This is a genomic window from Sphingobium sp. LMC3-1-1.1 (assembly GCF_040676285.1).
Taxonomy (GTDB): Bacteria; Pseudomonadota; Alphaproteobacteria; order Sphingomonadales; family Sphingomonadaceae; genus Sphingobium.
Genome location: NZ_JBEGHQ010000034.1, coordinates 115,344 through 224,861, shown reverse-complemented (window position 1 = coordinate 224,861; position 109,518 = coordinate 115,344). Strand labels below are relative to the sequence as shown.

At 64.2% G+C, this 109,518-nt stretch carries 109 protein-coding genes, 1 tRNA gene and 1 riboswitch (1 of these 111 cut by a window edge); of the genes, 49 read left to right on the top strand and 61 right to left on the bottom strand.

What is annotated here, in order from left to right:
• Positions 1-44: 44 nt before the first annotated feature.
• The 3 genes from MRBLMC3_RS17255 to MRBLMC3_RS17245 all read left to right on the top strand — a co-directional run bounded on the left by MRBLMC3_RS17255 (position 45) and on the right by MRBLMC3_RS17245 (position 2,028).
• The gene (locus MRBLMC3_RS17255; RefSeq protein ID WP_363830775.1) at positions 45-569 is read left to right on the top strand and encodes a PilZ domain-containing protein; all 525 of its coding nucleotides are present in this window, start codon (positions 45-47) and stop codon (positions 567-569) included.
• 63 nt (positions 570-632) lie between these two features.
• Positions 633-800, top strand: a complete 168-nt coding sequence (locus MRBLMC3_RS17250; RefSeq protein WP_363830773.1) for an aldehyde dehydrogenase family protein — start codon at positions 633-635, stop codon at positions 798-800.
• 151 nt (positions 801-951) lie between these two features.
• Positions 952-2,028, top strand: a complete 1,077-nt coding sequence (locus MRBLMC3_RS17245) for a Zn-dependent alcohol dehydrogenase (protein ID WP_363830771.1) — start codon at positions 952-954, stop codon at positions 2,026-2,028.
• 1,238 nt (positions 2,029-3,266) lie between these two features.
• On the opposite strand, the gene bglX is transcribed toward MRBLMC3_RS17245, so the two are convergent.
• On the bottom strand, positions 3,267-5,606 hold the full coding sequence (gene bglX / locus MRBLMC3_RS17240) for a beta-glucosidase BglX (protein ID WP_363830769.1): 2,340 nt from the start codon (positions 5,604-5,606) through the stop codon (positions 3,267-3,269).
• Between the two features lie 37 nt (positions 5,607-5,643).
• A complete protein-coding gene (locus MRBLMC3_RS17235; RefSeq protein WP_363830766.1) occupies positions 5,644-8,016 on the bottom strand; it encodes a TonB-dependent receptor in 2,373 nt (790 codons plus the stop codon).
• Between the two features lie 366 nt (positions 8,017-8,382).
• On the opposite strand from MRBLMC3_RS17235, the gene MRBLMC3_RS17230 reads away from it, so the two are divergent.
• The 3 genes from MRBLMC3_RS17230 (at position 8,383) to uxuA (ending at position 13,184) form a co-directional block, all read left to right on the top strand.
• The gene (locus MRBLMC3_RS17230; protein ID WP_414714659.1) at positions 8,383-9,204 is read left to right on the top strand and encodes a FadR/GntR family transcriptional regulator; all 822 of its coding nucleotides are present in this window, start codon (positions 8,383-8,385) and stop codon (positions 9,202-9,204) included.
• Between the two features lie 72 nt (positions 9,205-9,276).
• Positions 9,277-11,982, top strand: coding sequence for a glycoside hydrolase family 2 TIM barrel-domain containing protein (locus tag MRBLMC3_RS17225; RefSeq protein ID WP_363830763.1), 2,706 nt, complete (start codon positions 9,277-9,279; stop codon positions 11,980-11,982).
• Between the two features lie 17 nt (positions 11,983-11,999).
• Entirely contained in the window at positions 12,000-13,184 is a 1,185-nt protein-coding gene (gene uxuA / locus MRBLMC3_RS17220; protein ID WP_363830760.1) for a mannonate dehydratase, read from the top strand.
• A 259-nt stretch (positions 13,185-13,443) separates the two neighbouring features.
• On the opposite strand, the gene clpS is transcribed toward uxuA, so the two are convergent.
• The 3 genes from clpS to MRBLMC3_RS17205 all read right to left on the bottom strand — a co-directional run bounded on the left by clpS (position 13,444) and on the right by MRBLMC3_RS17205 (position 16,847).
• Positions 13,444-13,800 carry an ATP-dependent Clp protease adapter ClpS gene (clpS, locus tag MRBLMC3_RS17215; RefSeq protein WP_414714658.1) on the bottom strand — a complete coding sequence of 119 codons (357 nt, stop codon included), beginning with the start codon at positions 13,798-13,800 and terminating at the stop codon, positions 13,444-13,446.
• A gap of 263 nt (positions 13,801-14,063) precedes the next feature.
• A complete protein-coding gene (locus tag MRBLMC3_RS17210; protein ID WP_363755607.1) occupies positions 14,064-14,963 on the bottom strand; it encodes a phasin family protein in 900 nt (299 codons plus the stop codon).
• Between the two features lie 144 nt (positions 14,964-15,107).
• Complete coding sequence (locus tag MRBLMC3_RS17205) at positions 15,108-16,847, bottom strand: PHA/PHB synthase family protein (RefSeq protein WP_363830757.1); 1,740 nt, start codon at positions 16,845-16,847, stop codon at positions 15,108-15,110.
• Between the two features lie 140 nt (positions 16,848-16,987).
• Between MRBLMC3_RS17205 and MRBLMC3_RS17200 the strand changes: the two genes are divergently transcribed.
• The 3 genes from MRBLMC3_RS17200 to MRBLMC3_RS17190 all read left to right on the top strand — a co-directional run bounded on the left by MRBLMC3_RS17200 (position 16,988) and on the right by MRBLMC3_RS17190 (position 19,403).
• Positions 16,988-18,196 carry an LL-diaminopimelate aminotransferase gene (locus MRBLMC3_RS17200; RefSeq protein WP_133653531.1) on the top strand — a complete coding sequence of 403 codons (1,209 nt, stop codon included), beginning with the start codon at positions 16,988-16,990 and terminating at the stop codon, positions 18,194-18,196.
• 188 nt (positions 18,197-18,384) lie between these two features.
• Positions 18,385-18,861, top strand: coding sequence for a DUF2721 domain-containing protein (locus tag MRBLMC3_RS17195; protein ID WP_363830754.1), 477 nt, complete (start codon positions 18,385-18,387; stop codon positions 18,859-18,861).
• Complete coding sequence (locus tag MRBLMC3_RS17190; RefSeq protein WP_133653533.1) at positions 18,858-19,403, top strand: (2Fe-2S)-binding protein; 546 nt, start codon at positions 18,858-18,860, stop codon at positions 19,401-19,403. Before MRBLMC3_RS17195 ends, MRBLMC3_RS17190 begins: the two co-directional genes overlap by 4 nt.
• On the opposite strand, the gene MRBLMC3_RS17185 is transcribed toward MRBLMC3_RS17190, so the two are convergent.
• The 3 genes from MRBLMC3_RS17185 to MRBLMC3_RS17175 all read right to left on the bottom strand — a co-directional run bounded on the left by MRBLMC3_RS17185 (position 19,388) and on the right by MRBLMC3_RS17175 (position 23,462).
• Entirely contained in the window at positions 19,388-20,197 is an 810-nt protein-coding gene (locus MRBLMC3_RS17185) for a DODA-type extradiol aromatic ring-opening family dioxygenase (RefSeq protein WP_363830750.1), read from the bottom strand. The genes MRBLMC3_RS17190 and MRBLMC3_RS17185 overlap by 16 nt on opposite strands.
• Before the next feature lie 237 nt (positions 20,198-20,434).
• On the bottom strand, positions 20,435-22,987 hold the full coding sequence (locus tag MRBLMC3_RS17180) for an HWE histidine kinase domain-containing protein (protein ID WP_363738737.1): 2,553 nt from the start codon (positions 22,985-22,987) through the stop codon (positions 20,435-20,437).
• Complete coding sequence (locus MRBLMC3_RS17175) at positions 22,980-23,462, bottom strand: biliverdin-producing heme oxygenase (protein ID WP_363830747.1); 483 nt, start codon at positions 23,460-23,462, stop codon at positions 22,980-22,982. Before MRBLMC3_RS17175 ends, MRBLMC3_RS17180 begins: the two co-directional genes overlap by 8 nt.
• A gap of 274 nt (positions 23,463-23,736) precedes the next feature.
• Between MRBLMC3_RS17175 and MRBLMC3_RS17170 the strand changes: the two genes are divergently transcribed.
• The 3 genes from MRBLMC3_RS17170 to MRBLMC3_RS17160 all read left to right on the top strand — a co-directional run bounded on the left by MRBLMC3_RS17170 (position 23,737) and on the right by MRBLMC3_RS17160 (position 26,061).
• Positions 23,737-24,621 (top strand): RcnB family protein, encoded by an 885-nt coding sequence (locus MRBLMC3_RS17170; protein ID WP_363830744.1) that lies wholly within the window; start codon positions 23,737-23,739, stop codon positions 24,619-24,621.
• A 114-nt stretch (positions 24,622-24,735) separates the two neighbouring features.
• Positions 24,736-25,413, top strand: coding sequence for a prolyl hydroxylase family protein (locus tag MRBLMC3_RS17165; RefSeq protein WP_363755601.1), 678 nt, complete (start codon positions 24,736-24,738; stop codon positions 25,411-25,413).
• Positions 25,414-25,590: 177 nt separating this feature from the next.
• A complete protein-coding gene (locus tag MRBLMC3_RS17160) occupies positions 25,591-26,061 on the top strand; it encodes an RcnB family protein (protein WP_363830741.1) in 471 nt (156 codons plus the stop codon).
• 341 nt (positions 26,062-26,402) lie between these two features.
• On the opposite strand, the gene MRBLMC3_RS17155 is transcribed toward MRBLMC3_RS17160, so the two are convergent.
• A complete protein-coding gene (locus MRBLMC3_RS17155) occupies positions 26,403-27,995 on the bottom strand; it encodes a lysine--tRNA ligase (protein WP_363738729.1) in 1,593 nt (530 codons plus the stop codon).
• A gap of 349 nt (positions 27,996-28,344) precedes the next feature.
• Between MRBLMC3_RS17155 and MRBLMC3_RS17150 the strand changes: the two genes are divergently transcribed.
• Genes MRBLMC3_RS17150 through MRBLMC3_RS17135 form a run of 4 tightly spaced genes read left to right on the top strand, consistent with a single transcriptional unit; the run spans position 28,345 to position 32,589 of the window.
• A complete protein-coding gene (locus MRBLMC3_RS17150) occupies positions 28,345-28,701 on the top strand; it encodes a PilZ domain-containing protein (RefSeq protein WP_363830738.1) in 357 nt (118 codons plus the stop codon).
• 52 nt (positions 28,702-28,753) lie between these two features.
• Positions 28,754-31,519, top strand: a complete 2,766-nt coding sequence (locus MRBLMC3_RS17145; RefSeq protein WP_363830735.1) for an ATP-dependent DNA helicase — start codon at positions 28,754-28,756, stop codon at positions 31,517-31,519.
• Entirely contained in the window at positions 31,516-32,058 is a 543-nt protein-coding gene (locus MRBLMC3_RS17140; protein ID WP_363830733.1) for a SixA phosphatase family protein, read from the top strand. The genes MRBLMC3_RS17145 and MRBLMC3_RS17140 overlap by 4 nt, the downstream gene beginning before the upstream one ends.
• A gap of 9 nt (positions 32,059-32,067) precedes the next feature.
• Complete coding sequence (locus MRBLMC3_RS17135; RefSeq protein WP_363830730.1) at positions 32,068-32,589, top strand: GNAT family N-acetyltransferase; 522 nt, start codon at positions 32,068-32,070, stop codon at positions 32,587-32,589.
• Positions 32,590-32,606: 17 nt separating this feature from the next.
• Here the strand turns inward: MRBLMC3_RS17135 and MRBLMC3_RS17130 are convergent, their stop codons facing one another.
• The 6 genes from MRBLMC3_RS17130 to rpmF form a co-directional block, all read right to left on the bottom strand.
• Positions 32,607-32,972: a MerR family transcriptional regulator gene (locus MRBLMC3_RS17130; RefSeq protein WP_363830841.1), complete on the bottom strand. Its 366-nt coding sequence runs from the start codon at positions 32,970-32,972 to the stop codon at positions 32,607-32,609.
• A gap of 71 nt (positions 32,973-33,043) precedes the next feature.
• Positions 33,044-33,340, bottom strand: coding sequence for an integration host factor subunit alpha (gene ihfA, locus MRBLMC3_RS17125; protein WP_007687990.1), 297 nt, complete (start codon positions 33,338-33,340; stop codon positions 33,044-33,046).
• A 44-nt stretch (positions 33,341-33,384) separates the two neighbouring features.
• Entirely contained in the window at positions 33,385-33,603 is a 219-nt protein-coding gene (locus MRBLMC3_RS17120; protein WP_363830727.1) for a hypothetical protein, read from the bottom strand.
• A gap of 41 nt (positions 33,604-33,644) precedes the next feature.
• Complete coding sequence (locus tag MRBLMC3_RS17115) at positions 33,645-34,613, bottom strand: beta-ketoacyl-ACP synthase III (RefSeq protein ID WP_363830724.1); 969 nt, start codon at positions 34,611-34,613, stop codon at positions 33,645-33,647.
• Complete coding sequence (plsX, locus tag MRBLMC3_RS17110) at positions 34,610-35,635, bottom strand: phosphate acyltransferase PlsX (RefSeq protein ID WP_363738961.1); 1,026 nt, start codon at positions 35,633-35,635, stop codon at positions 34,610-34,612. The genes MRBLMC3_RS17115 and plsX overlap by 4 nt, the downstream gene beginning before the upstream one ends.
• A gap of 68 nt (positions 35,636-35,703) precedes the next feature.
• Complete coding sequence (gene rpmF, locus MRBLMC3_RS17105) at positions 35,704-35,883, bottom strand: 50S ribosomal protein L32 (RefSeq protein ID WP_013848214.1); 180 nt, start codon at positions 35,881-35,883, stop codon at positions 35,704-35,706.
• Positions 35,884-36,091: 208 nt separating this feature from the next.
• Here rpmF and MRBLMC3_RS17100 point away from each other — a divergent pair, with 208 nt between their 5' ends.
• Positions 36,092-36,523: an MAPEG family protein gene (locus tag MRBLMC3_RS17100; RefSeq protein ID WP_363755597.1), complete on the top strand. Its 432-nt coding sequence runs from the start codon at positions 36,092-36,094 to the stop codon at positions 36,521-36,523.
• Positions 36,524-36,526: 3 nt separating this feature from the next.
• Here the strand turns inward: MRBLMC3_RS17100 and MRBLMC3_RS17095 are convergent, their stop codons facing one another.
• From MRBLMC3_RS17095 to MRBLMC3_RS17075, 5 genes are all read right to left on the bottom strand, one after another.
• Positions 36,527-37,183, bottom strand: coding sequence for an MBL fold metallo-hydrolase (locus tag MRBLMC3_RS17095; RefSeq protein WP_363738715.1), 657 nt, complete (start codon positions 37,181-37,183; stop codon positions 36,527-36,529).
• A gap of 101 nt (positions 37,184-37,284) precedes the next feature.
• Positions 37,285-37,710, bottom strand: a complete 426-nt coding sequence (locus tag MRBLMC3_RS17090) for an RrF2 family transcriptional regulator (RefSeq protein WP_363738713.1) — start codon at positions 37,708-37,710, stop codon at positions 37,285-37,287.
• Positions 37,711-37,766: 56 nt separating this feature from the next.
• Entirely contained in the window at positions 37,767-38,831 is a 1,065-nt protein-coding gene (locus MRBLMC3_RS17085) for a glycerophosphodiester phosphodiesterase (RefSeq protein ID WP_363830723.1), read from the bottom strand.
• Positions 38,828-39,184 carry an ArsC family reductase gene (locus tag MRBLMC3_RS17080; protein ID WP_363830720.1) on the bottom strand — a complete coding sequence of 119 codons (357 nt, stop codon included), beginning with the start codon at positions 39,182-39,184 and terminating at the stop codon, positions 38,828-38,830. The genes MRBLMC3_RS17085 and MRBLMC3_RS17080 overlap by 4 nt, the downstream gene beginning before the upstream one ends.
• 17 nt (positions 39,185-39,201) lie before the next feature.
• Positions 39,202-39,582 (bottom strand): RidA family protein, encoded by a 381-nt coding sequence (locus MRBLMC3_RS17075; RefSeq protein WP_133653550.1) that lies wholly within the window; start codon positions 39,580-39,582, stop codon positions 39,202-39,204.
• Positions 39,583-39,717: 135 nt separating this feature from the next.
• Between MRBLMC3_RS17075 and MRBLMC3_RS17070 the strand changes: the two genes are divergently transcribed.
• Together MRBLMC3_RS17070 and MRBLMC3_RS17065 are read left to right on the top strand one after the other, a co-directional pair.
• On the top strand, positions 39,718-40,023 hold the full coding sequence (locus MRBLMC3_RS17070; protein ID WP_363830717.1) for a hypothetical protein: 306 nt from the start codon (positions 39,718-39,720) through the stop codon (positions 40,021-40,023).
• Positions 40,024-40,167: 144 nt separating this feature from the next.
• Entirely contained in the window at positions 40,168-40,743 is a 576-nt protein-coding gene (locus tag MRBLMC3_RS17065) for a thermonuclease family protein (RefSeq protein WP_363830714.1), read from the top strand.
• 67 nt (positions 40,744-40,810) lie between these two features.
• On the opposite strand, the gene MRBLMC3_RS17060 is transcribed toward MRBLMC3_RS17065, so the two are convergent.
• The 4 genes from MRBLMC3_RS17060 to MRBLMC3_RS17045 form a co-directional block, all read right to left on the bottom strand.
• The gene (locus tag MRBLMC3_RS17060) at positions 40,811-41,323 is read right to left on the bottom strand and encodes a glycine zipper 2TM domain-containing protein (protein ID WP_363738704.1); all 513 of its coding nucleotides are present in this window, start codon (positions 41,321-41,323) and stop codon (positions 40,811-40,813) included.
• A gap of 186 nt (positions 41,324-41,509) precedes the next feature.
• On the bottom strand, positions 41,510-42,565 hold the full coding sequence (locus tag MRBLMC3_RS17055) for a ribonucleotide-diphosphate reductase subunit beta (protein WP_363738702.1): 1,056 nt from the start codon (positions 42,563-42,565) through the stop codon (positions 41,510-41,512).
• 18 nt (positions 42,566-42,583) lie between these two features.
• A complete protein-coding gene (locus tag MRBLMC3_RS17050; protein WP_363830711.1) occupies positions 42,584-42,826 on the bottom strand; it encodes a hypothetical protein in 243 nt (80 codons plus the stop codon).
• Between the two features lie 45 nt (positions 42,827-42,871).
• Entirely contained in the window at positions 42,872-44,842 is a 1,971-nt protein-coding gene (locus MRBLMC3_RS17045; RefSeq protein WP_363738698.1) for a ribonucleoside-diphosphate reductase subunit alpha, read from the bottom strand.
• Positions 44,843-45,340: 498 nt separating this feature from the next.
• Here MRBLMC3_RS17045 and MRBLMC3_RS17040 point away from each other — a divergent pair, with 498 nt between their 5' ends.
• The 4 genes from MRBLMC3_RS17040 to MRBLMC3_RS17025 all read left to right on the top strand — a co-directional run bounded on the left by MRBLMC3_RS17040 (position 45,341) and on the right by MRBLMC3_RS17025 (position 50,236).
• Positions 45,341-45,985 (top strand): glutathione S-transferase family protein, encoded by a 645-nt coding sequence (locus MRBLMC3_RS17040; protein WP_363830708.1) that lies wholly within the window; start codon positions 45,341-45,343, stop codon positions 45,983-45,985.
• A gap of 314 nt (positions 45,986-46,299) precedes the next feature.
• Positions 46,300-47,820, top strand: a complete 1,521-nt coding sequence (locus MRBLMC3_RS17035; RefSeq protein ID WP_363755587.1) for a fumarate hydratase — start codon at positions 46,300-46,302, stop codon at positions 47,818-47,820.
• A 49-nt stretch (positions 47,821-47,869) separates the two neighbouring features.
• Complete coding sequence (locus tag MRBLMC3_RS17030) at positions 47,870-48,775, top strand: DMT family transporter (protein ID WP_363755585.1); 906 nt, start codon at positions 47,870-47,872, stop codon at positions 48,773-48,775.
• 96 nt (positions 48,776-48,871) lie between these two features.
• Positions 48,872-50,236: a methyl-accepting chemotaxis protein gene (locus tag MRBLMC3_RS17025; RefSeq protein ID WP_363830706.1), complete on the top strand. Its 1,365-nt coding sequence runs from the start codon at positions 48,872-48,874 to the stop codon at positions 50,234-50,236.
• Between the two features lie 51 nt (positions 50,237-50,287).
• Here the strand turns inward: MRBLMC3_RS17025 and ppc are convergent, their stop codons facing one another.
• Complete coding sequence (gene ppc / locus MRBLMC3_RS17020) at positions 50,288-52,987, bottom strand: phosphoenolpyruvate carboxylase (RefSeq protein WP_363738687.1); 2,700 nt, start codon at positions 52,985-52,987, stop codon at positions 50,288-50,290.
• 140 nt (positions 52,988-53,127) lie between these two features.
• Between ppc and MRBLMC3_RS17015 the strand changes: the two genes are divergently transcribed.
• Both MRBLMC3_RS17015 and MRBLMC3_RS17010 read left to right on the top strand, forming a co-directional pair.
• Complete coding sequence (locus tag MRBLMC3_RS17015) at positions 53,128-54,582, top strand: ATP-binding protein (RefSeq protein WP_363738685.1); 1,455 nt, start codon at positions 53,128-53,130, stop codon at positions 54,580-54,582.
• Positions 54,579-55,040 (top strand): low molecular weight protein-tyrosine-phosphatase, encoded by a 462-nt coding sequence (locus MRBLMC3_RS17010; protein ID WP_363738683.1) that lies wholly within the window; start codon positions 54,579-54,581, stop codon positions 55,038-55,040. Before MRBLMC3_RS17015 ends, MRBLMC3_RS17010 begins: the two co-directional genes overlap by 4 nt.
• Positions 55,041-55,051: 11 nt before the next feature.
• Here the strand turns inward: MRBLMC3_RS17010 and MRBLMC3_RS17005 are convergent, their stop codons facing one another.
• The 4 genes from MRBLMC3_RS17005 to paoA are packed head-to-tail and all read right to left on the bottom strand — an operon-like array spanning position 55,052 to position 60,920.
• Positions 55,052-57,052 carry a TonB-dependent receptor plug domain-containing protein gene (locus MRBLMC3_RS17005; protein ID WP_363830703.1) on the bottom strand — a complete coding sequence of 667 codons (2,001 nt, stop codon included), beginning with the start codon at positions 57,050-57,052 and terminating at the stop codon, positions 55,052-55,054.
• Positions 57,053-57,105: 53 nt separating this feature from the next.
• Positions 57,106-59,319, bottom strand: coding sequence for an aldehyde oxidoreductase molybdenum-binding subunit PaoC (paoC, locus tag MRBLMC3_RS17000; RefSeq protein ID WP_363830700.1), 2,214 nt, complete (start codon positions 59,317-59,319; stop codon positions 57,106-57,108).
• 3 nt (positions 59,320-59,322) lie between these two features.
• Positions 59,323-60,273 carry an FAD binding domain-containing protein gene (locus MRBLMC3_RS16995; RefSeq protein WP_363830697.1) on the bottom strand — a complete coding sequence of 317 codons (951 nt, stop codon included), beginning with the start codon at positions 60,271-60,273 and terminating at the stop codon, positions 59,323-59,325.
• A complete protein-coding gene (gene paoA, locus MRBLMC3_RS16990) occupies positions 60,270-60,920 on the bottom strand; it encodes an aldehyde dehydrogenase iron-sulfur subunit PaoA (RefSeq protein ID WP_363830695.1) in 651 nt (216 codons plus the stop codon). Before paoA ends, MRBLMC3_RS16995 begins: the two co-directional genes overlap by 4 nt.
• A 258-nt stretch (positions 60,921-61,178) precedes the next feature.
• On the opposite strand from paoA, the gene MRBLMC3_RS16985 reads away from it, so the two are divergent.
• Positions 61,179-61,253 (top strand) — tRNA-Gly (locus MRBLMC3_RS16985).
• 249 nt (positions 61,254-61,502) lie between these two features.
• Here MRBLMC3_RS16985 and thiC read toward each other — a convergent pair.
• A complete protein-coding gene (gene thiC / locus MRBLMC3_RS16980; protein ID WP_363830692.1) occupies positions 61,503-63,362 on the bottom strand; it encodes a phosphomethylpyrimidine synthase ThiC in 1,860 nt (619 codons plus the stop codon).
• Positions 63,363-63,373: 11 nt separating this feature from the next.
• Positions 63,374-63,781, bottom strand: coding sequence for a DUF2065 family protein (locus MRBLMC3_RS16975; protein ID WP_363738669.1), 408 nt, complete (start codon positions 63,779-63,781; stop codon positions 63,374-63,376).
• Positions 63,782-63,836: 55 nt separating this feature from the next.
• A riboswitch (TPP riboswitch) is annotated at positions 63,837-63,947 on the bottom strand.
• Between the two features lie 83 nt (positions 63,948-64,030).
• Between MRBLMC3_RS16975 and MRBLMC3_RS16970 the strand changes: the two genes are divergently transcribed.
• The 6 genes from MRBLMC3_RS16970 to kdsA all read left to right on the top strand — a co-directional run bounded on the left by MRBLMC3_RS16970 (position 64,031) and on the right by kdsA (position 67,965).
• Entirely contained in the window at positions 64,031-64,327 is a 297-nt protein-coding gene (locus MRBLMC3_RS16970; protein WP_363738667.1) for a hypothetical protein, read from the top strand.
• Between the two features lie 395 nt (positions 64,328-64,722).
• On the top strand, positions 64,723-65,295 hold the full coding sequence (locus tag MRBLMC3_RS16965) for a hypothetical protein (protein WP_363830689.1): 573 nt from the start codon (positions 64,723-64,725) through the stop codon (positions 65,293-65,295).
• A gap of 2 nt (positions 65,296-65,297) precedes the next feature.
• Entirely contained in the window at positions 65,298-65,588 is a 291-nt protein-coding gene (locus MRBLMC3_RS16960; RefSeq protein WP_363830686.1) for a winged helix-turn-helix domain-containing protein, read from the top strand.
• A gap of 240 nt (positions 65,589-65,828) precedes the next feature.
• The gene (locus MRBLMC3_RS16955) at positions 65,829-66,608 is read left to right on the top strand and encodes a DUF4253 domain-containing protein (protein ID WP_363830683.1); all 780 of its coding nucleotides are present in this window, start codon (positions 65,829-65,831) and stop codon (positions 66,606-66,608) included.
• Positions 66,609-66,892: 284 nt separating this feature from the next.
• Positions 66,893-67,132, top strand: a complete 240-nt coding sequence (locus MRBLMC3_RS23020; protein WP_414714662.1) for a hypothetical protein — start codon at positions 66,893-66,895, stop codon at positions 67,130-67,132.
• 5 nt (positions 67,133-67,137) lie between these two features.
• Positions 67,138-67,965: a 3-deoxy-8-phosphooctulonate synthase gene (kdsA, locus tag MRBLMC3_RS16945; protein ID WP_363830681.1), complete on the top strand. Its 828-nt coding sequence runs from the start codon at positions 67,138-67,140 to the stop codon at positions 67,963-67,965.
• A 105-nt stretch (positions 67,966-68,070) separates the two neighbouring features.
• Here the strand turns inward: kdsA and MRBLMC3_RS16940 are convergent, their stop codons facing one another.
• The 3 genes from MRBLMC3_RS16940 to MRBLMC3_RS16930 all read right to left on the bottom strand — a co-directional run bounded on the left by MRBLMC3_RS16940 (position 68,071) and on the right by MRBLMC3_RS16930 (position 72,767).
• Complete coding sequence (locus MRBLMC3_RS16940) at positions 68,071-69,336, bottom strand: glutamate-5-semialdehyde dehydrogenase (RefSeq protein ID WP_363738662.1); 1,266 nt, start codon at positions 69,334-69,336, stop codon at positions 68,071-68,073.
• A 313-nt stretch (positions 69,337-69,649) separates the two neighbouring features.
• On the bottom strand, positions 69,650-70,294 hold the full coding sequence (locus tag MRBLMC3_RS16935) for a class I SAM-dependent methyltransferase (RefSeq protein WP_363738660.1): 645 nt from the start codon (positions 70,292-70,294) through the stop codon (positions 69,650-69,652).
• Positions 70,295-70,475: 181 nt separating this feature from the next.
• The gene (locus MRBLMC3_RS16930; RefSeq protein ID WP_363738659.1) at positions 70,476-72,767 is read right to left on the bottom strand and encodes a CDC48 family AAA ATPase; all 2,292 of its coding nucleotides are present in this window, start codon (positions 72,765-72,767) and stop codon (positions 70,476-70,478) included.
• A 338-nt stretch (positions 72,768-73,105) separates the two neighbouring features.
• On the opposite strand from MRBLMC3_RS16930, the gene MRBLMC3_RS16925 reads away from it, so the two are divergent.
• Together MRBLMC3_RS16925 and MRBLMC3_RS16920 are read left to right on the top strand one after the other, a co-directional pair.
• Entirely contained in the window at positions 73,106-73,987 is an 882-nt protein-coding gene (locus MRBLMC3_RS16925; protein WP_363738657.1) for a LysR substrate-binding domain-containing protein, read from the top strand.
• 77 nt (positions 73,988-74,064) lie between these two features.
• Positions 74,065-75,228, top strand: coding sequence for a GGDEF domain-containing protein (locus MRBLMC3_RS16920; RefSeq protein ID WP_363738957.1), 1,164 nt, complete (start codon positions 74,065-74,067; stop codon positions 75,226-75,228).
• 38 nt (positions 75,229-75,266) lie between these two features.
• On the opposite strand, the gene MRBLMC3_RS16915 is transcribed toward MRBLMC3_RS16920, so the two are convergent.
• The gene (locus MRBLMC3_RS16915; protein ID WP_133652694.1) at positions 75,267-75,938 is read right to left on the bottom strand and encodes a glutathione S-transferase family protein; all 672 of its coding nucleotides are present in this window, start codon (positions 75,936-75,938) and stop codon (positions 75,267-75,269) included.
• Positions 75,939-76,221: 283 nt separating this feature from the next.
• Between MRBLMC3_RS16915 and acs the strand changes: the two genes are divergently transcribed.
• Both acs and MRBLMC3_RS16905 read left to right on the top strand, forming a co-directional pair.
• On the top strand, positions 76,222-78,165 hold the full coding sequence (gene acs, locus MRBLMC3_RS16910; protein WP_363830678.1) for an acetate--CoA ligase: 1,944 nt from the start codon (positions 76,222-76,224) through the stop codon (positions 78,163-78,165).
• A 20-nt stretch (positions 78,166-78,185) separates the two neighbouring features.
• Entirely contained in the window at positions 78,186-78,698 is a 513-nt protein-coding gene (locus MRBLMC3_RS16905; RefSeq protein ID WP_363738653.1) for a cytochrome b, read from the top strand.
• A gap of 57 nt (positions 78,699-78,755) precedes the next feature.
• Here MRBLMC3_RS16905 and uvrB read toward each other — a convergent pair whose 3' ends face one another.
• Complete coding sequence (gene uvrB / locus MRBLMC3_RS16900) at positions 78,756-80,939, bottom strand: excinuclease ABC subunit UvrB (RefSeq protein ID WP_363830675.1); 2,184 nt, start codon at positions 80,937-80,939, stop codon at positions 78,756-78,758.
• Positions 80,940-80,991: 52 nt separating this feature from the next.
• Here uvrB and MRBLMC3_RS16895 point away from each other — a divergent pair, with 52 nt between their 5' ends.
• The 5 genes from MRBLMC3_RS16895 (at position 80,992) to MRBLMC3_RS16875 (ending at position 86,050) form a co-directional block, all read left to right on the top strand.
• The gene (locus tag MRBLMC3_RS16895) at positions 80,992-81,528 is read left to right on the top strand and encodes a DUF3617 domain-containing protein (protein WP_363738649.1); all 537 of its coding nucleotides are present in this window, start codon (positions 80,992-80,994) and stop codon (positions 81,526-81,528) included.
• A gap of 9 nt (positions 81,529-81,537) precedes the next feature.
• Positions 81,538-81,813 (top strand): HNH endonuclease, encoded by a 276-nt coding sequence (locus tag MRBLMC3_RS16890; protein ID WP_133652689.1) that lies wholly within the window; start codon positions 81,538-81,540, stop codon positions 81,811-81,813.
• A gap of 72 nt (positions 81,814-81,885) precedes the next feature.
• Positions 81,886-82,395, top strand: coding sequence for a DUF3617 domain-containing protein (locus MRBLMC3_RS16885; protein WP_363738647.1), 510 nt, complete (start codon positions 81,886-81,888; stop codon positions 82,393-82,395).
• A gap of 211 nt (positions 82,396-82,606) precedes the next feature.
• On the top strand, positions 82,607-85,216 hold the full coding sequence (locus MRBLMC3_RS16880; RefSeq protein WP_363830673.1) for an EAL domain-containing protein: 2,610 nt from the start codon (positions 82,607-82,609) through the stop codon (positions 85,214-85,216).
• 93 nt (positions 85,217-85,309) lie between these two features.
• Positions 85,310-86,050, top strand: a complete 741-nt coding sequence (locus tag MRBLMC3_RS16875; protein WP_363830671.1) for a DUF72 domain-containing protein — start codon at positions 85,310-85,312, stop codon at positions 86,048-86,050.
• 304 nt (positions 86,051-86,354) lie between these two features.
• On the opposite strand, the gene MRBLMC3_RS16870 is transcribed toward MRBLMC3_RS16875, so the two are convergent.
• Complete coding sequence (locus tag MRBLMC3_RS16870) at positions 86,355-86,540, bottom strand: PspC domain-containing protein (protein ID WP_133652685.1); 186 nt, start codon at positions 86,538-86,540, stop codon at positions 86,355-86,357.
• 427 nt (positions 86,541-86,967) lie between these two features.
• Between MRBLMC3_RS16870 and MRBLMC3_RS16865 the strand changes: the two genes are divergently transcribed.
• Positions 86,968-87,360 (top strand): gamma-glutamylcyclotransferase family protein, encoded by a 393-nt coding sequence (locus MRBLMC3_RS16865; protein ID WP_414714661.1) that lies wholly within the window; start codon positions 86,968-86,970, stop codon positions 87,358-87,360.
• Positions 87,361-87,661: 301 nt separating this feature from the next.
• Here MRBLMC3_RS16865 and MRBLMC3_RS16860 read toward each other — a convergent pair whose 3' ends face one another.
• Positions 87,662-88,222, bottom strand: a complete 561-nt coding sequence (locus MRBLMC3_RS16860) for an FKBP-type peptidyl-prolyl cis-trans isomerase (RefSeq protein ID WP_133652683.1) — start codon at positions 88,220-88,222, stop codon at positions 87,662-87,664.
• Between the two features lie 83 nt (positions 88,223-88,305).
• Complete coding sequence (rpsU, locus tag MRBLMC3_RS16855; RefSeq protein ID WP_004208618.1) at positions 88,306-88,512, bottom strand: 30S ribosomal protein S21; 207 nt, start codon at positions 88,510-88,512, stop codon at positions 88,306-88,308.
• 224 nt (positions 88,513-88,736) lie between these two features.
• Here rpsU and MRBLMC3_RS16850 point away from each other — a divergent pair, with 224 nt between their 5' ends.
• The 6 genes from MRBLMC3_RS16850 to MRBLMC3_RS16825 all read left to right on the top strand — a co-directional run bounded on the left by MRBLMC3_RS16850 (position 88,737) and on the right by MRBLMC3_RS16825 (position 95,155).
• On the top strand, positions 88,737-89,507 hold the full coding sequence (locus tag MRBLMC3_RS16850) for a class II aldolase/adducin family protein (protein ID WP_363830666.1): 771 nt from the start codon (positions 88,737-88,739) through the stop codon (positions 89,505-89,507).
• Between the two features lie 139 nt (positions 89,508-89,646).
• A complete protein-coding gene (locus tag MRBLMC3_RS16845) occupies positions 89,647-91,515 on the top strand; it encodes a CHASE3 domain-containing protein (RefSeq protein ID WP_363830663.1) in 1,869 nt (622 codons plus the stop codon).
• A gap of 50 nt (positions 91,516-91,565) precedes the next feature.
• A complete protein-coding gene (locus tag MRBLMC3_RS16840; protein WP_363830660.1) occupies positions 91,566-92,810 on the top strand; it encodes a putative DNA modification/repair radical SAM protein in 1,245 nt (414 codons plus the stop codon).
• A 129-nt stretch (positions 92,811-92,939) separates the two neighbouring features.
• Positions 92,940-93,236 carry a hypothetical protein gene (locus tag MRBLMC3_RS16835; RefSeq protein WP_363738955.1) on the top strand — a complete coding sequence of 99 codons (297 nt, stop codon included), beginning with the start codon at positions 92,940-92,942 and terminating at the stop codon, positions 93,234-93,236.
• 53 nt (positions 93,237-93,289) lie between these two features.
• Positions 93,290-93,754 carry a hemerythrin domain-containing protein gene (locus MRBLMC3_RS16830; protein ID WP_363830658.1) on the top strand — a complete coding sequence of 155 codons (465 nt, stop codon included), beginning with the start codon at positions 93,290-93,292 and terminating at the stop codon, positions 93,752-93,754.
• 6 nt (positions 93,755-93,760) lie between these two features.
• Positions 93,761-95,155, top strand: a complete 1,395-nt coding sequence (locus MRBLMC3_RS16825) for a UdgX family uracil-DNA binding protein (RefSeq protein WP_363830655.1) — start codon at positions 93,761-93,763, stop codon at positions 95,153-95,155.
• Positions 95,156-95,200: 45 nt separating this feature from the next.
• Here MRBLMC3_RS16825 and MRBLMC3_RS16820 read toward each other — a convergent pair whose 3' ends face one another.
• Together MRBLMC3_RS16820 and mgtE are read right to left on the bottom strand one after the other, a co-directional pair.
• A complete protein-coding gene (locus MRBLMC3_RS16820) occupies positions 95,201-95,599 on the bottom strand; it encodes a DUF1489 family protein (RefSeq protein ID WP_363738629.1) in 399 nt (132 codons plus the stop codon).
• Positions 95,600-95,627: 28 nt separating this feature from the next.
• Positions 95,628-97,055, bottom strand: a complete 1,428-nt coding sequence (gene mgtE / locus MRBLMC3_RS16815) for a magnesium transporter (RefSeq protein WP_363738627.1) — start codon at positions 97,053-97,055, stop codon at positions 95,628-95,630.
• A 403-nt stretch (positions 97,056-97,458) separates the two neighbouring features.
• Here mgtE and MRBLMC3_RS16810 point away from each other — a divergent pair, with 403 nt between their 5' ends.
• Complete coding sequence (locus MRBLMC3_RS16810) at positions 97,459-97,911, top strand: peptidylprolyl isomerase (RefSeq protein ID WP_363738625.1); 453 nt, start codon at positions 97,459-97,461, stop codon at positions 97,909-97,911.
• Positions 97,912-97,927: 16 nt separating this feature from the next.
• On the opposite strand, the gene MRBLMC3_RS16805 is transcribed toward MRBLMC3_RS16810, so the two are convergent.
• From MRBLMC3_RS16805 to rpsC, 20 genes are all read right to left on the bottom strand, one after another.
• Positions 97,928-98,593: a hypothetical protein gene (locus MRBLMC3_RS16805; protein WP_363738623.1), complete on the bottom strand. Its 666-nt coding sequence runs from the start codon at positions 98,591-98,593 to the stop codon at positions 97,928-97,930.
• Positions 98,593-99,168, bottom strand: coding sequence for a hypothetical protein (locus MRBLMC3_RS16800; RefSeq protein ID WP_363830652.1), 576 nt, complete (start codon positions 99,166-99,168; stop codon positions 98,593-98,595). The genes MRBLMC3_RS16805 and MRBLMC3_RS16800 overlap by 1 nt, the downstream gene beginning before the upstream one ends.
• A gap of 126 nt (positions 99,169-99,294) precedes the next feature.
• A complete protein-coding gene (locus MRBLMC3_RS16795; RefSeq protein ID WP_363830649.1) occupies positions 99,295-100,335 on the bottom strand; it encodes an acyltransferase family protein in 1,041 nt (346 codons plus the stop codon).
• Positions 100,336-100,471: 136 nt separating this feature from the next.
• Positions 100,472-101,011 (bottom strand): SRPBCC family protein, encoded by a 540-nt coding sequence (locus MRBLMC3_RS16790; protein WP_363830646.1) that lies wholly within the window; start codon positions 101,009-101,011, stop codon positions 100,472-100,474.
• Between the two features lie 197 nt (positions 101,012-101,208).
• Positions 101,209-101,865, bottom strand: a complete 657-nt coding sequence (locus MRBLMC3_RS16785; protein WP_363830643.1) for an adenylate kinase — start codon at positions 101,863-101,865, stop codon at positions 101,209-101,211.
• Between the two features lie 48 nt (positions 101,866-101,913).
• Positions 101,914-103,278, bottom strand: coding sequence for a preprotein translocase subunit SecY (gene secY / locus MRBLMC3_RS16780; RefSeq protein WP_363830640.1), 1,365 nt, complete (start codon positions 103,276-103,278; stop codon positions 101,914-101,916).
• Positions 103,279-103,527: 249 nt separating this feature from the next.
• Entirely contained in the window at positions 103,528-104,052 is a 525-nt protein-coding gene (gene rplO / locus MRBLMC3_RS16775; RefSeq protein WP_025547286.1) for a 50S ribosomal protein L15, read from the bottom strand.
• Positions 104,053-104,190: 138 nt separating this feature from the next.
• Positions 104,191-104,370 carry a 50S ribosomal protein L30 gene (gene rpmD / locus MRBLMC3_RS16770; protein ID WP_133652666.1) on the bottom strand — a complete coding sequence of 60 codons (180 nt, stop codon included), beginning with the start codon at positions 104,368-104,370 and terminating at the stop codon, positions 104,191-104,193.
• 6 nt (positions 104,371-104,376) lie between these two features.
• Positions 104,377-105,084: a 30S ribosomal protein S5 gene (gene rpsE, locus MRBLMC3_RS16765; RefSeq protein WP_133652665.1), complete on the bottom strand. Its 708-nt coding sequence runs from the start codon at positions 105,082-105,084 to the stop codon at positions 104,377-104,379.
• Between the two features lie 2 nt (positions 105,085-105,086).
• Positions 105,087-105,440 carry a 50S ribosomal protein L18 gene (rplR, locus tag MRBLMC3_RS16760; protein ID WP_133652664.1) on the bottom strand — a complete coding sequence of 118 codons (354 nt, stop codon included), beginning with the start codon at positions 105,438-105,440 and terminating at the stop codon, positions 105,087-105,089.
• A 1-nt stretch (position 105,441) separates the two neighbouring features.
• Positions 105,442-105,975, bottom strand: coding sequence for a 50S ribosomal protein L6 (rplF, locus tag MRBLMC3_RS16755; RefSeq protein WP_133652663.1), 534 nt, complete (start codon positions 105,973-105,975; stop codon positions 105,442-105,444).
• Positions 105,975-106,370 (bottom strand): 30S ribosomal protein S8, encoded by a 396-nt coding sequence (gene rpsH / locus MRBLMC3_RS16750; RefSeq protein WP_025547278.1) that lies wholly within the window; start codon positions 106,368-106,370, stop codon positions 105,975-105,977. Before rpsH ends, rplF begins: the two co-directional genes overlap by 1 nt.
• A 12-nt stretch (positions 106,371-106,382) precedes the next feature.
• Positions 106,383-106,688 carry a 30S ribosomal protein S14 gene (gene rpsN / locus MRBLMC3_RS16745; RefSeq protein WP_007707881.1) on the bottom strand — a complete coding sequence of 102 codons (306 nt, stop codon included), beginning with the start codon at positions 106,686-106,688 and terminating at the stop codon, positions 106,383-106,385.
• A 51-nt stretch (positions 106,689-106,739) separates the two neighbouring features.
• Positions 106,740-107,312, bottom strand: a complete 573-nt coding sequence (gene rplE / locus MRBLMC3_RS16740) for a 50S ribosomal protein L5 (protein WP_133652661.1) — start codon at positions 107,310-107,312, stop codon at positions 106,740-106,742.
• Complete coding sequence (rplX, locus tag MRBLMC3_RS16735) at positions 107,312-107,623, bottom strand: 50S ribosomal protein L24 (RefSeq protein WP_133652660.1); 312 nt, start codon at positions 107,621-107,623, stop codon at positions 107,312-107,314. Before rplX ends, rplE begins: the two co-directional genes overlap by 1 nt.
• Positions 107,623-107,991 carry a 50S ribosomal protein L14 gene (gene rplN, locus MRBLMC3_RS16730; RefSeq protein WP_007686569.1) on the bottom strand — a complete coding sequence of 123 codons (369 nt, stop codon included), beginning with the start codon at positions 107,989-107,991 and terminating at the stop codon, positions 107,623-107,625. Before rplN ends, rplX begins: the two co-directional genes overlap by 1 nt.
• A gap of 200 nt (positions 107,992-108,191) precedes the next feature.
• A complete protein-coding gene (rpsQ, locus tag MRBLMC3_RS16725) occupies positions 108,192-108,455 on the bottom strand; it encodes a 30S ribosomal protein S17 (RefSeq protein ID WP_006960320.1) in 264 nt (87 codons plus the stop codon).
• A 12-nt stretch (positions 108,456-108,467) separates the two neighbouring features.
• A complete protein-coding gene (rpmC, locus tag MRBLMC3_RS16720; protein WP_066700948.1) occupies positions 108,468-108,671 on the bottom strand; it encodes a 50S ribosomal protein L29 in 204 nt (67 codons plus the stop codon).
• Between the two features lie 3 nt (positions 108,672-108,674).
• Positions 108,675-109,106: a 50S ribosomal protein L16 gene (rplP, locus tag MRBLMC3_RS16715; protein ID WP_007686573.1), complete on the bottom strand. Its 432-nt coding sequence runs from the start codon at positions 109,104-109,106 to the stop codon at positions 108,675-108,677.
• Positions 109,107-109,127: 21 nt separating this feature from the next.
• Positions 109,128-109,518, bottom strand: the 3' portion of a protein-coding gene (rpsC, locus tag MRBLMC3_RS16710; protein ID WP_021239758.1) for a 30S ribosomal protein S3. 305 nt of this gene lie beyond the right edge of the window; 391 of the gene's 696 nt are visible here — the last part of the coding sequence; its start codon lies off the right edge, out of view; the stop codon is at positions 109,128-109,130.

The following is a 109,518-nucleotide window of genomic DNA, read 5'->3' as shown; positions in this document are numbered from 1 at the left end:
TACTATGACGGCATAGAAGCGACAGATGTGGGAGAGGCTGTCGCTTGCTCAAGGCATTACAGATCGGATACAAGCCTCGTGAGGCACGTCACCCGGTGTTGATACCGGCGCGGATGCACATAGGCGCATCCTGGATCGAAGTTGTCATTCACAATCTGTCCTCCGGTGGTGCGCTTGTCGCATCTGACGAAGCCCCAGATCGCGGCACATATGTGGAAATTCGGCGAGGGCGACAGACCATCATTGGGCGGGTCGTCTGGCGAAAGGATCGCTTTTTCGGAATCCAGGCGCAGGGCAGGCTCGACGTCGCTGCCATAATCGACGAACCGCGCCTGGCTTCCCGCCCCCGGTCGGCGAAAGACCCCGGATCTACTTTTGAGCGCCGAGCACAGCCGAGAATGGATGCTGATGCCAGGATCGCACGCCAATTGGAGAACAGCCGGCGTTGGTCAGCGGTATTCCAATTTGGTGTGTTTATCGCCCTGGCTCTCATTGCTGCTGGCTTCGCCGCCAGTCAAATATACGATGTCCTCTCGCCATCGTTTTCCGAAATAGAAAGTCACCTTTAACTTTACGTCCTTTGGGCCCGCAAATTTCGCACTCGGGCCATCGCCGTTCAGCAAAAATATTTCATGGACAAACATGCGATATTGGATGCCATCGCGGCAGGCGGTGCATTGCCAGATCGACCGGGCTATTTCATCGCCCCGACCACCGTGCGGGGCATAGAGGATGGAGGCCGGCTGGCCGATGAAGAGTCGTTCGGTCCGCTTCTCCCCGTGGTGAAGGATCAAGGATGAGGAGAATGCGCTGCCTCATGCTACGGCCTTGGCGGATCGATCTGGTCGTCGATAATGGTGGTGAAGGCCTGCATGAGTTCACGCAGTTGCATGCCGTCAATATTGCGAAGTAGCAGAGCGCAGTGCGGACCTGCGCAAGAGAGGATCGTTCATGAAAGCGGCGGTACTGCGGGAAATCGGCAAACCATTGACCATTGAGGACGTTACGATCGGCGACGTGGGTCCGCGAGAGGTGAGAGTGGCTGTGAAGGCGGTCGGAGTGTGTCATTCGGACCTGCACTTCGCCGAAGGGCACGTGCCTTTTCCGCTGCCCACCATATTGGGCCATGAAGCGGCGGGAATCGTGATCGAGGTCGGCAGCGATGTACGCTCGGTCAAGCGTGGAGACCATGTCGTAGGCTGCCTCTCCGCCTTTTGCGGCCACTGCGCGTCGTGCGTTTCCGGCAGGCTGGTCCTGTGCAGCACGGGCGAGACGCGGCGGGACGCGGCAATGCCACCGCGGCTTTCCATCGGCGGCGAGGCCGTTCACCAGTTCGTCAACCTGTCGGCGTTTGCCGAGGAGGTGCTTGTCCATGAAAATGCCCTTGTGGCGATTTCGCGCGACATGCCCTTCGACAAGGCAGCCGTGCTGGGATGTGCGGTGCTGACGGGGGTTGGCGCCTCCATCCACTCGGCAGGGATCCGGCCCGGCCAGACCGTTGCGGTCATCGGTTGTGGAGGCGTAGGATTGTCGGCAATCAATGGTGCTCTTCTGGCGGGTGCTGGCAGGATCATCGCGGTTGACCGCGCCCCCGCCAAGCTCGAACTGGCGCGGCGCTTCGGCGCTACCGATGTCATTGAGGCAGGCGAAGACTTGGTCCATCAAATATTGGAGATGACCAGAGGCGGCGTCGATCATGCCATAGAAGCGATCGGTCTCAAATCCACCGTCGAAGCGGCTTTCGCCATGCTCCGCCCTGGCGGAATCGCGACGGTCGCCGGCATGATGCCCGTGGGAGTCAAGATCGAACTTGAGGGCTTCGCCCTGCTCGGTGAACGCCGGCTTCAGGGTTCGAACATGGGCTCGAACCATTTTCCGGTCGACATACCGCGCCTGGTAGATTTCTACATGCAAGGTCGCCTGAATCTTGATGACCTCGTGGCCGCGCATATCCGCTTGGATGAGATTGGCTCGGCCTTCGACGCCCTGCGAAACGGCGAGACAGCAAGGTCTGTCATCATGTTCTGACCATAAGAAGGCCGTCGGCGGTCTGCGTCGTTCGCTACGTGATTCCTGCTGATCTTAAAGCGGTTCCGAGATGCTGCAGGAGCTGCAAATGCATGATCGAGCGGATTTGACGCAAACTGCCGAAATTGAGGGCAGAGGCGAGAAAGCTGCCATTTCGGAATCTGGAACAATAAATTTGGCGCTGAACGGCCGGGTAGGGTGGCTAGCGGAATGTCGGCTTTTCAACAGATACGTGTAGAAAGCGGACGGAAATCAGTTGCGGTGAGGGCTGCTGCCCATTTTTGCCAACCACGCATTATGCTCTGCAACGTCCTTAGGTGCAGCGATCCATCCAAAGATGAGAGTTCCGACCCCTTGCCCAATGATATGAGCGCCCATTGGAGCCCAAAAAAAGGTCCAAACGGTAACAGGCAGGATTCGCGGCAAAAGGAATAGGCATATCAAGCCACCTACAATCATCGCCCCGGCGGAGAAGGTGGTTAAGCGCCGTTCGTTCGGTAATGTTTTCGCGTCGGGCCGAGAAAAAACCGCCACAAATGTCGGCTTAGGATCAGGCCATTTTCGCCCCATCCAATAGCTCAAGTAGGTCATTGATAGGCCAATCCCGAATGCCGCAAGGGTAGGCGGTTGAGCCACTGCACAGGCCAAGAGGCTTACGAGCACCGATATCCGACTGAGTCTGTTCATGGCGGAAAGCTACGGCGCGTGAGGTTGCTGGACCGTAAAGAGCGGCCGGTGAAAGCGGTCATTAACTCGACAGCTCTACATCGGCACGGAAAGGGAATGCTGTGCGGAAAATGAAGTTATCTCAACGGGCACTTATATATGGGATCGCCTTCGCATTATTTGCCGCTGGCTTTGCGGTCCGTTTTCTTTCCCTTCCTGCATGGCTCCATCTGACGATCTACGGGATTTTCGCTGTGCCGGTGATCTGGTTGGGCTGCCGTGAATTGATCAAACGAAAGGCGGAAAAGCGGATGGACCGAGAGGCGGCTTGGCGGACCTTTATCCGCGACCGCAACGTCCGTTAGTGGTCGATTTCGCATAGGCAGCTTACCGATGAGGCAGCGACCATCTCATGCCGCTTGCGCCACGGGCTATCGCGGTGCTGCGGGCGCCTTCAGTGGACCGGAGACGGGCGCCTGTTGTTCCTCAACAATCGTCACTCCCATCGGTCGATGAGCAAAAATGCAATCGGCTCGCCAAACCGATGCTGGTCGGCATGCACCCCGATGTGTCTAGCGAAATCCGCGTCCTGCTCTTTGCTCGCCGTCCACGGTAAAGGTGGTGTGGTTCGCGGCGTCGGAGCTGTTGCCCACCCACAGGTCGAAGGTGCCGGGATCGATCACCCAGCCCTTGGCGGCGCTGCTCCAATATTGCACGCTTGCTTCGTCAAGTTCAAAGCGAAGGGTGCGCCGCTCCCCTGGTTGCAGCGTAACGCGCTGGAACCCCTTCAGCTCGCGCACCGGGCGCGAAGCGCGGCCCGCGCGCTGATGTATATAGAGTTGCACCACCTCGTCTCCCGCGCGGCGCCCCGTGTTGACAACGGTGGTGGAGACGGTGATCCGCCCGCCCGGCGCCAGCCTGGCCTTGTCCAGCTTCGGCGCGCTGACAGTGAAGCTGGTGTAGCTCAACCCGTAGCCGAACACGAACTGCGGGGTGGAGGGGATGTCCCAGTACCGCTTGTCCTGGTCCTTGGGGCTATGGGTGGTGTTGTGCGCATAGTAGATCGGCACCTGCCCCACGCTCCGGGGCCAGGTGACCGGCAGCTTGCCGCCCGGATTGACGTCGCCGAACAGCGTGCGCGCGACCGCGGTGCCGCCACGGGTGCCGCCATACCAGACGTGGAGGATCGCCGGGGCACGATCGAGCACCGGGCCGAGCTCCAGCGGACGGCCGCTCATGGTGACGACCACCATCGGCTTGCCGGTCGCCATCACCGCCTCGAACAGCCGCAGCTGATTGCCCGGCAGCTTGAGATCGGCGCGTGAAGCACCCTCGCCGCTCATATCCTCGGCCTCGCCCAGCGTCAGCACGATGAGGTCGGACTTTGTCGCCAATGCCACCGCGCGGTCAAACTCCGCCTTGGCACGGCCGGCGTCCCAGCGCGGCTCGGGTTTGGCGGTGCCGGGGATCGACAAGGCCTCGAAGATGGAGGGTACCGTACGCTTGAGCTGAACCCCCGGGGCGGTCTCGACCGACGCGGCGGCGCCGAGACGATCGCGTATGCCCTCGAACACCGTCACCGTTTCCGGCAGATCATATTGGAACGACCAGGGGCCGAGCATGTCGCGCCTGGAATCGGCGAGGGCGCCGATCACCGCCACCTTGCCGTGCGCACCGGGCCGAAGCGGCAGCGCGCCATCGTTCTTCAACAGCACGAACGAACGCTCCGCAGCGGCCTGCGCGGCCTCGCGATGCGAGGGGTCCGCGAGCGTGGCCGCGGCGCGCGCTTCATCGACATAGGGGGTTTCGAACAGGCCCATCCGGAACTTGGCGACGAGGATGCGGCGCACCGCCCGGTCGAGGGTCGCCACGGGCAACCTCCCCTCGCGCACCGATGCGGCAAGCGTTTCGGCGGAGGCGGCAGGGCCAAACGACATCTCCATGTCGTTGCCCGCCGATATACTGCGCACGGCGGCATCGGCCTCGTCGCGCGCGAAATGCTGCGTCACCTGGTTCCTGGTGCCGTTGGCATCGGACACGACCCAGCCCTGAAACCCCATCTGGTCGCGCAGCACGTCGGTCAGCAGCCATTTGTTGCCGACCGCGGGCACGTCGTTTAGGTCGGTGTAGGCGCTCATCACATTGCCCGCGCCGGCCCGCACCGCTGCGGCGAAGGGTGGCAGGATGACATTGTAAAGCTGCGAATCGGAAATGTAGACGCTGTCATAGTCGCGCCCGCCGTCCGCCGCCGCATAACCAGCGAAGTGCTTGGGCCCCGCGATCAGATGGTCCGGCGAGCCGATCGCCGGTCCCTGGAATCCTCTGACCTGCGCCGCCGCCATCACAGAACCGAGGAACGGGTCCTCACCCGGACCTTCCACGATGCGTCCCCAGCGCGGATCGCGCGCGATGTCCAGCATCGGCGCGAACGCCCAGTGGATGCCGACCGAGCGCGCCTCGCGAGCGGCAATGCCCTGCGAGCGCTCGACGCTCACAGGATCCCACGATGCCGCGTTGGCGATCGGCACCGGGAAGATCGTCCGAAAGCCATGGATCACGTCATAGCCGAAGAGCAGCGGAACCTTGAGGCGCGTTTCCTCCACCGCCACCTTCTGCAGCCGGTTGATTACCGCTGGATCGGTGACGAACAGCAGCGAGCCGACCTTGCCGCGTCGCACCGCCGGGACGAACTCTTCCAGCGCGCCGAACATGAATTGCTGGGAAACCTGCCCCGCCTTCTCCTCCAGCGTCATCGCCGCGAGCAGCGCATCCGCCCGCCGTTCAGGCGAGAGCGATGCGTCCGTCCATACGCCGGCGGTGGGCGCAATCTGCTGGGCGACGAGCGCGCCGCTGACGCTCGTCAGCGCCATCGCCCCCGCCAGCAGCCGTGCCGCCAATCCCAATCTCACCATCTGCGACAACTCCCCGACCGATCCCTGCCTGCGCGCATCAGAAGCTCAACCTGGCGCGGATGCCACCATAGCGGCGCGAGTTGCGCAGGAACGTCTGCGACAACTGCCCGACCGTCGCACCCGATGCCGGAGCCAGTGCCGCGACATAATGCTTGTCGAATATATTGTTGACGAACAGTGCGATGCGAAGGCCGCCGCGATCCTTCTGATCGATGCCGATGCTGCCGTTCACCAGCGCGTAGCTTCCGTAGATATTGATCGGGTTGTTCAGCAGGTCGAACTGAACCTTGCTCTGATAGCTCACATCGGCCTGGATGAAGGCATCGAACGGCGCATTGGGCAGCAGCAGCTCATAGGTTCCGCCAAGATTGGCCTTCCAACGCGGCGAGTTGCTGAGCCATTTGCCCGCAAGGTTCTGGCCGGTAGTCGTCGACGGACCGGCGCCGTCGAGGTCGAAACAGCCCAGCGCCGCCGTCTGCCCGGTATAACATTGCGCGTTGGGGAACTTGCGGATGGTCGCCTCGGTATAGCTGACGCCGCCGTCGATCCGCAGCGCCTCGATCGGTCGCGCCTGGAACTCGGCCTCGATGCCACGGGTGCGCAATCGGCCGACATTGTTCAGGAAGACCTGGATCGTGTTGTCGGGCAGCTGAACGCCCGACTGCGCCTGGAAATCGTTGAAGTCTGTCCAAAAGGCCGCGACGTTCAGTTGCAGCCGATTGTCGAGGAAGCGGCCCTTGAAGCCCAGTTCATAGGCTTTCGACGTTTCGGGGCGGACGGGTACGGCCGCCCGCGTCGAGGTGAAGCCGGTGGAGATGTCGTAGCCCTGCCCCTTGTAGCCGGTGGCGTAGGAGGCATAGGTCATCACATGCTCCGACAGGTCCTGCCGCAGCGCGACCTTGTAGGTCACGACCCCGTCCTTGTCCGACCCGCGACAGGTGGCCAGACATGTCGCGTTGTTGGCAGGCGCCACCGCTGGGGTGACGAGGTTCAGGAAGCTGACCGAGATCTTTTCCAGATTGGCGCGGATGCCGACATCGACATGGGTCCGCTGGGCAATGTCGTAAGTGAACTGGCCGAAGGCGGCGTAGCTTTTGGTGCCATTCGCAGAATTCCACCGCGCCACCACCGGGCCGGTCGGCCCGCGGTCAAAGGAGCGATCCGTATCGCCATTGGCATAATATAGTCCCGCGACATAGCTGAACGGCCCGCCGCCCTTGGACGCGAGCCGCAGCTCCTGCGTGAACTGCCGGGCATGGTAGCCGCTCTGCGCGACGATGCCTCCGGGGATGCCCAGCACCGGGCGCGACACGAAGTCGAAATCCTCTATGAAGCGGAAGCGCCAGTCCTGATAACTCGTCACGGAGATCAGGTTGGCGAAGCCCAGGTCCAGCGTTACGCGCGCGGACCCGTTCGTTTGCCGGCTTTTGTTGAACAGGGGTCCATCGATCGAAGTCCGAAAATTGTCCTTGCCTGGCTCGATTCCGTCAAGCGACGCAATGGGAACACCGAAGATGGCCGCGCCCGGAGGCGCCAGGCGGAACGTGCGCGCAGTGCCGCGGCTCTCGCTTACCGAATGGCCGGCAATCAGATCGACCGTGAGGTTGGACGCCGGGTTCAGCGTAAGACGTCCGCGTACCCCGTAGCTCCTGTCATTGTTGAGCCGACGGCCATCGAACACATTGCGGATGAAGCCATCGCGGTCACCGTAGAAACCATTGATGCGGAAGCCCACGCCGTCCGCGACTGGACCGGAAAGAACCGCGTCGACCCGATATTCGTCGTCGGTCGTGGCAACACCTGTGACGGCGCCGGTCAACTTCGCCGTTGGGCCCTGCGAAACGATGTTGAGCGCGCCGGCGGAGGCGTTCTTGCCGAACAGCGTGCCCTGTGGTCCGCGCAGCACCTCGATCCGGGCGATGTCGCTCAGGCCCGAAAAGGCCTGTGCTTGTTGAAGAAGCGCGACGTCGTCAACGATTACGGCCACCGAGGGTTCGATCGCGGTGGAGAAGGCGCTCGTGCCGACGCCGCGCAGGTTGATCGAATTGTTGGTCGGCAGCGCGCCCGTGGTCACGGTCAGACTGGGAGCCAGCCGGGGCAGATCGGACACGGTGGTGACATTGCGGTTGACCAGCGTGTCGGCGGTGATCGCCGTCACTGCGACCGGCACGTCCTGGAGGTTTTGCTCGCGCTTCTGCGCGGTGACGACAATATCTTCAAGCGCGCCGGTATTGGAGATGGAGGTGTTCGAGCCCTGCTGATCGCCTGGCGGGGAACGCGGGCTGGCGACGCCACCGGCCGGCGTGTCGGATGGCGTGTCGGATGGCGAGATGCTGCCTTCCTGCGCCTGCGCCGCGAGCGGCGTGATGGCGAATGCAGTGCCGGCAAGCAAAAGGCCTGGATAGCGCATGTGGACCTCCCCTTAATCATTGTCGTGTCACACGATCTGGTAAGGCCAATTTATAGTATTGGTAGAGCACGTCAATGGCGATTCTGATTTTAGCCTTTGGCCATTGCGTCATGATAGATGCTTTGGCCTGACCGCATAGGGAATGCGCATGTGTTGCGCGTCGTCCTGCGCCATGCACCCAATCGCAGATATTCACGCCCTTCCGTAGCGGCGCTGCGCCGGGCTCCAGCACTGACCAGTCTACAGATCGCCTTCGACGCCAAACCCCGCGCGCGGCGCACGCGACCGCTCGACCATCCCTTCGCTTGCCGATCTTATTGCTGACATCTGCTCCCCGCTGCTGCTATATGGATTTCTCCAGCAGTCATGTTATTGGTCAGTCCGATGTCAACAACTGCGCCTGCGATCCCGCCATCCTCGTCTGTCACCGATCCTGTCCCGACGGGAGGAGAGCGATTATACCAGCGGCTTGCCAAGATGCTCCACGATCAACTGGCCTCCGGCCACTATGCGGTGGGAGACAGATTGCCGGCGGAGCGCGAACTTTCAGTCGCGCACGGCGTCAGCCGGCCCGCGGTGCGCGAGGCGCTGATAGCGCTGGAAGTACAGGGATTCGTGGAAGTACGCGTCGGTTCGGGCGCGTTCGTGCGGCGCCTTCCCGGAGACGGCGACGACCGGCCGGGTTTCGCGATCACCGCGTTCGAACTGACCGAGGCGCGGATGGTGTTCGAAGGCGAGGCGGCAGCGCTGGCCGCGCTGCACATCACCGATGCGGAACTGGCGGAACTGGCGCGGCTGATCGAGCTCATCGAGCAGCCGGATCTGCCGTTCGAGGCCGCCGAGGCGGCTGACCGTGCCTTCCATCTCCTCATCGCCCACGCCACGCGAAATGCTGCGGTGGAGATGACGATCAACCAGTTCTGGCAAATCCGCACGAGTTCGCCCGAATGCGCCCTTCTCCACAAAAAAGCGCGCAGCGCCAATGTCCGCCCCGTGATGGACGAACATAGCGCTATACTGATCGCACTGAGAACCCGGGACCCGGTGAAATCGCGCCAGGCGATGCGGGCACACCTGAATGCGGTGATGGATCACCTGCTCTTCGCCACCGAAGAACAGGTGATCGAGAATGCCCGGCGATCACTGGATTCCGCACGCGCGCGTTATCGCGCCGTCTCGAAGGTTTAATGATCTTACAGAATTTGCTGACTGGTCAGACCAGTTTGAACCTGATAGATGCGCCTTACTGGAGAGGTGGGCATGATCTATCTTCGCGCGGCGCTGATCGCCACAACCACGCTACTGGCATTCTGCGCCGCCCCTGCCGGAGCTTCGCCCGGCCCATCCACGCGCGTCGAGGCGCGAGAGATCGTCTCGCTCGCCGACGGCTGGCGCTTCCATCTCGGCGACCTGCGGGACGCGCCGACCGGCGAAACGATCGACGACAGCGGCTGGGAATCAGTCCGGGTACCGCATAGCTGGAACCGGGTGGGCTATTACCGGCCCAACCCCGCCAGCCATCTCCATAGGGCCGAGACGGTCAACAAGACGCAAGGCGTCGGCTGGTATCGCTTGCGCTTCGCAGCGCCCAGGGCAGCCGGTAAGCGCATATGGCTGGAATTCGATGCGGCCAGCCGCGTTGCCAGCATATGGCTGAACGGCCGCAAGCTGGGCGACCATGCCGGCCCCTTTTCCCGCTTCCGCCTCGATGCGACCGAAGCGCTGCGACCCGGCGCTGACAATGTGCTGGCCGTTCGCGTCGACAACAGCGCGCCCGGCCCGGATGCAGCGACAGCCGATGTGCTGCCGCTGACCGGGGATTTCTTCGTCCATGGCGGCCTCTATCGTCCGGTCAGGATGGTGATCACTGATCCAGTCCATTTCGACCTGGCGGATTTCGGCGGCCCTGGCGTCTACGCCACCACCCGGAGTGCGGACGCGAGCGCCGCGAAGGTGGAGGTGCGGACGCGCATCGCCAATGACACGGGCAGGCGCACGGCCGCCCTGGTCACCGCGACTTTGCTCGATGCAGCGGGACGCGTGGTCGCCGCGACAAGCCGCAGGTTGACCGCCACTGCGGAAACGAGGGAGTTGCGCCTGGAGCTCGACGTGGCATCCCCCCATTTGTGGCAGGGTGTTGATGATCCGTATCTTTATACTTTGGCGGTGACGCTGTCCGACGCGCGCGGGCGCGTGCTCGACCGCTTCGCCCAGCCGTTCGGCATCCGCACGATCAGCATCGATCCGGACCGTGGCCTGTTTCTCAACGGGCGTCACCTGGCGTTGCACGGCGTCGGCTATCACCAGGATCGCGAGGGCAAGGGCTGGGCGATCAGCCCGCACGACGTCGCCCAGGACGTTGCGATCATGCGCGAAATGGGCGTTAATGCGATCCGGCTGACTCATTACCAGCACGGACAGGCCATTCACGATCTGGCCGACCGTTATGGTCTGCTCCTGTGGGACGAGATCCCGCTGGTCACGATCTGGACCCGTCGCGGCGAACTGGATCCTCGCCCTGCCTTGATCGACAATGCGCGGCAGCAATTGCGCGAACTGGTGCGGCAGAACGGCAATCACCCATCGGTAGTGAACTGGGGCATCGCCAACGAGGTGGATTTCGGGAATTCCTTTCCGGCCTTCCTGACCGGCTATCCTGAGGGACGCTCGCCTGATCCCATGCCGCTGCTGAACATGCTCCACGCGCTGGCGCGCGAGGAGGATCCGTCGCGGCCTACCGCGCTCGCCACCTGTTGTGAGGGCCGGCTGTTCAACGAAGGCACAGCCATACCGGAAACCGCGAAGGCGGCGGGCCTGGGTGGCGCGAACCGCTATTTCGGCTGGTATTTCGGGGTGGCCGACGATCTGGGGCCTAATCTCGACCAGCTGCACGCAAAGCGGCCGCGCCAGCCATTGTCAGTGACCGAATATGGCGCTGGCGCGGCCACCACCATCCACACCGATGATGTGCGCGGCGGGCCAATCGATTCGCGTGGCGTCAATCAGCCCGAGGAATATGCCAGCTACATCCATGAAGAGGCCTGGCGCACCCTGAAGGCGCGGCCCTATCTGTGGGGCACCTGGCTGTGGAACGGTTTCGACTTCGCCACCACGATCCGGAGCGAGGGCGATGCGCAGGACATCAATACCAAAGGGCTGGTCAGCTACGACCGGGCCATCCGCAAGGATCCCTATTATTTCTACAAGGCCAACTGGACCGCCACGCCCACCGTCTACGTCACCGGGCGGCGCTATGTCGACCGGGCCTATCGGGTGACGGATGTGCGGGTCTACAGCAACGCCACGTCGACCGAACTGACCGTCAACGGCCGCGCGCTGGGCACGCGTACCAATTGTGCGGACCGCATCTGCCTGTGGGAGAAGGTAGCGCTGTCCCCTGGGGCAAACGCGATCATCGCGCGCGGCGCCTTCGCCTCCGGCCCTGTGGAGGACAGGGTCGACTGGACGCTGTCGCCTGCGGCAGCGACGGCGTTCCGCATCGATGCAGGGGCGATAGTCACGGCCACCGCCTCCACCCGCTTCGGCTCCGATGCCTTTTTCGAGGGCGGCGATGCGGGGACGCTCAACACGCCGGCCGACTATGGCAAGCCAGCCGTCACCGCCGCGATCGCGGGAACCGAGGAAGATGCGCTCGTCGCCACCTTTCGTCAGGGTCGCTTTCGCTATCGCGTGCCGCTGGCCGACGGCCGCTACCGGATCGTGCTGACCTTCGTCGAACCCTCGCTGGCGGCGGGTGCCCGCCTGTTCGACGTGACCGCCAATGGCCGACCGATCGTGTCCGCGCTGGACATTGCGCACGCTGCGGGCGGCACCGCCATCGCGCTGCGGCGGGAGGGGGAAGTGGCGGTTCGCGGCGGGACACTGGATCTGGCGTTCGTCCCGCGAAAGGGCGCCGCGATCGTTTCCGCCATTGAAATCACGGACGCGTCGCACCGCGCGCGCTGACTGGGAGACAGAATGCCATGCCGCTGACACAGACCATGCGCTGGTTCGGACCGAGCGATCCGGTGCCGCTGGCGCATATCCGCCAGGCGGGCGCGACCGAAGTGGTCAGCGCGCTCCACGAAGTGCCCAATGGTGTTGTCTGGAGCGTGGAGGCGATCGCCGCGCGCAAAGCGATGATCGAGGAGGCTGGCCTCCGCTGGAACGTGGCGGAAAGCCTGCCTGTGCATGAGGGCATCAAGACCCGCAGCGCCGACTGGGATCGGCTGATCGAAGCCTATCGGGACAGTCTCGTCAATTTGGGTGCCTGCGGCATTCGCGTGGTCACCTATAATTTCATGCCCCTGCTGGACTGGACGCGCACCGATCTCGCCTGGCGGGTGCCGGACGGGGCGCTGGCGCTCCGCTTCGAGTGGGAGGCGGTCGCCGCCTACGACATTCACATCCTGCGCCGCCCCGGTGCCGACGCCGATTATGAGGCGGCGGTGGTCGAGGCCGCCGGCCGCCGCTTCGCAGCGATGGACGACGAGGCCCGCAACCTCCTGGAACGGACCATCATCGCCGGCCTGCCGGGCAGCGAGGAAAGCTTCAGCTCGGCCCAGTTCCTTCGGGCGCTGGGCACCTATGCCGAGGTGGACGCCGAACGTCTGCGCGCCAACCTTCATGCCTTTCTGGAGGCCGTCTGCCCTGCCGCGGAGGCGGCTGGCATCCGGCTGGTGGTCCATCCGGACGACCCGCCCTTCCCGATTTTCGGCCTGCCCCGTGTGGTCAGTACGGAGGCGGACGTGACCGATATGTTCGCCGCAGTACCCAGCCCCGCCAACGGTTTGTGCCTGTGCACCGGCTCGTTCGGTGCAAGGCTCGACAATGATCTGCCGGGAATGATCCGCCGGCTGGGCGCCCGCATCGGCTTCCTTCACCTGCGCTCGGTCCAGCACGAGGGTTATCGCGTGTTCCACGAGGCGGATCATCTTGGCGGCGACGCCCGGATGGCGGAGGTGGTGGCCGAAGTCGTCGCGCTGTCAGAGGCCGAGCGGCGCGACATCCCGATACGTCCCGATCATGGTCATCAGATGGCCGACGATCTCGAAAAGCAGACCAATCCGGGTTACTCGCTGATCGGACGCCTGCGCGGGTTGGCCGAGCTTCGCGGGTTGGAACGCGGCATCGTCCACATGCGGCATGGCCCGTCGGCGCACGCATGACCAGCCGACTTGTCCTGTAGCTTAGAGCAAGTTTCCCAGCTGTCCGGTGCAACGCGCGCACGCTCTACGCCGAGGTCGCCGGGTTGCCGATCGGCAGCCCGCATGGTCATACCGCCATGTTGAGCAGTTCGTGGGTATATTCGCCCAGGTAACGAGACGGTTGCGACCGCCATACGAACACTTGAGCGATTTTCCAGCGATCTTAACGCTATGTCACCCGGGAAGGCGGATGGCATGATTGTAGGTGCCGGTCGGGGCCTTAAGCCTTTTCCAGCGTGCACTGGAGCGGGTGCTGGTTCTGGCGGGCGAAGTCCATGACCTGGTTCACCTTGGTCTCCGCCACTTCATAGCTGAAGATGCCGCAGATGCCGACGCCGCGCTGGTGGACGTGCAGCATCACCCGCGTCGCCTCCTCCATGTCCATGCGGAAGAATTGCTGGAGGACGTGCACGACGAATTCCATCGGCGTGTAATCGTCATTCAGCATCAGCACCTTGTAGAGGGAGGGCTTTTTCGTCCGGGCGCGGGTGCGCGTCGCGATGCCGACATTGGGACCGCCCGAGCCTTCGCCCTGGTCGTCCTGATCTCTGTCCGTCATCATCACGGAATATGCCATGGTCGAGAAGCTGTTCATGATGGGCAAGGATATGGCGATTTGCGCTTGCATGGCAAGGGGGACGAGAGCGCGTAAACCATCCTTCCCGTCCGGAAGGGCCTGGGGGAACGTGTGATGGGCGGTTTGCCGTCGGCGTGCGCCGTGGCCTGAAGGGACGGGCGCGCTCATCCTCCCATGGGTCGATTGTCGATCGGCCCCCTGGCGGAAAAGGAAAACGGCCCCGATGTCGGGGCCGTTCCTTGTTCCAGAACCCGAAGGCAAGATCAGGCGGCGAGCGCCTTCACCTTGTCGGTCACCACGGTCACGCGGGCGGTGAGCGGCGAGGTCACCTCGCTGGCCAGCTTGATCAGCGCTTCACTGCTCTTGGCCGCCTCCTTGGTGAATTCATCGAAGCTGCTGGAGAGCAGCTGGCTCTGCAGCTGGAAGAATTCGGTCGGCGTCTTCACGGTCGAGAAGCTCTTGAACGACGCGGTCGCCTTTTCGAAGCTCTTGCGGCTGTAATCCACGGCTTCCTGGCCGATGGTCTCAAAGCCCTTGGCCGCGATCTTGCCGGATTCGACCAGCGCTTCGACATTGCCTTTGGCGATGTCGCTGAACTCCTCAATCGCCTTGGTCGACTTCTCGACGCTCACCTTGGCCTTCTCGTTGAGGTCGGCGTAAACCGTCTCCAGCTTGGCCTTGGTTTCTTCAGCGAATTTCTTTCCGGTTTCGATCACATCGTTCATCATCTTCGTTCCTTCTGTGGCGGGCAGCAACATGGGCTCTAGCGGCCCGGCCTTGGACGACAGGCTCTTCGATAGGTCCGGTTGAGCCGGCTTGGGCTCCACGACCGGCTTTGACTGCGGCTTTTCCACCTCTGGCGCCGCAGCGATGGGGGCCGGTTGCGCCGCCGCTTCCTTCACCAGTTCCGGTTCGGGCGCGGCATCGACTGCCGTGGTCGCCGCGATCACCGCCACCGGATCAGCCTTCGCCACGGGCGCCGGCTTGGCGGCCGGTGCGGCAGGCTTGGGCGGTGCCGGCTTGCTGGCCGCAGGCTTTGCCGCCACCTTGGCCGGGACCTTGAGTGCCGCTTCGGCAGCCTTGAGCGCCTCGCTGGCGGACAGGGTCGACGACGCTTTTTTGGCGACGGGCTTTTTACGAACTGGCTTTGGGGTAACGGCCATGGACCAACCTCCATTTGTTGCACTGCACAATATAGGCATCGCATCGCCATTGCAAGCGTTTTTGTGCAGTGCAACAAATTTGCCATATACGGCCCGTCGCCCCGGCAAGGCGGGCTGCCGCAAAAACCGTTCAGCAGGAAGGAACTAGCGGCTTTTCACATAGCGGCCGGGCGCGTCCTCGATCGCCTTGAGTCGGCCCTTGCCGGGGCGGCGGGCACCCTTCACCGGCACCGTGGCGGGGGTCTGTCCGCGAATCCATTCGATCCAGTCGGGCCACCAACTGCCCCTGGTCTCCCTCGCCTGCGCGAGAAACGCCGCCAGGGTCGGCTGCGATTCGTCGCAGCTCCAATATTGATATTTGCCGGCCGCGGGCGGGTTCACCACGCCCGCAATATGCCCCGAACCCGCGAGGAGGAAGCGGATCGGTCCGGAGAAATGCTCGGTCAGCTTCCACACGCTTTCCAGCGGGGCGATATGGTCTTCACGTCCGGCCTGGACATAAGCGGGCGTCCTGACCTGGCGCAGGTCGATGGGCGTGCCCGCGACGCTGATCGCGCCGGGCTGCACCAGCAGATTGTCGCGGTAGAGCTGCGTCAGATAATCCTTGTGCCAGCGCGCGGGCAGGTTGGTGGTGTCGCCATTCCAGTAGAGCAGGTCGAAGGGCGGATAATCCTGCCCCAGCAGGTAGTTGTTGACCACATAGTTCCAGATGAGGTCGCGCCCGCGCAGCAGGTTGAAGGTCGCGGCCATGTAGCGTCCGTCGAGGAAGCCGCCGGAGGAAAGCTGCTCCACCATCTTCATCTGCTCGTCATCGACGAACAGGGCGAGGTCGCCGGCCTTGCTGAAATCGACCTGGGCGGTGAAGAAGGTGGCGCTCGCGACCTTGTCCGCCTCCCCCCGCGCCGCCAGCAGCGCCAGCGTGGCGGCGAGCGTGGTGCCCGCGACGCAATAGCCGATGGTGTGGACGCTCGGCACGTCCAGCAGGTCGCGCACCGTGTCGATCGCATCGAGCTGGCCGTTCAGGATATAATCGTCCCAGACCAGGTCCTTCATCGAGCCGTCAGCCGATTTCCACGACACCAGGAAGACGCTGAGCCCCTGATCCACGGCCCATTTGACGAAACTCTTTTCCGGCGACAGGTCGAGAATGTAGAAGCGGTTGATCCAGGGCGGGAAGATCAGCAGCGGCGTTTCCATCACCGTTCCCGTCGTCGGCGCATAATGGATGAGCTGGTAGAGCGGGGTTTCCTTGATCACCTTGCCCGGCGTGGAGGCGATATTCCGCCCCACCTCGAACGCCGTGCCGTCGGTATGGCTGAGCTGGCCCTTTTCCAGATCGGCCAGCATGTGCTTGAGGCCCTTGACCAGATTTTCGCCGCCGCTCTGGATCGTCCTCTGCACGACCATGGGGTTGGTCAGCGGGAAATTGCTGGGCGCGATCGCGTCCAGCAGGCCGGTGGTCGCGAAGCGCAGCTTGGCCTTTTGCCGGGGATCGACGCCGTCCACCGCATCGGCCATGCGCATCAGATAGTCGGAAAGCAGCAGATAGCTCTGCCGGATGAGGTCGTAAAAGGGATGCTCCGTCCAGGCCGGGTCGGCAAAGCGCCGGTCGCGGGCCGCCGCGGGACTGCCCGAAGGCGGCGGCTCCGGCTGGTCACGCAGCAGCCCACCCGACGTCAGGAAACGCTGCCACAGGGCAAGCCCCTCATCGGCGAAGCTGGTCTGGATGCGCGCCACCGCTTCCGGATCGAAGGGCAGCGTACGCCCGGTCGCGCCGGCCGCCTGCTCCAGCAGCAATTGCTGAGCGCGGCCCAGCACCTGGGTCCATTGCTGCATGTCCTGAAGCGTGGGGAGATGGGGTTCCATGACATCCTGTTCCTTCATGGCCACCTTCCTCCTCCTGGCATGGTCCGGTCTGCCGCTTTCTCTGGCGTGTCACGGGCTGGCGGGTTATAGCCGGATGGTGACGCGACGAATGCGCGTCACGCACTATTCCTCACAGCGAGCTTTCAGGAAAGCCCCAAATGTCCGAAGAATTCTACCGCATGAAGCGCCTGCCGCCCTATGTCATCGCTGAAGTGAACGCGATGCGGGCCGCCGCGCGCGCCGCGGGGGAGGACATTATCGACCTGGGCATGGGCAATCCCGACCTGCCGCCGCCCGACCATGTCATCGCCAAGCTGTGCGAGGTCGCGCAGAAACCGAGCGCGCACGGCTATTCCCAGTCGATGGGGATTCCGGGGCTGCGGAAAGCGCAGGCCAATTATTACGGCCGCCGCTTCGGCGTCGATCTGGACCCGGAGACGGAAGTCGTCGTGACCATGGGGTCGAAGGAGGGGCTGGCCAGCCTGGCCACAGCGATCACCGCGCCGGGAGACGTCGTGCTGGCGCCCAATCCCAGCTACCCGATCCACATGTTCGGCTTCATCATCGCGGGGGCGACGATCCGGTCCGTGCCGACGACGCCGGACGAGCATTATTGGCAGTCGCTGGAGCGGGCAATGGCCTTCACCGTGCCGCGCCCGTCCATTCTGGTCGTCGGCTATCCCAGCAACCCGACGGCAGAGACGGTCGATCTTGCCTTTTACGAGCGGCTGGTCGCCTGGGCGAAGGAGAACAAGGTCTGGGTGCTGTCCGACCTTGCCTATTCCGAACTTTATTATGACGGCAATCCGACGCCCTCCATCCTGCAGGTGCCGGGCGCGAAGGACGTCGCGGTCGAGTTCACCTCGCTCAGCAAGACCTATTCCATGGCGGGCTGGCGCATCGGCTTTGCCGTGGGCAACCGGCAATTGATCGCGGCGCTGAAGCGGGTGAAATCCTATCTGGATTATGGCGCGTTCACGCCGATCCAGGCGGCCGCCTGCGCGGCATTGAACGGGCCGCAGGACATCGTGCAGAAGAATCGCGAGCTCTATCACAAGCGCCGTGACGTGATGGTGGAGGCCTTTGGCCGGGCAGGATGGGACATTCCCGCCCCCCGCGCTTCGATGTTCGCCTGGGCGCCACTGCCGCCTGCATTGAAGGATATGGGCAGTCTGGAATTTTCCAAGCAGCTGCTGACCCATGCCAAGGTCGCGGTCGCGCCGGGCGTCGGCTATGGCGAGGATGGCGAGGGATATGTGCGCATCGCCATGGTCGAGAATGAGCAGCGGTTGCGCCAGGCGGCGCGCAATATCCGGCAATATCTGAAGTCGATGGGGGTCAACACCCCCGCCAAGGGCGCGGCCTGAGGGAGTATGGATGAGGCCGCACTCCTGCGAGGGCAGGAGTCCGGCTCCCTCCGTCCGGTGGCGCCTCCTGCGTTCGAACTGGATTCCTGCCGTCGCAGGCGCATGATTTCCTCATGCCTTGATGGCGTGCGCCCCATGCCATCATTTCGCCTCTTGCCATTTTCCTTGCTCTGCGCTGCTTTGACACGATGATCGCACTCCCCCAGGTTTCCCAGGTCGCCCAGACCATCCAGCTTGCGCTGGCCCCGGTCTTCCTGCTGACCGGCATTGGCGCATTCCTGAACGTCTGCGTCGGGCGGCTTGCGCGCATCATCGACCGGGCGCGGGTGGTGGAGGAAAAGATCCTCGGCTCCCGCGGCAAGGAACATGACCGGATGGTCAGCGAAATCCGCGTGCTGGACCGGCGGATGAGCGTGGTGAACGGCGCGATCTTCCTGTCGGTGGCGTCGGCCTGCGCCGTCTGTCTGGTCGTCATCCTGCTGTTCGCCGCCAATCTGCTGGGTTCGCATCTGGGCACGCCGATCGCGATCCTGTTCAGCCTGGCGATGGTGTTGCAGGCGGCAGCGTTCGGCACTTTCATCCAGGAAATCCGGCTTGCCTCGCGGACCATCCACATCCGCAACGAAGTCCTCTATCATCAGGTCGAGGAAGAGAGCGCGGAATGACGAAGTTCACCGTCAACGACCGGCCCGTCCAATATCGCATGGACCCGGCCACGCCGCTGCTCTGGGCGCTGCGCGACGCGTCCAACCTGACCGGCACGAAATATGGCTGCGGCACCGGCGATTGCGGCGCCTGCACGGTCGACATAGATGGCGAAGCCGTCCGGTCCTGCCAGGTGACGATCGCCGCGACCGAGGGGAAGTTCGTCACCACCATAGAGGGACTGTCACCTGATCGCGGCCATCCACTCCAACAGGTGTTCGCGGCGGACAATGTCTCGCAATGCGGATACTGCATTCCCGGGGTCATCATGGCAGCTTCGGTACTGCTGCGGCGGTCGGGCGATCCGAGCGATGAGGAAATCGACGCCGCGATCACCAATATCTGCCGGTGCGGCATCTATCCCCGGTTGCGCGGCGCGATCCAGCGTGCCGGCAGGGTGATGCGCGGCGAGGAAGTGGTGGACGCCGTGCCGCCATCGGGCATCACGCCGGAGGAGGCGGCGAAAGCGGTTCCGGCGCTACAGAATCAGCCGAAGCGATAGCCTGAAACGGCCCAGCCCAGCACGGTGCTGGCATGGTCGCGCACGGCCGCATCCCTGCCCCCCGCGCCCAGAGCGACCATCAGCGGCAGGAGATGTTCCTCACGCGGATGGGCGAAGTGGGCATGGGGCAGATCGGTCCAGGCGGCGATGCGTCGCGCCCGGCCGGCAGGGTCAGGGTCCGTGACGGCGTCGGTCAGGGCGTCGTCCCAAAGCTTCGCCGCCCCGGTTGCCTGCGCGCCGCGCACCCGCAGATTGTGGAAGCTGAGGCCCGAACCGACGATCAGGACGCCCTCGTCGCGCAGGGGCTCCAGCGCCCGGCCGGCGGCGATATGCGCTTCGGGGTCAAGGCCGTGGTGAAGCGAAAGCTGGGCGACGGGAATGTCGGCCTGCGGCAGCGCCACCTTCATCGGGATGAAGACGCCATGGTCCCAGCCGCGCGCTTCCTCCGTGCCGGTCTGGAAACCTGCCTGTTCCAGCAGATCGGCCGCGCGGCGGGCCAATGCGGGCGCGCCCGGCGCATCCCAGTGGAGCGTATAGGTGTGCGGCGGGAAGCCGTAATAGTCGAACAGCAGGCCGGGCCTTTCCCCGTCATGGACCGTGAAGCGGCTTTCCTCCCAATGGCCGGAGACCAGCAGGATCGCGCGAGGACGTTCCGGCAGGTTGGCGATGATGCCCGCCAGATAATCCTGCATCGGCTGCCACATCGGGTCGCAATGCGGCGTTTCAGGGTCGGCGGGATCCATGAAGAAGCAGGGGCCGCCGCCATGGGGAATGAACAATGTCGGTTGTCTCATCCCCGATAGATCGGATGGACGCAGCCGCGACGCAAGCGGAACCGGGGAAACGCATTGTTTCGGGCGGATGCCAGGGCAGCCTCTGTACGAAACGGCTAGGACGGATCGACATTCAGATGATGACGAGCCGAAAATGGTGGTTTTTCGTGACCCGGCGCGCAGCGTACTTCCAGTACGTGAGCACCGGAAGCACGGAAAGTCGCCATTTGCAGGCCGTCAGGGCTGAGTCGATCCGTCCTAAAGGACGGGGGCGATGGCCTGGGCCAGGGTGGCGCCGGAATAGGGCTTTTTGAGCAGCGTCACGTCGTCGAAGCGATCGGGCAGCTCCAGCCCATCGCCATAGCCGGTGGCGAAGAGGAAGGAGATGCCCTTTTCCGCCAGCAGTTCCGCCACGGGAAGGCTGGTTTCATTGCCCAGGTTGAAGTCCAGCACGGCCAGGTCGACCTCATGGTTTGCGATCGCCTCCCGCGCGCGGCTCACGCTGGCGGCGGTGATCACCTCGGCCCCCAGGTCGCGCAACGCATCCTCGCCGTCCATGGCGATGATCATATTGTCTTCGACGAGCAGCACATTGCGGCCCTTGAGCAGGGTCGGCGCGGGCGCGTGGACAATGCCGGCGCGTTCGGCGCCGATGACGTCGGGCAGGACGGAGGCGACATGGGCGGAGGGGATGCAGAAGTGCGCCTCCAGCCCGGAAAGGCGGTAATGCACCTCCACCCGGCCATCGAGATCATAGGGGATGGACCGTTCGATCACGGTCGATCCGAAACCCCGGCGCGTGGGCGCGAGCACGGCGGGCCCGCCGCTTTCCCGCCAATCGAGCAGCAAGCTGCCATCAGCATCGACGGTCCAGTCGATGGTGACGCTGCCATTGTCGGACAGCGCGCCATATTTGGCGGCGTTGGTCAGCAATTCGTGAATCACCAGCGCCAGCACCGTGAAGGCGGCAGGCGTCAGCAGGACGTTGGGGCCGGTCAGCGTCACCCGGTCGCGCCGCGCACCCAGATAGGCGGCCGATTCCACCTCGATAAGATCGTAGAGCCGGGCGGGCGCCCAGCGGTCCGCAGTGATCTGGTCGTGCGCCCGGGCCAGGGCATGGACGCGGCTTTCCAGCGTGTCGATGAACTGGTCGATCGACTGGGCGCTGTCGCGGGTCTGGGACAGCAGGCCCCGAATCAGCGAGAGGATGTTGCGCACGCGGTGGTTGAGTTCCGCGATCAGCAATTCCTGCTTTTCATGCGCCTTCCGCCGATCCTCATGCGCGGAATCGGACAGGCGCAATATGACCTCCAGCAGCGCGGTACGCAGAGCCTCCGCGACGCGCAGTTCGGCGGCGGTGAAGGGCGTCGCCGTGCCGCGCACCAGTTCCGACCACTCCTCGAAGCTCTTGCGCGGCGTCAGGCGCGGGCCGTTGGGGCCATATTCGACATGCTTTTCAGGACTGCCCGCCCAGCGTACCGAGCGAAGCTGTTCCGCCCGGAAAAGCACCACATAGTCGCGCGGGCGGCGCGAAAGCGGGATGGCGAGCAGGCCGGCCGCACGATCGGCATGGGCAGCCGCTTCAGGCAACAGGCGCGACAGATTTTCGGTGGCGAAGACCTGGCCAGCCGCCGCCCGGTTCAGCATGGCGACGATGGCGGCGAAGCTCCGCTGGTCGGGGGCAAGGCCGGAAAAGGCCATCTGGCCGTCGATATATACGCCCACGCCGTCCGCCGGGATGGTGTCGAAGATCACGTCGCCCAACCAGCGGGCGTTGGAGAGCAGGTCATGGTCCTGCGCCACCGCCGACATCAGCCTGTCAGCGACCTGCCGCGCCTTGCCCTCATAGGCGGCGGTTTCGCTCCGTTCCCGATTTTCGAGCATCATCGAGAAAATCTGGCCGAACAATTCGGCCGCGCTGCGCTGCGCGAAACTAGGCAGGCGGGGACCATAATGGTGGCAGGCGAAAAGGCCCCAGAGCCGCCCTTCGACGACGATCGAGATGGAGAGCGAGGCCCCCACCCCCATATTGCCGAGATATTCGATATGAATCGGCGAAACCGCCCGCGTCAGGCAGAGCGACATGTCCAGCGCCGCGCCCGACGGATCGAGCTGCGGCACGATGGGAACCGGCTTTGCCCGAACATCCGCGATTACCCGGAAGATGTTGCGCAGGTAGAGCGCCCGCGCCTGCGCTGGTATGTCGGACGCGGGATAATGCAGGCCGAAAAAGCTCTCGACGCCCGGACGCAGAGCTTCGGCGACCACTTCCCCATCGCCACCGTCCGCGAAGCGATAGACCATGACCCGGTCGAAGCCGGTCAGCGCCCGCACCTGGCGCGCGCCGTCCCGCAGGAAGGCCGCCATGCCCTGCGTCTGGCCAAGCCGCGACACCATGGAGCGGACCGTGCTGCTCGCCTCCATCTCGTCGCGGGACGCCGGTTCCGCCTCGATCACGACCAGCGAGCCGGAGAAATGGACGGCCACGTCGAAGGGCGCGATGCCGTCTATCAGCGTGAGCGAGAAGATGCGCTCGACCGCGTCGGGACCGCGCAACAAGGTGATGCGGTTGCGCAGGGAGTGGACCGCCTCCCCGCTGAAGATCGCGCTGATCGGCTGGCCCAGCATCTGCTCTGGCGAAAGGCCGATATGGTCGGCGCTGTTGGCGGATACGCGCGACACCAGCCAGTCGGCGGTCAGCGCGATCAGGAAACCGAAGGGCTGGACCGTACCGAGCACATGGATCGGTTCCCGGTCGCAATTGTCGAGGTCGACGGCGAAATCCTGAGCCAGAATATCGCCATCAGCCATGAAGCGGCGCCATTTCGAGGGCCGCCGCCGCGAACAGATCGAATGCCGCACTGGCACCGCGAATCGCCTCGTCGATCCATGTCCTGCCGCCCTTGGCAGCGGCGGCGTCCAGCCGGCGCTGGAAGGCCGCCCAGCCGCCCTTTTCATGCGCCGCGCTCAGATAGGCGCGGGGCAGGCCGGAGCCGACGCGGCGGGCGAGCATGGCCCCGCCTAGCCGTGATCCTTCCAGCGTATAGCGGACGCCCCAGCGATAGGCATCGGAAGGGGGTGTCGGCGCAGCAAGCGGCGCGGGCAGCGTTTCGTTCAGAGTCGCAAGATCCTGCGCCAGTTGCGGCAGGCGCGGCGCGTCCGGCCGGATCATGGCCTCCAGCGGGGCCAGCGCGCGGGCATGCGCCCTCAAAAAAGCGGCATAGCCGGGCTGGTCGTCCAGCGAAAAGCGCGAGAACAGATCATCGACTCGCTGATGGCTTTCCATCGTCGCTTGACGCAGGGCCTGTCGAGCGCTGCCGGCAGTGGGCGTTATCGTCACCCCGCATCCCTAAGGGGGTTTATCGAGCACCGCACTGATCTGGATCAGCTTTCCTTATAACATTGGTTATATTTCCCGGCAGTTCGGCGCAGAGTGCGTCCCGCCGCAGGCTGCGGATTCTTTCAGATCGCTGACAGTCAAGTTCAGCATCACGACATCGCCCCCCGTTTAAAAGCGGATTATGAGGGGCGAATGGCCCCGCAAGATGAAGGCGAACGGCATGTTGAGGAAAATGATGCTGGCGGGCTTGATGACCGCGACGGTTCTGGGCGGGATCGCCCCGGCCTATGCCCAACGGGGCGATGATGGCGGCTGGCGCGGCCGCGGCGGCGAACGGGCGGGACGCCCGGAAGGCGGCCGTGGCGGATCCGGCAATGGACAGGCGCAGCGCCAGTGGCAAGGTGGCGGCGAGATGCGGCAGCAGCGCTGGCAGCAACAGCAGGCGCCGGCCGCCCCGCCGCCGGCACCGGCCGCGCAGCCGCAATGGCGTGGCAACAATGCGCGGCCGAACGCGCAAGGGCCGGCCACGGTCACCCGCTGGAACCGCGACCAGCAGCGGTTCGAGACATCCCCGCGCGGCGACGACAGGAACGGCCGCGACTGGAACGACCGCGATCGGCGCAACGGGCAGGACGGTCGGCGGGATTGGGACCGGAATGATCGGGACCGGAATGATCGGGACCGGCGCGACGACCGGCGCTGGAACAATGGCGACCGGCGTTGGAACGGCGGCAACCCGGGCTGGAACAGCGGGGCGCGCTTTGACGACCGTACACGGTGGCAGGGGCAGAGGCGCTGGGACAATGGCTGGCGCAACAACCGCCGCTATGACTGGTACAGCTATCGCTCCCGCTATGGCGACCGTTACCGGATCGGCCGCTATTATGCGCCAAGCGGCTGGGGCTATGGCTATTCGCGCTTTTCGATCGGGATCTACCTGAACAGCCTGCTCTATTCGAACAGCTACTGGATCGACGATCCCTATTATTACCGCCTGCCGCCTGCCTACGGCTCGCTGCGCTGGGTCCGCTATTATGACGATGCGCTGCTGGTCGACATACGCGACGGCTATGTGGTCGACGTGATCCACGATTTCTTCTGGTAACGCCGGAAGACAGGCGCTCCTGAACTGGCCTTCAGGAAACACTGGGTCCGGAGCCGGGAGGTTCCGGGCCCTTTTCATTTGCGCCGAACGCCCGCACGGTGGCAGGAGAGCGGCATGAGCGAGATTGTTGACGATGGCGGGGTCGCCTCCGCAGCACGGGCGCGGATCGGAGAGATGGTGCGGGCGCGGCTGGACCGTAATCCGATGGTCAGCCGGATCGATACGCCAAGACTCGAAATCTATGGACGGCAGGAATTTCTGAGCGCGGAGGAATGCGACGGCCTGCGGGAACTGATCGATGCGGGCGCGCAGCCCTCCACCCTGTTTTCAGGCAGCGCCAATGCCGATTACCGCACCAGCGCAAGCTGCCATCTCAGCCCCTGGAGCCCGCTGGTCAGCGGGATCAGCGACCGGATCTGCGCGCTGATGGGCCTGGCCGGAGAGCATGGCGAAACCCTGCAGGGGCAGCGCTATCAGCCCGGACAGGAATATAAGGCGCATTGCGACTATTTCCCGGTGACCGCCAGTTACTGGCCGGCCATGATGAAATCCGGCGGGCAGCGCAGCTGGACGGCGATGATCTACCTGTCGCCGGTGGAGGCGGGCGGGGAAACGCATTTCCCCCATTGCGAATTCATGGTCCCGCCTGTCGAGGGCATGCTGCTGATGTGGAACAATATGGAGCGGGATGGATCGCCCAACCTCCTCAGCCTGCACGCCGCGCGTCCGGTGGAGCGGGGCGTCAAATATGTCGCCACCAAATGGTTTCGCGAGCGTCCCTGGAAGCCCTGAGTGCCACGGATGCTGATACAAAGTGCGACATAAATGACTGATTCCTGACCGTTTCATTCCCGACATGTTCAGGTGACCGGGTGCATATCTGTCTTCGTGGTCGGCGGAACCGGCGGGGCGCGGGAAAGTTACCCTCTCCCCACCGGACTTCAGCCACCAGGCAATGGGAGAAGACCTATGCGTAAATTCATTATCTTGGGCCTGATGGCCGTAACAGTGATGCCGGGCGCCGCCATGGCCCAGTCTCGCGCCGAGGTGCGCGACAGCGCCCGTGATCTGCGCCACGAACAGCGCGACCTGCGCGATGCCGAGCGCTATGGCAGCCGGCACGACGTGCGGGAAGAGCGGCGCGACGTGCGCGAGGCGCGGCAGGAATTGCGGGAGGATTGGCGCGATTACCGCCGTTCGCACCGTGACGTCTATCGCGGCGGCAACTGGCGCGCCCCGTTCCGCTACAACCGCTGGGAGGTCGGCGCGCGGCTTCGGCCGACCTATTACAGCTCGCGCTACTATATCGCCGATCCCTATCGCTATCGCCTGCCGCGCCCCGGCGTGAACCTGCGGTGGGTGAGGCATTATAACGACGTGCTGCTGGTCAATGTGCGGACCGGCCGGGTGATGGAAGTGCATCGCGGCTTCTTCTGGTAAGCAGCAGAGCGGTTTCCAGGCACGCGCAACTGGTCGCTGATCAGAAACCGCGGAAAGCAGGGAAGCTGGAGCGGCGATCTGGATCGATCAGATCGCCGCTCCAAAGCTCAATCCGAGCCTGCCCAATCCAAGCCTCAATGACGAAACGGCCCCCGACGAATGTCGAGAGGCCGTTTCCTTTGGCGCCAAGGCGCCGATGGTCCAGCCTGCACCCCTTGGCCGCGCCGCTCGTTTCCGGGCGGGCGCGGCCGATGGCACGCGCCAGGCGCGCCATCAGTCCGAAAGGGGGTGGACCATATGCCGAAACGCCCGGCGCCCCGTTATGTTCCGCCGTCCCCCGTTCAGGCGGCCAGTGCTTCCCCGATCAGCCGGCGGCTGTTTTCCACGCCGTAAAGCGCGATGAAGCTGCCCATGCGCGGCCCCTGGTCGGCACCCAGCAGTGTCTGGTATAGCGCCTTGAACCAGTCGCGCAGCTCGGCAAAGCCATAGGCTTCGTCCTTGCCGATAGCATAGACGATATTCTGGATATCCTCCGCCGTGGCGCCTTCGGGCAGGGCGGCGAGTTCCGCGTCCAGCTTGCGCAGGGCGGCGGCTTCGCTCTGGGTGGGCGCGCGGCGCTTGAGCGTCGGGGCGACGAAATCCCGGTGATAGGCCAGCGCGTGGCCGATCAGCGCGTCCAGCTCCGGATAGCTTTCGGCATTGGCATCCGCGACATAATTCTGGAGATAGCCCCAGACCTGTTCGCGGCTGGCGTCGCCCATCACGCCGACCAGGTTCAGCAGCAGGCCGAAGGTCACCGGCAGGCGTCCCTGCGGCAGCTTGCCATCATGGATATGGTGGACCGGATTGCCGAGCTGCTGCTCCACCGGCTGGCCCGGATAATTGCCGCGGAACTGCCAATATTCGTCGACCGCGCGGGGAATGACGCCCATGTGGAGCTGCTTCGCCTTCTTCGGCTCGCGATAGGCGTAGAAGGCCAGGCTCTCCTGCGGGCCATAGGTCAGCCATTGCTCGAGGCTGAGGCCGTTGCCCTTGGACTTGGAGATTTTCTCGCCCTTTTCGTCGAGGAACATCTCGTAATTGAAGCCTTCGGGCGGGCGGGCACCCAGGGCGCGGCAGATCTTCGAGCTTTGCGTGACGGAATCGATCAGATCCTTGCCCGCCATCTCATAATCGACGCCCAGTGCGACCCAGCGCATCGCCCAGTCGACCTTCCATTGCAGCTTGGCGGCGCCGGACAGGATCGACTGCTCGATCACCTCGCCCCCCGGAACAGAGTTGTCCTCGAAGCGGACCAAGCCCTTGTCGGCATCGATCACCTCGACCGGCACCTGAAGCACGATGCCGCTGCTGGGCGAGATCGGCAGGACCGGCGAATAGGTCGCCTGCCGTTCCTTGCGCAGCGTCGGCAGCATGATGTCCATGATATCCTGATAATGGCGCAGGACATTCTTCAGTGCGTCGTCAAAAACCCCGGACCTGTAGCGCTCCGTCGCGGAGACGAATTCATAGTCGAAGCCGAAGCGGTCGAGAAATTCCCGCAACATCGCATTGTTGTGATGCGCGAAGCTTTCATATTTCCCGAACGGATCGGGCACCTGCGTCAGCGGCTTGCCCAGATGCTGCGCCAGCATCGCCTGGTTGGGCACATTGTCCGGAACCTTGCGCAGGCCGTCCATATCGTCGCTGAACGCAATCAGGCGGGTCGGCACGTCCGACAGCGCATGAAAGGCGTTGCGCACCATGGTGGTGCGCAGCACTTCGTTGAACGTGCCGATATGCGGCAGGCCCGAGGGGCCATACCCCGTTTCGAACAGCACATGGCCTTTTTCAGGCGCGCCGTTCTGATAGCGCTTCAGGAGCTTGCGGGCTTCCTCATAGGGCCAGGCCTTGGACGCCTGCGCGGCGGTGCGGATGTTTTCGGACACGGTCATGATGCGTCCCCCTAAGCATTTTCGCGGCCGTTGGAAACATCTGACGAATCGGAAAACAACATGATGGAAAGCGGATCGGCAAAGCCGGCGTTAACGTCGATCAATGTCCAGACCGGATGCAAGGCAGCGGTTCCAGGTGCCGAAATGGAGATGAACGGCGCTTTTCGAGACCCGATGTTTAACTTTGATTAACCCTGATGACCTATATTTATCGGGAGCTTAGAGCTGGTGTGACCATGACGCGGTTGCGGAACGGCAAGGCTTGTCGGGTACTGGCCAGGTCGCGACAGACCGCCCGACCGATCCGCCTCATGGTCAGGCCAGCCCTTCACACAGCTCAGGAGGGACCATGCAGCCGCGCAGCCGTCAAAGAATAGCCGTCGATATACCCGTCGTCGTGACGACCGTGCTCGACAGCCTTGAAGGAACCATCGTCGACCTGAGCGAAGGCGGCGCCCAGATTGCGGGCTGCGGCTTGCCGGTGCGCAGCCAGTGCCAGATCGACTATGACGGCCATATCGTTTTCGCCACGGTGCAGTGGTCCGAAGAGGATCGCATGGGCATCCGCTTTCCCTATGAGCTGACGGACGGACCGCTATTCGACCGGCTGGAGATTGCACGGGCGGCGCAGCTTGCCCCGACGGCCTTTGCGCCGCGGTCGCCGGCACCGCGACCGGCGGGCGGTTTTGGCCGTCGCTTCAGCTGAATTCCGCGCTTTTCAGGTTTCCCTTTTGTTCCCGTTGTCCTAAGCGGGACGGGTGATCGATCCCGCCGCCCTGCCCGCCCTGCATGCCAGCCATGGCGGCATCTGGATCAGGGAGGGGGATCGGACCGCGGCCGTTCCCAAGGGCACGGCCATTGCGCGGACGGCCGAGACGCCGACGCTGCTGCTGAACGCGCCGCTGACCGGACAACGGCTGGGTTATCCCGATCTCAATGGCCTGGACCTGCTGGAACTATGGGCCTTCATCCATCCCGCGCGCTTTCTTGTGCCGACGCCCAAGGGGCTGGCGGAAGCGTTGAACCTGCCTCGTCCGGCCAGTGAATCGGATATTCCCGCATTGTTGCAGGCGGCGACCGGCGCGCTGCTGGCGATGCTGGAATCCCCTGCATGGATCGAGCGCGAGGGCGGCTGGACGGCGGCGCAATCGCTGCACCGGCTGCGCTGGCCCTGGGCGCCGCTGGTGGCGCCGCGCATTGCCCGGCCGAAGGAAGCGGAGCGCTGGCTCTTTTCCAAGCTGCCCGAATGGGAGGAAAACCCGCCCCGCCCCGCCCCGCGCACCATATCGCTGCAATCCGATGCAGTGGTGGCGCGGTTGCAGCAATTGACCGGCACTGGCGCCGAAGCGCGGCCGGGGCAACAGGCCTATGCCGCCGCAGCGGCGGAGGTGTTCCACCCCAGGGCGCATCGCGACCAGCCCAACATGCTGCTGGCGGAAGCCGGAACGGGGATCGGCAAGACGCTGGGCTATCTCGCCCCTGCATCGCTCTGGGCCGGGGAAGCACAGGGCACGGTGTGGATTTCGACCTATACCAAGGCTTTGCAGCGGCAACTGGACCGGGAAAGCCTGCGCCTGTTCCCCGATCCCGCCGTGGCGGCGAAGCGGGTGGTGGTGCGCAAGGGGCGGGAAAATTATCTTTGCCTGCTGAACCTGGAGGATGCGCTGCAGGGCGGCTTTGCGGGGCGAGCGGCGATATTGGCGCATCTGGTCGCGCGCTGGGCGGCGTTCACCAAGGATGGCGACATGATCGGCGGCGACCTGCCGGGATGGTTGCCGACGCTGTTCCGGCGCAACGGATCGACGGCGCTGACCGACCGGCGCGGCGAGTGCATCTATGCGGGCTGCCCCCATTATCGGAAATGCTTCATCGAGCGATCGACGCGGGCATCGGCGGATGCCGACATCGTGATCGCCAATCATGCGCTGGTGATGATCAATGCGGCGCGAGGGCGCGAGACCGGACAGGCGCCGCAGCGCATCGTGTTCGACGAGGGCCATCATCTGTTCGATGCGGCTGATTCGACCTTCTCCGTCGCGCTTTCCGGGCAGGAGGCGATCGAACTGCGCCGCTGGGTCATGGGGCCGGAGGGTAATTCGCGCGGGCGGCGGCGCGGACTGGCGGCGCGCCTGTCCGACCTTGCCAGCTATGACGAACAGGGCGGCGAGGCGATCAGGGCGGCGGCGGACGCGGCACGGGCGCTCCCGGCCGATGAATGGCTGAAGCGGGTCGTCGCCGGGGAACCCTTCGGGCCGGTCGAGGCGCTGCTCGCTGCGGTGCGCGGCACTGTCTATGCGCGGGCGGCCGACGGCGGCGAGGCGGATGCCGGCTATGGGCTGGAGACGGAACTGGCCGAACCGGACGGGACGCTGGTCGAGGCAGCACAGGAGGCGGCTCAGGCGCTCGACAGTCTGCTGCGCCCCCTGACCCATCTGGGCAAGCGGATGGAGGCGGTGATCGAGGAAGCGCCCGACTGGCTGGACGGCGCGGCGCGGGCGCGGGTCGAGGGGGCGATCGCCTCGCTTGGCTGGCGGCGCGATCTGGTGACGGCCTGGCTGGCGCTGCTGGCGCGGATCGGTGGACCGGCGGACGCGGATTATGTCGACTGGCTGGCCGTGGAGCGGATCGAGGGGCGAGAATATGACATCGGCATCCATCGCCACTGGCTGGACCCGACCCGCCCGCTGGCGCAGGCGGTGCTGAAGCCGGCGCAAGGCGTGCTGATCACCTCCGCCACGCTGAAGGGCGGCGGCGACTGGGACAATGCGATGAGCCGGAGCGGCGCCAACCACCTGCCGCGGGGGGCCGGGCGGTTCGAGGCGAACAGCCCCTTCGATTATCCGGGCCGGTCGGAAGTGCTGATCGTCACCGATATCAAGCGCGGCGACATTGCGGCGCTGTCCGGCGCCTATGCCCGGCTGATCGAGGCGGCGGGCGGCGGAACGCTTGGCCTGTTCACCGCGATCCGGCGGCTGCGCGCCGTGCATGCGCGGATCGCAGACCGGCTGGCGCGGGCGGGGTTGCCGCTTTACGCGCAGCATGTGGACCCGATGGATACGGGCACGCTGATCGACATTTTCCGCGACGATCCCCGCGCCTCCCTGCTTGGTACCGACGCGCTGCGCGACGGCGTGGATGTGCCCGGCCATTCGCTGCGGCTGGTGGTGATGGAGGGGGTGCCCTGGTCCAAGCCGACCGTCCTGCATGCCGCGCGCAAGCTGGCGGCCAGCAATCAGGGCGGCGGCGGCAGCGCCTATGACGATCGGCTGATCCGGGCGCGAATGGCGCAGGCCTTCGGCCGGCTGATCCGGCGGGCGGAGGACCGGGGAAGCTTCGTCATCCTGTCCGCGGCCATGCCCAGCCGATTGTTGAGCGCCTTCCCCCCCGGCACGCCGATCCGCCGCCTGACGCTGGACGAGGCCATCATATCCGTCAGCGGCCAATCCCGCGCTGGTCTTAACGGGAATGCAACGCTAGGGCTTCAGGGACTCGACGCCGGCACCCACGACCTGGAGCAAAAATGAAGCGGTTGATCCTGTTCCGTCACGCCAAGTCCGATTGGGACGATCCGGTTGCGCGGGATTTCGACCGTCCGCTGAACAGCCGGGGGGAAAAGGCGGCCCTGGTGATGGGCGAATTCGCCAGGGCGCAGAATATCCGTTTCGACATGGTGGTCGCTTCCCCGGCGGTGCGGGTGGTGGAAACGCTCAATGTCTTCTTCACCGGCTATGGCGAGGTGATCGATCCGCATTGGGACCGGCGCATCTATCTTGCCTCCACCCCCACCCTGTTCGACGTGATCCGCGACCTGCCGGACGATGTCGACAGCGTGCTGATGTCGGGGCATAATCCGGGGCTGGAGGAACTGGTCCTCGACCTTGTCCCCGATGATGGTGCCAGCCCGCTGCGCGAGGATGTGGAGGTGAAGTTCCCGACCGCCTCCATCGCCGTCATGGACCTGCCCATCACGCATTGGAGCGAGGCAAAGCCCAACATCGCCACCCTGGCCCGCTTCACGCGGCCGCGCGACCTGGACCCGGCACTGGGGCCGGGGTCGCGCTGAGTAGCGCCGATGACGCCGATCCACTGGCGACGGGCGGAGCCGCGCGATGCCGCGGCACTGTCGCTGCTGGGCGGCGCAACCTTCCTCGCCAGCTTTGCCTATGATCATCCGGGCGACGCCCTGATTGCCCATGTCCGGACCGCCCATGGGGAGGATTTCTATGCCGCGGCGCTGGCCGATGTGGACCAGGTGGTGCTGATTGGGGAAACCCCGCTGGGCGCGCCGGTGGGCTATGCGCTGCTGGCGCCGCCCAGGCTGCCGGTCGAAACGCGGCAGGACGATCTCGAACTCAAGCGCATCTATCTCCTCTCCGGCTGGCAGGGCGGCGGCAATGGCGATGCTCTTCTGGCACGGGTGATGGAGGAAGCGCGGCAACGCGGCGCAAGGCGCATGTTGCTCGCGGTCTATACCGACAATGCGCGGGCGCAGCGCTTCTATGCCCGGCATGGATTCGTGGAGATAGGCGAGACCGTCTTCATGGTCGGCAACGTGCCGTTTCGCGACCTGATCTACGCAGCGCCGGTGGTCTGATCGCCACCGGCATAGAGCTATTCGCCTATCGCCCTGGCCAGCGTTGCGCGGATGGCCTCCAGCCGGGGAAGCAGATCGGCGCCCCGGGTCGATTCGGCATGGCCTGCCCGGGGCGGCGCGGATGATGTCCGCACCGGATCGCCGCCGCCTTCGCCCAGCGCCTTTTGCGCGCCCTTCACGGTGAAGCCCTCGACATTCAGCAGATGGTTGATGCGCCGCACCAAGGCCACGTCGGCGGGCCGGTAATAGCGGCGATTGCCCGATCGCTGGAGCGGGCGCAACTGAGTGAAGCGGGTTTCCCAATAGCGCAATATATGCTGCGGCAGATCAAGTTCGCTTGCCAGCTCGCTGATCGTCAGAAATGCGCCCTCTGCCTTTTCCATGGTCATGATGTTGCACCCTTAGCGGCGCAAAGGTCAACCTTCGGGAAAATAGCCGTTTTGGCGGGCCGTTTTCAGGCCGAGGCGACGCGGTCCCGCATCGTCTGGCTGGCGCGGAAGGTCAGCACCCGGCGCGGTTCGATCGGCACTTCGACACCCGTCTTCGGGTTGCGGCCCATGCGTTGCGTCTTGTCGCGCAGGACAAAGGTGCCGAAGCTGGAAATCTTCACATTTTCCCCGCGTTCCAGCGCGGCGGACATATGCTCCAAAATGGATTCGATCAGGGTTGCCGCTTCTGCCCGCGAAAGGCCAATATGACGGTTCACGCTCTCCGCGAGATCCGCGCGCGTCAGAGTTCCGTTACCGCTCATCCTATGTCCCCACCATGACACCCGTCGAGCCTAAACGCGGGTGATCACTCGATAATGTGCGCGATTCCTAATGATTCGGCAAGATGATCGATCGCCGAAATCCTTAAAAAACCGTGAAAAATCGACATGGTAACGGTCCCAAAAGGGAGCTTGGCGGAATGGGGGACGCAGATGCGGTCCATCGGGGGCAGAATCAGGCATGTGGCGGTCGTTGCGGGAGTGATCGGCAGGTGGATCGGGACAAAGGAACGAAGCTTTTCCACCCCCTTATCCGCGACATGGCAACGCGGTGCCCGGCGGCCCTTTACACCCGCAGGACGCAGGCGCCCCAGGTGAAGCCGCCGCCCATCGCCTCCAGCACCAGCAGCTGGCCGGGCTGGATGCGGCCATCGCGCATGGCAAGGTCCAGCGCCAGGGGTACCGACGCGGCGGAGGTGTTCGCATGGCGGTCGACCGTCATCACCACCCTTTCCGGCGAGAGCTTCAGCTTGCGCGCAGTCGCGTCAAGGATGCGGGCATTGGCCTGATGCGGCACCAGCCAGTCGATCTCCGACGTTGCAAGGCCAGCGGCCTCCATCACTTCGGTCAGGACAGAGGCGAGATTGGTGACGGCGTGGCGGAACACCTCCTGCCCCTTCATCCGCAGCTTGCCGACGGTCTGCGTCGTCGAGGGGCCGCCATCGACATAGAGAAGCTGGTTGTGCCGGCCGTCGGCATGGAGTTTCGAGGCTAGGATGCCGCGCTTGCCTTCGGCGCTTTCCTCCGCGCCCAGCACCACCGCCCCCGCTCCGTCGCCGAAGAGCACGCAAGTTGTGCGATCTTCCCAGTCCAGGATGCGACTGAAGGTTTCCGAGCCGATGACGATCGCGTTCCGGGCCGCGCCCGACCGGATCATGCTGTCCGCGACGGTGATGGCATAGAGGAAGCCGGAGCAGACCGCCGCCACGTCGAAGGCGACGCAGTCATCGATGCCGAGCGCCGCCTGCACGATGGTGGCCGTAGCCGGGAAGGTCTGATCGGGCGTGGCCGTCGCCAGGATGATGAGATCGATGTCCTGCGCCGACAGGCGGGCAGCCTCCAGCGCCGCCTTCGCCGCATCGGTGGCAAGGCTGGCGGTGGTTTCGCCCTCTCCCGCGATGTAGCGCGTGCGGATGCCGGTGCGCTCCACGATCCATTCGTCGCTCGTGTCCACGGTCCTGGCCAGTTCGGTATTGCTGACGGAGCGGACCGGCAGGGCGGAACCCGTGCCCAGGAGAACGGATCGGCGGATCACTTTGCGGGCAGCTCCATCCTGGATGCGGGGGCAGTCAACCCCTCGATCCCGTGCATGTCGGCGGCGATGCGCCGGGTGATGTCTTCCTCCAGCAGTCGGGCGGCGACATGGACGGCATTGGCGACGCCCTTGTCATTGGCGCTGCCATGGCTTTTCACGACCACGCCATTGAGACCGAGGAAAACCGCGCCATTATGGTTGTTCGGGTCGAGATGATGGCGCAGCAGGTGCATTGCGGGCTTGGATATCAGGAAGCCGAGCTTCGAGCGAATCGAACTGGTGAAGGCCGTGCGCAGCAGGTCGGTGACGAAACGGGCGGTGCCCTCCGCCGTCTTGAGCGCCACATTGCCGGAAAAGCCGTCCGACACGATGACGTCGACATCGCCCCGGCCGATCTTGTCGCCTTCGGTGAAGCCCTCGAATGACAGCGGCAGGCTGGTCGCGGCGCGCAGGATCGCGGCGGCGTCGCGGATCTCCTCCGTGCCCTTCATCTCTTCCGTGCCGATGTTCATCAGGCGAACGCGAGGACGCTCAAGGTCGAGGGCTATGCGGGCGTAGGCGGCGCCCATCACCGCGAACTGGACGAGATTGCGGGCGTCGCATTCGGTGTTGGCGCCCAGGTCCAGCATGACCACGTCATTGTCGCCCAGCGTCGGCAGCATGGCGGCCAGCGCAGGCCGGTCCACGCCCTTCATGGTACGGAGCGCCAGCTTCGCCATCGCCATCAGCGCGCCGGTATTGCCCGAAGAGACGGCCGCGCCGCAGGTTCCCGCCTTCACCGCCGCGATCGCCATGCTCATGGAGCTGGTCTTCTTGCGGATGGCGACGCTGGGCTTGTCCCCTGCATCCACGACATCAGGCGCGTGGACGATTTCCGACGCGGCGCGCAGATTGGGATGACTGTCAAGCGCGGACTTGATCCGCACCTCGTCTCCGAAAAGGGTGAAGCGCAGCCCTTCGTGACGGCGACGGGCGAGCGCCACGCCCGCCATCATCACGCGCACGCCTTCATCCCCGCCCATCGCGTCTATTGCGATTCGCGGTTGGCTGGACAAGTTAACGCACCCTTTTCAGGAGAAATGCTTGAGCGTCAGGCCCCGACCGCGACAACTTCACGGCCGTTATAATGGCCGCAGGCGTCGCAGAGATTGTGCGGGCGCTTGAGTTCGCCGCAGTTCGAGCATTCCTGATAGGCCTCGACGCGCAGCGAGTCATGGCTGCGGCGCATGCCGCGGCGGGACGGGGACGTTTTCCTCTTGGGGACAGCCATGTCGGCACCTTATTCCATAAATTGATCTGTTAGTGCGACTGGCCGTATCCGATGGATGTCGACGCCAACGGCGCCGCAGACCCATGCGGCCCGGATGATCGCGAAGCCCTGCGCCTATAGCGTTTTTTGGCCCATGCGCAAGTCCTTCTTGCCCCGGCGGGCCGCCGCCCTATTCTTGCGGGCGTCTCGACAAAAGGGGGTAAATCCGATGTTGCTGCCGATAACGCTGACGCTGGCCGCGGCCTGCGCGCTGCTCAACATGTGGCTGGGCGTGCGCTGCGCGCGAATCCGGATTTCCGACCGGGTGATGCATGGCGACGGCGGCAGTGCGCTGCTGGCCAAGCGGATGCGGGCGCATGCCAATTTCATCGAATATGTGCCGGTGACACTGATCCTCTTCGGCCTGGTGGAACTGGCGGTCGGGGCGTCGATCTGGCTTTGGATCGCGGCGCTGGTGCTGGTGCTGGCGCGAATCGCCCATGGATTTGGGATGGATGCGGACAAGCCCACCGTCTGGCGTGCGGGCGGGGCGCTGCTGACCTGGGCGGTGATGGTCGGCATGGCGGTGACGGCACTCTATGTCGCCTATGGCGCGACCCGCGCAATGCCGGCGCCGCCCGCCATGGCGATGATCCGGTAGGGATCAGGCCAGCACGGCATCCCCGACAAAGGGGTTGGTGCGCCGTTCATGGGCGAAGTTGCTCATCGGCCCATGTCCGGGGACGAAAGCCGTGTCGTTGCCCAGCGGCCATAGCTTGCCCGTGATCGCGTCGATCAGATCCTGATGATTGCCCATCGGAAAGTCCGTGCGGCCGATAGAACCCTGGAACAGCACGTCGCCGACGATGGCGAGCTTACTGGGGGCGTGGTGGAAGACGACGTGCCCCGGCGTATGGCCGGGACAGTGATAGACGTCGAGCGTGAGATTGCCGACCGTGACGCGGTCGCCATCCTTCAGCCAGCGATCAGGTTCGAAACTCTCGCCATTGATGCCATATTTGCGACCGTCCTCATCGAGCCGGTCGATCCAGAAACGGTCGGCCTCATGCGGACCTTCGATCGGCACGCCCAGGTCGCGAGCCAGCATGCCCGCCTGACCGCAATGGTCGATATGGCCATGGGTGACGAGGATCTTCTCTATGGTGACACCTTGCTGCTCGGCCGCCCTCTTGAGCACCGGCAGGTCGCCGCCAGGATCGACGAAGGCGCCGCGATTGGTCGCCGTGCACCAAAACAGCGTGCAATTCTGCTGGAGCGGAGTGACCGGGATCAGGGTGGCTTTGAGGGGTGGAGTCGTCATGGCGTTGATGTGGCGAAGCTGCGCGTCCGGCGCAAGGCTTTGGGCAGGAGCCCGGCATTCGCATCCGGCGGGAGGAACGGAAATGGCTCGGATCGAGCCTCTTACCCCATTTCCTCCGTCGCGAAGGGTTCGGCCAGGCTGATGCTGTCCAGCACCTTGGCGGTCTCGTCGCGTACGCGAAGCATCACGCGGTGCAGGCGGCATTCCGATTCGGGCAGGCAGTTGGTGCAGGTTTCATGCGCGAAGCGGCTGGCGCAGGGCGTGAGCGCGAGCGACCCGCGCGTCAGCCGGACGATGTCGCCATAGCTGATGTCGACCGGGGCCAGCGCCAGCCAGTAGCCGCCATCGCGCCCCCGCTGCGTGGCGACCAACCCTTCGCGCGACAGTTCCGACAGGATCACGGTCAGGAATTTGGAGGGGATATTCTGGCGTGTGGCAATCTCACCCAAGGGCACCGGACCCTGGCGATAGCGGTCTGCGAGATGTTGGAGAGCGCGGATAGCGTAACGGGTCTTCTGCGAAAGCATAAGGCTGTTATTCGCTTCCGCCGCAGGTTTGACAAGTCATCAGCGAGAATGAACCATCAGAGCGCGGGCTTCAGCGCCTCGCGCGCCTGCCTGGGAAAATCGCTGAACATGCCGTCGACGCCCGTGCCGGCGACTGCCCTTGCATAGCCGGCAAAATCGCCCCGGCCCTGCGGATCGTCGGGACGCTGGAAGGCCGTGGGCAGGAAGCTGTTTTCCATGCGCAGCGTCCACACATGGACCTGCAGCCCGACCTGATGGGCGCGATCGACAAGGCCGGTCGGCCCCTCCGGCGCCAGCACCATGGCTGTCGGCGGGCCGATGCCGTCGGCATAGTCGGCGATCTGCTCCAGCCCCCTGGTCGTCATCATGTCGGCATAGGTCGTGCCCGGCGCATCGGCCGGACCGCCCTCCCCATCCACGAGCTGGATCAGGCGCAGGCGGGTCACTGCGCGCAGGGCCTTGAGGTTCCCGACCTCGAAGGACTGGATGAAGACCGGATCGGCCTCCGTCTGATAGCCATATTGGCTGAGCAGAGCGAGCAAGGGCGCCTGATGGGGCAGGCCGATGCCGGCGAAATAGCTCGGATGCTTGGTTTCGGGATAGACGCCGATGCGGCGGCCGGTCTCCGCCTCCTTGGCTCGCACCAGCTTCAATATCTCCTCGAAGGTCGGTATCGGATAGAGGTCATTGAAGCGGCTGTTGGCGGGACGGAGCGCGGCCAGGCGCTCGCGAGCGCGCAGCGTGCGCAATTCCGCCAGCGTGAAATCCTCGGTGAACCAGCCGGTCACCTGTTGCCCGTCGATCGTCCTGGTGGCCTTGCGGGCGGCGAATTCCGGATGGTCCGCGACGTCGGTCGTGCCGCCTATCTCATTTTCATGCCGGGCGACGAGGACGCCATCCCGCGTCAGCACCAGGTCCGGCTCGATATAGTCGGCGCCCTGATCGATCGCGCGCTCATAGGCGGCGAGCGTATGTTCGGGCCGCTCGCCGCTGGCGCCGCGATGGGCGATGATGAGGGGTTCTGCCCCGGTCTCTGCCATCACAGGCGCCGCCATCAACAGGGTGAGGAGGAGGATGGCGGTCCGATGGATGACCGGCCGCAGCATCCTCCCCAGGATCATGCCTTCACGCCCTCCAGCGCATCCTCATAGGTGGTCGCCTTGAAGCCGACGATGGTGCGGTCGCCCAGGTCCAGGATCGGTCGCTTGATCATCGAGGGGTTGCTCATCATCAGCAGCACCGCCTTTTCCGCGTCGATATGCGCCTTGTCACCCGCATCCAGCGCCTTGAAGGTGGTGCCGGAACGGTTGAGGATGGTTTCCCATCCATGCTCCATCACCCATTCCTCCAGCTTTGTCTTGTCGACGCCCGACACCTTGTAGTCGTGGAAGCCGTAGGCCTTGCCGCTATTGTCGAGGAAATTGCGCGCCTTCTTGATCGTGTCGCAATTCTTGATGCCGTACATGGTCAGCATGGCCATTATCCCCCAAATTACCCGCGATATGCGGTGACTTCGATCTCGATCTTCATCTCCGGCTTGATGAGGCCGGTGACGATGCAGCTCGCGGCGGGGCGGAGGTCGCCGAAGACCGGCGCGGTCGCCTCCCCCAGCACGTCCCAATAGGCCGGGTCCGTGATGTAATAGGTGACGCGTACCACGTCCGCGAAGGAAAAGCCCGCTTCCTCCAGCGCCCGGCCGATGACCTTCAGCGCGTTCCGGCCCTGGTCGACGACGGATTCGGGCATGGCCCTGGTTTCGGGATCGGTGCCGGTAGTGCCGGCGACGAAGCACCAGTCGCCCTGTACGACGGCGCGCGAATAGCCGACCTGCGCCTCGAAAGGCGAGCCGGAGGAAATGAGCTGGCGGGGCATGGAAGTTCCTTGTGCAGAACGAGGCGAAAAGGATCGTGGCGGCTCTTGCCCCGTTCGCAGGATGCTGTCCAGCGCCTTTTGCCGGGCGGGAACGGGGCGGGCCGCCGGCCGTTGGAGCGGGGAAGGAGACAGAGCATGAACCGATCCGACAACAGCCCCTTCCCCGATACGGGCGAGGAGAATGGCGAACAGGACGAAGCGGGTTCGCAGGCGCAGGACGTGGCCGATGAGGCGCGGGCGCGATCGACGGATCTGGCCGAGGACAGCGAGCGCGGCGGCCGGCCCAATCCGGCCCAGATCCTGCCCGACGACACGCCCGATCTGGTCGAGAGGATGGAGGAGATGAACCAATCCGGCCGGATCGACAATGACGCCTTCGCCGGCGAACCGCAGATGGACGATGAGGAGGATATATTGGGGCCAACCGAAGACGAGGATTAGGGTTCGGTTCGGGATGCGGCATAGGCGGGGTCAGCAAGGGTCCTGCTGATCAGGCCAACGGTTTGCGCGAATGATCTTTGATCCCGGTCGGATCGGACGATTTTCGCACGAGACGGGAAGCGCGCTCCCCGTTATGGGCGCGTCATGGGTAAAAGGTCGGGGAAGGCGAGCGGGGAGCGAATCTGGCTGGCGGAGGCTGGCCGCGCTGGTCGAGGGCGCCTGCGACCCAGGAAGCGGGGATATCCGTCCATTGCCGTCCTGGTCGTCGGCGGGGTGCTGGTCGGCGCGGCGCTGGGCTGGTTCGGGCCGGATCTGCTGCAACGCGTCCAGCAGCATTGGCATGAACCCGCCTCGCCTGCCTCAAGGGACAGCCTGTCGGCGCAATTCGGTTTCTGCCATGTCGGCGGCGGCGTCAATTGCGTTGTCGATGGGGACACCTTCTGGTTCCATGGCGAAAAGGTGCGGGTCATGGACATCGATGCGCCGGAAACGCACGGGCCGCGCTGTGCCGAGGAAGCCGCGCTAGGTGTGCGGGCAACGCAGAGACTGCAACAGTTGATGAATGCCGGCCCTTTTTCTCTGGAGAGTGGAGACCGGGAGACCGACCGCTATGGGCGCGCATTGCGGGTAGTGACGCGGGGCGGTCAATCGATCGGCGAGGTGCTGGTGGCCGAAGGGCTGGCGCGCGAATGGGACGGTGCGCGGCATCCATGGTGTTGAGGGCCTGATGTTGACGGCCTGATTTCGGGCGGTTCGTTGAGGGAGGGCCTTCGCCCTCCCCCGCGGTTTAGCGGCAGTTCAGATTGCCGCGATCGACTTCCCGACCCAGCAGCGCGCCAGCGCCTGCACCGATCAGGATGCCTGCCGTGTTCGAACGGCCGCGGTCGAGCTGACCACCAAGCAGGCCGCCCAGCGCCGCGCCGACGATCAGGCCGGTGGTGCCGTCCGAACGGCGGCAATAATAGCGGTCGTCATAGCCGCGATAGATGCGGGTGGAACGGGTCACGCGGATCGGCTCATAGCCGTCGCGATAATAGCGATCGGGCCGATAATAGCGGCCATAGCGCGGGTCCGGCCGGTTCCAGTCATAGCTGTAGATCACGCCGCCAGGACGGCGCCAGCCTTCGTGACGGCCATTGTCGTGACGCCCTCCATGCTTCCAGTCGTCGCGGCCATGACCGCGCTCCCCACCGCGACCATGCCCCGCCCATGGCGGCGGATCAGCGGCTGCCGGAGCAGCGCTCAAGGTTACCGCGCCAAGCGACAGGGCGGCGAAAGCGGCTTTCAGGTTGAATCTCATCTCTGGTTCCCACGGTCCAATTATCGATGGGAGCACAACAAACCAAGGCGGATAAATGTTTCATGAACGGAACAAAACGCAGCGTTCATATAGGGGTCAGTTTGCCGGCCGGCGGCTGTCAGGAAAGCATTTCCCTTGGTCGAAGGGCGACACCGCTGTCGCGGCGCCGCCTTTCCCGTTTCGCGATTACTCCGCCGCGATCCCCGCCGCCTTGAACATGTCCGGATCGCCCGCCTCGTCAGCATTGGCGGCGGTGCCGCCCTTGAGCTTGGTGCGGCGGTCGAAGGCATCCCATACGTCGTTCCACTGGCCGCGGGTCGCCGCCTTCGAATATTCCGTCGCGCGGGTTTCGAAGAAATTGGCATGCTCCACGCCGTTAAGCAGCGGAGTCAGCCAGGGGAGCGGGTGCTCGTCGATCATGTAGATGGGCTTGAGGCCCAGCTGCCCCAGCCGCCAATCCGCGATGTAGCGGACATATTTCTTGATGTCCTTGGGCGTCATGCCGGGGACCGGGCCCATTTCGAAGACCAGGTCGACGAAGGCGTCCTCGATGCGGACGGTCTTCTGGCACATGTCCATGATGTCGTCCTTGACCGACGCGGTCAGGCAGTCGCGTTCCTTCACGAAGGCATGGAAGAGGCGGACAATGCCCTCGCAATGCAGAGTCTCGTCCCGGACGGACCAGCTTACGATCTGGCCCATGCCCTTCATCTTGTTGAAGCGCGGGAAGTTCATCAGCATCGCGAAGGAGGCGAAGAGCTGGAGCCCCTCTGTAAAGCCGCCGAACATGGCCAGCGTCTTGGCGATATCCTCGTCCGTGTCGACGCCGAACTGCTGGAGATAGTCGTGTTTGTCCTTCATCTCCTTATACTGCATGAAGGCGCTATATTCGCTTTCGGGCATGCCGATGGTGTCGAGCAGGTGCGAATAGGCGGCGATGTGGACCGTTTCCATGTTGCTGAAGGCGGTCAGCATCATCTTGACTTCGGTCGGCTTGAAAACGCGGCCATATTTTTCGTGGTAACAGTCCTGCACCTCCACGTCGGCCTGGGTGAAGAAGCGGAAGATCTGCGTCAGCAGATTGCGCTCATGGTCGGAAAGCTTCTGCGCCCAATCACGGCAATCCTCGCCCAGCGGCACTTCCTCCGGCAGCCAGTGAAGCTGCTGCTGGCGCTTCCAGAACTCATAGGCCCAGGGATATTCGAAGGGCTTGTAGACCTTGCTGGCTTGAAGAAGAGGCATGGTGGTTACTCCGGGCGATCAGGTGAGCGCAGCGGCAAGGCCAATCAGCGCAATAATAAATCCAATTACGGTCAGAAGCCACGCATGAACGCGGTTCATGATCCGACCAAACGCGGTCAATGGAAGCGGCTCGGTTCCGGCCGCTTTGAGGATCGCAGCTTCAGCCAATGAAACGCTTTCATCAGGCTTCCGTCGCAAACTGGAAATGCCCAGGAGAAGCATTCCCATCCCTATGGCAGCCATGACGGCCAACTGCGTCACCACGATCCTCCTGCTCGGTCAAAGTACCACTTTGACCGAAAATCATCACTGGCAGGCGAGGCACTCGTCATAGTCGGTGGTCTCGCCAATTTCGAATTTCGGGGCGTCGATGGTGTTGTCGGCCTCCACGCCGCCTGCGAAGCCAGCGCGTTGGACCGACTTGGAGCGCAGATAATAAAGCGACTTGATGCCCAGTTCCCACGCCCGGTAGTGGAGCATGAGGAGGTCCCATTTTTCCACGTCCGCCGGGATGAACAGGTTCAGCGACTGGGCCTGGTCGATATAGGGCGTGCGGTCGGCAGCCAGTTCGAGCAGCCAGCGCTGGTCGATCTCGAAGCTGGTCTTGAACGTGTCCTTTTCTTCCTGGCTAAGGAAGTCGAGATGCTGGACGCTGCCGCCCTTTTCCAGGATCGAATTCCAGACGGCGGTCGAATCCTTCGCTTTTTCGACCAGCAGTTTTTCCAGATAGGGATTCTTGACCGAGAAGCTGCCGGACAGCGTCTTGTGCGTGTAGATGTTCGCCGGAATAGGCTCGATACAGGCGGACACGCCGCCGCAGATGATGCTGATCGACGCCGTGGGCGCGATCGCCATCTTGCAGCTGAACCGCTCCATCACGCCCATGTCGGCGGCGTCCGGGCACGGGCCGCGCTCGACCGCGAGCTGCATCGAGGCCTCGTTCACCTTCTCGTTGATATGCTTGAAGATGCGCAGGTTCCAGCTTTTCGCCATGGCGCCTTCAAAGGGAAGCCCCCGGGCCTGGAGGAAGGAGTGGAACCCCATCACCCCCAGGCCCACTGACCGTTCACGGCTCGCACTATATTTCGCCCGCGCCATTTCCGGCGGCGCGCGGTCAATATAGTCCTGCAGCACATTGTCGAGGAAGCGCATGACATCCTCGACAAAGCGCCCGTCGTCCTTCCACTCATCCCATGTTTCGAGATTGAGCGAGGAGAGACAGCAGACAGCCGTGCGGTCATTGCCGATATGGTCGCGACCCGTCGGCAAAGTGATTTCGGAACACAGGTTCGATGTCGACACCTTGAGGCCCAGATCGCGATGATGCTTGGGCATCGTGCGATTCACGGTGTCGTTGAAGACGATATAGGGTTCGCCGGTGGCGAGGCGGACCTCCACCAGTTTCTGGAACAGCGCGCGGGCGTTGACGCTGCCACGCACCGACTGGTCCTTCGGGCTGCGCAGGGCGAAATCCTTGCCGTCGCGCACCGCTTCCATGAACTCGTCGGTCAGGAGGACGCCGTGGTGCAGGTTCAGCGCCTTGCGGTTGAAGTCGCCGCTGGTCTTGCGGATTTCCAGGAACTCCTCGATCTCCGGATGGGAGATGTCGAGGTAGCAGGCGGCCGAACCGCGGCGCAGGCTGCCCTGGCTGATGGCGAGGGTGAGCGAGTCCATCACCCGGACGAAGGGAATGATGCCGCTGGTCTTGCCGTTGAGGCCGACCGGCTCGCCAATGCCGCGCACATTGCCCCAATAGGTACCGATGCCGCCGCCGCGCGAGGCGAGCCAGACATTTTCGTTCCAGGTGTTGACGATACCTTCCAGGCTGTCGTCGACGCTGTTCAGATAGCAACTGATGGGCAGGCCGCGGCCGGTGCCGCCGTTGGAGAGGACAGGCGTGGCGGGCATGAACCAGAGGCGCGAGATATAGTCGTAGACGCGCTGGGCATGGTCGGCATCGTCGGCATAGGCGGCCGCGACGCGGGCGAACAGATCCTGATAGGACTCGCCGGGCAGCAGATAGCGGTCCTGCAGCGTATCCTTGCCGAATTCAGTCAGCAGAGCGTCGCGGCCAGCATCGGTCACGACATGGAAACGCCGCTCCAGCACGGTGGACGAGCCGGGCGTGGGATCGGCCTTGGGCGCCGGCGCCTGATCCACCGGTGCCTGTTCCGAAGGAACTGGGGCCTTCTTCTTGTCCGCCACGGTTTCGACCACTTCGTCAATCACGGTTGCCACGTCGCCTGCACTCACCTGTTCGCTGTCTCGAAAATCCATGACCAACTCCCCCGAATGTTCCTGTTTCGTTCGATTCGGTCAAGCCGGTGCCGGCCGGGCCGAACGAATGTAGCATTATCGACCCGGTCAGGCACGGAGATGGGGCCAGCAGAGCGGATCGCAAGGCAAAAACAGCCTCCCTCCGGGAAGGAGCCCGGCCGGTGCAATCACAATCTGTTGGGTAACCCCCGTTAACCCGATACAAGGGATAGTGCCACAGCTTCATTTCCTTTCAAGGGGGTAAATGACAGTTCGGGGACTCAGCTCATCGACGCCGGGAGTCATCTCGTCGACGGTTCGGCACGTCGCAGCGCAGCGACGCGCCGACTTTCCTCGGCTTTGCAAAAGACAAGAGGGACAATTGGGGGACGAAAATAAATTTGGCTTGCCACGCAATTGCGCGGGCCGGCCGATTCTGCCCATGGCGCTTCATGACGGACGCATGACAGGTTATGGCGGAGGGGGCGGCAAAAGCATTGCGACATGAGAGGAGCCGACATGATTCTCTACTATCACCCCCTCTCCTCCTGCAGCTGGAAGGTGCTGATAGCGCTTTACGAAAACGGCACGGCCTTCGAACCGCGCGCACTCGACGATGCGGCGGCGGCGCAGTCCTGGCTGGCGCTGTGGCCGCTTGGCAAGTTCCCCGTGCTGCGCGACGAGGCGCGGGACAGGACGATCGCCGAAACCAGCATCATCGTCGAATATCTGGGGCAGCATCATCCAGGGCCGTTCCACCCGATCCCGCAGGAAGGCGATGCGGCGCTGGAGGTGCGGCTGATGGACCGGCTGTTCGACATCTATGTCATGACGCCGATGCAGGCGATCGTCGCGGACAAGATCCGGCCGGAGGGCGTCGCCCATGACACCCACGGCGTCGGGGAAGCGCGGCGGATGCTGGGCAAGGCCTATGCCCTGCTGGAGGACAGGATGGCGGGGCGGCGATGGGCGGCGGGGGACGACTTCACCCTCGCCGACTGCGCGGCGGCGCCTGCGCTCTTCTATGCGGACAGGATCGAGCCCATGCGGGGCGGCTTTCCCCGACTGCGCGCCTATCTGGAACGGCTGGAGGCGCGGGAGAGCTTTGCGCGGGTGCTGCGCGAAAAGGAACCATGGTGGCATATGTTCCCCTTTGCCGATTAGGGATTGCCAGGCGACCGGAACCGATCGCTGGTCAGGAAGTCGCGGAAAGCAGGGAATCCAGCGCATCGGCGCCGTCAGTCCTCGCCTGCCCAGGCCTTGAGCGGCCGCTCATAGCGCCTGGCGGCCGGCAGTCAGCGCCGGATCGGTCACGACCTCCACTGCGCCGCAGGCGAAGAAACCGGCATCGGCGCCCCACGCCTTCAGGGCGGCCGCCCGTTCCCTGCCGCTACTGGACTCGGGCGCGATTCCCTACTAGCCGCTCCCCTGCATGGACCCGCCGTGCAGGGTGGGCCTTAGACTAGGGACCAGGGTAGATGACCGTCATCAAGACCGCCGATCTGATCGAGAGCGTTGCCGACGCGCTTCAGTTCATCAGTTACTATCATCCGATGGATTATATCCGCGCGCTGGGCAAAGCCTATGAAGCGGAGGCCAATCCGGCGGCCAAGGACGCCATCGCCCAGATCCTTACCAACAGCCGCATGTGCGCCGAAGGCCATCGCCCGATCTGCCAAGACACCGGCATCGTCAATGTCTTCATCAAATGGGGCATGGACTGCCGACTGGACGACAATAGCCGATCCATGCAGGACGTGGTCGATGAAGGCGTGCGCCGCGCCTATCTCAATCCTGAAAACCGCCTGCGCGCCTCGATCCTGAAGGATCCCGCCTTCAGCCGCGTCAACACGAAGGACAATACGCCCTGCGTGCTGAACGTCGAGATGGTGCCCGGCGACAAGGTGATCGTCGATGTCGCGGCCAAGGGCGGCGGGTCGGAGAACAAGACCAAGTTCAAGATGATGAACCCCAGCGATTCGATCGTCGACTGGGTACTGGAAATGGTGCCGCAGATGGGCGCGGGCTGGTGCCCGCCCGGCATGCTGGGCATCGGCATCGGCGGCACCGCGGAAAAGGCGGTGGCGTTGGCCAAGGAATCGCTGATGGACCCCATCGACATGGGCGAATTGAAGGCGCGCGGACCACAGAACGAGATCGAGAAGCTGCGCATCGAGATTTTCGACAAGGTCAATGCACTGGGCATCGGCGCGCAGGGCCTGGGCGGCTTGGCGACCGTGCTGGACGTCAAGATCTACGACTATCCCTGCCATGCGGCGGGCAAGCCGGTGGCGATGATCCCGAACTGCGCGGCCACCCGGCATGCGCATTTCACGCTGGACGGTTCAGGCCCGGCCTATCTGGAAGCGCCGAAGATCAGCGAATGGCCGCAGGTCGACTGGAAACCGAGCAAGGAAGCGATCCGCGTCGATCTGGATAGGCTGACGCCGGAAGTGGTGCAGAGCTGGAAGCATGGCGACCGCCTGCTGCTCAACGGCAAGATGCTGACCGGACGCGACGCGGCGCACAAGCGCATCCAGGACATGTTGAGCCGTGGCGAGGAGCTGCCGGTCGATTTCAAGGGCCGCGTCATCTATTATGTCGGTCCGGTCGATCCGGTGCGCGACGAGGTGGTTGGCCCCGCTGGCCCTACGACCGCGACCCGCATGGACAAATTCATGGACATGATGCTGGAACAGGGCCTCGCCGCCTGCGTCGGCAAGGCCGAGCGTGGTCCCGCCGCGACGGACTCGATCGCCAGGCACAAGAGCGCCTATCTGATGGCGGTCGGCGGCGCCGCCTATCTGGTCGCCCGCGCGATCAAGGCGGCCAAGGTGGTCGGCTTTGAGGATCTGGGCATGGAGGCGATCTACGAGTTCGAGGTGCAGGACATGCCCGTCACGGTCGCCGTCGACAGCGAAGGCCAGAATGTCCACCGCCTCGCTCCGCTGGTGTGGCAGGAGAAGATCAGGAAGGAAGGCCTTCTCGAAGGGGCATGAGCTTCGCCTTGTCCTCCCCGTCGCAGGACGGGAACGGGGGGAAGGATAGATGATCTGGCTTCCGGCGACATTGCTGGCGGGCGCGATCCAGGCGTGGCGGACCGCGGTGCAGCGCCGCGTGAGCAGGGAGATGTCCGTCAACGCGGCGGGACTGGTGCGCTATCTCTATGGCCTGCCGTTCACGATGCTGCTGCTGGCGGGTCATCGGCTGATCTTTTCCGGTCCCCTCCCCTCGCCCGATCCGTCCTTCCTGCTGTTCTGCCTGGGCGGCGGGCTGGCGCAGATCATCGCGACCAATCTGCTGATCATGGCCTTTGCCCATCGCAATTTCGTCGTCGGCACCGCTTATTCCAAAACGGAGGCGGTGCAGGGGGCCATCCTGTCCTTCCTGCTGATGGGGGAGCGCCTGCCTCCCCTGGCCTGGGTGGGGATAGGCTGCGGCGTGGCGGGCATCATGCTGTTGTCGATCGGAGGTGAAAGACCCGGCTTCATCAGCGCCCTGGGACAGCCGGCGGCCCTGTGCGGGATCGCATCCGGCTTCTTCTTCGCCCTGACCGCGATCGCCATCCGGCGGGCGACGCAGGAGGTGGGGGGCGGCGCGGACGCGGACCCGATCCTGGCCGCGCTGATCGTGCTGGTCGTCACCGTGGCGATGCAGACGATGATGCAGGGCGGCTTCCTGCTGCTGCGCGAACCTGGCGAAATGCGCAAGGTGCTGCGCGGCTGGCGCATTTCCGGACAGGTGGGGCTGTTGTCCGCGCTGGGTTCGGCCTGCTGGTTCACCGGCTTCGCCACGGCGCCGGTCGCGCTGGTGCGGATCGTCGGGCAGGTGGAGGTCGCCTTCACGCTGGGCTTCGGCCATTTCTATCTGGGCGAGCGGATGAAGCGCAGCGAGGCGATGGGACTGATCCTGGTGGCCACCGGCGTCGTGCTGGCGCTGGCGGGCGCACTGTAACGGCCCGCCGCATCGCTAACGGATATTTTACCAACGTCCGATAGCTCGGCCGGCGTGGAAAACCAGGCAAGAAACCGGAATATCGAGCAGGCGGTGATGAAGGTGGCCAGGCTGTCGGGCGACCTGGGCATCCGTACGCTCGACCTGCAGGCAGACATCAGCGAACTGGCGGAGCGCGTCACCAACCAGGCGCGCACCATAGAGGCGATCAGCGGCGCGGCGGCGCAGCTTTCCCGCGACGGCGAAAGCGTGTCGTTGGCAGGGCAGGATGCGCGCGAAAAGGCCGTGGCCGCGCGCAGCATCATCCAGGATTCCGGACGCCAATTGTCGGACGCCAACGGCAATTTCGTCGACCTGATCGAGCGGGTGAGCAGCGTTCATGCCCAGCTGGACGGTTTTCGCGAGGCGCTGAAGACCGTCGCCCATGTCACCAGCGTGATCAGCGGCATTGCCAGCCAGACCAATTTGCTGGCGCTGAACGCCACCATAGAAGCGGCGCGCGCGGGCGACGCCGGGCGCGGCTTTGCCGTGGTGGCGGCGGAGGTCAAGAAACTGGCGCAGGAAACCGCGACCGCCACCCAGACGATCGATCGGTCGATCGGCGCGTTGACCGGCGAGGCGGGCAAGATGCTGGAAGGCATTGTCCACAGCGCGGAAACGGCGCGTACCGCTCTCAACGACACCAAGAATATCGAACTGCTGGTCGAACGGCTCGGCGCGTTGATGCAGGATCTTTCCAGCAACAGCGAGACCGTGGCCGAACGCATCACCTCCATCGTCGCGTCGGCAGGCGAGATTCGCGGCGGGCTGGCGGCGCTGGCAAGCACATCGACCGACAATGCGGGCGGCCTGCAGAGGCTGTCCTCCCGTATCTCGATCGCCAGCGAGGACACCAACCAACTGCTGCAACTAATGGCGGAAAGCGGGGTCGAGATTGCCGACACGCCCTATATCGACTTCTGCCTGGGCGCGGCGCAGGCGGTAAGCGACGCGCTGGAACTGGCCATTGTGGAAGGCCACCTGACGGAAGGCGAACTGTTCAGCGAAACCTATATGCCCATCCCCGAAACGCAGCCGGTGCAATATAGCCATCCGGTGCAGCCGGTGCTGATCCCTGCGGCACGGGCGCAGCAGGAACGGGCGCGCGCCTTTCCGGGGCTGTTCGGCATGACCTTCACCGACCGCAACAGCTTCGGCGCGGTCGCCATGCCGGAACGATCGCATCCGCAGCGGTCGGGCGACGACAATTGGAATTTCGAATATTCGCGCCAGGGGCTGATCTTCGACTTTCCCGACACGCGCGAACAGTGCCGGATCACACAACCCTTCTGCATCAAGGCCTATCGGCGGCTGAACGCGGCGGGCGAGGTCATCTTGCTGAAGCAGGTCATCGCTTCCATCCACGTGCGCGGACGGCATTGGGGGATTTTGCAGATGGCCTACCAGGACCAGGACAGGTGAGATTCCCCGGCTGAGGCATGGGCATGCCCGACTGGAAAACGCTTCAGGACATCAGCCGCTGTTCCTCAGCGCCGTCGCAATCGCGTTGATCGACAATTCTATGCCCTCCTTGATGCGCGGGTCGTCCTCACCGCTGCGGTGGCGCTTCATCAGTTCGACCTGCAGCAGGTTCAGCGGCTCGATATAGGGCAGGCGCAGGCGGATCGACGTGTCCAGCTTGGCATTCTTCTCCAGCAGGCGGGTCTGGCCAGTGGCGGCGAGCAGGCCGTCATGCGCCTTGTCCCAGCCGTCGCGGATGCGGCCGAAAATCTCCACGCCTCGCACCTGATCCTCCACCAGCGGCAGATAATGGGCGGCGATGCCGAGATCGGACTTGGCAAGCACCATTTCCAGATTGGCGAGCGCCGATTGCAGGAACGACCAGTGCTGCGCCATGTCCGCCAGCAACGCCTTGTCCTCGAAGGCGGCAAGCGCGTGGCCGACACCGTACCAGCCCGGCAACATCACCCGCGCCTGGGCCCAGCTGAACACCCAGGGAATGGCTCGCAGATCCTCGATCCGCGTACTCTTTGTACGACTGGCGGGCCGGGAACCGATCTTGAGGCCGGAGATTTCCTGGATAGGGGTCAACTGCCGGAAGAATTCCTTGAAGCCGTCGGTGCCATAGACAAGGTCGCGATAGGCGGCGAAGGCGGTCTTCGACAGTTCGTCCATGGCCGCGGCAAAGCGGGCCGCGTCACGATCCGACAGGATTTCGGGTTCCAGGCTGGCGAGCAGGGTCGCGCTGGTCATCGCCTCCAAATTGGTCATGGCGACGTCGCGGGTGCCGAATTTGGCGGCGATCACCTCACCCTGTTCAGTGATGCGGATGCGGCCCTGGACCGTGCCCTTGGGCTGCGCCTGGATCGCCGCGAAGGAGGAACCGCCGCCGCGGCCGACCGCGCCGCCGCGGCCGTGGAAAAGCTGCATCGCCGTGCCCGCCTCGGCAAAGACGGGGGCCAATGCCTTGCTCGCCTGGAACAACCCCCAGGTGGAGGTGATGTAGCCGCCATCCTTGTTGCTGTCGGAATAGCCGATCATCACTTCCTGATGACCCCGCGCCCGGACCACGCCGCCTATTTCGGGCAGGCCGAAATAGGCGCCCATGATCTTGGGCGCGGCCTCCAGGTCAGCGATGGTTTCGAACAGGGGAACGGCCATGATCGCCGCCTGCGGCGGGGCACCATCGGTCCCCGCGCGCCAGAGGCCCGCTTCCTTGAGGATGATGTTGACTTCGAGCAGGTCGGAAACGCTCTCCGCCTTGGAGATGATATAGTGGGTGATGCATTGCGGGCCGTAGATGCGGTGCGCCTCCGCCGCGGCCTGCACGATGGCGAGTTCGGACGCGGTCCTTTCCGAATATTCGAAAAAAGGCGTGCCGAGCGGCCGGTTGTTCGCCAGTTCCCGCCGGAGCAGCGCGATGCGGGCATATTCGTCGAGGCTGGCGTAATCCGCCTCGACGCCCGCGACCTTCAGCAGTTCGGCCACCACGCCTTCATGAACATCGCTGTTCTGCCGCATGTCGAGCGTGGCAAGGTGGAAGCCGAAGGTTTCCAGCGCCCGGATCAGGCGACCGAGCGCGCCGCCGGTCGCCAGCGCGCCATTGCCCTCGCTCGCCAGGCCCTGCGCCACCGTCACCAGATCGCGGCGCAGGTCCGAAGGGCTGGCATAGGGTTCGCCCTTGAGTGCCGAGGGGCGCGCTGGCGCCTTGCCCACCAGCGACCGGTGCGTTGCGGCCAGGCGGGCATAGATGCCGGAAAGCGCCCGGCGATAGGGTTCGTCTTGACGGCTGGGGGACATGTCGCCGCTGGCGTCGGCCAGGTCGAGCACCGCCTGAGACACATGGGCCAGTTCGGTGGACAGCGACAGTTCCGCGCCCAGCGCGTGGAGCGCGTCCATATAGAAGCCCAGCGCAGCCTCACAGCCCTTGACCAGCGCCAGTCGGAGCTGGGGCGCCTGGACGAACGGATTGCCGTCGCGATCACCGCCGATCCAGTTGCCCACGCGCAGGAAACTCTGGGGACGCGCGCCCAGCACCCGTTCCCACCGGGCATAGAGCGCGGGCAAGACAGGGAGGAACACGTCGCGGAAATAAGCGAGGACATTTTCGATCTCGTCCGCGACGAACAGCTTTTCGCGGCGCAGCGGCCGCGTCTGCCACAATAGCGCGATCTGGCGGAAGATCGCCTCGTCCAGATTCTCGCCCTCATCGGTTTCCGTCCGCCCCGCATCCTTGAGCGCCATCAGGTCGGCGATGCGGTTCTTGTGGTCGATCATGCTCTTGCGCCGCACCTCGGTCGGGTGGGCAGTCAGCACCGGCACGATCAGGGCGTGGGACAGAAGGTCGAGCACGGCTTCGCGTTCTATGCCGTGCGACTCCAGCTTCGCGACCACCGATGCGACGTCGGCCCCCGGTTCGGCGGCAACGCCCTGGCGATCTTCGGCGAGGTTGGCGAGCATCGAGAACAGCATGAAGCCACGCACGAAGCTGAGCGTATCGTCGAGGCTCAGCGCGTCGAGGCCGGTATCGACCACGTCGGCGCCATGCAGGCCGCGCGCCCGGTCGACCGAGGCAGAGCGGATATATTCGGTCTGTTTGTAGATCTTCTCCCCGCCATAGGCGCGGATCACATCGCCCAGCAGACGGCCGAGATAGCGGATGTCGGGATTCTGCGTGATCGCAGGAGCGGAGGAGGATGCAGGAGTCGCCATGGAGGAACGATGCTGCATCGCAACAATGCAATGGTCAAGCGCTTCCCCCGATCCGCAGTGCCCGATCGCGCAACCAGAAGCATGCCGGAGGTCGTCGTGCGGGGTTGCGCAAGGGCCACCGGCTGGGCCAAAGGACATGCGTGACCGCCAGCATCAGCATAGGAACCGACAGCAACGGCAACGCCGTTCTGGTCGATGTCGAGGAATTGCTTGCCACCCGGCTGCTCGTCCAGGGCAATTCGGGATCGGGCAAGTCGCATCTGCTGCGCCGGTTGCTGGAGGAAAGCGCCGCGCTGGTTCAGCAGGTGGTGATCGATCCGGAAGGCGATTTCGTCACGCTGGCGGATGAATATGGCCATGTGGTGATCGACGCGGGCGACTATAATGAGCGCGAGATCGTCAAGATGGCGATGCGCATCCGCGAACACCGCGCATCCGTGGTGCTGAGCCTCGAATCGCTGGAACTGGAGGCGCAGATGAAATGCGCCGCATCCTTCCTGTCGACGCTGTTCGATGCGCCCCGCGACCATTGGTATCCGGCGCTGGTCGTGGTGGACGAGGCGCAGATGTTCGCGCCCGTCGCGGCAGGGGACGTGTCGGATGAGGCGCGCCGCCTCAGCCTGGCGGCGATGACGAACCTGATGTGCCGGGGACGCAAGCGCGGCCTTGCCGGGGTGATCGCGACGCAGCGCCTGGCGAAGCTCGCCAAGAATGTCGCGGCCGAGGCGTCGAATTTCCTGATGGGGCGCACATTCCTGGACATCGATATGGCGCGGGCGGCGGATCTGTTGGGCATGGAGCGGCGGCAGGCGGAGCAGATCCGCGATCTGGAGCGCGGGCGCTTCCTGGCTTTGGGGCCGGCCATCTGCCGACGGCCGGTGGCGGTGAAGATCGGATCGGTCAAGACCAGCACCCGTGGCGGCACGCACAAGCTGATGCCGCCGCCGGTCGCGGCGACGGAGGATTTGCAGGAATTGCTGTTCGCGGGCGCGGGCGAGGAAGAGGTCATGCCCCCGCCGCCGCCGCGTGCCGAACCACCGCCCCTGCCCGCCGAGGAACTGATGCGCGCCCTCGCCGCCGCGCCGTCGGCCAAGCCGGCCGCGCCCGAGCTGGATTTCGGACAGAATGAGCCGATCGTGATCGCCGTGCTGGAGGAGATCGTCGCCGATCTGGGGGAAGCGCAGCCGAGCGTATCGACGCTCTACCAGGATTTCGGCGTCCGGTGCCGGATGAAGGGATTGCGCCAGCCGCCGCTCGACCTGCCGGCCTTTCGCAAACGCTTCGCCATGGCGCAGGCCGGGATGTTCGACGCCGGTGATCCGCGCTGGACCGATGCGATGAAGGCGGCGGAAGCCTTGCCGGAGGACATGCTCGCGCCCTTCCTCCTCATCGCGCGCGCGGCGATGCAGGGACTGCCCTGCCCCGACGATGTGGCGTTGGCGCGCGCCTATGGCACCAGTTCGCCGGGGCGCGTGCGGCGGCTGATCGACTATATGGAGAAGCTGGGCGTGATCGTGGCGCGCACCGATTTCGGCGGACGGCGGTCGATCGGCGTGCCACATCTCGGGCTCAGCACGGCAGCGGCGGAAGGATGAGCGCTTCGGTCCTGTTCGTGTGCCTGGGGAATATCTGCCGCTCGCCGCTGGCGGAGGCGGCGCTTCGGGCGGAGGCGCAGCGGGCCGGCCTTCCGCTGACGGTGGATTCGGCCGGGACCGGCGACTGGCATGTCGGATCGCCGCCCGACCGGCGGGCGCAGGCCGTGGCGCTGCAACATGGGATCGACATTTCCGGCTATCGCGGGCGGCAGGTGACGGCGGCGGATTTCCGGCGGTTCGATCATGTCTTCGCGCTGGACGCGGAGAACCTTCGCAACCTCAGGCGGATTCGGCCGTCAGACGGGACGGCGGAACTGCGGCTGCTGATGGACATGGTGCCAGGACGCGAGGGGAGCGGCGTGACCGATCCCTATTTCGGCGACGATGCGGGCTTCGACGTGACCTGGGATGATGTCACGCGGGCCGCGCGGGCGATTGTGGAGCGGTTGCGACCCTGAACTGTTGCACCTCAGCTTGCGAAGCGGAAACCGATCCACAGGGTCCGCGGCGTGCCGAGGTCGATGGATCCCGCAGCATTGCGGGTGACCACCTCCTCATCGAAGAGATTCTCGCCCCGCGCGACCAGGGTCACGCCATGGCCCAGCGGGAGGCGCGCCACCGCGTCGACGGTCAGCGCATGGGGCAACACGTCCTTCTGGAGGTCATCCTCATATTGCTTGCTGACATAACGGAGCGTGGCGGAGAGCGCCGGTCCCTCCTTCGGCTCCCACGCCAGCGTGGCGCTCGCCGCATGGCGGGGGCTTTGCGCCGGTGTCAGGCCGTCAAAGCCCATGCCCGGCGCATGCACCATGCTGTGGCTGTAGGCGTAGGATGCCGAAAGCAGGAAATCGCTCACGCGGCCGATGGCGGTCAGTTCGACGCCCTTGGCGGTGATATGGTCGACATTCTGCCGCTCCCGCGTGTTGGCGACATTGGTGAGGGTGACATTGGCGATGGCGTCGTCCAGCCGGTTGATGAATCCGGTGACGGAAAGGGTGAGGCCCTGAACGGGGGTGACGTCGACACCCGCCTCTGCGCCCTTCAGCTTTTCAGGCGTCAGCGCGGCATTGGCACGGGTCGTGATCGGGAAGACCACGAACGGCCGGTAGAGTTCGTTGAGTGTCGGCAGGCGGAAACCGCTATAGGCCGCGCCACGCAGGGCGACCGCATCGCTGATCCGGTAGAGCGCGCCAGCCCTTCCGGAAAACTGCCAATCGGAGCGGTCGGCAAAGCTGTTGTTCGCCGCGCCGGCGCCAGTGGCGCGATAGAAACCGTTGCTGATCGTCCAGCGATCGGCACGCACGCCGCCCGTCAGGACCAGCCGGCCCAGCGTCCAGTCATCCTCGGCGAAGAGCCCGGTCGTCATCTGCTCGCCACCCGCATGACGCCGGGAGGTCACGGGGTTGGCCGCGATATTGGCGTTATAGGCGTCCTCGAACATATCGCCGGTGGCGAAGCGGGTATCCGCGCCGACGCGCAGCACATGGTCGGGGCCGACCGGCGGGCGCAGCTCGATCTTGCCGCCGATGCCGGTGGAGGGCGTGTTCCGCTGGTCCAGCGACTTGCGGAAGGTGGACGCCGAAATCACGATGTTGGAGAAGTTGCGCGCCTGGATATAGGCGAGCGCATCAACCTGCCACGCGCCGCGGGAGATGAAGCGGATGCTGGCGTCCTGCCCTTCGCTCATGCTGTCGGCGCCCTTGAAGCGCAACGTCCGTTCGTCGTGGAAGATGGTGCCGCGAAACTGGATTTCCGACGTCGCGGAAAGCGGCGCGACGGCGCGCAAATTGGTCGACCAGCCGTCATAGGCGGCGGGCGCGGTAGCGGCGACGCGCTGGTCCTTCGGCGTGGTCTGGAAGCCGTCGCCCCGGTCCCAGCGACCCGACAGCGAGACATAGCCGCCGCCCAGGTCGGGCGTCAGGCTGGCGGTCAGTTCGGTCGCGTCCTTGCTGCCGTAGAAGGCGCTCGCGGCCAAGGTCGGCAGCTGGTCACGGGTGGCGCTGGCGAGTTCGATGGTCCCGGCGACCGCGCCCGCGCCGAAGGCCCCTATACCACCGCCGCGCGTGACCCGCACCACCGACAGGCGGTCCGGCACCAGCGCGCTGAACGGAATATAGCCGAAAAAGGGATCCGCCATCGGCACGCCATCGAGCAGCACCAATGTCCGGCTGGAGGCATTGCCGCCCAGGGCGCGCAGCGTCGCCCCCTGCGCCGAGGGATTGGCCGAGCGGCTGTCGGAGCGGCGGAATTGCTGGAACCCCGCCACGTCGCCCAGCACGCTTTCGATCCGCCCGGAGGCGCTGTTGGTCAGGCGGTCCCGGTCGATGATCACCGATCCATAAGCGGGCGTGCCCGGCGGCAGGGACAGCCCCTCTCCCGTCACGACGATACGGTCGGGATCAGGAGCCTCCCCCGCCGTCGCGATCGTCGGAATTGCGGCCAGAACCAGCGACAGCGTAAGATATTTCATGGGCGCCCCTTTCCTCTCTTTGGGACAGGGACTAGGGGCGCCGCGTAGGAAGTTCAAGCGACCCTATTTCCGGTTGACGCCGCGAGAATCCTGTCAATCGTCAGTGGATAGTCGCGCAGGCGAACCCCCGTGGCATTGTAGATCGCATTGGCGACCGCGGCCCCTGCCCCGCAAATGCCCAGCTCTCCGACACCCTTGGCCTTCATCGGGGAACTCTTGTCGTCCAGTTCCTCGACGAACAGCACATCCTGATGCGGGATGTCTGCATGCACGGGCACCAGATATTCGGCCATGTCATGGTTGACGAAAAAGCCGAACCGCGTGTCGACGCTGAGCTCCTCCATGAGGGCGGCACCCACGCCCATGGTCATCGCGCCGATCACCTGGCTGCGCGCCGATTTGGGGTTGAGGATACGCCCGGCGGCAAAGGCCCCGCCCATGCGGCGGATGCGCACCTCGGCCGTGTCGATGTCGACGCCCACTTCGCAGAAATGCGCCCCGAACGTCGCCTGCGCATAGCGCTTTGTAAGGTCGCCATAATCCATGCTGTCCTCGGCCCAGAGGCCCTGGCCTCCCGCCAGCGTTCCGAGCGGCTGGGACTGGTTGCCCAGCCGCACCAGACCATCCTCGAACAGCGCCTTTTCCGCGGGAAAGCCCGCCTTTTCCGCCAGCATGGCGCGCAGAGCCATGGCGGCGGCATAGACCCCCGCCGTGGCGCTGTTGGCGCCCCATTGCCCGCCCGACCCGGCCGAGGCGGGAAAGCGGCTGTCGCCCAGCCGCACCGTCACGGACTCCAGCGGCACGCCCAGCATTTCCGCCGCCGTCTGGCCGATGATGGTGTAGCTGCCGGTGCCGATGTCGGTCATGTCGGTTTCGACCGTCACATGCCCCTTGGCATCGACGCCGATACGCGCGCCCGACTTGACCACCAGATTGTTGCGGAAAGCGGAGGCGACACCCATGCCGACCAGCCAGCGGCCGTCGCGCACCTGCGCCGGCTTGGGTTTGCGGCGGTTCCAGCCGAAACGGGCAGCCCCCTCACGCAGGCATTCGACCAGTTTCCGGCTGGAAAAGGGACGCTGCGGCCCAGCTTCGGGATCATATTGCACATCGTTTCGGATGCGCAGTTCCACCGGATCGACACCGCAGGCTTCCGCCAGTTCGTCCATCGCGACCTCCAGCGCCAGAAGGCCGACGGCCTCGCCCGGCGCCCGCATGGCATTGCCCTCCGGCAGGTCGAGGGTGGCCAGGTGATGCGCCGTCATCCGGTTGGCGCCGCGATAGAGCAGGCGCGTCTGCTGCGCAGCCATTTCCGGCTCGCCGCCCGGCAGGTCGCCCGACCACACCTCATGGGCGATGGCGTCGATCACCCCCTGCCGGTCGGCGCCGATGCGGATGCGCTGGATGGTGGCGGGCCGATGGGTGGTGTTGTTGGGGATTTGCGGCCGCGCGATCGCCACCTTGACCGGCCGCCCGACCAGGCGCGCGCCCAGCGACGCCAGCAATGCATCGGCGCGCAGAAACAGCTTCGCACCGAAGCCGCCACCGATATAGGGCGAGACAAGGCGGATATTCTCCTTGGGAATCTTCAGCGTCTTTGCCAGATCTCCCACGCTCCACGCGATCATCTGGTTCGATGTCCAGAGCGTCAGCCGGTCGCCGTTCCAGGCGGCGATCGTCGCATGCGGTTCCATCATCGCGTGACTCTGGTCGGGCGTGGTGTAGTGCTGGTCGATCTTCACCGCAGCCTTGGCAAAGCCGGCCTCGAAATCGCCCGTCCTGGTATCGGAAGTTCCGTCGCCGTCCTGCGGGGCTGAGCCCTTGTCCCGTTCCACCGCCAGATCGAAACGCCCCTGTTCCGGCGCATAGTCGATGCGGACGAGCCGCGCGGCGTCGCGCGCATTTTCCAGCGTGTCGGCGATCACCAGCGCCACCGCCTGTTCATAATGTTCGATCTGCGGACCGCCGAGCAGATGGGCCGTGTTATGATTGCCCTTGCCAAGCGGTCCGGCATTCTGGTGCGTGACGATGCCCAGCACCCCGGGCGCGGCTTCGGCGGCGCGCAGGTCCATGGCGCTGATCCGCCCCTTGGCGATGGCCGATCCGACCATCCAGCCATAGGCGGCATTGGGCGCGGCATCATGCCGCTCATAGGCATAGGGTGCGGTTCCGGTGACCTTGGCGGCGCCATCAATGCGGTCATGGGGAATGCCGATGACGCGGCCCCGGTCGATCGGGTTGGTGGTGGCGGGCGTGTCGAACTTCATGGCTCAGGCCCCCTTCTGACGGTAGATCGAAGCAAGCGTGCGGGCGGTCAGTTGCTGCTTGAACGCATTATGCGCCGTGGGACGCGCGCCGGTGAGCGCAGCCTCCGCCACGGCCGCCGCGCCGGATGGAGCCGCCGCATCGGCGGCATCGGTGCGCCAGGGCCTGGCCCCTATGCCGCCGAAGGCGAAGCGCGCCTGCCCGTCCTTCGCGAACACCGCCGCGACGGAGACCAGCGCGAAGGCATAGGAGGCCCGGTCGCGCACCTTGCGATAGACATGGGTGCCGCCCAGGGGCGTGGGCAGCGTGACGGACGTGATGAGTTCGCCGGGTTTCAACGCATTTTCGATATGCGGCGTTTCGCCGGGCAGCAGGTGGAAATCGGCGATCGGGATGGACCGGCGGCTGCCGTCGGCCCCCACGGCGTCGACCTGCGCGTCAAGCAGGCGAAGCGCCACCGCCATGTCGGAAGGGTGCTGGGCGATGCAGGCATCGCTGGTCCCCAATATGGCGAGGCTGCGGCTCATCCCCTTGAGCGCGCCGCAGCCGCTGCCCGGAACACGCTTGTTGCAGGGCATGCGCGTGTCATAGAAATAGGGGCAGCGGGTGCGCTGGAGCAGATTTCCGCCCGTCGTCGCCTTGTTGCGCAGCTGCCCCGAAGCGCCCGCCAGCAGGGCCCGGCTCAATACCGCATAATCGCGGCGGACGACCTTGTCGGCGGCCAGATCGGTATTGCGGACCATCGCCCCGATCCTGATGCCGCCTTCCGCCGTCGGCTCGATACGATCAAGGCCGAGGTGGTTGACGTCGATCAGATGGGTGGGCGTCTCGATCTGAAGCTTCATCAGGTCGAGCAGATTGGTGCCGCCCGCGATGAAGCGCGCGCCCTGGGTGGCGGCAGCGGTGCTTGCCGCCTCCTCGACGCTGGCGGCGCGGCTGTAGGTGAAGGGCCTCATGCCTTGTCCTTCCCCGTTCCTTGGCCGGCGACTTCGCTGATCGCCGCGACGATATTGGGATAGGCGGCGCAGCGGCAGATATTGCCGCTCATCCGCTCGCGCACTTCGCTCTCGGAAAAGGCCACCCGGTCCAACTCCTCGGTAACATGGCTGGGTATGCCAGCCTCAATCTCCGCCAGCACAGCCACCGCGGAACAGATCTGGCCGGGCGTGCAATAGCCGCATTGATAGCCGTCATGGGTGATGAAGGCGCGCTGCATGGGGTGAAGCTTCTCCGGCGTGCCGAGACCCTCGATAGTGGTCACATGGTCGCCCTCATGCATCACGGCCAAGGTGAGGCAGCTGTTGATCCGCCGCCCCTCCACGATCACGGTGCAGGCGCCGCACTGCCCGTGGTCGCAGCCCTTTTTCGTGCCGGTCAGGTGCAGATGTTCGCGCAGCGCGTCGAGCAGGGTCGTGCGGGGATCGAGTTGCAGATGCACCTCGCGGCCGTTCACGGTCAGTCCTACTGCGCTCATGCGGGCTTGCTCCTTCTGGCTTTGCGGGCGGCCGGACGCTGCGGCCTGCGCCTCGCCCAGCACGGGAACGGCAGCGGCCGCCGCCGCGCTGCCCTGAAGCAGGCCACGGCGGGTCAATGGTTCTGGCATGCGTGCTCCTCCTCCGGCGCTCCGCCTCCAGGGCGAAGAGCGATCATATCCGTCGTTGCTCAATGATTTAACGGGCAAAATGGTAGCATAGGTTGGATCACCGCCAGGCCGCAAGCCGGATAAAGTCGTGAGGGCGTGGGGGCAAATCGGGCCTGAGCGGAAAAAAATGACTTTATGCAGATTCTCCCTTGCCGAGGTGGGAAGCCGCTGCTAGTTGCCCCCCACCCGCCGAGAGGGACACTTCCTCCGGCCGCCAGAGCGGGCGTAGCTCAGGGGTAGAGCACAACCTTGCCAAGGTTGGGGTCGAGGGTTCGAATCCCTTCGCCCGCTCCAGTTTTCCTGCCTTTTTGAGGGCAGTGCAGCCCGAATTTAGCCGAAAATCGAAAAACGCGCGCCAGTCGATCACCTTTGATTGGCCGGGTGCGCTGTCAACACCTTGGCTGTGCTGGCGGGCTCGGCCGGGACAAGTCCGGCTTTACGCGCCCTGTTGCGGCACGGCCTCTGCCGGAGCGCCAGTCAGGAGCAGGACCGCCCCCGACCAGCGTCCCGGTCAATCACGCCTGGCCAGAGGCAGCCGCGCGCTCAATCATGCTCGCGGCCGCCGGCACCCATGTACAGCTCGCCGCCGGTTTCGCGGAAGACCTGGCTCATTTCCTTCATGCCCTTTTCCGCATCCTCGGCCGCGATGAAGCTGTCTGCCGGCTGGTTCTGCTTCGCCGCGAAATCCCGGACTTCCTGCGTGATCTTCATCGAGCAGAATTTGGGGCCGCACATGGAGCAGAAATGGGCAGTCTTGGCGCCTTCCGCCGGGAGCGTCTGGTCGTGATATTTCTCGGCCGTGTCGGGATCGAGCGACAGGTTGAACTGGTCGCGCCAGCGGAACTCGAAGCGGGCGCGGCTCAAGGCGTCGTCGCGGACCTTGGCGGCGGGGTGGCCCTTGGCCAGATCGGCGGCGTGGGCGGCGAGCTTGTAGGTGACGACACCGACCTTCACGTCGTCGCGATCGGGCAGGCCCAGATGCTCCTTGGGCGTGACGTAGCAGAGCATCGCCGTGCCGTACCAGCCGATCATCGCCGCGCCGATGCCCGATGTGATATGGTCATAGCCCGGTGCGATGTCGGTGGTGAGCGGCCCCAATGTGTAGAAGGGCGCCTCGCCGCAGGCCTCAAGCTGCTTGTCCATATTCTGCTTGATCTTGTGCATGGGCACATGGCCCGGCCCTTCGATCATCACCTGCACATCCTGTTCCCAGGCGCGCTTGGTCAGTTCGCCCAGCGTGTAGAGTTCGGCGAACTGCGCTTCGTCATTGGCGTCCGCGATCGATCCGGGGCGCAGGCCGTCGCCAAGGCTGTAGGCGATGTCATAGGCCTTCATGATCTCGGTGATCTCGTCGAAATGCTCGTAGAGGAAGCTTTCCTTGTGATGGGCGAGGCACCATTTCGCCATGATCGACCCACCGCGCGAGACGATGCCGGTGACGCGCTTCGCCGTCATCGGGATATAGGGCAGGCGCACGCCCGCATGGATGGTGAAATAGTCGACGCCCTGCTCGGCCTGCTCGATCAGCGTGTCGCGGAAGATTTCCCAGGTCAGTTCCTCGGCAATACCACCGACCTTTTCCAGTGCCTGGTAGATCGGCACGGTGCCGATCGGCACGGGCGAGTTGCGCATGATCCATTCGCGCGTGTCGTGGATGTTGCGGCCGGTGGAGAGGTCCATGACCGTGTCGGCACCCCAGCGGATCGACCAGACCAGCTTGTCGACTTCGCTCGCCACGTCGGAGGCGACGGCGCTGTTGCCGATATTGGCGTTGATCTTCACCAGGAAATTGCGGCCGATCGCCATCGGCTCCGATTCCGGGTGGTTGATGTTGCTGGGGATGATGGCGCGGCCGCGGGCGACTTCATCGCGGACGAACTCCGGCGTCACATAGTCGGGGATCGACGCCCCCCAATCCTGTCCGTCGCGGACATATTCGGCGAGGCGGGCGCGGCCCAGATTCTCGCGCTCGGCGACATATTCCATCTCCGGCGTGATGATGCCGCGGCGGGCATAGTGCATCTGGGAAACGTTCATGCCGGGCTTGGCGCGCAGCGGACGCTTGACCGTGTTGGGGAAGGGCTGAACGCCGCCGCTGCGGTCCGGACCCTTCAGACCATTATCCTCAGGCAGGATGGCACGGGCGTCATATTCCTCGACATCACCCCGGCCGATGATCCAGTCGCGGCGCAGTTGCGGCAGGCCCGCCATGATGTCGATCCGGGCATCGGGATCGGTATAAGGGCCGGAGGTGTCGTAGACGCGGACGGGCGGCTCCCCGCTGCCGGGTTCCAGGTCGATCTCCCGCATGGCGACCTTCAGGGGGCCGATATGAATCTTGCGCGATCCGCGAATGGGTCCGGTGGTGACGCGCATTTCGGTGCGAGCTGGAACGTCGGCCATATGCTTTCCTTTCAGGCGATGACGGTGGCGCGGCCGGTAAGGCCGGCGAGGAAGAGGAGAATGCCAAGAACGATGCTGGCGATCGCCCAGGCTCGTGTGGAATTGAGCGACCAGCGGCCGATCTTCAGCAGCGGGTCGGGAATGGCGAGCAGCAGCGCCCCTTCGATCAGCGCGACATAGCCAATGGCCGAAACGACGATCGAGAGCGGATCGCGCCAGATGCTGTGGATAAGGACGAGCGCCGCGCCGACCGCGAAAACCGGAAAGGCGAGCGCCATCACCAGTCCCGGCGAGCGTTCCAGATCGTCCATCATCTGCCGCCAGCGTTGCGGCGCAACGAGGCCGCCTATGCCGATGACGATCATGTAGAGGCCGATGGCTTCGGCCAGACGCAGGGTCAGGACGGAAATGCTGTCCATGGCTTGCCGTCCTCTTCTTCGCATCGGGGCGGAGGGCGGGCGCGGGTTGCTGCAAGCGAACAAGCCGTTCCCTCCCTACGCCGGTCTTATCCGGATCAGGTTCAGCGGGTCGCGGCCACGTCAGCCGCCTCTCAACCGCCTGTGGACGGTCCCCCGGGGATAGCCCGCATGTAGCCCAAGCGGAGAGCGAACGAAAGCCCCGTTCTGACGCTGGACAGCAGGTCGCCTTTTCCGCTTTAGTGGTCCGCGATGAAGCATCCCGATCTGTCGACCAAGGAAGGGCGCAAGGCGCACCGGCACGAGATGCGCATGATCGCGGTCAGGCCGCGCCGCTGGGGATTATGGTTGCTGACGGCGGGCTTCCTGCTGGTACTGGCGCCATCCGCGTTGAACATGCACAGCCTGTTCGGGCTTTGGCCGCCGATGCTGGGCGCGATCTGCATCATGCTGGGCGTGCCGCTGCTGGTGGCGAGCGTGCTGTTGAAGCGCCGCTATCTGCGGCAGCGTGTGGCCGGGCAGGCAATGGTGGGGCGGATAAAAGGCTGATATTTCCGCTGTTTTCCGTCGAAGTTCACACCATATGCGCGCGCGTGCCTGGGCGCGCGTAGGCCGGGTGACAATGTGTCGGACGTTTCAAAGAGGGCTGCGGCTTAGGCCGGGCCGGGCGGAATAGGACAGGCTGAATCTGCCGCCGGTTCGAGGAAATAGGATGGTTTTTCAGGAGCCTGTTACCTTTGGGACACAGGGGATGCCGATGTTGGCGGAGAGGGTTCCGATCCTGGGATTCTAGTCATTCGCGGATCGCGCGATCGATCGTGAAACTCGCAGCTCGTTTAGGGAAAAGCAGAGCGACACTGCGTTTCATGACATCTATCAACAAATAACTTTGTTTGACAAAGTACTTTTTTGCTCCATAGGATCATGTGTCAACCGGAGTCGATATGATGATCAGCAAGTCCGAAGCCGCCGAAGCTCTGCGCGATATGAAGCAGGTCCATCGCCGCACCAGCGCGGGCAGCGCTTATGCCAAGGCGAGCCCGCATCTAGTGCTCGGCGGTGTCCTGTGGGCGATCGGCTACGCCGCCTGCGGGCTGCTTCCGCCCGAACGCTGGGGGTCGGTCTGGGTGCCGATTGGGCTGGTCGGGGCGATCGCCAGCTATATCGTCGCCCTGCGGGCGCAGCGCTCGGTGGCCAGCAATCCGGCGGCGGGTGCGGTTCAGGCGGCGCATATTCTGTGGCTGATCGCCACGACAATGGCGTTCATCGCCACCTGCTTGCTGTTGTTCCAGCCCGCCGATCCGCTCGTTTTTCTCGCTTTTCCAGGGCTGGTGGCGGCGTTCGTTTATGTCCTGCTCGGAAGCCTGGGCTTGCCCCGCTTCCGCTGGATCGGTGCGGCGATGTTCGCGCTTCTGATCCTGGGGCTCATCGTCGAACGCGAAGCGATCGCCTTCTGGATCGCAGCGGCCGGCGGCGGTGGCCTGGTTCTGGGCGGCCTCTGGCTGCGCCGGGCATGACCATGACGGCGCCGAATGAAGTGATCCACCAGTCGCTGCGGCTGAAGATCATGGCCGCGCTGAATGCAGCGCGGGAGGATGGACCCCTGGAGTTTACGCGGTTGAAGGCACTGACGGGCGCTTCCGATGGCAATCTCTCGACGCATCTCTCGACGCTGGAGACGGCAGGCTATGTGGCGATCGAAAAGGATTTCGTTGGCAAGCGGCCACGGACGCGTGTGGGCATCACCGAGCCCGGCTCGATCGCATTTCTGGCGCACAGCGCTTACCTAAGGAGCATTATCGACAGTTAATCGGGCAAGAGAGAAAAAGGGCCCGTGCGTCGAACTTGCGCTACGGTGCTTTGGCGAACGGCGTGCCGCGATGTCGGCTTACGACCATTGTTTGCCTTTTGTTATCGATCTTTGCCACGCCCGTTGCAGACATTAAAGATCGTGTGCGATGCTGCTAGCATGACATTGACGCGAAGATCAGTGATTGGCGGAATTGCGGCTGTGGGTCTGTTCGGCGCACGGGGGAGCCAAGCTCAGCAGATGAACCCTGACCTCAGCCATCTAACGCCTAAGCAGCGGGCGGAATATGAAGCCATGCATGCTCGAATGATGGCAGCGTTCAAGTATGAACGGATCACTGTTCCGGGCGCAGCGGCGTTGATAGAGTGGGAGAAGTTGAAAGGGGCGGGTCGAGGGTGGCCGGTTATCGTCGGTGACGATGAAGACCTCGAACAAATCGCAGGCCAGTTTACAATAGCTGACCATGCTGTTTCAGGTGCAACTATACCGGGCCTGTCGTTGCGTTCGCCCGATGAGATTTTGACAGCCGCCACAACGCTACGGTTTCCCACCGATCTGCAAACGTGGTCAGGCGCATACAAACCTGAAGACCTGACCGCGCCAATAGGCTCGTGGCCATCGAGGGTGGACAATGATCCTCCGGGGCCGACCATCGCAACCGACATCCTCTCCGGCAAATTCCACGACAGGGTCCACATTATACTCATCCCGACTAGGTCGAGTTGGGAGGTTCCAGCCTATCTGCGATGGGGGGACTGGAACGCCTGCCCGCCTCCAGAATATCATGTCGCAGCATTGCGGACATGGCATGAACAATTCGGCGTGGAGCTGGTTGGCCTCAACGGCGACACGATGAACTTGCGAGCGGGAAGGCGACCGATCACCCGCCAACGAGCAACGGCACTCGCCAAAGATCAATATGCATACTGCCCCGACATCGTAGACCAAGGTGTCGGCACGGTGTCTGCGCTTGCAGCGACGCTCATGTCATCGGAGTGGTGGTATTTGTGGTGGGATTGAGATAGGCACGCCCGTGTCGGCTAACTGACCTTTGCGCGTCAAAACCCGACCTTCCGCAAACCAACCCCTTTCCGCAAACGCTGTCGTGCTCCTGCGCAGGCAGGAGCCCAGTTCTGACAGGTGGACTGGGTTCCTGCCTGCGCAGGAACACGTTGCATCCCTTCAACGGGTCCCCTTTCCACCCATCCGTCACACCCCAATAGCGTCGAACATCAGCTTCATGCCCGTCCTTGGCCGGATCGTCGGGCGGCTGATCGGTTCGGCTCCGCCTGCTCGCGATACATTTGGTGGTAGAAGCGCGCACCGCGCGGATCGAAACCGGCGAGGTGGAAGACTTTACGCTTGAACTTTTCCCTGGCCCCTGTCCACATCGGGCCATGACGACAGCCGAACGCGATTACTGCTATTTCCTGGACCATCGCGGATACGGCCGAAACGCCGGCTGGTTCTGCTGGAATTATCATCCCGGCAAGGGGCTGTGGCGCGGCCTGCTCTTGCGTCGTTTCGTCAAAGCGCCGAAGTGAGCGCCATGATGACAGCCAAGCATGTTTTGATCGGGCCGGTTACCGTCGGCAACGACCTGCCCTTCGTCCTGATTTCCGGTCCCTGCCAGATCGAGAGCCGCGATCACGCGATGATGATGGCGGAACGGCTGTCGGGCATCGCCGCGCAGAAGGGCGTGCCGTTCATCTTCAAATCCTCCTTCGACAAGGCGAACCGGACATCCGTGTCGGGGCAGCGTGGCGTCGGGATCGATGCGGGGCTGGCGATCCTGGCGGAGGTGAAGGCGGCTTTCGGCTGCCCCGTGCTGACCGATGTGCATGAGGCCGGACAGGTGGAGGCGGCGGCGCAGGCGGTGGACATACTCCAGATCCCCGCCTTTCTGTGCCGCCAGACCGATCTGCTGCTGGCGGCCGGGCGGACCGGCGCCGTCGTCAATGTGAAGAAGGGGCAGTTCCTTGCGCCCTGGGACATGGCGGCCGTGGCGCAGAAGGTCGCCTCGACCGGGAACGAACGGATCCTGCTGACCGAGCGGGGGGCGAGCTTTGGCTATAACACGCTGGTCAGCGACATGCGCGCGTTGCCGGTCATGGCGCAGACGGGCTATCCGGTGGTGTTCGACGCGACCCATTCGGTGCAGCAGCCGGGCGGGCTGGGTTCGGCATCGGGCGGGCAGCGGGAATTTGCGCCGGTGCTGGCGCGCAGCGCCGTGGCGGCGGGGATCGCCGCGATCTTTGCCGAGGCGCATGATGACCCGGACCATGCCCCTTCGGACGGGCCGGTGATGCTGCCGATCGAGTGGGTCGGGTCGATGCTGGAGACGCTGAAGGCGATCGACGGCGCAGTGAAGGGCTGAGCCTGGCGCGATGTGCTTCTGCGGAGGCAGGAGATCAATTCAGGCCGTCCGATAATCCACGGAGGGCGGGACTGGGCTCCTGCCTCCGCAGGAGCACGACACTTATTACGGCCGGGTCTGGCCGGTTCCGCGCACCAGCCATTTATAGGTGGTGAGACCTTCCAGCGCGACCGGACCCCTTGCATGGAGCCGCCCGGTCGAAATGCCGATTTCCGCGCCCAAGCCGAATTCGCCGCCGTCCGCGAACTGGGTGGAGGCGTTCCACATCACGATCGCGCTGTCGACCGCGTTCAGGAAGCGCTCGGCCCTTTCGGCATCCTGCGTGATGATGGCGTCGGTATGGTGGCTGGCATGGGCGGCGATATGGGCGAGCGCCTCATCGAGCCCGTCCACCACCCGCACCGAGACGATGGCGTCGAGATATTCGGTGTCCCAATCCTCGTCCGCGGCCGCCGCAACCCGGCTGTCCATCGCCTGCACGGCTTCGTCGCCGCGTACTTCACATTTGGCGTCGAGCAGCGCCTTCACGATGGCGGGCGCCTGGGCATAGGCCCTGTCGATCAGCACCGTCTCGGTCGCGCCGCAAATGCCGGTGCGGCGCATCTTGGCGTTCACCACCAGCTTCTGCGCCATGTCCGGATCGGCCGCGCCGTCGACATAGCTGTGGTTGATGCCGTCGAGATGGGCGAGCACGGGCACGCGCGCCTCCTCCTGCACGCGGGCGACCAGGCTCTTGCCGCCCCGGGGGACGATCAGGTCGATGAACTCCGCGGCTTTCAGCAGCGCGCCCACGGCGGCGCGATCCGTGGTGGGGACCAGTTGCACGGCATCGGCGGACAGGCCGGCGGCGGCGATCCCCTCGACCATCGCGGCGTGGATGGCGCGGTTGCTTTCCTTCGCCTCGCTGCCGCCGCGCAGGATCACGGCATTGCCCGCACGCAGGCAGAGCGCGGCGGCATCGGCGGTCACATTGGGGCGGCTTTCATAGATGATGCCGATCACGCCCAGCGGCACACGGACGCGCGAAAGTTCCATGCCATTGGGGCGAACCTGCCTGTCGATCACGCTGCCGAGCGGATTGTCCAGCGTCGCCACCTGTTCCACGCCGGCCGCGGTCGCAAGGACGCGATCCTCGTCCAGTTTCAGCCGGTCGAGCATGGCGGGCGACAGGCCGTTGGCGGCGGCATTTTCCATGTCGCGGGCATTGGCGGCGATGATCTGCGGCGCCTGGTCCCGCAGGGCCTGCGCAGCGCGGCGCAGCGCGTCGATCTTCTGCGCGTCGCTGGCGGTGGAAAGCTGAGCCGCCGCCACGCGGGCGCGGGCGCCCATCATCGCGATCAGCATTTCGGGGGTCTGGGTCAGGTCGTTCATGAACTATCTCGCCGTGTTATGCGCCGGGCCTTATCATGAAAGCCGGTCGAAGCGAAACCATCGTTGCACGCAAAGCGGAGAGCGCTTCATCACGTGGAGGGGCGAACCCTGTGCTGTGACGATGCGACAACAATCGGGCGCGCATAGCCGGCAACCGGGCCACGGGTCGCAATATGACCCGGCCGCCGGAGGCAGAAGGTCTGCCTGTGCCGGCGCTTAGTGATCAACTCCGCGAGGCGCATACCCCAAATAGGGGATCAAACCTGCCGGACGATAAAAATCCCGATGCAGATTCAACAGGATGACAGGGAAGTCAGGCCACCTGCGCCAGGATTTCGCGCTTCACTGCCGTGAACATCCGGCAAGGCGGAATGTTGCGCCACTCCACCCGGTCGACGGTCTCATCGAACAGCGGCGACAGCAGCCGCCGCATATAGCCGGAATATTGATAGACCAGAAAAGCCCCGCCGGTTTTCAGCACCGATCGGGTTTCGGCGCAGATCGCCTCCCCCACGCCTTCGGGCAGGGTAGAGAAGGGAATGCCGGACAGGACATAGTCCGCCTGGGCATAGCCCGCCTCCTTGATGAAGCGACGGACGTCAGCGGCCGAGCCATGGACGATGCGCAGCCGGGGATCGTCGATCTCCGCCTCCAGATAGGCGACGAAGTCGAGGTTGAGGTCGATCGCCAACAGGGTCGCGTCCGGATGCAACCGGTCGAGAATGGGACGCGTGAACGTCCCGACGCCCGGACCATATTCCACGAACAGCCGTGTCCGTTGCCAGTCCACGCCCTCCAGCATGCTGTCGACCAACATCCGCGAAGACGGGATGACCGATCCGATCATGCCGGGATGCTTGATGAACTGCCGGAGGAACATGCTCCATTGACCCAGGAAGGTGGAGGATGGTTTTCCGGAAACGGCCCGGTTCTTTTTCTTCAAAGGGATGGAGGCCATTCATTCTCGCCTGTCTGCCTTGCCTGTCCGACTCGCAAAAATCGCACGGCCATGCAAGCGACTTCGCCGGGGAAAGACAAATAGGCCAGAGGGTAAGGCAGGCCGCCGGGCCAAAAACATGACCTGACCTGGCGCGACAATATGTTCCCGGACCGGCCGTCGCGGGAACATATTGCACCTCTCAATCCCTGGTTCGCGTCCGCAACATGCCGGGCGATACGAAGCCGATGGGATCGATCTGCATCACGCTCTGCTTCAGCGTCGCCTGGATCTGCTCATATTCGCGTTCCATTTCGGGCGTGACGGAGGCGCGGGTGTCCTCCAGCGCGGCCTCGAAATGCGCCTGGGTGACCCGGTCGACCGACAGGGACTGGCGCAAGGCGACCAGGCCGGCGCGGCGGACCAGATCCTCCAGATCGGCCCCGGTGAACCGCTCCGTACGCTCCGCCAGCACATCCAGGTCGACATCGTCGGCAAGCGGCATCTTGCCCGTGTGGATGGACAGGATGCGCTTGCGGCCTGCCTTGTCGGGCACGGGAACATAGATCAGTTCGTCGAACCGGCCCGGCCGCAGCAGCGCTGGATCGATCAGCGTCGGCCGATTGGTCGCGCCGATGACGACGACGGACTGCAATTCCTCCAGCCCGTCCATCTCGGCCAGGATGGTGTTCACCACCCGCTCCGTCACCTGCGGTTCGCCCAGGCCGCCGCCGCGGGCGGGAACCAGGCTGTCCAGTTCGTCGATGAAGATGACCGTCGGCGCCACCTGCCGCGCGCGGGCGAAGAGGCGGGCGATCTGCTGTTCGCTCTCCCCATACCATTTGCTGAGCAGGTCGGAGGATTTGGTGGCGATGAAATTGGCCTGCGCTTCCCGCGCCACCGCCTTCGCCAACAGGGTCTTGCCGGTGCCGGGCGGGCCGTAGAGCAGGAAGCCCTTGGCCGGGCGGATGCCGATGCGGCGGAAGGCGTCGGGATCCTTGAGCGGCAGCTCCACCCCTTCCTTGAGGCGCATCTGCGCATCGTCCAGGCCACCAATGTCGGCCCAGCCGATATTGGGCGCCTGCACCATCACCTCGCGCATGGCGGAAGGCTGGACCCGCTTGATCGCGGCCATGAAGTCGTCGCGCGCGACGGACAGTTCCTCCAGCACGTCGGGGGGGATCGTGCCTTCCTCCAGATTGAGCCGGGGCATGAAGCGGCGCACGGTCTCGATCGCCGCCTCGCGGGTCAGCGCCGCCAGGTCCGCGCCGACAAAGCCATAGGTCATGCGCGCCAGTTCGCCCAGGTCGACGCCGTCGGCAAGCGGCATGCCGCGGGTGTGGATGCCCAGAATCTCCCGCCGTCCGCGCTCGTCCGGCACGCCGACGATGATTTCCCGGTCGAAACGGCCGGGCCGGCGCAGCGCCTCATCTATCGCTTCGGGCCGGTTGGTGGCGGCGATGACGACCAGATTGGTGCGCGGTTCCAGCCCGTCCATCAAGGTCAGCAACTGGGCGACGAGGCGCTTTTCCGTTTCCCCGGTCACACTGCCGCGCTTGGGCGCGATGGAATCGATCTCATCGATGAACAGGATCGACGGCACCGACTTGGCGGCCGCCTCGAAAATCTCGCGAAGCTGCTTTTCGGACTCGCCATAGGCCGAACCCATGATCTCCGGCCCGTTGATCAGGAAGAATTCAGCCTCCGATTCATTCGCGACGGCGCGGGCAAGACGCGTCTTGCCAGTGCCCGGCGGACCATGGAGCAGCACGCCCTTGGGCGGATCGACGCCCAGTCGCTCGAACAGTTCGGGATAGCGCAGCGGCAGCTCCACCATCTCGCGCAGCTGGTCGATCGCCTCGGCCATGCCGCCGACATCGTCATAGGTGACGTCGGCGCGCCGCGATTCGCGCGGTTCCTCATATTCGGCGCGCAGCTCCACCTCCGTATCGGCGTCGATATGGACGATGCCCTTGGGGACGGTCGACACCACGACCAGGCGGATTTCCTGCAAGGCATAGGCCGGCGCGGCCAGCATCTGGCGCAACTGGGGCGGCATGTCGCCGGGCGGCACCTGTTGCTGCCCCGACGTCGCGACGATATCGCCGGAGGTCAGCGGGCGCTGGAAGAAGACGCGCTTCAAAGCCTCCGGATTGCCCTGCAGCCGCAGATTATTTTGTGCAGGCGCGAACACGACGCGCTGGGCAGGCCGGGGATCGATCTTACCGATGACGACGAAATCACCCGATCCGACGCCGGCATTGGCGCGCTGAAGCCCGTCGAGGCGCAGGACGTCCAGCCCCTCATCCTCCTTATAGGGCCGCACCACCCGCGCAGGGGTGGAACGCTTGCCGGCGATCTCGATCACATCGCCTTCCGCAAGGTGGAGTTCCGTCATCACCGCCAGCGGAAGGCGCGCAAGGCCCCTTCCCGCGTCCTCGGGCCGGGCGTTGGCCACCTGTATCCTACGTCCTGCGGTTTCTTCGTCGGCCACTTCGACTTCCCCGTTCTGTTCGCTGGCAAACGAGATAGGGAACGTCGGGGCGGAGGGAAAGGGGCCATCGAGAACCCCGGAACGAATAAAAAAAGGGCCAGCCCGAAGGCCAGCCCGGAAAGTTTTTAGGAGAGGATGCCTGAAAGGCCTTTCCTATGTGCAGTGCGGCAGGTATTTTTGCAAGTGCGAAAAGAATCGAGGAGTTGCAATTTTTGCATCTTGTCAAAAGTCCTTTTTTACTGCTCATTGAAATGAGGATGCTTGGAGCCGGTTTGCGCGCCGCTAAAGAATAAGCAATGACGCGTCGCAGCGGACAGGCCGGATGAACATGACGATTTATGCGTAGATTGCCGCCCCTTACGGCCCTGGAGGCCTTTGTTCAGGTTGCCCGCCTTGGATCGGTCAAGGCAGCGGCGGAGGAGCTTGCGCTTTCGACCCCCGCGCTCAGCCGCCGTGTCCAGGCGCTGGAACGCTTCATCGGTCGGCCGCTGTTCGACCGCAAGCATCAGGCGCTGGAAATCAACGCCGATGGTCAGCGTCTGCTGGACGACATCGCCCCGGCGCTTGATTCGCTGAGCCAGGCGCTGGAGAATATCCAGAGCGGCGGCAACCAGCTGCGACTGCGACTGGCCGTCATGCCGCTGTTCGCGACGCAGCGGCTGTTCCCGCATCTGGGCGCCCTGCGGCAGCGGCATCCGCAGCTTCACATCGACATCGAGACCACGCCCTATGCCGTCGCCCGTCTGGGCGAGGGGCTGGACGCGGCGATCGTGCTGGCGAAGGACATTGATCCGGCGCTTTATGCCCATGAGCTCGACCATGACGAAGTCTATCTGATCGGCCGCAAGGCGTTGCTGGAAACGCCCAATGCGCTGACCGCCCCGCAGGAGCTGGCCAATCACACGGTCCTGCTGCATCGCGACATGGCGCTGGCGTTCGATGCGTGGAAGGAGGCGGTGCACCTGCCCGATCTGCAGCCGCTGGCGATCGACAATTATGATTCCGGCCAGTTGATGCTGGAGGCTGCGGCACAGGGGCTGGGCATCGCCGTCATGCATGCCAGCCATTATAATGAAGCGCAGGATTCCCGGCTGGTCCGGCTGTTTCCGGAACATCGGGTGGAAAGCCCCTATCGCTATTTCTTCGTCTGCCGGCCCCGCGCGCTGCAAACCCGCGCGGTGCGGATTTTCCGCGACTGGTTGATCGGCGCGGACATATAATCGAGGTCAGCCAGCGCCTTGCGCTTTTTCGCTTGGCGCGTCCTTAACCTTGTTTGCGCCCTGCCGTTCTGGTGAGCATGACTGGGGCATCATCTTCCGCAAACGCGCAACATGGCCTGACGGATCGCCTGGCCCGCTGGGCTCGCGGCCTGTCCGGCAAGACCGACGACGAAGCCATGGACGTCCCGGAGGAGCCGCAGCGCGCCCGGCATGGCAGCGCTTCCAGCCGGGAAGCCATCCGGCGGCGCAAGCTGTACGAGGACATAGGCGATTTCCTGTTCGCCCATGATCTGGACCTGACGCCGCTGAATTTCGGCGTGGCGCATGACTATCTGACCGGATCCCATATCGGCGTGGAGAAGGCCGTGAAGGCCGTGCTGGCCGAACAGGGCAAGATCTCCAATGGCTGGGTCGAAAATGTCGCCGCCGAACAGCGCACCGACGAGGTCACGGCGGAAGCGCTTGCCTCCATGCTCGACAGGGTCGAGGAGAATCTGTCGCAATTCACCGGCCTGATGACCGAATCGCGCAATTCGGCCAAGGATTATGGCGCCGCGCTGCAGGAAGAGGTCAAGGGGCTCTCGGCCGGTTCGGAGAGCCAGCCGGTGCTGGCCCGCCTGGTGGCGCTCACCCGGTCGATGGTCGAAAAGACCCGGCAGGTCGAAAGCCAGCTTCGCGACAACCAGAAGCAGACGCAGCTTCTGAAATCCAATCTGGAAAGCGCGCGCCGCGCCGCCGAACATGACCATCTGACCGGCCTGCCCAATCGCCGCGCCTTTGAAGGAACGCTGCGCGAGGAACTGGCGCAGGCGCAGAAGGAAAGGCAGCCGTTGGCCGTCGCCTTTTGCGACATCGATCATTTCAAGCTGATCAACGACAGCCATGGCCATGACACCGGCGACCGGGTGCTGAAGTTCGTGGCCGGATTGCTGTCGAAGGTGAGCAACGAACAATGCCATGTCGCGCGTCATGGCGGCGAGGAATTCGTCATGCTCTTCCGTGGCAAGACGGCGGCCGAGGCGTGCGAGGCGGTGGACAATGTGCGGCAGGACCTGTCCACCCGCAGCCTGGTCAACCGCGCCAATGGCGAACGGATGGAGCGCGTCAGCTTTTCCGCCGGGGTCGCCAATGTGCTGGCCTATGACGATCCTCGCGCTGCGCTGAAAGCCGCGGACCGGGCGCTCTATCTGGCCAAGGAACATGGCCGCAACCGGGTATATCTGGCCGCTGAAATGGATTGACCGTCGCCCCCTCTCCTGACGGGAGGGGCGTTGCGGGTTCAGAAATCCGGCTTTTCATAATGGGGCGGCGGGGTGATCACCTCCATCCGTTCGGACAGCAGGGGCCGGAAGGACGGGCGCGACTTGAAGCCGGCATACCAGCGCTTCACCGTCTCATGCCCGGCCCAGTCGATGCCGCCCAGATAATCGGCCACCGAAAGATGCGCGGCGGCGGCGATGTCGGCCAGGCTCAGCGTGCCGCCCGCCATCCAGGCGCGGTGGTCGAGCAGATAGTCCATATAATCCATGTGGACATTGGCCCGCTTCATCGCCTCCCGCAGGACGCGGGCATCGGGCGGCGCGCGTTCGATCAGCCGCTTCTTCATCCGTTCATGCAGCAGCGGGCCAACCACGTCGCCGTAGAAATTCTGGTCGAAAAAGGCGGTCAGCCGCCGCACCTCCGCCCGGCCGGCGGCCGTGCCGGAGATCAGCGGGAATTTTTCCACCGTCTCCTCGAAAAATTCGCAGATCGCCTGGCTGTCGATCAGGGTGACGCCCTTTTCCTGATCCACCATCACCGGCGTCGTGCCGGCCGGATTGAGGTCCAGAAACTCGTCGCGCGCCTCCCAGGGGGATTCGCGCGCCAGATCGTAGCCCACCCCCTTTTCACCGAGCAGCAGGCGGACCTTGCGAGAAAAGGGGCAGAGCGGAAATTGGAAAAGTTGCCACATATGCCCTTCCTGTTAGGCCCGGCGGGCGCGCGCGAAAAGCGGCAAAATAGCATCATCCTGCTTAAATCCCGACCGACAAAGGTGGAAACTGTGGCGAGCGCAGAACGATCCCATCTTCCTGTCGTCGCGCCTTGGCTCTAGAGCGGGTTTCGATCCGATTGAATCGGATCGCCGCTCTGGATTCCTGGTTTTCCGCGATTTCTTGACCAGCGATCGGCTCCGGTCGCTTGGCAATCGCTCCAGGACCTCCAAAGCGAGAATTTCGCAGAGGAAGGATGCCCGCATGTCTGACGATTATTTCCCGGTTCCTGCAGAGTGGGCGGCGTCCGCGCTGTTCGACCGGGAGGGCCGCGCGGCCGATTATGCGCGGTCGGTCGAGGATGCCAATGCCTATTGGCTGGAACAGGCCGGGCGGCTGGATTGGGTGAACTTTCCCACCAAAGCCGATGAGAGCAGCTTCGATGAGGCCGATTTCGGCGTGAAATGGTTTGCCGACGGCGTGCTGAACGTCAGCGCCAACTGCATCGACCGGCATCTGGCCGAACGCGGCGATCAGACCGCGATCATCTGGGAACCGGATTCGCCGGACGCGCTGCCGCGCCGCTTCACCTATGCCGAGGTGCATGAGGCGGTGTGCCGCTTCGCCAATGCGTTGAAGGCGGCGGGCGCGAAGAAGGGCGACCGGATCACCGTCTATATGCCGATGATCCCGGAGGCCGCCTTCGCCCTGCTCGCCTGCGCCCGCATCGGCGCGGTCCACAGCGTCGTGTTCGGCGGTTTTTCGCCCGAGGCGCTGGCGGGACGGATCACTGATTGCGACTCGACGCTGGTGATCACTTCAGACGAGGGCTGCCGCGCCGGCAGGAAGGTGCCGCTCAAGGCCAATGTCGACGCCGCGCTGACGCTGTGCACCAGCGTCCGCAAGGTGATCGTGGTCCAGGCGACCGGCGGCGCCATCGAAATGAAGGAAGGCCGCGACCTGTGGCTGCATGAGGAAACGGCCAGGGTGTCGGCCGACTGCCCGCCCGAACCCATGAACGCGGAGGATCCGCTGTTCATCCTCTATACCTCCGGATCGACGGGCAAGCCCAAGGGCGTGCTGCACACGACCGGCGGCTATCTGCTTTGGGCCAGCCTGACGCATGAGCTGTGCTTCGACTACCGGCCCGGCGACATCTACTGGTGCGCGGCCGACATCGGCTGGGTCACGGGGCACAGCTATATCGTCTATGGCCCGCTGGCGAACGGGGCGACGACGCTGATCTATGAGGGCGTGCCGAACTGGCCGACGCCGAGCCGCATCTGGGAAGTCATCGACCGGCATCAGGTGCAGACCGTCTTCACCGCTCCCACGGCGCTGCGGTCGTTGATGAAGGAAGGCGACGATTTCGTGACCCGCACCAGCCGCAAGTCGCTGCGCCTGCTGGGGACCGTCGGCGAGCCGATCAATCCCGAGGCGTGGCGCTGGTACCATCATGTCGTGGGCGAGGACCGCTGCCCGATCATCGACACATGGTGGCAGACCGAGACCGGCGGGGCGATGATCGCGCCGATGCCGGGCGCAACGGACCTGAAGCCCGGCTCCGCAACCCTGCCCATGCCGGGCGTGGTGCCGCAGATCGTCGACGCGGAGGGGCATGTGCTGGACGGCGCGACGGAGGGCAATCTCGTCATCGCGCAGAGCTGGCCGGGGCAGATGCGCACTGTCTGGGGCGATCATGAGCGCTTCTTCCAGACCTATTTCACGACCTTCCCCGGCAAATATACGACCGGCGACGGGGCGCGGCGCGACGCGGACGGCTATTATTGGATCACGGGCCGGGTGGACGACGTCATCAACGTGTCCGGGCACCGCATGGGCACGGCTGAGGTCGAGAGCGCGCTGGTGCTGCACGAAGCGGTGGCCGAGGCGGCGGTCGTGGGCTTTCCGCACGACATCAAGGGCCAGGGCATCTACGCCTATGTGACGCTCAACAGCGGCGAGGAAGCGAGCGACGCGCTGCGCCAGGCGCTGGTCAAATGGGTGCGCAGCGAGATCGGGCCGATCGCGACGCCCGACGTGATCCAGTTCGCCCCCGGCCTGCCCAAGACCCGGTCGGGTAAGATCATGCGCCGCATCCTGCGCAAGATCGCGGAGGGTGAGGTGTCCCCGCAGGCGCTGGGAGACATTAGTACACTTGCCGATCCTTCGGTGGTGGATAATCTGGTCGCCAATCGTCAGGGGTAAAGGTCAGGCAGGAGTATTGGATGGATCGCTACAGTCCCGTCGCCCGCGCATTGCACTGGATCATGGCGATCCTCATCCTCTTCAACCTCTTCCTGGGTTTCGCGCATGATGCGCTGCCCAGGGAATGGAAAGTGATGCCCGTCCATAAATCGATCGGGCTGACGGTTCTCGCATTGACCGTCGCGCGCATATTGTGGCGCCTCACCCGCAGGTCGCCGCCGCTGCCCGCCGAAATGCCGGCGTGGGAGAAGGGAACCGCGCGTGTCACGCATTTCGCCTTTTACGCGTTCATGCTGATCGTGCCGTTGAGCGGATGGATCATGACCTCCGCCGGCGACCGACCCCTGAACTGGTTCTTCCTGTTCGACGTGCCGAAATTCGCGGTGGCGAAGGGCGACGCGATCGTCGGGATTTCAGGCGAGGCCCATGAGCTTCTGGCCTTTGCCTGGGCGGCACTGCTGATCCTGCATGTGCTGGCGGCCGTGCGCCATCATGTCATCCTGAAGGATGGCGTGCTGCGGCGAATGATCTGACCTCCTGATACCGCATTTCCCGAGCCGTCGGCCGTAGACGGTCAACTTGAAATCGCTCTAGCGTCCGAACTTCTTCTGCACCTTTCCATAGCGCAATTTGCGCGTTCCCGGCTTGCCCTCGGTGGCGCGTCCCCGAGGCGCGGCCACCTGCTGATCGGCAGGGAGGCCCAGCTCCTCCGCCTCCAGCTTGCGGATCTCGTCGCGGATGCGCCCGGCCTCCTCGAATTCCAGGTCGGCTGCCGCGGCGCGCATCTTCTTTTCCAGATCCTCGATATAGGCGCGCAGATTGTGGCCGACGAGATGGGGGCGGTCCTCCAGCCCGGTATCCACCGTCACCTGATCCTTCGACGCGACATGGGCGATGATGTCGCCGATGTTGCGCTTGATCGTGGTGGGCGTGATGCCATGTTCCCGATTATAGGCCATCTGCTTTTCGCGACGGCGCGAGGTTTCGTTGAGCGCCCGCTCCATCGATCCTGTGACCCTGTCCGCATAAAGGATCACCCGCCCATCGACATTGCGCGCCGCACGCCCGATCGTCTGGATCAGCGAGGTTTCCGACCGCAGAAAGCCCTCCTTGTCGGCATCGAGGATCGCCACCAGGCCGCATTCGGGAATGTCCAGCCCCTCGCGCAGCAGGTTGATCCCCACCAGCACGTCATAGACGCCCAGTCGCAGGTCGCGGATCAGTTCGATGCGCTCCAGCGTCTCGACGTCGCTGTGCATGTAGCGGACCTTTATCCCCGCCTCGTGCATGAACTCGGTCAGGTCTTCGGCCATCCGCTTGGTGAGCGTCGTCACCAGCGTGCGATAGCCCTTCTTCGCCGTCTCCTTCGCCTCATGGATCAGGTCGTCCACCTGATCCTCCACCGGCTTGATCTCGACCGGCGGGTCGATGAGGCCGGTCGGGCGGATCACCTGTTCGGCGAAGGTGCCGCCGGTCTGCTCCATCTCCCACGAGCCTGGCGTTGCGGAGACGCTGACCGTCTGCGGCCGCATCGCGTCCCATTCGTTGAAGCGGAGCGGCCGGTTGTCGATGCAGCTCGGCAGGCGAAAGCCATATTCGGCCAGCGTGATCTTCCGCCGATGGTCGCCCCGTGCCATCGCCCCGATCTGGGGCACGGTCTGGTGGCTTTCGTCGACGAACAGCAGCGCATTCTCCGGCAGATATTCGAACAGGGTCGGCGGCGGCTCGCCCGGCAGGCGGCCGGTCAGGAAGCGGGAATAATTCTCGATCCCCGCGCAGGAGCCGGTGGCGGCGATCATCTCCAGATCGAAATGGGTCCGCTGCTCCAGCCGCTGCGCCTCCAGCAGCTTGCCCTCGGCCTGCAGTTCCTTCAGCCGCTCGGCGAGTTCGAAACGGATCGCCTCCATCGCCTGCTTGAGCGTCGGGCCGGGCGTGACGTGGTGCGAATTGGGGAAGACCTTCACATAATCGAGGCTGGCGACCTTCTTCCCCGTCAGCGGGTCGAATTCGACGATGTCCTCTATCTCATTGCCGAAGAAGCTGACGCGCCAGGCGGTATCCTCATAGTGCGACGGGAAAATTTCCAGATTGTCGCCCTTCACGCGAAAATTGCCGCGCGCGAAGGCCGCATCGTTGCGCTTGTACTGGAGCGCCACCAGCTTGCGGATGATCTCCCGCTGGTCCTCGATCTGGCCCTTCTTCATCGAAAAGGTCATGGCGGAATAGGTTTCGACCGAGCCGATGCCATAGAGGCAGGAGACCGACGCGACGATCAGCACATCGTCCCGCTCCAGCAGCGCGCGGGTCGCCGAATGGCGCATCCGGTCGATCGCCTCGTTCACGCTCGACTCCTTTTCGATATAGGTGTCGGAGCGCGGCACATAGGCTTCGGGCTGGTAATAGTCATAATAGCTGACGAAATATTCGACGGCATTGTCCGGGAAGAAGCTCTTGAACTCGCCATAAAGCTGCGCGGCCAGGATCTTGTTCGGCGCCAGCACCAGGGCGGGCCGCTGCAATGCCTCGATCACCTTCGCCATGGTGAAGGTCTTGCCCGATCCGGTCACGCCCAGCAGCACCTGGTCCTTCTCGCCCTGCAGCGCCGTTTCAACCAGTTCGGCTATGGCAGTCGGCTGGTCGCCCGAGGGTTCATAATCGGAAACCAGCCTGAACGCCCGTCCGCCCTCGCTCTTTTCCGGACGCGCGGGGCGGTGGGGGACGAAGCCTTCGCCGGTCTGGGGCTCGTCCAGCGTGGTGCGGATTTGAATTGTCATCGCCGCTTGATATGGTCCCGCCATCAGCGGGGTGCAACAGGGAGGATTTTCAATGCGTAAAACTGTGTGGTTCCTGATGGGAGCGGCCGCTCTGCTGTCGGCCTGCGGCGAGAAGAAGGCGAGCGAGCCGCAGACTCGCGAGGAGGTCCGCCAGGAGGTGCAGAAGGTTCAGCTCAAGCCCGGCCAGTGGGAGGGCAGCTATGAGCTGGAGGACATCGACATGCCGAACATGCCCGGCGGCGCCGACCAGATGAAAGAACAGATGAAGAAGATGATGAGCCGCACCTCGATCAAATATTGCGTCTCGCCGGAGGAAGCCGCCAATCCCAGCGGCAAGATGTTCTCAGGGCAGGAGAACAAGGACTGCACCTATAAGGGGTTCGACGCCAGCGGCGGGTCCGTGAAGGGGGAGATAAGCTGCAAGTCGCAGGGCGGCACGATGAACGCCGTCATGTCCGGCAACTATGCGCCCGAAAGCTATGAAATGAACATGGACATGAAGATGACCGGCGCACCCAACGGCATGAACATGAGCATGAAGGCCAAGACCAGCGGCAAATGGATCGGCGCGACCTGCTCAGCCAAATAAGAGCGGGACATGGGCGAGGCGCCTGCCTGCTGGTTGTGTGAGCGACCGCTGGGCAGGCGCGTCGAATGGCATCATCCCGTGCCCAGGAGCAAGGGCGGGCGGGACATGGTGCCCGTCCATCCGATCTGCCATCGCGCCATCCACGCGAATTTCGCCAATGCGGAACTGGCCCGCGCCTATTCCGACGCCGACGCGCTGCGCGCTCATCCCGCGATGACGCGCTTTCTGGCCTGGGTGGCGAACAAGCCGCCCGATTTCCACGCCCCGACCCGCGCCAGACGATAGCAGATTCCTCTTGCGCTTTGCGCGGCTTGGCGCGAGCCTGCCCCGGTTCCAACAGAGAACAGGGGAGAGGATATGCAGAAATTCGCGCTGGCGGCCCTGCCGCTTGGGCTTGGGCTTGCTCTTGGCTTGGCCGCCTGTGGCAGCAAGCCGGAACCCGCGCCCGAAACGACCGAAGCGCCGATCGTCATGAAAGCGGGCGAATGGGCGCTGACGCGAAAGACGACCGGCTACAACACGCCCACGGTGACCCCCGCCGAATATCAGGCCGCATTGAAAGAGGTCAGCGAGGACAGGATATGCATCGCCGTCGATGCCGCCGGCGTGCCGGATGCCAATGCGCTCGCTGGAAATGAGGGCAAGGACTGCACCTACAAGGACAAGCTGCTCCGCAAGGGCCGCCTGATCGCGACGTTGAGCTGCACGTCCGGCAAGGGCACGTCCGAAGTGGCGCTGGAGGGCAATTTCACCGCTGACACGCTGACGCTGGGCAGCACCATGACGAAGACCGAAGGCGGCCAGCCGGTGCTACGCACCACGCATGACGTCACGGGCAAGCGCGTCGGGGAATGCACCAAGGCGTGAGATGACAAAAAAAGCCGGAGCGCGCGACCTGCGTCAGCTTTGACGCGGCGCGCTCCATTGAAACCGGGCGCATTCCGGGCCTTGTCCGGCATGGCAAGCTGTCCGTGCGTCCTCTATTTCGACTGCGCGACAATGGCTGCCGGCAATCGACCATCGCTCACCCCGGCGGCGCGGTAAGTTTCTTTCAATCTCTTGCCGTTACGCGGCATATATGACTTCCATGCGGGCAAATCTGGCAGAATTGCATTCGCGGCGGCCCAATCTTGTCGCGGCGCTCGGCCTGGTGGAAAGCGATGTCTCCATCAATGCTTCCTGGATATCCGGCGCGTTCGTTCATATCGCGCGGATGTGGCCCCTCATCCTGCTGGGAAAGCTCTGCGTTACCGCCCTGCTGCACGTTCCCTTCTACCGGCAGGGCGATGCCGGCCACGCCGCCGCCATGGCGGCCATGCTGCTGATCGACGGTGTCGCCATTGTCGTGCCGCGCGGGGCGCAGTTCCAGCAGCTGCGGCCGCATCACCAGAAATGGCTGATGCTGCCCATGGTGCTGCTGTCGGGCCTGAGTTTCAGCCTGCTGCTGGGGCCCTCGCTGATCGTGGGAGAGCCTTCGCGCAATTTGACGGCGGAAATGGCGGTCGCACTGATGGCGGTGTCGATCTTCGGCGACCGGCGCCTGCTTGGCGCCAGCTATTTCTGCGGCTTGCTGATCGCCGCCATGCTGCACCGGAGCGAATTCATGCAGATCGGCTTGCTGATCAGCTGTATCGCGGTGATATTGGTAGCCGCGCTGCGCCAGGCGCAGGCCGACATGAACCGGGCCATCGCCGTCCACCAGCGCGACCTCAGGGCGCAGCGTTCCGACCGGCTGCTGCATGAATATGAACAATCGGGCCGCGGCTGGTTCTGGGAAACCGACCGCCATGGCTGCATCGCCTATATTTCCGACACATTGGCCCGGACGATCGGCCTGGGCAGCGATGCGCTGATCGGCCGCCCGATCACGGAGATCATTCGCCCCGGCGACCGGCAGGATGGCGATGGCGAGCGCACCCTGGGCTTCCACCTGTCGGCGCGGACGGGCTTTGCCGAAATCCCGGTGCGCGCCGCCATGGCGAAGGACGAGCGCTGGTGGTCGATTTCGGGCCAGCCCGTGTTCAACGAATTCGGTCAGTTCCACGGCTTCCGGGGCAGCGGCACCGACCTTACCGAAATGCGCCGCAGCCAGGCGGAGGTGACGCGGCTTGCGCAATATGACTCGCTGACCGGGCTCGCCAACCGGGTGCAGATGATGCGCTCTCTGGAGCAGGCGGTCGCGGGCAAGAAGGGGCAGCCGCGCGACTGCACGCTGATGATGCTGGACCTGGACAGGTTCAAGATCGTCAACGACACGCTGGGCCATCCGGCTGGCGACGCGCTGCTGCGCCAGGTCAGCGAACGCATCCAGCGCGTGGTCGGCAACAAGGGGCTGGTCGGCCGGCAGGGCGGCGACGAGTTCAAGATCCTGCTGCCCGGCCGGTCCGACAAGATATCGCTGGACGATCTGGCGCGGGCGATCATCACCGACGTGTCCCAGCCTTACAAGGTGGAGGGAACGGCGGTCGTCATCGGTGTGTCGATCGGCATCTCCTTCTGCCCGCAGGATGGCGTGACGGCGGAAGAACTCATCCGCAATGCCGACCTCGCTCTCTATGCCGCCAAGGGCGACGGGCGCGGCATCCATCGCTTCTACTCCCCGGAAATGCACGCCGATGCGGAGGATCGCCGCCAGTTGGAGGAGGACCTGCGCAAGGCTCTGGTCGAAGATGCCCTGCACCTTGTCTACCAGCCTGTGGTCTCTTCCCGTACCGAGCAGATCACCGGCTATGAAGCGCTGCTGCGCTGGCACCATCCGGTGCGCGGCGCGATTTCCCCGACCCTGTTCATCCCCATTGCGGAAGAAAGCGGCCTGATCGGCCCGATCGGCGAATGGGTGTTGCGCACCGCCTGCCGCGATGCGGCGCAATGGGCGGAGGACGTGCGGGTCGCGGTGAACGTCTCGCCCATCCAGTTCACCAATCAGGGCCTGCCCTCCATCGTCATGAATGCGCTGGCCGCTTCGGGCCTGGCGCCGGACCGGCTGGAGCTGGAGATCACCGAAAGCGTGTTCCTGAACGACGACGACGGCACCGACTCGATGTTTTCGCGGCTCAAGAGCATAGGCGTGCGACTGGCGCTCGACGATTTCGGCACGGGTTATTCCTCGCTCGGCTATCTCAAGAAAGCGCCGTTCGACAAGATCAAGATCGACCAGAGCTTCGTGCGCGGCGCGGCGATCAAGGGCAGCCCCAACAGCGCGATCATCAAGGCGATCGTCAGCCTGGCCGAAGCGCTGGGCATGGACACGACGGCCGAAGGCGCCGAAACGCAGGATGAGCTCGCGCTGATCCGCAATCTGGGGTGCAGCCATATCCAGGGCTATGTCTATGGTCGCCCGCTGCCGGCGGCGGACGTGCTGGTCCAGCAACACCGTCCTTGCGGCGTCGTATTGCCGCAGGGATTCCAGTTGAGCCGGCCGGAACGCCGGACCATGCTCCGCACGGTCGCCGTGCAGCATGAGGGCCATGTCTACGCTGGACGCATCCGCAACATTTCCGCCACGGGCGCGCAGTTGGAAGGCTTGTGGAACGTGCCGGAAGGCACGCGGTTCACGATCGATCTGGGCGACAATCAGACGGTCGACGCCATCGCGCGCTGGTCCCGCGAGGATCGGCTGGGCGTGGAATTTGTCCAGGCGATCAACCTGTCCCCACCGCGCGCCGCGCCGCGTTCCGCGACGTCCTGAACGGCGAACGGCCAGCTTGTCCTGCAAGGGCAGCTTTTCCCTCTGGTCCTGATCCCCTTTGCCGATCAGGATGGCGGGAAAGGAGAGTCCGGGATGAGTGGAAAGATAAGGGTCGGGATCGGCGGCTGGATCTTTGAACCATGGCGCGGCACCTTCTATCCAGAAGGGCTGCGACAGAAGGACGAACTGGCCTATGTCGGCCAGCATCTGACCGCGACGGAAATCAACGCCACTTATTATAGCACGCAGAAACCGGCGACCTTTGCCGGTTGGGCAAAGGCCGTTCCCGATGGCTTCCAGTTCGCGGTCAAGGCCTCGCGTTTCTGCACCAATCGGCGCGTGCTGGCGGAAGCGGGCGAGTCCATCGCCAAATTCACGCAGCAGGGACTGGTCGAACTGGGCGATCGGCTGGGCCCCATCCTCTGGCAGTTCATGCCGACCAAGACATTCAATGCCGATGATTTCGCCGCTTTCCTGAAGTTGCTGCCGGACAGCGTGGATGGCGTGCCGCTCCGCCACGCGCTGGAGGTACGGCATGAGAGTTTTGACGATCCGGCCTTTTTCGATCTGGCCAAAAGGGCGGGTGCAGCCGTGGTCCATGCCGACCATCCGGAATATCCTGCGCTGCAGGGCCATGATGTTGGTTTTTCCTATGCCCGGCTGATGCGCACGCGGGAGGAGGAACCGACCGGCTATTCTGCGTCCGAAATCCGCCGATGGGCAGACGAGGCGCGCGAACAGGCCGCAAGGGGCGATGTCTATGCCTTCTTCATCAGCGGGGCGAAGGTTCGGGCGCCCGCCGCGGCGCAGGCCATGATTGTGGCTTTGCAGTAACAACGACTGTTGCATTTGCTGCAACCGCGAAGTCGTCCTTTGCGATTGTTACATTATCCAGCGGGGCGCATAGGCCTGTTCGCCCTTGAGGCGATAAAGAATAATGATTTGCAGGACGAATGATATGCGACACACTGTTCAGGGCGTTGCCCTTATGGTTGCGGTCGGTGCACAGATGCTGACCTTCTATTCGGTGTTGTTTGCCTGAGCGCAACACGACCCGATCCAAGCAGTCCGTCATGGACGTAGAAAGAGCCGCCCTGGATATTACCATGGGCGGCTCTTTCATTATCGCTGGACTTGATCAGCCCTGCGCCAGCCAGCCGGCCAGCAGATAGGCGACGACGCCGACCGGACCCAGCGCGCACAGCGTCAGCAGCACGAGCGCGATCCGGATCAACGTAACATCCATGCCGGTGCGGTTGGAAAGCCCGGCACACACGCCCATGATCTTTCCATTGCGGCGGTCGAGGGTGAAGCTGTTGTTCATGAATCTGGCCTTTTTTTAGAGCGATTTCCAAGCGATCGGCACCGATCGCTGATTAAGAAATTGCGGAAAACAAAGAATTGAGAGCGGCGATCTGATTCAATCAGATCGAAACCCGCTCAAGAGATGCGGCGGGATCAGGCGATCGGTGTGACCGGGACGGCGGCGCCGATGAACAGCGCGGAAACCAGCAGCGCGCCGGTAAGGGCGAAAGCGACATTTTGCAGCTTGGCGAACATGATATACTCCCTGACATGCGATGGGCCGAACCATCCGGCCTCGATGCCGGGAAGATTGCAGGAGCCGTGCCAATTTCCATTTCGGCCGCAATTTCCGGGGTTTTCGCCAGTCCACGCCTGATTTTTTGCGGGAAAATTTCCGTTATTTGGGTAAATTTCCTGCAAGTCAGGAATATTTGCGGGGTTTAGACCTGAACGAGACGCTCCTCTTTGTCTATGGCACGCTTCGACCGGGCTGCGACGATCCGATGGCGCGTTGGTTGCGCAACGCGGCCCGACATGTCGGGCCCGCGATCGCGCAGGGCCTGCTCTATAGCGTGGGGACCTATCCCGGCTTTGTGCCCGATGGATCCGGCGTGGTGACGGGCGACCTGTTCGCGCTTTCCGATCCGGAGCCGGTACTCGCCGCACTCGACGACTATGAGGAATGCGCCTCCCATTTTCCGCCGCCCCATGAATATCGGCGCGAACGACTGACCGTCCGCTGCGAACATGGGCAGGTCGAGGCATGGACCTATATCTACATGCTCGACAGCCGCGGGTTGAAGCGGATCAAGAGCGGTGATTTCCTCGCCCGGGAATAGGTGCGCCGGGCGCGGTCAGGGAAGGGCCGAACGAACCGGACGCCGGTAAGAAAACCAGCGTACCCGCCATCGCTGGAGCGTGGGGCGGAAAGGTCGGAACCGGCTTTCCGCTTGCAATGTGTGGTGCGCGCGGCCTGCGCCTGATCGGACCCGGCGCGCTCCAGGGCGGCGGCCTGGGCCGATCAGATCGGAACCAGGATTAGAGCGATTTCCAAGCGATCGGAACCGATCGCTGGTTAAGAAATCGCGGAAAACAAGGAAACCAGAGCGACGATCTGATTCAATCAGATCGAAACCTGCTCTAGTGGGCGGGCATGCCCTGCGGCATGCCGCCCTGCTGCATCATCTGCTGCATGCGCATGATGTCCGCCTTGGACTTGAAGTCATGCAACTGGACATCGAAGACCAGCACCGAATTGGCCGGGATCGGGCCCGCCGCCTGCTCGCCATAGCCAAGCTGCGGCGGAATCCACAGGCGGTACTTGCCGCCCTTCTTCATCTTCTGCAGGCCTTCGGAAAAACCGGGGACCACGCCGTCCACCGGCATGGCGGTCTGCGGATTTTCGTCGAACACCGTGCCGTCGAGCAGCGTGCCCTTATAGCCCACCAGCGCCACGTCGGCCGGCGTGGGGCTGGGACCGCTGCCTTCTTCCAGCACCTTGTACTGCAGGCCCGATTCGGTCGTGACCACGCCGTCCGCGCCACGATTATGCGCCAGGAAGCTGGCTGGCGAAGCCTCCACGCCCCGCTGCCCCGCCCAAGCCAGGCCGCCGGCGGCAAGCGCCACCGCAGCGACACCGATCCAGAGCCGCGTCAGCGATCCCTTGGCGATAGGACGAAGGGGAACGGCTGTGGTCGACATGCGCTATGCCTCGCAAATTGGTGCGGGTGATCTGTCAGCAGAGGGAAGGGACGATCAGGCGACCGCCCCGATGACGACGGTCCTTACCGGACGCCGTCACGCTCGGCGCGCTTGCGCTCCAGCTTGCGGGCGCGGCGAACGGCGGCAGCCTTTTCGCGGGCGCGCTTTTCCGAGGGCTTCTCATAGTGACGGCGCAACTTCATCTCGCGATACACGCCCTCACGCTGCAGCTTCTTCTTGAGCGCGCGCAGGGCCTGGTCGACATTGTTGTCGCGAACGATGATTTGCATAAGCCAGTCAAACTCCAGTCGAAAAACAGACGGGCCGCCAGGAAACATAACCCTTCCCGACGGGCCACCCGAATGAAATAGCAGTGAGTCGCCGCAGGTCACCCTGCGCCGTGTGGGGCGCGCCCTACCAGCAGAGTCGCGCAAATTCAACCCAAAAGCCGTTTTTCTCGACAGCGCCGGAGGACTGGCGGATAGTCCCCCAATAAACAAGAAGGAGGATCGCCATGGCAACCATCGCCAGGAGCATGGGCAAACATCCCGACATGCCGGCCGCAGAATGGACCGCGCGCCAGCAACTCGCCGCCTGTTACCGCATTTTCGACCATCTGGGCTGGTCGGAACTGATCTACAACCACATCACCCTGCGCGTGCCGGGGGAAGAAAATGCCTTCCTCATCAATCCCTTCGGCCTGCTGTACAGCGAAGTGACCGCATCCAGCCTCGTCAAGATCGACATTGACGGCCATGTGCTGGACGGCAACCCCTATCCGGTCAACCGCGCCGGCTTTACCCAGCATAGCGTCTTCCACCGCCACCTGCCCGATGCGCATTGCATCGTCCACACCCACACCACCGCGGGCATGGCCGTCAGCGCGACGCGGGAGGGACTGACACCGACCAATTTCTATGCTGCGGCGTTCATCGGCCGAATCGCCTATCACGACTTCGAAGGCATCACGATCCGGCCGGAGGAAGGCGAGAGGCTGATCGCCCATCTGGGCGAGAGGCGCATCATGATGCTGCGCAACCATGGTACGCTGGTCATGGCCAAGTCCTTGCCGGAAGCCTTCCTGACCCAGTGGATGCTGCAACGCGCCTGCGAGGTCCAGGTCGCGACCGGCGCGGCCGGCACGCCGATGAACATCCCGGCGGAGGTCATCGCGGTGCATCAGCGCGACCTTAGCGGCGTGCAACTGCCGGCCGGCCCCGGCGTGCCGGATTTCGAGGCCATGGTGCGCAAGATCGACCGGATCGATCCAGGCTGGCGGGAGTAGAGCGGGAAGAGCCGGGGATCGGCGCGCTCGCGGCGCTTTCCAGAGGTGCTAAAGCGTCGATTTCCCTGCCATAATCCTTTTGGCTGGATATCCTTTCCCGGCTTGCCCCCCTCGCCTTTTTTCCGCATCTTCCGCCGCCATGCCCGCAATCCGCCCTGAACGATCGATCTTCCTGCTGCTGCTTGCCCTCCTTGTCGGCGCGCTTGCGGTAGGCAGCACCTATTGGATCTACGCGGTGCAGCAGCGGGTCAATATCTGGGTCCAGCACACATTGCGGATCGAGAACCAGCTCTCGACCCTGCTGCTTCACGCGCAGGAAGCGGAAAGCGCGCAGCGCGGTTTCATGCTGACGCGCAAGAAGTCCTTCCTTGGTCCCTATGAGAGTTTTCGCAGCGAATGGCGGCAGGAACTGGCCACGCTGCGCGTGGAGATGCGCGACAATAGGCTGCAGGCCCGATCGCTGGAGGAACTGGAGGAACTGCTCGACGACCGCCTGTTCCTGATGCGGGCGGGCATAGAGCGGCGACAGCGTGGGGAGGTGTTCGAGGCGGACGATTACGATGCGGGGATGATAACGATGACCCGCATCCGCGCATTGGTCGCGACGATGCGGGCGCGTGAGGCGCAATTGCTGAAGAACCGGACCGCCAACGACAATCGGCTGAGCACGATGGTTTCAGTCGGGCTCACGCTATCCGCCGTGCTGATCACCCTGTTGGGAGCGCTGGCGCTGCGCACCGCCTATCGCCGCGTGGCCGAAGCGACCGAAAGCCAGCAGGCGCTCGCTCACATCAACCAGCGCCTGATCGAAGAGGCGCAGGATCGCGAGGCGGCCGAAGGGCAGTTGCGCCAGATCCAGAAGATGGAATCGATCGGGCAACTGACCGGTGGCATCGCCCATGACTTCAACAATATGCTCGCCATCGTCATCGGCTCTCTCGACATCGCAAGGCGGCGGCTGACGCCGGATTCGGACCCCCGGATCATCAAAGGCATCGACAATGCGGCAGAGGGCGCCCAGCGCGCCGCCCAGCTCACCGCGCGCCTGCTCGCCTTCTCCCGCCAGCAGCCGCTGGATCCGCAGCCGATCGACGTGAACAAGCTGGTTGGCGGCATGTCGGAGCTGCTGCGCAGGACCATCGGCGAAGCCATTCGGGTGGAAACAGTGCTGGCCGGCGGGCTGTGGCGCGCCAGCATCGACGCCAGCCAGCTCGAAGCAGCCATCATCAACCTTTGCGTCAATTCGCGCGATGCCATGCCCATGGGCGGCAAGCTGACGATAGAGTCGGCCAACGCGCATCTCGACGATGCCTATGCCGCGACCCACAGCGACGTCACCGCCGGCCAATATGTGATGGTATCCGTCAGCGACAGCGGCACCGGCATGCCGCCCGAGGTGGTGGAACGCGCCTTCGAACCCTTCTTCACGACCAAGGGGGTCGGCAAGGGCACCGGGCTCGGCCTCAGCCAGGTGTTCGGCTTCATCAAGCAGTCGCGCGGCCATGTGAAGATCTATTCCGAACCCGGCGAGGGCACGATCATCAAGATCTACCTGCCGCGATATTATGGGCCGGAGTCGGTCGGCGGGACCGTGACGGTGACGCCCGCCGAACTGCCCCGTGCCAAAGGGGAAGAGATCATCCTGGTCGTGGAGGATGAGGAGCGCGTCCGCCACATGTCGGTCGATTCGCTGCGCGAGCTGGGCTACACCATCGTCCAGGCTTCCGACGGGGAGCAGGCGCTGGAAATGCTGACGATCCAGCCGCGCATCGACATGCTGTTCACCGATGTCGTCATGCCCGGCATCAACGGGCGCATCCTGGCCGATCGCGCGCGGGAGAGCCATCCCGGCCTCAAGATCCTCTACACGACCGGCTATACCCGCAACGCCATCGTCCACAACGGCATGCTCGACCCCGGCGTCTCCTTTCTCGCCAAGCCCTTCACGCTAGACCAGCTGGCGGTGAAGGTCCGCCAGGTGCTGGATGCGGACTCCCCACCGGCCTGACTGATCGAGATTATGGACAGTGGGGGATAGGGAACATATGATGAACAATCATGACCGCCCTCTCCATCCGGCAAAAGCTGGAAATCCTTGCCGACGCCGCCAAATATGATGCGTCCTGCGCGTCGTCCGGGACGGCGAAACGGGACAGCGCATCGGGACGCAAGGGCGGCATCGGTTCGACCGAGGGCATGGGCATCTGCCATGCCTATGCGCCCGACGGCCGCTGCATTTCGCTGCTCAAGATCCTGCTGACCAACAGTTGCATCTTCGACTGTCACTATTGCATCAACCGCCGGTCGAGCGATGTGCGGCGCGCCCGCTTCACCGTGCGGGAGGTGGTCGACCTGACGCTGAGCTTCTATCGCCGCAACTATATAGAGGGCCTGTTCCTCTCCTCCGGCATCATCCGTTCGTCCGATTATACGATGGAGCAGTTGGTGGCCGTCGCGCGCAGCCTGCGCGAAGAACATGATTTCCGCGGCTATATCCACCTCAAGACCATCCCCGACGCCGACCCCGAACTGGCCCGCCAGGCGGGCCTCCATGCCGACCGGCTGTCGATCAATGTCGAACTGCCCACCGAACAGGGCCTGCGCAGGCTGGCGCCGGAGAAGGACAAGGGGCAGATCGAAAGCGCCATGGCGGGGATGCGCGACGCCATTGAGGAAAGCACCGACGCCAGCCGCCGCTACACCCATGCGCCGCGCTTCGCCCCGGCGGGCCAGTCGACCCAGATGATCGTCGGCGCGGACCAGGCGGACGACAGGGCCATCATCCAGCGGGCAAGTTCGCTCTACAGCCGGCACAAGCTGCGCCGCGTCTATTACAGTGCCTTCTCGCCCATCCCCTCGCCCAGCAGCGTGCTGCCGTTGAAGCGTCCGCAGCTGATGCGCGAACATCGGCTCTACCAATCCGACTGGATGATGCGCTTCTACGGCTATTCGGCGCAGGATCTGGAAAGCGCGACCGATCCCGCCACCGGCTGCCTGCCGCTCGACATCGATCCCAAGCTCGCCTGGGCGCTGCGCCATCGGGAGGTCTTTCCGGTCGACGTCAACCATGCCCCGCGCGACGCGTTGCTGCGGGTCCCGGGGCTGGGCGCGAAGGCGGTGGACCGGATCGTCGCGAGCCGACGCCACCGCCGGTTGCGGCTGGACGACGTCGCCCGCCTGACGCGGAGCATCGCCAAATTACGGCCCTTCCTGATCGCGGCCGACTGGCGGCCGGTCCAACTGGCCGATCGGCTCACCCTGCACGTGGCGCCGCCGCCGTCACAATATGAGCTTTTTGAATGAGTCGCGCTCATTTTGCCGTTGATCGGAAAGGCGGTTCATGTTTTTCTTGCCCGACGCAAGGAAAGGGCCGGATTTTTGGCGACGAAGTGGAACGATGGTATAACGCGCCGCACGGGCCATGCCCAGCGGATGAGTTCCCATCTCGCCGCTGCGCTTGTCATTTTCTGCCTGCTCCAGATTTTCATTGTCGCCAAAATGGGCGGATCGCTGCTGCTGCATCTGGGCATCATCGTGGCGATCGGCGGCTTTGCCGTTGCCGCGCGGGGGCTGGAGCGGCGCTGGGAGCTGCTGGATCGCAGTGGCCTGCCCGCGCACGGCCTGGATCTTCGCTTCCGCCGCGATCTGGTGCAGCTCTGGGCGGCCAGCATTGGCGGCGGCCTGCTCTGGATTCCTGTCGCGATCATCTTTCGCGCGCTGTTCGGCTGAACCCAAAGGCCGGGTCCATCGTTGTTCCTTCCGCAAGAGAAGGAGCATCCCCCATGGCCGACCGCAGCATTTTCGACCGATTGAAGCAGGATCATGACGCCCACCGGCAGCTGTTCGACAAGATGGCTGACGCGAAGGACGAGCCCGATCGGCTGGAAAAGCTGTTCGAACAGTTCAAGGTGGAAGTGACCGCCCATGCGGCGGCGGAGGAGGAAACGCTCTACGCCACCATGCTGGCGCGCCCCGACCTGCGCGAGGACGCGCAGCACAGCGTGTCGGAGCACAAGGAGATCGACGACTATCTGGAGGAGCTGGAAGAGCTGTCCTTCAACGGCGAGGAATGGAACCACGTCTTCGCCCAGCTCAAGAAGCGCTACCTCCACCATATCGAAGAGGAAGAGGAGGAGATGTTCCCCGACGCCGCCAAGGAACTGACCGCCGAGGAGGAGCAGAAGCTGGCGGCCCGGTTCACCCAGCGCAAGCCGGCGGAATTGCAGCGCGCAGAGGCGAATGACTAAGGGGCGATGCATCGGGCGCGGCTGAACGGACCGGATGATTTCGATGGTTGGCGCCAGGCCGCGCGCGCCTTTGCCCTTGCCGGCACGGAGCCGGCCGACATTGTCTGGCAAACGGGCGATGAAGGAGATCTGTTCGCGGCGGACGAACCCCCTCCAGCGACTAACGGCGCCATGTTTTCCGTCCCTCGCGCCTTTGTCGAGCTGGCTGAAACGGCAATCCTGCACAGCGATCCGGAACGTTTCGCCCTGCTCTACGCCCTGCTCGTGCAATTGCGCGGGCGCCCAGCCAGCCTGGACGATCGCGCCGACCCGCTGGTCCGCCGGGTGGAGGCGCTGGCCAAGGCGGTCCGGCGCGACATGCACAAGATGCGCGCCTTCGTCCGCTTCCGCGAACTGGCCGATGCGGACGGCGCGCGCTTCATCGCCTGGTTCGAGCCGGAACATCATATCGTCCGCGCCAATGCGGGTTTTTTCGTGCGCCGCTTCGCCTCCATGCGCTGGTCGATCCTGACGCCGGAGATCAGCATCCATTGGGATGGCGAGACGTTGACCGAAGGGCCGGGCGCCACGCGCAACGATGCGCCCGCGCAAGATCCCGTCGAGGATATCTGGAAGGGCTATTATGTGTCGATCTTCAATCCCGCACGGCTCAAGGTCGGGGCGATGCTGTCCGAAATGCCCCGAAAATATTGGCGCAACCTGCCGGAAGCCGCGCTCATTCCCGAATTGGTGGCAAGCGCCCAGTCACGGGAGGCAGCCATGATCGCAACGCCGCCCAAACCCTCCGCCCGGCAGGGAAATGCCGACGCGGCCTGGAGCGCGCTGCGCGAGGAGGCGATGGGTTGCACCCGCTGCCCGCTCTACCGCGACACGACCCAGACAGTGTTCGGGGAGGGACCAGTCGATGCCCCGCTGATGTTCATCGGAGAACAGCCGGGCGATCAGGAGGATCTGGCCGGACATCCCTTTGTCGGGCCGGCCGGGCAATTGTTCGACCACGCGCTGGAGGAGGCGGGGATCGACCGCAGGCGCGCCTACGTCACCAATGCCGTCAAGCATTTCAAGCATGAGCGACGGGGCAAGAGGCGCATCCACCAGACGCCGGAAACGCCCGAAATCCAGGCTTGCCGCTGGTGGCTGACGCAGGAGCTGGAGCTGGTCCGGCCACGGATCATCGTCGCCCTGGGCGCCACGGCGGGGCGCGCTCTGCTGGGGAAGGCCGTGACCATCAGCCGGGTCCGGGGCGCGCCCCTGGCTTTGGAGGGCGGCGCGCAGGGATGGATAACGGTTCATCCAAGCTATTTGCTGCGGGTACCGGACGCGGCACGCAAAGCCGAGGAGAGAAAGCGCTTCATTGCGGAATTGCGGGAGGTCGGCGCGCAGGTGAAGGCGCTTGCCTGAAAAAGACCCCGCCCCCGCGAAGGCAGGACGGGATGATGTGAGACCTTAGAGCAACCCGAGCCGCGACAACTCCCCCAGCAATCGCGTCGGCATCGCATCCAGATCATTCGCCTCGCCTGCGCCCAGATCGGCCGGGGCGTCCTTCTCCTCCAGATAGCGCCAGCCTTGATGCGCCCGCTTGGGCACGGCGCGCACCGGGATCAGCCGTGGCTCCAGCCTGATCCAGTAACGGCCCTGTCCGGTTTCCTGAAAGCCCAGCAGCGGACTGCGCCCGACAAGCTGATGCCCATGAATCCAGAAGAGCGAACCGCCCTCCAGCTCCTCGACCCGCTTGGGCAGATAACGCGTCGTCAGCCTTGCCTCCTCCGCATGGCTTTCCAGCCAGGCGCGGAGCGTTGCAGGGCTTTCGCTCTGAAAGGCGATCTTGGTCAGGTGAAGCGGCATGGCAGGAAGATGGGCGCTGACCGGCCGATTACAAACCCCATATCGTGGCAAGGCCGAGGAAGGAGAAAAAGCCCATCACGTCCGTCATCGTCGTCACGAACACGGCGGAGGAAACGGCGGGATCGACATTCACCCTGTCCAGCGCGACCGGGATCAATATGCCCGATAGCCCCGCCACCAGATTGTTGATCAGCATCGCCAGCCCGATAACGATCCCCAGATCATGATTGCCGTAGATCAATCCCACCGACAGGCCGATCAATATGCCGAGCGCGGTGCCATTGGCGCTGGCGATGCGGAATTCGCGGACGATCTGGCGCATGGTGTTGGAACTGGTGAGCTGGTTGGTGGCGAGCGCGCGCACGGCGACGGCCATGGTCTGCGTCCCCGCATTGCCGCCCATGCCCGACACGATCGGCATCAGCACGGCCAGCACGACATATTTGGAGATTGTCGCCTGGAACAACCCGACCACGGAGGCCGCCAATATGGCCGTGCCCAGATTGACCACGAGCCATTGCAGGCGCGTGCGCACGGTTTGCAGGATGGGCTGGTTGATGTCGCCCTCACCCGCGCCCGACAGGCGAAGAATGTCTTCTCCCGCTTCCTCGGAGATGATGTGGACGATATCGTCGACCGTTATCATGCCGACCAGCCGACCGCTGCCGTCCACCACGGCCGCGGAAATCAGCGCATATTTCTGGAAGCGCAGCGCCACCTCTTCCTGGTCCATGTCGACCGGGATCAGCGTCTGTTCGCGCTTCATGAGGTCCGCCATGGCGACGCTGCGCGGGCAGGTCAGCACCCAGCTGAGCTGGCAGGTACCGATCGGCCTGTGCGCTTCGTCGACCACGAAGATTTCCCAGAAGTCGGTCGTCAGGTCGCGGTTGTCGCGCAGATAGTCGATCACCTGCCCGACCGTCATATGTTCCGGCACCGCGACCAGATCGCGCTGCATCAGGCGGCCGGCGGACTCCTCCGGATAGGACAGCGCGCTTTCGATGGCGGCACGATCTTCGGGATCAAGCGCGTCGAGGACAGCCTGCTGGTCGGCCTCCTCCATATCCTCGATGATGGCGACGGCGTCGTCGGTGTCCAGTTCGGCAGCGAACTCCGCCACCTGTTCGGGGAGCAGCGCGTCGAGCAGGTCGTCGCGGACATAGTCGTTGAGTTCGGACAGAACCTCCGCACCGACCAGATCGCCCAGCGCCGCGGCCACCTCGCCCCTCCGTTCGGACGGGGTGAGTTCGAGAAGGTCGGCAATATCGGCCGGATGCAGCGGCGACACCAGTTCGCGGGCACGCTCCCGGTCATCCGCCTCTACCGCATCCAGAACGGCATCGACGAATTCGCCCTTCAGCCGATCATCCTCGTCATGGCGGGATTCGACCTGCCCGGCGGCAATGTCCTCAAAATCGTCCGGCCGGGGTTCGGCCAAATCGGCTCGCTCGCTCATCGCGTCCCCTACTGTCCGGTTCCTGTAGCATTTCGCTGCTTTTGCCCATGCCCGTCATAATTGCAATGGCTTCCATCCCCGTCTCAGGGTCTAAACTCAATTACGGCGAGGATCGAGGCAGGCTTGTCCGGGATGCTGTGGGAGAAGAAGCGCGAGAAGCGGGCGCTTTGCCCGGTCGAGCGCTTCGACGCTCCGCAGCGCCCGGACAAACCTGCTCCGAAGGAGTGGGACGAAAAAGCCCGCTGGCGCGGTCGGCCGCTTGCCGGATAGCCCCGCTATCTGGCGGCGCGCCCTCCCTCCCAGCGGGCTTTTTCGTCTCCATCTCGACCTCACCGTAATTGAGTTTAGACCCTAACGCTCTATATGGTCCATCTCCCCAATTTTCCCCGGAAGAGGATTTTTCATGGCCGACGACACCCTGACCCTTACCCTCGACAGCGGCGGCGACGTCGTCATCAAGCTGCGCCCTGACCTGGCGCCCGGCCATGTCGAGCGCATCACCCAGCTTACCCAGGACGGCTTCTACGACGGCGTCGTCTTCCACCGCGTCATCCCCGGCTTCATGGCGCAGGGCGGCGACCCGACGGGCACCGGCATGGGCGGATCGAAGCTGCCCGACCTCAAGGCCGAATTCAGCCGCGAACCGCATGTCCGGGGCGTCTGCTCCATGGCCCGCGCGATGAACCCGAACAGCGCCAACAGCCAGTTCTTCATCTGCTTCGACGACGCCACCTTCCTCGACGGCCAGTACACCGTCTGGGGCGAAGTCACGTCGGGCATGGAACATGTCGACGCCCTGCCCAAGGGTGAGCCGCCCAAGACCCCGGGCAAGATCGTGAAGGCGACCATTTCCTAAGGCATTTCCTGCGGCATCATTTTGGCCCGTCAGTGGCGGAGGCGGCGTTGCCCGCCGTCTCCGTCGCTTCTCCAGCCGGTGGCTGATAGGGGCCGACGCTCTCTATATGCCAGCGGCGATCCGCCTCGCTGGTGCCGGGGACGTCATTGGCCCGCCGCAAGGTAACCTGCCGCAGCCGGTACCAGGGCTTGCCGTTCGCGGCCAGACGCCCATAGACCTGCACCGGCACCGTCACGAACAACGATCCCGCCGCACCTTCGATCACGCCCGGGGCGCCCACCTGGGCATGGATTTCGCTGAACCCGCGAAAGCGGGCAGCAAAGCGCGCATCGTCCTCCGCTCCCATGGCGCTGCTGTCGTTCCACAGGTCCTGCGCGTCATTATAGCGCTTTTCCTCCAGCAGGCCGTAATAGCCCTGCACCACCTGGGCGGCGCCCTGCGCGCCCTTGGGATCGATGGAGTCTTCCTCCACCACCGGCTGCGGGTTGACCGGCAGGCCGCCGGGCATGCCGGGCGCAGGAGGATTCAGCGGCTCCAGCACCGCCTGCGCCTCCGCCCGGACGCCGTTTTCGACCTGTGTAGCATTGGCGCCATTGGCCAGATTGTCGATAGCGCTCTCCTCCCGGCCATCGCAGGCCGCGAGCAGCAGCAGGCCGAGAACCACAGTGGACCCAAGCCGCATCAGTTGCGCCGGCCCCGCCAGCCATCGCGTCCGGACCGGCCGCCGGATCGCGCGCCGCCGTCCCCGCGCGTGCGCGGCGCGCCCCAATTGCGGTCAGCCCGTGATGTCGTCATATCGCCTGATCCCCTTCCTGTCGCCTGCGCGCCCGCAGCGGGATTGCCCTGCGGGGCATTCCTCCAGCCGCCATTCCATCGATTGCCGTCGCCGCCGGAACGCTCCCGCCAGCTCTGTCGCGGCACGCCACTGTTCCAGTCGCCGCGCGAACCCCCGTCGCGGCGCGCATCCCTGCGTCCTTCCCAATAGCGGCGCTGACCATCATTCCAACGCTGGCGATGACCGCTGCGATTGTACACATAATAGCCGCTTCCGGGATAGTAGTAGCCATCATACCAGCCGCCATAATATCCTGGACGATAATAGCCGGGGCCCCAATAATCATCATAATAGCCGCCGCCATAATAGCCGCTGCCCACGCTCACGCCGCCATAATAGCCGTCGTCATAAGCGCAACCGCCAAGGGCCAGCGAGCCGGCAAGGCCGATCGCGGCAAGCAACCTTCGTCCGGTCCAGGCCATTGCCTTTCTCCTTCGTCCTGCATCCATGCCATGCATAACGCGGGCTGCTTGAATTGGTTGTGAATGGCGAGCATGGGGAGGCCAGTCCAGCGCGTGAAATCGGCTTCGGCCGCGCAGCCGCGTCGCTCAGGCCTGGCTCGGCGTGCCTTCGGCGGGCACAGCCCTTTGCCGATGCCCCCGCCACCAGCCTATGATCGCTTCCCCGGCGGGCCGCTCCACCAACCGGTTGATCAGCGTCCCCAGGGTCAGGGCCACGGCAAAGGCCGTCGCAAAAGCTGTCCAGGGACCATATCCCGCCTGCGCCATCTTCAGCATCACGACGAAGCCGACATGCTGGTGGATGAGGTAGAAGGAATAGCTGATCCCCCCCAGCCAGACGAGCGGACGAAGCCGGAGGAAACGCAGCCCCCCCGCGATCAGCGTGGCGAACGCCGCCAGCAACAGGACGCCCGCCAACAGGATGTCCGGACTGTCGACCGTCGCGATCGAGAGCAGCGCAAGCGCCGCATAGGGTGCCTGCTGGCGCCAGCTCCGCTGCCCTGCCCATACGCGATAGGACAGCATGCCGATGATGAAGAAGGGCACGTAACGCAGCACCAGCAGCATCACGATCCGTTCCGGCATGCCTGGCCAGAGCGCGTAGAGCCAGCGCAGGATCAGCCAGCCGATCAGCACGGGCTCCAGCCGCTTGAGGCCCTTGCATTTCCAGATCGACACCATGCAGGCGTAAAAGGCGATCTCGACCGTCAGCGTCCAATAGGCGCCGTCCACCTCCGGCAGGAAGGCGAAGCCCTGCAACATGGTGAAATTGGCGAGGACGGCACCCGGTCCGACCAGTAGTTGCGAAACCCGTGCCAGGGATTCGATGCCCAGGGTCAGCAGCATCGCGACGAGATAGGCGGGATAGAGCCGGGCGAAACGGTTGACCAGGAAATCGGCGACCGTGTGGATGCGATCAAGCGTGAAGAATATCGCGAAGCCGGAAATGGCGAAGAACAGCAGCACCCGGTAATTGCCGCCCAGGAAGCTGAAGGGCACATGGGCCGCCTGCGGGAACAGTTCGTGAAATCGCGTCGAATAATGGAAGATGAGCACGCACAACGCACCCAACCCCCGCAAGGCGTCCAGTTCCGTCAGGCGGCGATTGGAAGGACGCGACCCCGTCATGCGGCGGACATAGCAACATTACGGCAATCATTCCGTTAATATCGTGGTTAACATAGGGGCCGATGGCATTGCCGGAACTCAGCACCTGTACCGTTTTGGGAGGAGCGCAGTCGGGACCATCCACGGGGAAGCATCTTCAGGGTTGTCCTGATTCGGCGGCGCGTTTCAGCCCTTGCAACTGCTCGGCCAGTACCCGGTCGACGACAGGCGCCATGCCCGCCGCGCCCGTGCGGAGATAGCCGCCAACGGCATAGCTCATCCTGACCTGGACGCCCTTGGCGTTCGGTACGATGTCAAAGGTCAGCGTCCCGGTCACCGCCTCGGCCTGCAATGGCCCCAGCGCCCCGGAGAGGCGCAGCAGGCGGTCCGGCGCTGCATGGATCACGCGCGCATGTTCGACGCTGCCGGGCTGGCCGGGCTTTCCCGGCACTTTTTCGCAAAAGCAGCCGCCGGCCACGGGATCAAGGGAGAGATTGGCGGCGTCGCCGCTATAGCTGTGCTGCCCGTTCCACCAACGGGCAGGTTGAGCCAGGAGCTGGTAGACTGTGGCCGCATCAGCCGAAACATCGACGCTGTTTTCGACGGCGAAGCCCTGTTCGTTGCTGCCCGTGACAGCAGAATGGGCGGGCACGGCCATCGCCATACCCGCCCATATTCCGATCCGATGCTTTCCCATCGCGGTCCCCCTCCCTGATCAGGAGGACGAGCCTAGAGCGATTTCCAAGCGATGGGAACCGATCGCTGGCTAAGAAATCGCTACAAACAAGGAATCCAGAGCGGCGATCTGATTCAATCAGATCGAAACCCGCTCTAGTTCCGATTGCCGCATTTGCCGAGGGGGCAGATGTGATGATCGAGCGCGAAAAATGAAGTTCAGGCGCTCTTGCCGTCCAATATGGCGGCAATCGCGACCGTCACCTCGTCCATGTCGGCCATGCCGTCGACACGGGAAACAATGCCCCGCGCTTCGTAGATCGGCAGGATCGGCGCGGTCTTGGCCCGATATTCGGCCATGCGCGTGCGGACGGTTTCCTCATTGTCGTCCGGGCGGCGCTTGAACTCATGCCCGTGGCATTTGTCGCACTCGCCCTCGACCTTCGGCTGCTTGAAGCTGTCATGATAGCCCTCGCCGCAGGTCGCGCAGGTGAAACGGCCGGTGATACGCTCCACCAGGGCGTCCTCATCCACTTCCAGCTCGATCACATGATCAAGCGTCCGGTTGCGGTCGGCCAATATGCCGTCCAGCGAATGCGCCTGCGCCTCGGTCCGCGGATAACCGTCGAAGATCACGCCGGTTTCAGGCGCCAGGGCATCCAGCGCCTCCCCGATGATGCCCGACACGATCTCGTCCGACACGAGTTCGCCGGCCTCCATCACCGCCTTGGCCTTGAGCCCGACGGGCGTTCCCGCCTTCACCGCCGCGCGCAGCATGTCGCCCGTCGACAGTTGCACCATGCCCCGGCTGTCCACCAGACGCGTCGCCTGCGTTCCCTTGCCGGCGCCCGGCGGGCCGAGCAGAATGATATTCATGTCGCGCATTCTCCCCTGTTCTTCGCGCTTTTTTCCGTTCCGCGCCGCCTAGCGCAGACGTCCCTTCAACTTCGCCTTCTTGATCAGATCCCCATATTGATGGGCGAGCAGGTGGCTCTGGATCTGGGTCACGGTATCGACCGTAACATTGACAACGATCAACAGGCTAGTCCCACCAAGGTAGAAGGGAATGCCCGCCCGCGCGATCACGAATTCCGGGACCAGGCAGATGAACGCCAGATAGGCCGCGCCGATCACCGTGATGCGGGTGAGCACATAGTCGAGATAATTTTCGGTGTTCTTGCCCGGACGGATGCCGGGAATGAAGCCGCCGTTGCGCTTCAGATTGTCGGCCGTTTCCTCCGGGTTGAACACCACGGCGGTGTAGAAGAAGCAGAAGAAGACGATGCCGAGGCCGTAAAGCCCCATATAGACCGGGCTGCCGTGCGACAGATACTGGTTCAGCGTCAGCACGAAATCGCCAAGCTTGCTCTCGCCCGCGACGGTCCGCCCGGCGAACTGCGAGATGGTGAGCGGCATCAGCAGCAGCGAACTGGCGAAGATCGGCGGGATCACGCCTGCGGTATTGACCTTCAGCGGCAGATGGCTGCGGTCGGCCTGCATCAGGCCCTGCCGCGTCTGGCGCTTGGGATATTGGATCAGCACCCGGCGCTGCGCCCGTTCCATGAAGCAGATGAAGGCGATGAGGCCAAAGCCCAGCACGATCACCAGGAAGATGACAAGGCCCGAGATTGCGCCCGTGCTGCTCGACTTGAACAGATTGCTGAGCGTCACCGGCAATTGTGCGACGATGCCCGCCATGATGATGAGCGACACGCCATTGCCGATCCCGCGGGAGGTGATCTGCTCGCCCAGCCACATCAGGAACATGGTGCCGCCGATCAGCGAGATCACAGCCGCGACGCGGAACAGATAGCCCGGATCGACCACGGCCTGCACACCCGACTGGGCGCCGAAGCTTTCCAGGCCCACGGCGATGAAATAGCCCTGCACCGCGGTCAGGCCGACCGTGCCGTAACGGGTATATTGGTTCAGCTTCTTGCGGCCGCTCTCGCCTTCCTTCTTGATCGCTGCAAGCTGCGGCGAGAGGGAGGCGGCAAGCTGCACCACGATCGAAGCGGTGATGTACGGCATCACGCCGAGCGCGATCAGGCTCATGCGCGAGAGCGAACCGCCCGAGAAGGTGTTGAAGATGTCGAGAATGCCGCCATTGGTCTGCTTGTAAAGCTGCGACAAGGCGGTCGGATCGACGCCCGGCAACGGCACGAAGCTCAGGAAGCGGAAGACGATCAGCGCGCCCAGCGTGAACCACAGGCGCTTCTTGAGGTCGGTCGCCTGGCTGAACTTCGCCAGGCTGAGATTGGATGCGAGCTGGTCGGCTCTCGATGCCATCTTGGCTGCCCTTCAAAACATCTTGCCGGATTGGAAAACCCGGAGCGGAATCGCTAACCCCTTAGCGGGGTGATGAGGCACTGTCGAACCGGGAATTGCACTCCGTCCATTCCAAATGGCCTTTGCGCCCGTCGCCAGGCCCAGCCTCAACTCGATATGGACGGCGCGGGTTCTGGAGTCCCCAAAACACATGGCCCCGCTCACCCATATCGGGCAGCGGGGCCATGCTTGCAAGCCTTACGGCCTAATTCACGCCTTCTTCGCAGCCTTGGCGCTGCCCTTCTTGGCAGCGGCCTTTTCAGCGGCCGGAACGACGGCGATCACTTCGACCTTGCCGCCAGCCTTCTCGACGGCTTCGACAGCGCCCTTCGACGCGCCGGCGACGAGCAGATTGACCTTGGCGGTGAGTTCGCCCTTGCCCAGCAGGCGCACGCCATCCTTGCCGCCGCGGGCAAGGGCGGCAGCCTTCAGCGCCGCGTGATCGATGGTGGCGTTGGCGTCCAGCTTGCCGGCGTCGATCGCCTTCTGCACCGCGCCCAGGTTCACGATCGCGTAATCCTTGGCGAAGATGTTGTTGAAGCCGCGCTTCGGCAGCCGCATGTGGAGCGGCATCTGGCCGCCCTCGAAGCCGTTGATGCTGACACCCGAACGCGCCTTCGCACCCTTCTGGCCGCGACCGGCGGTCTTGCCCTTGCCCGAGCCGATACCACGGCCGACGCGCATCCGGCCCTTGCGGGCACCGGCATTGTCATTGAGTTCGTTGAGCTTCGTCATTTCGTGCACTCGCTTTCGCTTTTGTCGCGCTGCTCCCAGTCGGGAGCCACCAAAGAGGACGCGCCATTAGCGCCCTTTCTCAAAAAACGAAAGAGGGGTTTCCCCCTCTCCCGCTTCATTCGTCATGATCGAAAGGACTCAGCCTTCGACCACCGCCACCATATGGGGCAGCTTCGCAATGGCACCGCGGACTTCCGCCGTGTCTTCCAGCTCCACCACGCGGTGCATCTTGCCAAGGCCCAGGCCGACCAGAATCTTCTTCTGGGCTTCCGGGCGGCGGATCGGCGAACCGATCTGCTTGATCTTGATTTTCGCCATGCTGTCTTACTCCGCAATCGCTTCGGCGTCGGCCTGGGCGACTTCGGCCGAGGCGCCGCCGCGACGAAGCAGGTCGGCGACCTTCTTGCCGCGACGCTGCGCCACCGCCTTGGGGCTGACCTGCTCACCCAGCGCCGCGAACGTCGCCCGGATCATGTTGTAGGGGTTCGACGTGCCGTTCGACTTGGTCACGACGTCAGCGACGCCGAGGCTTTCGAACACGGCACGCATCGGACCACCGGCGATGATGCCCGTACCGGCCGGAGCCGAGCGAACCGTCACCTTGCCCGCGCCGAAATGGCCGAGGCCATCATGGTGCAGGGTCCGGCCTTCCTTCAGCGGAACGCGAACCATCGCCTTCTTGGCCGAAGCGGTCGCCTTGCTGATGGCCTCCGGCACTTCGCGCGCCTTGCCATGGCCGAAGCCCGCACGGCCCTTGCCATCGCCGACAACGACGAGAGCTGCGAAGCCGAAGCGCTTGCCGCCCTTGACGGTCTTCGAGACGCGGTTGATGTGAACCAGCTTCTCGATCAGCTCTTCACCCTGTTCCTCGTCACGGTTGCCGCGACGGTCGTCGCGACGGCCGCGGCCGCCACGCTCGCCGCGGTTGCGGTCGCCGCCACGACCCCGGCCGCGACGGCCTTCGGTCTGCTCGCCGCCCTCGACAGCGGCGGGAGCGCCCGCCTGTGCCTGGATATCGTTTTCGTCAGCCATGATCAGAACTCCAGCCCGGCTTCACGGGCCGCATCGGCCAGCGCCTTGACGCGGCCATGGAACAGGAAACCACCGCGGTCGAACACGACCTGGGTGACGCCGGCAGCGGTTGCCGCAGCGGCAACGCGCTTGCCGACATCCGCAGCGGCATCGGCAGTGGCGCCGGTCTTACTGCGCACGTCCTTGTCCAGGGTCGACGCGGCGGCCAGGGTCTTGCCCTGCGCATCGTCAATGACCTGGGCGTAGATGTGACGGCCCGAACGGTGGACGCTGAGGCGCGGACGGGTGCCCGAAACAGCCTTGAGCGCGGTGCGAACGCGACGACGACGCCGCGCGAAGAGGGAAAGCTTTGCCATCTTACTTCTTCTTCCCTTCCTTGCGGAAGATGAACTCGCCGGCGTATTTGATACCCTTGCCCTTATAGGGTTCGGGCTTGCGCCAGCGGCGGATCTCGGCGGCAACCTGACCCACCTTCTGCTTGTCGATGCCGCTGATCTCGACCGTGGTGTTATCCGGGGTCTTGATCTCGATCCCTTCGGGGATCTCGAAATCGACGTCATGCGAATAGCCGAGCTGCAGCTTCAGGGTCTTGCCCTGCGAGTTGGCGCGGTAGCCGACACCGGTGATCAGCAGCTTCTTGGTGTAACCCTCGGTCACGCCAGTGATCAGGTTGGCGACCAGCGTGCGCTGCATGCCCCAGAAAGCGCGGGCGCGCTTGCTGTCATTGGCAGGCTTCACGGCGATCGTGCCGTCTTCGATGCTGTAGGTCACTTCGTCGGCCAGCGGCATGGCGAGGGTACCCTTGGGGCCCTTCACCGACAGCTGACCGTCGGCGATGGCGGCGGTCACGCCCGCGGGGACAGCGACCGGCTTCTTACCAGTACGGCTCATCAGAACACCTCCGCCAGCACTTCGCCGCCGACATTCTGCTCGCGCGCCTCGGCGTCGGACAGAACGCCCTTGGGCGTCGAGACAATGGTGATGCCAAGGCCGTTGCGCACGACGGGCAGTTCCTTGGAACCCGAATAGACGCGGCGGCCAGGCTTCGAGACGCGGGCGACATGCTTGATCGCCGGCTGGCCCTCGAAATATTTGAGCTCAATGCGAAGGCCGGCATGCTTGCCGAGCAGTTCCTCGGAATAGCCGCGGATATAGCCTTCGCGCTGCAGCACGTCGAGCACGCGGGCGCGAAGCTTCGAAGCGGGGGACACGACGCTGTCCTTCTTCGCCTGCTGCCCGTTGCGGATGCGGGTGAGCATATCACCCAGGGGATCGGTCAATGCCATCTCAAATGATCCTTACCAGCTCGACTTGGTGACGCCGGGGATCAGGCCCTTGTTGGCCAGATCACGCAGCTGCACGCGGCAGAGGCGGAATTTGCGGTAATAAGCGCGGGGACGCCCCGTCAGTTCGCAGCGGTTCCGAACGCGGGTCGGGTTGCCGTTGCGGGGGATCTCCGCCATCTTCAGACGCGCGATCAGGCGATCGCTGTCATCGGCCGCGGTATCATTCGCGATCGCCTTGAGCTTCGCATAGCGGCCGGCATATTTCTTCACCAGCTTCTTGCGGCGCTCATTCTTGTTGATCGAACTCAGTTTCGCCATGACTTAAGTTCTCTTTCCTTGGGTGTCTTTGGAAAGAGAAGCGGGGCCCTGTCAGGCCGCCTGCTTCTCTTCGATCGGGAAGGGAAAGCCGAAGAGACGCAGCAGTTCGCGCGCTTCATCGTCCGTCTTCGCCGTGGTGGTCACGATGATGTCCATGCCGCGCACCTTGTCGATGCGGTCATAGTTGATCTCGGGGAAGATGATCTGCTCCTTGATGCCGAAGGCATAGTTGCCACGGCCGTCGAAGCTCTTCGGGTTGAGACCACGGAAGTCGCGCACGCGGGGCAGAGCAACGTTGATCAGGCGATCAAGGAACTCGTACATGCGCTCGCGGCGCAGCGTGACCTTGGCGCCGATCGGCATGCCTTCACGCAGCTTGAACTGCGCGATCGACTTGCGGGCCTTGGTGATGACCGGCTTCTGGCCGGCGATCAGTTCCATTTCCTCGGCCGCCGAAGTCACCTTCTTCTTGTCCTGGGTGGCTTCGCCAACGCCCATGTTGAGCGTGATCTTCTCGATCTTCGGCACTTCCATGACGTTCTTGTAACCGAACTTCTCGGTCATCGCCTTGGCGATCTCGGCGTCATAGAGCGCCTTCGAACGGGGGATGTACTTGTCGCTCATTACAGCACCTCACCGGACTTGACGGCGACGCGGACCTTCTTGCCGTCGCGATCCTCGAAACGGACGCGGGTCGGCTTGCCATCCTTGTCGGCGACAGCGACGTTCGAAATATGGAGCGGCGCGGGCTTGCGCTCGATGCCGCCCTGCGGGTTCGCCTGGTCGGGCTTGCGGTGACGCGCATGCACATTGATGCCCTCGACGAGGACGCGGTCCTCCTTCGGCATCACCTGCAGCACCGCGCCGGTGCGGCCCTTGTCCTTGCCGGCCAGGATGACGACCTTGTCGCCCTTCTTGATCTTGGCAGCGCTCATTACAGCACCTCGGGGGCGAGCGAGATGATCTTCATGTGCTTCTTGGCGCGCAGTTCGCGAACGACCGGGCCAAAGATACGGGTGCCGATCGGCTCCTCGTTCTTGTTGATGAGCACAGCGGCATTGCCGTCGAAGCGAATCACGCTGCCGTCAGCGCGACGCACGTCCTTGGCGGTGCGCACGATGACGGCGCGATGCACGTCACCCTTCTTCACCTTGCCACGAGGCGCAGCTTCCTTGATCGAGACGACGATGATGTCGCCCACGCTCGCGAAGCGACGCTTCGATCCGCCCAGCACCTTGATGCACTGGACGCGCTTGGCGCCGCTGTTGTCAGCGACGTCAAGATTGGATTGCATCTGGATCATGGATCCGGTTCCTTCTTATTTGGCCTACCGGGACAATTCCCGGCGGTTCCGAATTTCACTGCCTAGAGCCTTTGGGCGACTCATCTGACTCGCCCTGGAGGAGCCATCTGACTCTACGCGAAGCGCGGGCCTGTACCCTTTCCAGGCGGAAAAGGCCAGCCCCGCGCGACACTTTTATTCAAAGGCCCAGCGAGCCTCCCTCAGGCCGCCGTCTCCGGCGACTTGTGGGTGTCCACGCGCTCGATGACCTTCCAGGTCTTGAGCTTGGAAATCGGAGCGGTCTCCTCGATGCGGACCGTTTCGCCTTCCTTGTAGACATTGCCTTCGTCATGGGCATGATATTTCTTCGAGCGGCGAATGATCTTGCCGTAGAGCGCATGCTTAACCTTGCGCTCTACGCGAACCACCACCGTCTTGTCGGTCTTGTCGGAAACCACCGTTCCCGTCAGCACGCGCTTGGGCATCGTGTGTTTCCTTTACTTCGCGGCCGAGCGCGAACGCTCGGTCTGCAGGGTCTTGATCTGCGCGATCGACCGGCGGACTTCACGCACCCGGCTGGGCTTTTCCAGCTGGTTGGTGGCCGCCTGGAAACGCAGGTTGAACTGCTCGCGCTTCAGGTTGTTGAGTTCGGTCGACAGTTCATCGTCCGTCTTGGTCTTGAGGTCGGCAACGTTCGCCACGGCTTAGCCCTCCAGGTGCGAGGTGTCGCCGAGGCGGGCAACGACCTTGGTCTTGATGGGCAGCTTCATCGCGGCGCGCGAGAAGGCCTCTGCTGCGAGCGGGCCGGGAACGCCGTCCAGTTCGAACAGGATGCGGCCGGGCTTGACGCGGGCCGCCCAATATTCGACCGAACCCTTGCCCTTGCCCTGACGGACTTCGGCCGGCTTCTTCGACACAGGCACGTCGGGGAACACGCGGATCCACAGGCGGCCCTGACGACGCAGGTGGCGCTGGATGGCGCGGCGCGCCGCCTCTATCTGGCGGGCGGTGACGCGCTCGGGTTCCAGAGCCTTCAGACCATAGGCGCCGAAGTTCAGAGCCGAACCGCCCTTGGCGTCGCCCTTGATCCGGCCCTTGAAGGTCTTGCGGAACTTCATTTTTTTCGGTTGCAGCATGACGCTATTACCTTCTTATCTTCAGCGCGCCGGGCGCACGCCGGAGGTCTGAGCCTCCAGCATCAGCCGGTCGGTAGCCATCGGATCGTGGCCAAGGATTTCACCCTTGAAGATCCAGACCTTGATGCCGCAAACGCCATAAGCGGTGTGCGCTTCGGCTTCGGCATAGTCGACGTTCGCGCGCAGCGTGTGCAGCGGAACGCGGCCTTCGCGATACCATTCCACGCGGGCGATCTCCGCGCCGCCCAGACGGCCGCCGCAGGTGATCTTGATGCCTTCAGCGCCCAGGCGCAGGGCCGACTGCACCGCGCGCTTCATCGCACGGCGGAACGCCACGCGGCGCTCCAGCTGGTCGGCAATGCCCTGCGCAACAAGCTTGGAGTCGATTTCCGGCTTGCGGATCTCGACGATG

What these genes read in the sequence shown, in the direction of transcription:
- MRBLMC3_RS17175 (WP_363830747.1), bottom strand. Translation starts at nt 23,462, where the DNA reads ATGGAAAGCCATCAGCGAGTCGATGATCTGTTCTCGCGCTTTTCGCTG.
- MRBLMC3_RS17140 (WP_363830733.1), top strand. Translation starts at nt 31,516, where the DNA reads ATGAAGCGGTTGATCCTGTTCCGTCACGCCAAGTCCGATTGGGACGAT.
- MRBLMC3_RS17090 (WP_363738713.1), bottom strand. Translation starts at nt 37,710, where the DNA reads ATGCTTTCGCAGAAGACCCGTTACGCTATCCGCGCTCTCCAACATCTC.
- plsX (WP_363738961.1), bottom strand. Translation starts at nt 35,635, where the DNA reads ATGGGCGGGGATGAAGGCGTGCGCGTGATGATGGCGGGCGTGGCGCTC.
- MRBLMC3_RS16925 (WP_363738657.1), top strand. Translation starts at nt 73,106, where the DNA reads ATGCGTAGATTGCCGCCCCTTACGGCCCTGGAGGCCTTTGTTCAGGTT.
- MRBLMC3_RS17045 (WP_363738698.1), bottom strand. Translation starts at nt 44,842, where the DNA reads ATGGATTTTCGAGACAGCGAACAGGTGAGTGCAGGCGACGTGGCAACC.
- MRBLMC3_RS17245 (WP_363830771.1), top strand. Translation starts at nt 952, where the DNA reads ATGAAAGCGGCGGTACTGCGGGAAATCGGCAAACCATTGACCATTGAG.
- paoC (WP_363830700.1), bottom strand. Translation starts at nt 59,319, where the DNA reads ATGAAGTTCGACACGCCCGCCACCACCAACCCGATCGACCGGGGCCGC.
- MRBLMC3_RS17225 (WP_363830763.1), top strand. Translation starts at nt 9,277, where the DNA reads ATGATCTATCTTCGCGCGGCGCTGATCGCCACAACCACGCTACTGGCA.
- MRBLMC3_RS17150 (WP_363830738.1), top strand. Translation starts at nt 28,345, where the DNA reads ATGCAGCCGCGCAGCCGTCAAAGAATAGCCGTCGATATACCCGTCGTC.
- rpsU (WP_004208618.1), bottom strand. Translation starts at nt 88,512, where the DNA reads ATGCAAATCATCGTTCGCGACAACAATGTCGACCAGGCCCTGCGCGCG.
- MRBLMC3_RS16920 (WP_363738957.1), top strand. Translation starts at nt 74,065, where the DNA reads ATGACTGGGGCATCATCTTCCGCAAACGCGCAACATGGCCTGACGGAT.
- MRBLMC3_RS17040 (WP_363830708.1), top strand. Translation starts at nt 45,341, where the DNA reads ATGATTCTCTACTATCACCCCCTCTCCTCCTGCAGCTGGAAGGTGCTG.
- MRBLMC3_RS17055 (WP_363738702.1), bottom strand. Translation starts at nt 42,565, where the DNA reads ATGCCTCTTCTTCAAGCCAGCAAGGTCTACAAGCCCTTCGAATATCCC.
- rpsQ (WP_006960320.1), bottom strand. Translation starts at nt 108,455, where the DNA reads ATGCCCAAGCGCGTGCTGACGGGAACGGTGGTTTCCGACAAGACCGAC.
- bglX (WP_363830769.1), bottom strand. Translation starts at nt 5,606, where the DNA reads ATGGTGAGATTGGGATTGGCGGCACGGCTGCTGGCGGGGGCGATGGCG.
- MRBLMC3_RS17230 (WP_414714659.1), top strand. Translation starts at nt 8,383, where the DNA reads ATGTTATTGGTCAGTCCGATGTCAACAACTGCGCCTGCGATCCCGCCA.
- rpsE (WP_133652665.1), bottom strand. Translation starts at nt 105,084, where the DNA reads ATGGCTGACGAAAACGATATCCAGGCACAGGCGGGCGCTCCCGCCGCT.
- MRBLMC3_RS16830 (WP_363830658.1), top strand. Translation starts at nt 93,290, where the DNA reads ATGGCCGACCGCAGCATTTTCGACCGATTGAAGCAGGATCATGACGCC.
- rplR (WP_133652664.1), bottom strand. Translation starts at nt 105,440, where the DNA reads ATGGCAAAGCTTTCCCTCTTCGCGCGGCGTCGTCGTCGCGTTCGCACC.
- MRBLMC3_RS16840 (WP_363830660.1), top strand. Translation starts at nt 91,566, where the DNA reads ATGACCGCCCTCTCCATCCGGCAAAAGCTGGAAATCCTTGCCGACGCC.
- MRBLMC3_RS17080 (WP_363830720.1), bottom strand. Translation starts at nt 39,184, where the DNA reads ATGCTGACCATGTACGGCATCAAGAATTGCGACACGATCAAGAAGGCG.
- MRBLMC3_RS16965 (WP_363830689.1), top strand. Translation starts at nt 64,723, where the DNA reads ATGATGATCAGCAAGTCCGAAGCCGCCGAAGCTCTGCGCGATATGAAG.
- ihfA (WP_007687990.1), bottom strand. Translation starts at nt 33,340, where the DNA reads ATGAGCGGTAACGGAACTCTGACGCGCGCGGATCTCGCGGAGAGCGTG.
- MRBLMC3_RS16795 (WP_363830649.1), bottom strand. Translation starts at nt 100,335, where the DNA reads ATGACGGGGTCGCGTCCTTCCAATCGCCGCCTGACGGAACTGGACGCC.
- rplN (WP_007686569.1), bottom strand. Translation starts at nt 107,991, where the DNA reads ATGATCCAGATGCAATCCAATCTTGACGTCGCTGACAACAGCGGCGCC.
- MRBLMC3_RS16935 (WP_363738660.1), bottom strand. Translation starts at nt 70,294, where the DNA reads ATGGCCTCCATCCCTTTGAAGAAAAAGAACCGGGCCGTTTCCGGAAAA.
- MRBLMC3_RS17190 (WP_133653533.1), top strand. Translation starts at nt 18,858, where the DNA reads ATGACGAAGTTCACCGTCAACGACCGGCCCGTCCAATATCGCATGGAC.
- MRBLMC3_RS16995 (WP_363830697.1), bottom strand. Translation starts at nt 60,273, where the DNA reads ATGAGGCCCTTCACCTACAGCCGCGCCGCCAGCGTCGAGGAGGCGGCA.
- MRBLMC3_RS16810 (WP_363738625.1), top strand. Translation starts at nt 97,459, where the DNA reads ATGGCCGACGACACCCTGACCCTTACCCTCGACAGCGGCGGCGACGTC.
- MRBLMC3_RS16895 (WP_363738649.1), top strand. Translation starts at nt 80,992, where the DNA reads ATGCGTAAAACTGTGTGGTTCCTGATGGGAGCGGCCGCTCTGCTGTCG.
- MRBLMC3_RS17130 (WP_363830841.1), bottom strand. Translation starts at nt 32,972, where the DNA reads ATGGAAAAGGCAGAGGGCGCATTTCTGACGATCAGCGAGCTGGCAAGC.
- uvrB (WP_363830675.1), bottom strand. Translation starts at nt 80,939, where the DNA reads ATGACAATTCAAATCCGCACCACGCTGGACGAGCCCCAGACCGGCGAA.
- MRBLMC3_RS17200 (WP_133653531.1), top strand. Translation starts at nt 16,988, where the DNA reads ATGTCCGAAGAATTCTACCGCATGAAGCGCCTGCCGCCCTATGTCATC.
- MRBLMC3_RS17030 (WP_363755585.1), top strand. Translation starts at nt 47,870, where the DNA reads ATGATCTGGCTTCCGGCGACATTGCTGGCGGGCGCGATCCAGGCGTGG.
- kdsA (WP_363830681.1), top strand. Translation starts at nt 67,138, where the DNA reads ATGATGACAGCCAAGCATGTTTTGATCGGGCCGGTTACCGTCGGCAAC.
- MRBLMC3_RS17180 (WP_363738737.1), bottom strand. Translation starts at nt 22,987, where the DNA reads ATGGCTGATGGCGATATTCTGGCTCAGGATTTCGCCGTCGACCTCGAC.
- MRBLMC3_RS17165 (WP_363755601.1), top strand. Translation starts at nt 24,736, where the DNA reads ATGAGCGAGATTGTTGACGATGGCGGGGTCGCCTCCGCAGCACGGGCG.
- MRBLMC3_RS16880 (WP_363830673.1), top strand. Translation starts at nt 82,607, where the DNA reads ATGACTTCCATGCGGGCAAATCTGGCAGAATTGCATTCGCGGCGGCCC.
- MRBLMC3_RS16885 (WP_363738647.1), top strand. Translation starts at nt 81,886, where the DNA reads ATGCAGAAATTCGCGCTGGCGGCCCTGCCGCTTGGGCTTGGGCTTGCT.
- MRBLMC3_RS17035 (WP_363755587.1), top strand. Translation starts at nt 46,300, where the DNA reads ATGACCGTCATCAAGACCGCCGATCTGATCGAGAGCGTTGCCGACGCG.
- MRBLMC3_RS17185 (WP_363830750.1), bottom strand. Translation starts at nt 20,197, where the DNA reads ATGAGACAACCGACATTGTTCATTCCCCATGGCGGCGGCCCCTGCTTC.
- MRBLMC3_RS17170 (WP_363830744.1), top strand. Translation starts at nt 23,737, where the DNA reads ATGTTGAGGAAAATGATGCTGGCGGGCTTGATGACCGCGACGGTTCTG.
- MRBLMC3_RS16820 (WP_363738629.1), bottom strand. Translation starts at nt 95,599, where the DNA reads ATGCCGCTTCACCTGACCAAGATCGCCTTTCAGAGCGAAAGCCCTGCA.
- uxuA (WP_363830760.1), top strand. Translation starts at nt 12,000, where the DNA reads ATGCCGCTGACACAGACCATGCGCTGGTTCGGACCGAGCGATCCGGTG.
- MRBLMC3_RS17210 (WP_363755607.1), bottom strand. Translation starts at nt 14,963, where the DNA reads ATGGCCGTTACCCCAAAGCCAGTTCGTAAAAAGCCCGTCGCCAAAAAA.
- clpS (WP_414714658.1), bottom strand. Translation starts at nt 13,800, where the DNA reads ATGGCATATTCCGTGATGATGACGGACAGAGATCAGGACGACCAGGGC.
- MRBLMC3_RS16800 (WP_363830652.1), bottom strand. Translation starts at nt 99,168, where the DNA reads ATGGCCTGGACCGGACGAAGGTTGCTTGCCGCGATCGGCCTTGCCGGC.
- MRBLMC3_RS16790 (WP_363830646.1), bottom strand. Translation starts at nt 101,011, where the DNA reads ATGGGAAAGCATCGGATCGGAATATGGGCGGGTATGGCGATGGCCGTG.
- rpmF (WP_013848214.1), bottom strand. Translation starts at nt 35,883, where the DNA reads ATGGCTGTCCCCAAGAGGAAAACGTCCCCGTCCCGCCGCGGCATGCGC.
- MRBLMC3_RS16860 (WP_133652683.1), bottom strand. Translation starts at nt 88,222, where the DNA reads ATGTCGACCACAGCCGTTCCCCTTCGTCCTATCGCCAAGGGATCGCTG.
- MRBLMC3_RS16785 (WP_363830643.1), bottom strand. Translation starts at nt 101,865, where the DNA reads ATGAATATCATTCTGCTCGGCCCGCCGGGCGCCGGCAAGGGAACGCAG.
- MRBLMC3_RS17155 (WP_363738729.1), bottom strand. Translation starts at nt 27,995, where the DNA reads ATGACCGTGTCCGAAAACATCCGCACCGCCGCGCAGGCGTCCAAGGCC.
- MRBLMC3_RS17100 (WP_363755597.1), top strand. Translation starts at nt 36,092, where the DNA reads ATGTTGCTGCCGATAACGCTGACGCTGGCCGCGGCCTGCGCGCTGCTC.
- MRBLMC3_RS16960 (WP_363830686.1), top strand. Translation starts at nt 65,298, where the DNA reads ATGACGGCGCCGAATGAAGTGATCCACCAGTCGCTGCGGCTGAAGATC.
- MRBLMC3_RS16870 (WP_133652685.1), bottom strand. Translation starts at nt 86,540, where the DNA reads ATGAACAACAGCTTCACCCTCGACCGCCGCAATGGAAAGATCATGGGC.
- MRBLMC3_RS17010 (WP_363738683.1), top strand. Translation starts at nt 54,579, where the DNA reads ATGAGCGCTTCGGTCCTGTTCGTGTGCCTGGGGAATATCTGCCGCTCG.
- rpmD (WP_133652666.1), bottom strand. Translation starts at nt 104,370, where the DNA reads ATGGCGAAAATCAAGATCAAGCAGATCGGTTCGCCGATCCGCCGCCCG.
- MRBLMC3_RS16940 (WP_363738662.1), bottom strand. Translation starts at nt 69,336, where the DNA reads ATGAACGACCTGACCCAGACCCCCGAAATGCTGATCGCGATGATGGGC.
- MRBLMC3_RS17005 (WP_363830703.1), bottom strand. Translation starts at nt 57,052, where the DNA reads ATGAAATATCTTACGCTGTCGCTGGTTCTGGCCGCAATTCCGACGATC.
- ppc (WP_363738687.1), bottom strand. Translation starts at nt 52,987, where the DNA reads ATGGCGACTCCTGCATCCTCCTCCGCTCCTGCGATCACGCAGAATCCC.
- MRBLMC3_RS16875 (WP_363830671.1), top strand. Translation starts at nt 85,310, where the DNA reads ATGAGTGGAAAGATAAGGGTCGGGATCGGCGGCTGGATCTTTGAACCA.
- rplF (WP_133652663.1), bottom strand. Translation starts at nt 105,975, where the DNA reads ATGAGCCGTACTGGTAAGAAGCCGGTCGCTGTCCCCGCGGGCGTGACC.
- rplE (WP_133652661.1), bottom strand. Translation starts at nt 107,312, where the DNA reads ATGAGCGACAAGTACATCCCCCGTTCGAAGGCGCTCTATGACGCCGAG.
- MRBLMC3_RS17160 (WP_363830741.1), top strand. Translation starts at nt 25,591, where the DNA reads ATGCGTAAATTCATTATCTTGGGCCTGATGGCCGTAACAGTGATGCCG.
- rplX (WP_133652660.1), bottom strand. Translation starts at nt 107,623, where the DNA reads ATGAGCGCTGCCAAGATCAAGAAGGGCGACAAGGTCGTCATCCTGGCC.
- MRBLMC3_RS17065 (WP_363830714.1), top strand. Translation starts at nt 40,168, where the DNA reads ATGGGTAAAAGGTCGGGGAAGGCGAGCGGGGAGCGAATCTGGCTGGCG.
- paoA (WP_363830695.1), bottom strand. Translation starts at nt 60,920, where the DNA reads ATGCCAGAACCATTGACCCGCCGTGGCCTGCTTCAGGGCAGCGCGGCG.
- rpsH (WP_025547278.1), bottom strand. Translation starts at nt 106,370, where the DNA reads ATGGCATTGACCGATCCCCTGGGTGATATGCTCACCCGCATCCGCAAC.
- acs (WP_363830678.1), top strand. Translation starts at nt 76,222, where the DNA reads ATGTCTGACGATTATTTCCCGGTTCCTGCAGAGTGGGCGGCGTCCGCG.
- MRBLMC3_RS16975 (WP_363738669.1), bottom strand. Translation starts at nt 63,781, where the DNA reads ATGGACAGCATTTCCGTCCTGACCCTGCGTCTGGCCGAAGCCATCGGC.
- MRBLMC3_RS17075 (WP_133653550.1), bottom strand. Translation starts at nt 39,582, where the DNA reads ATGCCCCGCCAGCTCATTTCCTCCGGCTCGCCTTTCGAGGCGCAGGTC.
- MRBLMC3_RS17085 (WP_363830723.1), bottom strand. Translation starts at nt 38,831, where the DNA reads ATGATCCTGGGGAGGATGCTGCGGCCGGTCATCCATCGGACCGCCATC.
- MRBLMC3_RS16850 (WP_363830666.1), top strand. Translation starts at nt 88,737, where the DNA reads ATGGCAACCATCGCCAGGAGCATGGGCAAACATCCCGACATGCCGGCC.
- MRBLMC3_RS16835 (WP_363738955.1), top strand. Translation starts at nt 92,940, where the DNA reads ATGAGTTCCCATCTCGCCGCTGCGCTTGTCATTTTCTGCCTGCTCCAG.
- MRBLMC3_RS16955 (WP_363830683.1), top strand. Translation starts at nt 65,829, where the DNA reads ATGAACCCTGACCTCAGCCATCTAACGCCTAAGCAGCGGGCGGAATAT.
- MRBLMC3_RS17235 (WP_363830766.1), bottom strand. Translation starts at nt 8,016, where the DNA reads ATGCGCTATCCAGGCCTTTTGCTTGCCGGCACTGCATTCGCCATCACG.
- MRBLMC3_RS16905 (WP_363738653.1), top strand. Translation starts at nt 78,186, where the DNA reads ATGGATCGCTACAGTCCCGTCGCCCGCGCATTGCACTGGATCATGGCG.
- secY (WP_363830640.1), bottom strand. Translation starts at nt 103,278, where the DNA reads ATGGCATCGAGAGCCGACCAGCTCGCATCCAATCTCAGCCTGGCGAAG.
- MRBLMC3_RS17060 (WP_363738704.1), bottom strand. Translation starts at nt 41,323, where the DNA reads ATGAGATTCAACCTGAAAGCCGCTTTCGCCGCCCTGTCGCTTGGCGCG.
- rplO (WP_025547286.1), bottom strand. Translation starts at nt 104,052, where the DNA reads ATGACGAAGCTCAACGAACTCAATGACAATGCCGGTGCCCGCAAGGGC.
- MRBLMC3_RS16915 (WP_133652694.1), bottom strand. Translation starts at nt 75,938, where the DNA reads ATGTGGCAACTTTTCCAATTTCCGCTCTGCCCCTTTTCTCGCAAGGTC.
- MRBLMC3_RS17135 (WP_363830730.1), top strand. Translation starts at nt 32,068, where the DNA reads ATGACGCCGATCCACTGGCGACGGGCGGAGCCGCGCGATGCCGCGGCA.
- MRBLMC3_RS17205 (WP_363830757.1), bottom strand. Translation starts at nt 16,847, where the DNA reads ATGAAGGAACAGGATGTCATGGAACCCCATCTCCCCACGCTTCAGGAC.
- MRBLMC3_RS17195 (WP_363830754.1), top strand. Translation starts at nt 18,385, where the DNA reads ATGATCGCACTCCCCCAGGTTTCCCAGGTCGCCCAGACCATCCAGCTT.
- MRBLMC3_RS16805 (WP_363738623.1), bottom strand. Translation starts at nt 98,593, where the DNA reads ATGCGGCTTGGGTCCACTGTGGTTCTCGGCCTGCTGCTGCTCGCGGCC.
- rpsN (WP_007707881.1), bottom strand. Translation starts at nt 106,688, where the DNA reads ATGGCGAAACTGAGTTCGATCAACAAGAATGAGCGCCGCAAGAAGCTG.
- MRBLMC3_RS16845 (WP_363830663.1), top strand. Translation starts at nt 89,647, where the DNA reads ATGCCCGCAATCCGCCCTGAACGATCGATCTTCCTGCTGCTGCTTGCC.
- MRBLMC3_RS16890 (WP_133652689.1), top strand. Translation starts at nt 81,538, where the DNA reads ATGGGCGAGGCGCCTGCCTGCTGGTTGTGTGAGCGACCGCTGGGCAGG.
- rplP (WP_007686573.1), bottom strand. Translation starts at nt 109,106, where the DNA reads ATGCTGCAACCGAAAAAAATGAAGTTCCGCAAGACCTTCAAGGGCCGG.
- MRBLMC3_RS16825 (WP_363830655.1), top strand. Translation starts at nt 93,761, where the DNA reads ATGCATCGGGCGCGGCTGAACGGACCGGATGATTTCGATGGTTGGCGC.
- MRBLMC3_RS17095 (WP_363738715.1), bottom strand. Translation starts at nt 37,183, where the DNA reads ATGACGACTCCACCCCTCAAAGCCACCCTGATCCCGGTCACTCCGCTC.
- MRBLMC3_RS17025 (WP_363830706.1), top strand. Translation starts at nt 48,872, where the DNA reads ATGAAGGTGGCCAGGCTGTCGGGCGACCTGGGCATCCGTACGCTCGAC.
- mgtE (WP_363738627.1), bottom strand. Translation starts at nt 97,055, where the DNA reads ATGAGCGAGCGAGCCGATTTGGCCGAACCCCGGCCGGACGATTTTGAG.
- MRBLMC3_RS16970 (WP_363738667.1), top strand. Translation starts at nt 64,031, where the DNA reads ATGAAGCATCCCGATCTGTCGACCAAGGAAGGGCGCAAGGCGCACCGG.
- MRBLMC3_RS17070 (WP_363830717.1), top strand. Translation starts at nt 39,718, where the DNA reads ATGAACCGATCCGACAACAGCCCCTTCCCCGATACGGGCGAGGAGAAT.
- thiC (WP_363830692.1), bottom strand. Translation starts at nt 63,362, where the DNA reads ATGGCCGACGTTCCAGCTCGCACCGAAATGCGCGTCACCACCGGACCC.
- MRBLMC3_RS17250 (WP_363830773.1), top strand. Translation starts at nt 633, where the DNA reads ATGGACAAACATGCGATATTGGATGCCATCGCGGCAGGCGGTGCATTG.